The organism is Streptomyces sp. MP131-18 (assembly GCF_001984575.1).
Taxonomy (GTDB): domain Bacteria; phylum Actinomycetota; class Actinomycetes; order Streptomycetales; family Streptomycetaceae; genus Streptomyces; species Streptomyces johnsoniae.
In genome coordinates, this window is record NZ_LZNS01000001.1 from 794,391 (window position 1) to 879,150 (window position 84,760).

Annotated in this window: 78 protein-coding genes, 1 pseudogene and 1 riboswitch (1 of these 80 running past the window's edge); of the genes and pseudogenes, 27 read left to right on the top strand and 52 right to left on the bottom strand. The window is 72.5% G+C overall.

Annotated elements, in window-relative coordinates; translation table 11 throughout:
* A protein-coding gene (locus STBA_RS03435; protein ID WP_077057813.1) for a DUF3140 domain-containing protein crosses the window boundary here: on the top strand, positions 1-308 show its 3' portion. The gene continues 40 nt to the left of window position 1, outside the view; only the last 308 of its 348 coding nucleotides appear in the window; the start codon falls outside the window, past its left edge; its stop codon occupies positions 306-308.
* A gap of 53 nt (positions 309-361) precedes the next feature.
* Here the strand turns inward: STBA_RS03435 and STBA_RS03440 are convergent, their stop codons facing one another.
* Positions 362-1,717: an enolase C-terminal domain-like protein gene (locus STBA_RS03440; protein ID WP_077057814.1), complete on the bottom strand. Its 1,356-nt coding sequence runs from the start codon at positions 1,715-1,717 to the stop codon at positions 362-364.
* Positions 1,718-1,809: 92 nt separating this feature from the next.
* Positions 1,810-2,994, bottom strand: a complete 1,185-nt coding sequence (locus STBA_RS03445; RefSeq protein WP_077063079.1) for an MBL fold metallo-hydrolase — start codon at positions 2,992-2,994, stop codon at positions 1,810-1,812.
* Between the two features lie 188 nt (positions 2,995-3,182).
* On the opposite strand from STBA_RS03445, the gene STBA_RS03450 reads away from it, so the two are divergent.
* The gene (locus STBA_RS03450; RefSeq protein ID WP_171987629.1) at positions 3,183-3,947 is read left to right on the top strand and encodes a histidine kinase dimerization/phosphoacceptor domain-containing protein; all 765 of its coding nucleotides are present in this window, start codon (positions 3,183-3,185) and stop codon (positions 3,945-3,947) included.
* A 61-nt stretch (positions 3,948-4,008) separates the two neighbouring features.
* On the top strand, positions 4,009-4,515 hold the full coding sequence (locus STBA_RS03455; protein ID WP_077057816.1) for a gluconokinase: 507 nt from the start codon (positions 4,009-4,011) through the stop codon (positions 4,513-4,515).
* A gap of 136 nt (positions 4,516-4,651) precedes the next feature.
* Here the strand turns inward: STBA_RS03455 and STBA_RS03460 are convergent, their stop codons facing one another.
* The 6 genes from STBA_RS03460 to STBA_RS03485 all read right to left on the bottom strand — a co-directional run bounded on the left by STBA_RS03460 (position 4,652) and on the right by STBA_RS03485 (position 11,872).
* Positions 4,652-5,653 carry a sugar phosphate isomerase/epimerase family protein gene (locus STBA_RS03460; RefSeq protein ID WP_077057817.1) on the bottom strand — a complete coding sequence of 334 codons (1,002 nt, stop codon included), beginning with the start codon at positions 5,651-5,653 and terminating at the stop codon, positions 4,652-4,654.
* A gap of 21 nt (positions 5,654-5,674) precedes the next feature.
* Positions 5,675-6,844: a Gfo/Idh/MocA family oxidoreductase gene (locus tag STBA_RS03465; protein ID WP_077057818.1), complete on the bottom strand. Its 1,170-nt coding sequence runs from the start codon at positions 6,842-6,844 to the stop codon at positions 5,675-5,677.
* A 29-nt stretch (positions 6,845-6,873) separates the two neighbouring features.
* Positions 6,874-7,929 (bottom strand): substrate-binding domain-containing protein, encoded by a 1,056-nt coding sequence (locus STBA_RS03470; RefSeq protein ID WP_077057819.1) that lies wholly within the window; start codon positions 7,927-7,929, stop codon positions 6,874-6,876.
* A 29-nt stretch (positions 7,930-7,958) separates the two neighbouring features.
* On the bottom strand, positions 7,959-9,011 hold the full coding sequence (locus tag STBA_RS03475; RefSeq protein ID WP_077057820.1) for an ABC transporter permease: 1,053 nt from the start codon (positions 9,009-9,011) through the stop codon (positions 7,959-7,961).
* The gene (locus STBA_RS03480) at positions 9,008-10,531 is read right to left on the bottom strand and encodes a sugar ABC transporter ATP-binding protein (RefSeq protein WP_077057821.1); all 1,524 of its coding nucleotides are present in this window, start codon (positions 10,529-10,531) and stop codon (positions 9,008-9,010) included. The genes STBA_RS03475 and STBA_RS03480 overlap by 4 nt, the downstream gene beginning before the upstream one ends.
* A 153-nt stretch (positions 10,532-10,684) precedes the next feature.
* Positions 10,685-11,872, bottom strand: coding sequence for an ROK family transcriptional regulator (locus STBA_RS03485; protein WP_077057822.1), 1,188 nt, complete (start codon positions 11,870-11,872; stop codon positions 10,685-10,687).
* Positions 11,873-12,298: 426 nt separating this feature from the next.
* Between STBA_RS03485 and STBA_RS03490 the strand changes: the two genes are divergently transcribed.
* From STBA_RS03490 to STBA_RS03505, 4 genes are all read left to right on the top strand, one after another.
* Complete coding sequence (locus tag STBA_RS03490; RefSeq protein ID WP_077057823.1) at positions 12,299-13,114, top strand: phosphatase PAP2 family protein; 816 nt, start codon at positions 12,299-12,301, stop codon at positions 13,112-13,114.
* A 266-nt stretch (positions 13,115-13,380) separates the two neighbouring features.
* Positions 13,381-14,571 carry a transglycosylase family protein gene (locus tag STBA_RS03495; RefSeq protein WP_077057824.1) on the top strand — a complete coding sequence of 397 codons (1,191 nt, stop codon included), beginning with the start codon at positions 13,381-13,383 and terminating at the stop codon, positions 14,569-14,571.
* Between the two features lie 193 nt (positions 14,572-14,764).
* The gene (locus tag STBA_RS03500) at positions 14,765-15,577 is read left to right on the top strand and encodes an SAM-dependent methyltransferase (protein ID WP_077057825.1); all 813 of its coding nucleotides are present in this window, start codon (positions 14,765-14,767) and stop codon (positions 15,575-15,577) included.
* Positions 15,574-17,751 carry an EAL domain-containing protein gene (locus tag STBA_RS03505; protein ID WP_077057826.1) on the top strand — a complete coding sequence of 726 codons (2,178 nt, stop codon included), beginning with the start codon at positions 15,574-15,576 and terminating at the stop codon, positions 17,749-17,751. The genes STBA_RS03500 and STBA_RS03505 overlap by 4 nt, the downstream gene beginning before the upstream one ends.
* A gap of 17 nt (positions 17,752-17,768) precedes the next feature.
* Here STBA_RS03505 and STBA_RS03510 read toward each other — a convergent pair whose 3' ends face one another.
* Positions 17,769-18,935 carry an anhydro-N-acetylmuramic acid kinase gene (locus STBA_RS03510; protein WP_077063080.1) on the bottom strand — a complete coding sequence of 389 codons (1,167 nt, stop codon included), beginning with the start codon at positions 18,933-18,935 and terminating at the stop codon, positions 17,769-17,771.
* 164 nt (positions 18,936-19,099) lie between these two features.
* Here STBA_RS03510 and metG point away from each other — a divergent pair, with 164 nt between their 5' ends.
* Positions 19,100-20,836: a methionine--tRNA ligase gene (metG, locus tag STBA_RS03515; protein WP_077057827.1), complete on the top strand. Its 1,737-nt coding sequence runs from the start codon at positions 19,100-19,102 to the stop codon at positions 20,834-20,836.
* Between the two features lie 133 nt (positions 20,837-20,969).
* Here the strand turns inward: metG and STBA_RS03520 are convergent, their stop codons facing one another.
* Both STBA_RS03520 and STBA_RS03525 read right to left on the bottom strand, forming a co-directional pair.
* Positions 20,970-22,325 carry an ATP-binding protein gene (locus STBA_RS03520; protein ID WP_077057828.1) on the bottom strand — a complete coding sequence of 452 codons (1,356 nt, stop codon included), beginning with the start codon at positions 22,323-22,325 and terminating at the stop codon, positions 20,970-20,972.
* A gap of 169 nt (positions 22,326-22,494) precedes the next feature.
* Positions 22,495-23,160, bottom strand: coding sequence for an alpha-ketoglutarate-dependent dioxygenase AlkB (locus STBA_RS03525; RefSeq protein ID WP_077057829.1), 666 nt, complete (start codon positions 23,158-23,160; stop codon positions 22,495-22,497).
* Positions 23,161-23,289: 129 nt separating this feature from the next.
* Here STBA_RS03525 and STBA_RS03530 point away from each other — a divergent pair, with 129 nt between their 5' ends.
* Positions 23,290-24,096 carry a tyrosine-protein phosphatase gene (locus STBA_RS03530; RefSeq protein WP_077057830.1) on the top strand — a complete coding sequence of 269 codons (807 nt, stop codon included), beginning with the start codon at positions 23,290-23,292 and terminating at the stop codon, positions 24,094-24,096.
* A 51-nt stretch (positions 24,097-24,147) separates the two neighbouring features.
* Here STBA_RS03530 and STBA_RS03535 read toward each other — a convergent pair whose 3' ends face one another.
* The 11 genes from STBA_RS03535 to STBA_RS03585 form a co-directional block, all read right to left on the bottom strand.
* Positions 24,148-25,206: a polyprenyl synthetase family protein gene (locus tag STBA_RS03535; protein WP_077057831.1), complete on the bottom strand. Its 1,059-nt coding sequence runs from the start codon at positions 25,204-25,206 to the stop codon at positions 24,148-24,150.
* A 9-nt stretch (positions 25,207-25,215) separates the two neighbouring features.
* On the bottom strand, positions 25,216-26,625 hold the full coding sequence (gene hpnE / locus STBA_RS03540; protein ID WP_077057832.1) for a hydroxysqualene dehydroxylase HpnE: 1,410 nt from the start codon (positions 26,623-26,625) through the stop codon (positions 25,216-25,218).
* A complete protein-coding gene (gene hpnD / locus STBA_RS03545; RefSeq protein ID WP_077063081.1) occupies positions 26,622-27,551 on the bottom strand; it encodes a presqualene diphosphate synthase HpnD in 930 nt (309 codons plus the stop codon). The genes hpnE and hpnD overlap by 4 nt, the downstream gene beginning before the upstream one ends.
* 11 nt (positions 27,552-27,562) lie before the next feature.
* Positions 27,563-28,462 carry a squalene synthase HpnC gene (hpnC, locus tag STBA_RS03550; protein WP_077063082.1) on the bottom strand — a complete coding sequence of 300 codons (900 nt, stop codon included), beginning with the start codon at positions 28,460-28,462 and terminating at the stop codon, positions 27,563-27,565.
* Positions 28,463-28,563: 101 nt separating this feature from the next.
* Positions 28,564-29,358, bottom strand: a complete 795-nt coding sequence (locus tag STBA_RS03555) for an ABC transporter ATP-binding protein (RefSeq protein WP_077057833.1) — start codon at positions 29,356-29,358, stop codon at positions 28,564-28,566.
* Positions 29,351-30,280: an ABC transporter permease gene (locus STBA_RS03560; protein ID WP_077057834.1), complete on the bottom strand. Its 930-nt coding sequence runs from the start codon at positions 30,278-30,280 to the stop codon at positions 29,351-29,353. Before STBA_RS03560 ends, STBA_RS03555 begins: the two co-directional genes overlap by 8 nt.
* Before the next feature lie 83 nt (positions 30,281-30,363).
* Positions 30,364-31,209: a glycosyltransferase gene (locus STBA_RS03565; protein WP_171987856.1), complete on the bottom strand. Its 846-nt coding sequence runs from the start codon at positions 31,207-31,209 to the stop codon at positions 30,364-30,366.
* 47 nt (positions 31,210-31,256) lie between these two features.
* On the bottom strand, positions 31,257-32,042 hold the full coding sequence (locus STBA_RS03570) for a CDP-alcohol phosphatidyltransferase family protein (protein ID WP_077057835.1): 786 nt from the start codon (positions 32,040-32,042) through the stop codon (positions 31,257-31,259).
* On the bottom strand, positions 32,020-33,081 hold the full coding sequence (locus tag STBA_RS03575; protein ID WP_077057836.1) for an iron-containing alcohol dehydrogenase family protein: 1,062 nt from the start codon (positions 33,079-33,081) through the stop codon (positions 32,020-32,022). Before STBA_RS03575 ends, STBA_RS03570 begins: the two co-directional genes overlap by 23 nt.
* Positions 33,069-33,833 carry a phosphocholine cytidylyltransferase family protein gene (locus STBA_RS03580; protein ID WP_077057837.1) on the bottom strand — a complete coding sequence of 255 codons (765 nt, stop codon included), beginning with the start codon at positions 33,831-33,833 and terminating at the stop codon, positions 33,069-33,071. Before STBA_RS03580 ends, STBA_RS03575 begins: the two co-directional genes overlap by 13 nt.
* Positions 33,830-35,671 carry a DUF5941 domain-containing protein gene (locus STBA_RS03585; protein ID WP_077063084.1) on the bottom strand — a complete coding sequence of 614 codons (1,842 nt, stop codon included), beginning with the start codon at positions 35,669-35,671 and terminating at the stop codon, positions 33,830-33,832. Before STBA_RS03585 ends, STBA_RS03580 begins: the two co-directional genes overlap by 4 nt.
* Before the next feature lie 206 nt (positions 35,672-35,877).
* On the opposite strand from STBA_RS03585, the gene galE reads away from it, so the two are divergent.
* From galE to idi, 3 genes are all read left to right on the top strand, one after another.
* Complete coding sequence (gene galE / locus STBA_RS03590; RefSeq protein WP_077057838.1) at positions 35,878-36,858, top strand: UDP-glucose 4-epimerase GalE; 981 nt, start codon at positions 35,878-35,880, stop codon at positions 36,856-36,858.
* Between the two features lie 152 nt (positions 36,859-37,010).
* Positions 37,011-37,949: a cation diffusion facilitator family transporter gene (locus STBA_RS03595; RefSeq protein WP_077057839.1), complete on the top strand. Its 939-nt coding sequence runs from the start codon at positions 37,011-37,013 to the stop codon at positions 37,947-37,949.
* A gap of 68 nt (positions 37,950-38,017) precedes the next feature.
* The gene (gene idi, locus STBA_RS03600) at positions 38,018-38,587 is read left to right on the top strand and encodes an isopentenyl-diphosphate Delta-isomerase (RefSeq protein WP_077057840.1); all 570 of its coding nucleotides are present in this window, start codon (positions 38,018-38,020) and stop codon (positions 38,585-38,587) included.
* A gap of 9 nt (positions 38,588-38,596) precedes the next feature.
* Here the strand turns inward: idi and STBA_RS03605 are convergent, their stop codons facing one another.
* Entirely contained in the window at positions 38,597-39,070 is a 474-nt protein-coding gene (locus tag STBA_RS03605; RefSeq protein ID WP_077057841.1) for an ATP-binding protein, read from the bottom strand.
* 230 nt (positions 39,071-39,300) lie between these two features.
* Here STBA_RS03605 and STBA_RS03610 point away from each other — a divergent pair, with 230 nt between their 5' ends.
* Positions 39,301-39,522, top strand: coding sequence for a zinc ribbon domain-containing protein (locus tag STBA_RS03610; protein WP_079251695.1), 222 nt, complete (start codon positions 39,301-39,303; stop codon positions 39,520-39,522).
* Between the two features lie 327 nt (positions 39,523-39,849).
* Positions 39,850-41,616, top strand: coding sequence for an ABC transporter ATP-binding protein (locus tag STBA_RS03615; RefSeq protein ID WP_077057842.1), 1,767 nt, complete (start codon positions 39,850-39,852; stop codon positions 41,614-41,616).
* A 63-nt stretch (positions 41,617-41,679) separates the two neighbouring features.
* Here the strand turns inward: STBA_RS03615 and STBA_RS03620 are convergent, their stop codons facing one another.
* The 3 genes from STBA_RS03620 to STBA_RS03630 all read right to left on the bottom strand — a co-directional run bounded on the left by STBA_RS03620 (position 41,680) and on the right by STBA_RS03630 (position 47,263).
* Positions 41,680-43,287, bottom strand: coding sequence for an ABC-F family ATP-binding cassette domain-containing protein (locus STBA_RS03620; RefSeq protein ID WP_077063086.1), 1,608 nt, complete (start codon positions 43,285-43,287; stop codon positions 41,680-41,682).
* Between the two features lie 436 nt (positions 43,288-43,723).
* Complete coding sequence (locus STBA_RS03625; RefSeq protein ID WP_077057843.1) at positions 43,724-44,704, bottom strand: acyl-ACP desaturase; 981 nt, start codon at positions 44,702-44,704, stop codon at positions 43,724-43,726.
* A 168-nt stretch (positions 44,705-44,872) separates the two neighbouring features.
* Complete coding sequence (locus STBA_RS03630; protein ID WP_077063087.1) at positions 44,873-47,263, bottom strand: Tex family protein; 2,391 nt, start codon at positions 47,261-47,263, stop codon at positions 44,873-44,875.
* 203 nt (positions 47,264-47,466) lie between these two features.
* Here STBA_RS03630 and STBA_RS03635 point away from each other — a divergent pair, with 203 nt between their 5' ends.
* Together STBA_RS03635 and STBA_RS03640 are read left to right on the top strand one after the other, a co-directional pair.
* Complete coding sequence (locus STBA_RS03635; RefSeq protein WP_077057844.1) at positions 47,467-48,102, top strand: TetR family transcriptional regulator; 636 nt, start codon at positions 47,467-47,469, stop codon at positions 48,100-48,102.
* Positions 48,103-48,240: 138 nt separating this feature from the next.
* Entirely contained in the window at positions 48,241-48,669 is a 429-nt protein-coding gene (locus STBA_RS03640; RefSeq protein WP_077057845.1) for an ATP-binding protein, read from the top strand.
* A 34-nt stretch (positions 48,670-48,703) separates the two neighbouring features.
* Here STBA_RS03640 and STBA_RS03645 read toward each other — a convergent pair whose 3' ends face one another.
* The 6 genes from STBA_RS03645 to STBA_RS03670 form a co-directional block, all read right to left on the bottom strand.
* The gene (locus STBA_RS03645) at positions 48,704-50,887 is read right to left on the bottom strand and encodes a 3-hydroxyacyl-CoA dehydrogenase NAD-binding domain-containing protein (RefSeq protein ID WP_077057846.1); all 2,184 of its coding nucleotides are present in this window, start codon (positions 50,885-50,887) and stop codon (positions 48,704-48,706) included.
* A gap of 30 nt (positions 50,888-50,917) precedes the next feature.
* Positions 50,918-52,132 (bottom strand): acetyl-CoA C-acetyltransferase, encoded by a 1,215-nt coding sequence (locus STBA_RS03650; protein ID WP_077057847.1) that lies wholly within the window; start codon positions 52,130-52,132, stop codon positions 50,918-50,920.
* A gap of 49 nt (positions 52,133-52,181) precedes the next feature.
* Positions 52,182-53,372, bottom strand: coding sequence for an acyl-CoA dehydrogenase family protein (locus tag STBA_RS03655; protein WP_077057848.1), 1,191 nt, complete (start codon positions 53,370-53,372; stop codon positions 52,182-52,184).
* Positions 53,369-54,538: a CaiB/BaiF CoA-transferase family protein gene (locus STBA_RS03660; protein WP_077057849.1), complete on the bottom strand. Its 1,170-nt coding sequence runs from the start codon at positions 54,536-54,538 to the stop codon at positions 53,369-53,371. Before STBA_RS03660 ends, STBA_RS03655 begins: the two co-directional genes overlap by 4 nt.
* A gap of 97 nt (positions 54,539-54,635) precedes the next feature.
* Positions 54,636-55,124 (bottom strand): GNAT family N-acetyltransferase, encoded by a 489-nt coding sequence (locus STBA_RS03665; protein WP_077063088.1) that lies wholly within the window; start codon positions 55,122-55,124, stop codon positions 54,636-54,638.
* A gap of 87 nt (positions 55,125-55,211) precedes the next feature.
* A complete protein-coding gene (locus STBA_RS03670) occupies positions 55,212-56,447 on the bottom strand; it encodes an ROK family transcriptional regulator (protein WP_077063089.1) in 1,236 nt (411 codons plus the stop codon).
* Between the two features lie 176 nt (positions 56,448-56,623).
* On the opposite strand from STBA_RS03670, the gene STBA_RS03675 reads away from it, so the two are divergent.
* Together STBA_RS03675 and STBA_RS03680 are read left to right on the top strand one after the other, a co-directional pair.
* Positions 56,624-57,679: a LacI family DNA-binding transcriptional regulator gene (locus tag STBA_RS03675; protein WP_077057850.1), complete on the top strand. Its 1,056-nt coding sequence runs from the start codon at positions 56,624-56,626 to the stop codon at positions 57,677-57,679.
* A 218-nt stretch (positions 57,680-57,897) separates the two neighbouring features.
* Positions 57,898-59,598, top strand: coding sequence for a discoidin domain-containing protein (locus STBA_RS03680; protein WP_107485182.1), 1,701 nt, complete (start codon positions 57,898-57,900; stop codon positions 59,596-59,598).
* Positions 59,599-59,673: 75 nt separating this feature from the next.
* Here STBA_RS03680 and STBA_RS03685 read toward each other — a convergent pair whose 3' ends face one another.
* From STBA_RS03685 to STBA_RS03705, 5 genes are all read right to left on the bottom strand, one after another.
* The gene (locus STBA_RS03685; RefSeq protein WP_077057852.1) at positions 59,674-60,510 is read right to left on the bottom strand and encodes a nitroreductase/quinone reductase family protein; all 837 of its coding nucleotides are present in this window, start codon (positions 60,508-60,510) and stop codon (positions 59,674-59,676) included.
* A 602-nt stretch (positions 60,511-61,112) separates the two neighbouring features.
* On the bottom strand, positions 61,113-61,307 hold the full coding sequence (locus STBA_RS03690) for a hypothetical protein (protein ID WP_253195206.1): 195 nt from the start codon (positions 61,305-61,307) through the stop codon (positions 61,113-61,115).
* Positions 61,308-61,359: 52 nt separating this feature from the next.
* Positions 61,360-61,707 carry a hypothetical protein gene (locus tag STBA_RS03695; protein WP_077057854.1) on the bottom strand — a complete coding sequence of 116 codons (348 nt, stop codon included), beginning with the start codon at positions 61,705-61,707 and terminating at the stop codon, positions 61,360-61,362.
* Between the two features lie 243 nt (positions 61,708-61,950).
* A complete protein-coding gene (locus STBA_RS03700; RefSeq protein ID WP_077057855.1) occupies positions 61,951-62,979 on the bottom strand; it encodes a DUF1996 domain-containing protein in 1,029 nt (342 codons plus the stop codon).
* A 201-nt stretch (positions 62,980-63,180) separates the two neighbouring features.
* On the bottom strand, positions 63,181-63,987 hold the full coding sequence (locus tag STBA_RS03705; protein ID WP_077057856.1) for an SAM-dependent methyltransferase: 807 nt from the start codon (positions 63,985-63,987) through the stop codon (positions 63,181-63,183).
* Positions 63,988-64,183: 196 nt separating this feature from the next.
* On the opposite strand from STBA_RS03705, the gene STBA_RS03710 reads away from it, so the two are divergent.
* Positions 64,184-65,245: an aminotransferase class V-fold PLP-dependent enzyme gene (locus tag STBA_RS03710; RefSeq protein WP_253194501.1), complete on the top strand. Its 1,062-nt coding sequence runs from the start codon at positions 64,184-64,186 to the stop codon at positions 65,243-65,245.
* Positions 65,246-65,254: 9 nt separating this feature from the next.
* On the opposite strand, the gene STBA_RS03715 is transcribed toward STBA_RS03710, so the two are convergent.
* The 3 genes from STBA_RS03715 to STBA_RS03725 form a co-directional block, all read right to left on the bottom strand.
* Positions 65,255-65,938 carry an endonuclease V gene (locus STBA_RS03715; RefSeq protein ID WP_077057857.1) on the bottom strand — a complete coding sequence of 228 codons (684 nt, stop codon included), beginning with the start codon at positions 65,936-65,938 and terminating at the stop codon, positions 65,255-65,257.
* Positions 65,939-65,940: 2 nt separating this feature from the next.
* Positions 65,941-67,389 carry a glycine hydroxymethyltransferase gene (locus STBA_RS03720; protein WP_077057858.1) on the bottom strand — a complete coding sequence of 483 codons (1,449 nt, stop codon included), beginning with the start codon at positions 67,387-67,389 and terminating at the stop codon, positions 65,941-65,943.
* A 21-nt stretch (positions 67,390-67,410) separates the two neighbouring features.
* Positions 67,411-67,502, bottom strand: a riboswitch (ZMP/ZTP riboswitch).
* A gap of 18 nt (positions 67,503-67,520) precedes the next feature.
* Positions 67,521-68,609: a glycoside hydrolase family 43 protein gene (locus tag STBA_RS03725; RefSeq protein ID WP_079251697.1), complete on the bottom strand. Its 1,089-nt coding sequence runs from the start codon at positions 68,607-68,609 to the stop codon at positions 67,521-67,523.
* 155 nt (positions 68,610-68,764) lie between these two features.
* Between STBA_RS03725 and STBA_RS03730 the strand changes: the two genes are divergently transcribed.
* Positions 68,765-69,004, top strand: coding sequence for a dodecin (locus tag STBA_RS03730; RefSeq protein WP_077057859.1), 240 nt, complete (start codon positions 68,765-68,767; stop codon positions 69,002-69,004).
* Between the two features lie 27 nt (positions 69,005-69,031).
* Here STBA_RS03730 and STBA_RS03735 read toward each other — a convergent pair whose 3' ends face one another.
* From STBA_RS03735 to STBA_RS03770, 8 genes are all read right to left on the bottom strand, one after another.
* Entirely contained in the window at positions 69,032-69,817 is a 786-nt protein-coding gene (locus STBA_RS03735; RefSeq protein WP_077057860.1) for an enoyl-CoA hydratase/isomerase family protein, read from the bottom strand.
* Positions 69,814-70,956 carry a cytochrome P450 gene (locus tag STBA_RS03740; RefSeq protein ID WP_253194503.1) on the bottom strand — a complete coding sequence of 381 codons (1,143 nt, stop codon included), beginning with the start codon at positions 70,954-70,956 and terminating at the stop codon, positions 69,814-69,816. Before STBA_RS03740 ends, STBA_RS03735 begins: the two co-directional genes overlap by 4 nt.
* Positions 70,957-71,235: 279 nt before the next feature.
* The gene (locus tag STBA_RS03745; RefSeq protein WP_077057862.1) at positions 71,236-72,612 is read right to left on the bottom strand and encodes a cytochrome P450; all 1,377 of its coding nucleotides are present in this window, start codon (positions 72,610-72,612) and stop codon (positions 71,236-71,238) included.
* On the bottom strand, positions 72,609-73,211 hold the full coding sequence (locus STBA_RS03750; RefSeq protein WP_077057863.1) for an ATP/GTP-binding protein: 603 nt from the start codon (positions 73,209-73,211) through the stop codon (positions 72,609-72,611). The genes STBA_RS03745 and STBA_RS03750 overlap by 4 nt, the downstream gene beginning before the upstream one ends.
* Positions 73,186-73,560 carry a DUF742 domain-containing protein gene (locus STBA_RS03755; RefSeq protein WP_077057864.1) on the bottom strand — a complete coding sequence of 125 codons (375 nt, stop codon included), beginning with the start codon at positions 73,558-73,560 and terminating at the stop codon, positions 73,186-73,188. The genes STBA_RS03750 and STBA_RS03755 overlap by 26 nt, the downstream gene beginning before the upstream one ends.
* Positions 73,557-73,958: a roadblock/LC7 domain-containing protein gene (locus STBA_RS03760; RefSeq protein WP_077057865.1), complete on the bottom strand. Its 402-nt coding sequence runs from the start codon at positions 73,956-73,958 to the stop codon at positions 73,557-73,559. The genes STBA_RS03755 and STBA_RS03760 overlap by 4 nt, the downstream gene beginning before the upstream one ends.
* Positions 73,955-75,073: an ATP-binding protein gene (locus STBA_RS03765; RefSeq protein WP_077057866.1), complete on the bottom strand. Its 1,119-nt coding sequence runs from the start codon at positions 75,071-75,073 to the stop codon at positions 73,955-73,957. Before STBA_RS03765 ends, STBA_RS03760 begins: the two co-directional genes overlap by 4 nt.
* Before the next feature lie 420 nt (positions 75,074-75,493).
* Positions 75,494-76,390, bottom strand: coding sequence for a carbohydrate kinase (locus STBA_RS03770; RefSeq protein ID WP_077057867.1), 897 nt, complete (start codon positions 76,388-76,390; stop codon positions 75,494-75,496).
* Between the two features lie 162 nt (positions 76,391-76,552).
* Between STBA_RS03770 and STBA_RS03775 the strand changes: the two genes are divergently transcribed.
* The 5 genes from STBA_RS03775 to STBA_RS03795 all read left to right on the top strand — a co-directional run bounded on the left by STBA_RS03775 (position 76,553) and on the right by STBA_RS03795 (position 80,626).
* Positions 76,553-76,783: a hypothetical protein gene (locus STBA_RS03775; RefSeq protein ID WP_077057868.1), complete on the top strand. Its 231-nt coding sequence runs from the start codon at positions 76,553-76,555 to the stop codon at positions 76,781-76,783.
* Between the two features lie 9 nt (positions 76,784-76,792).
* Entirely contained in the window at positions 76,793-77,803 is a 1,011-nt protein-coding gene (locus tag STBA_RS03780; protein WP_077057869.1) for a serine hydrolase domain-containing protein, read from the top strand.
* A gap of 147 nt (positions 77,804-77,950) precedes the next feature.
* Positions 77,951-78,673 (top strand): hypothetical protein, encoded by a 723-nt coding sequence (locus tag STBA_RS03785; RefSeq protein WP_077057870.1) that lies wholly within the window; start codon positions 77,951-77,953, stop codon positions 78,671-78,673.
* Positions 78,674-78,741: 68 nt separating this feature from the next.
* On the top strand, positions 78,742-79,683 hold the full coding sequence (locus STBA_RS03790; RefSeq protein WP_077057871.1) for an alpha/beta hydrolase: 942 nt from the start codon (positions 78,742-78,744) through the stop codon (positions 79,681-79,683).
* A gap of 127 nt (positions 79,684-79,810) precedes the next feature.
* Entirely contained in the window at positions 79,811-80,626 is an 816-nt protein-coding gene (locus STBA_RS03795; RefSeq protein ID WP_077057872.1) for an SAM-dependent methyltransferase, read from the top strand.
* Positions 80,627-80,695: 69 nt separating this feature from the next.
* Here the strand turns inward: STBA_RS03795 and STBA_RS03800 are convergent, their stop codons facing one another.
* Entirely contained in the window at positions 80,696-81,619 is a 924-nt protein-coding gene (locus STBA_RS03800; protein ID WP_077057873.1) for a helix-turn-helix transcriptional regulator, read from the bottom strand.
* A 125-nt stretch (positions 81,620-81,744) separates the two neighbouring features.
* Entirely contained in the window at positions 81,745-81,984 is a 240-nt protein-coding gene (locus STBA_RS03805) for a DUF397 domain-containing protein (RefSeq protein WP_077057874.1), read from the bottom strand.
* Between the two features lie 281 nt (positions 81,985-82,265).
* Here STBA_RS03805 and STBA_RS03810 point away from each other — a divergent pair, with 281 nt between their 5' ends.
* Positions 82,266-82,850, top strand: a complete 585-nt coding sequence (locus STBA_RS03810; RefSeq protein WP_253194505.1) for an ATP-binding protein — start codon at positions 82,266-82,268, stop codon at positions 82,848-82,850.
* Here the strand turns inward: STBA_RS03810 and STBA_RS38625 are convergent.
* A pseudogene (locus STBA_RS38625) lies at positions 82,786-83,352 on the bottom strand (PLP-dependent aminotransferase family protein); the annotation flags it as partial. The gene STBA_RS03810 and the pseudogene STBA_RS38625 overlap by 65 nt on opposite strands.
* Positions 83,353-83,381: 29 nt before the next feature.
* On the opposite strand from STBA_RS38625, the gene STBA_RS03815 reads away from it, so the two are divergent.
* On the top strand, positions 83,382-83,840 hold the full coding sequence (locus STBA_RS03815) for a carboxymuconolactone decarboxylase family protein (RefSeq protein ID WP_077057875.1): 459 nt from the start codon (positions 83,382-83,384) through the stop codon (positions 83,838-83,840).
* 40 nt (positions 83,841-83,880) lie between these two features.
* Here the strand turns inward: STBA_RS03815 and STBA_RS03820 are convergent.
* The coding region (locus STBA_RS03820; RefSeq protein WP_290443696.1) for a carboxyl transferase domain-containing protein at positions 83,881-84,760 on the bottom strand (880 nt) is incomplete at its 5' end.

Genomic DNA, 84,760 nt, shown 5'->3' on the forward strand with positions numbered 1-84,760 from the left:
CGGAGTTCCACAACGTCGTCAACATGACGTCCCAGGAGCTGGCGGCGTGGCTGCGCACCAGCAGCGCGGGCGAGGAGACGGAGCAGCCGCCCGAGGAGGCGGGGCCCGAGCAGGGCCGGGGCGTGCTCGCCATCCTCCGCAAGCGGCGGATGGACCTCACGGACGCCGACGTCGACCTGATGTACGACATCGTGGACACGGTACGCAACGAGCGGGCCGCGGGCCCCCGCGCGACCGTGCCGGAGCCGGACTGGCGCAGGCGGCTGATGAGCCTGGGACACGACCCGCTGCGCGCCGAAGAGGCGTAGCACCGGGCCGCACGGTCCGGGCCCGGCCTGTGGGGGGCCGGGCCCGGACCGTGTCAAAGCCCGGGGTGCGGGCGGGGCGGGCCGGCCTCGACGGCCAGCTCGGTCGCCCAGAACTCCCCGTCCGGGTACGCGTACTCGGCGAGCGCGGCCGGGCGCATCGCCGCGGAGAAACCGGGGGCGGTGGGAGCGAGGTAGCGCCCGGAACGGATGCGCACCGGGTCGGTGAAGTGCTCGTGCAGGTGGTCGGCGTACTCGATGACCCGCTCGGGCGTGGGGCCCGCCAGGGCCACGAAGTCGAACATGGCCAGGTGCTGCACCAGCTCGGACAGGCCCACGCCGCCCGCATGCGGGCAGACCGGCACACCGAACTTGGCGGCCAGCAGCAGGATGGCGAGGTTCTCGTTGACGCCCGCCACGCGCGTCGCGTCGAGCTGGAAGATGTCGATGGCCCCGGCCTGGAGCAGCTGCTTGACCACGACCCGGTTCTGCGCGTGCTCGCCGGTGGCCACCCGCACCGGCGCGACGCCCCTGCGGACGGCCGCGTGGCCGAGCACGTCGTCCGGGCTGGTGGGCTCCTCGATCCAGTACGGGTCGAACTCGCGCAGGGCCGACACCCACTGGACGGCCTGGTCCACGTCCCAGCGCTGGTTGGCGTCCACGGCGATGCGCACACCGGGCCCGACGGCGGCGCGTGCCGCGCGCAGGCGCCGGCGGTCCGCCTCCAGGTCGGCTCCCACCTTGAGCTTGATCTGGGTGAAGCCCTCGGCGACCGCCCGCTCGGCCAGCCGGGTCAGCTTGGCGTCGGAGTACCCGAGCCAGCCGGGTGAGGTGGTGTAGGCCGGGCAGCCCTCGGCCCGCAGCAGCGCGGTGCGCTCCGCGGCGCCCTGCCTGCCGCGGCGCAGCAGCCCGAGGGCCTCGTCCGGGGTCAGTGCGTCGGTGAGGTACCTGAAGTCGACCTGCGTGAGCAGCCATTCGGGCTCGGCCTCGGCGAGCAGCTGCCACAGCGGCAGGCCCGCGCGGCGGGCCGCGAGGTCCCAGGCCGCGTTGACGACGGCGCCGATGGCCATGTGCATCACGCCCTTCTCGGGGCCGAGCCAGCGCAGCTGGCTGTCGCCGATCAGGTCCCGGTACAGGGTGCCCGGGTCGGCGGCGAGCGCGGCGGCGTCCCGGCCCACGAGGTGGGGCGCGAGCGAGCGGATCGCCGCCACCTGCACGTCGTTGCCGCGACCGATGGTGAACGTGAAGCCGTGGCCGTCGGGCTCGTCCTCGTGCGAGGTGCGCAGGACGACGTAGGCGGCCGAGTAGTCGGGGTCGGGGTTCATCGCGTCCGACCCGTCCAGCTCTCTTGAGGTGGGGAACCGGACGTCGTAGGTCTCGATGGCAGTGATCCGGGGCGTGCTCGACGGCATCGGGGGACCTCTTTCGGGGCAGCGGCTCACTGCCGGAACCCTAAAGCCGCACATCATCCCCCACAAGCGAACGACGGCGCACGCCCGTCGTGTCAGCCGTCGGCCGGTCTGGCGTTCAGCGAGGGGTCGGGCGCGGACCTCCGGGCGGCCGAGCGCACCGCGAACGCCTCCCACCAGGGGTCGAGCGGAAGCCCGGTCGCAGGCTCGAAGGACTCCCCCGGCCGCGGCACCGCGACCGTCACCTCGGTGGCCCCGGCCTCCCGCACGGTGCGCTCGACGGGCTCCTCCCAGGGGTGGAGCGCCAGATTGAACGTGCCCCAGTGGATGGGCAGCAGCACCCCGCCCGGCTCGCCGCCCGACAGGTCGAGGTGGGCCCGCACACCCTCCTCGGGCGTCATGTGGATGTCCGGCCAGTACTCACTGCTGTAGGCGCCTATCTGGATCATGGTGGCGTCGAACGGGCCGTGCCGCTCGCCGATCTCGGCGAAACCGGGGAAGTAGCCGGTGTCGCCGCTGTGGTAGACGCGGTGCTCGGGACCGGCCACCACCCACGAGGCCCACAGGGTCTGCCACCGGTCGCGCAGCCCGCGGCCGCAGAAGTGCTGACCCGGCGTGGCGGTCAGCGTCAGGCCGGCGACGTCCGCCGACTCGTGCCAGTCCAGCTCGGCCAGGCGGGCGGCGGGCACGCCCCAGCGCTCCAGATGCGCTCCGACCCCGAGCGGCACGGCGAACACGGCGTCGGTGGCGATCAGGGCCCTGATCGCCGGCATGTCCAAATGGTCGTAGTGGTCGTGGGAAATGACGACGGCGTCCAGCGGCCCCAGCTCGGACAGCTCGGCCGGCACCGGGTGCAGCCGCCGGGGTCCGGCGAAGGAGAACGGCGAACAGCGCTCGCCCCACACCGGGTCGAACAGCACGCGCCGGCCGTCGATCTCGACCAGGACACTGGCGTGCCCGAGCCACGTCACGCGCAGCCCCGAGGCCGGCGGGCCGCCGGTGACGGCCGCCGGCTTCGCCAGCGGCAGCCGGCCGGCCGGGGCCCTGCGGAGCCGGTCGGCCCTGCGCAGCATGTCCCGCAGCATCGGCAGCATCTCGAACGGGCCGCTCATGCGCACCGGCCGGGCATTGCGGAACGCGCCGTCGCGGTACTGCGGCGAACGCCGGATGCGCTCCAGGCGCTCGCCCGTGGGCCGGCCGCCGAACGAGGCGGGCCGCAGGCGGGCGGAAAGCGGGGCGCGGGCACGGGTGCGGGTCGGAGGAGACGAGGAATCGGGCACGTGGACCTCCCAGGACGCGGCTGCCGCCACTTTAATCCATCGGGGTGACAACCAGTCACCCTGCGCAAGGCCGGGGGCCGGCCACGCGGCATCCCCGCGGCGCATCCACCCTGAAGGGGATGTGCGGGAACGCCGGATCGGCCCTGGGGCCGACTTCGGGGCGCGGCGGCGGCCGTAACCTGGCGGCCATGAATGTGGCCGCCGTGAAGCCGGGCTCCCCGCACCGGCGCCCCGTGGACGCCGACCTCGTCTGGGCGGTGCTGCTGCTCGTGCTGTGCGGTGTGAACATCGTGGCCGATCCCGAGCTGCGGGGCTGGGCCGCGGCGGCGAGCGCGGTGACGGCGCTGTCCCTGTCCCTGGGAGTCGCGCTGCGGCGGCGGGTCCCGGAGCGCACCCTGGTGCTCGCCCTGGCGGTGTGCCTGGCGCAGATCGTGTGGTCGGGCGGACCCGCCGTCGCCGCGTTCGCCGTGTATGCCATCGTCTGCGCCGCGGCCGATCTGGGCGCCCGGTGGGCTGTGCGGCTCGCCCTGATCGGCGGCCTGGGCGCGGCCGCCCTCGCCGCGGTGCGGCAGGACCGCGGCCTGGGCACGGCGGTGGAGATGACCGTTGCCCTGTCGGTGCCGATCGCGCTCAGCTGGGCGCTCGGCTTCCGGGCCCGCTGCCGCCGCTGTTACCGCAGGCAGCTCGCGGAACGCGCCGACGGCCTGGCGCAGCTGCGCTCGGACCGGCACCGCGCGGCGGTGGCGGACCAGCGCGCCGAGATCTGCCGGGAGATGTACGACCTGACCGGCCACCGCGTCGCGGGCATGGTGGTGCACGCGGAGGCGGCGGACCGGGTGCTGGACGCGGCACCCGAACGGGCCGGGCAGTCCCTGCACGTGATCGCCACGATGGGCAGGGAGTCCGAGGCGGAGCTCCGGCGGGCCAGGACGCTGCTGCGCGCCCCGGAGTGAGCCGGACGCCGGGTCCTGCACGCGTTTGGAGAAGCCGCCCGGCGCGCCGGATAGTAGGGGCATGGCTTACTCGACCGTCGTCGTCATGGGTGTCTCCGGCGTGGGCAAGACCACCGTCGCCCGGGCCCTGGCCGAGCGACTGGGCGTGCCGTTCGCCGAGGCGGACGACTTCCACCCGCCCGCCAACGTCGCCAAGATGTCCGCCGGCACTCCCCTGACCGACGCCGACCGCGAGCCATGGCTCCGCTCGCTCGGCGCGTGGCTCGGCGAGCGCGAGAAGGAGGACAGCGGCGGGGTGATGACCTGCTCGGCGCTGAAGCGGGCGTACCGCGAGACGCTTCGGGCGGGCGCGCCCGGTGTCTTCTTCCTCCACCTGGAGGGCAGCAAGGAGCTGATAGAGGAGCGGCTCGGGCGCCGCACCGGGCACTTCATGCCGCCGGCGCTGCTGGCCTCGCAGTTCTCCGACCTGGAGCCGCTCGGCGCCGGGGAGAACGGCGCGGTGCTCGACGTCCGTCCGACGCCCGAGGAGCTCGTGGACCAGGCGATCGAGGTACTCGCGGTGCAGTGAGCCCGCGGCGGGCGACCGCCGCACCCTTCAGCTGCCTCACCGGGTACGCATCGCAAAGGCACTCAGCACGCCATGCGTACCCGGTGGCCGGCTCAAGCCCGCTTGTTCCGCACCGCTCCGGTGCGGGACGCCGGGGTCACTCGCTGCCGAAGGCCGCGTCGAACGACGCGGTGGGCGGCGGGTAGTCGTAGGAGCGCAGCCGTGCCAGGGCCTCGGGCGCGCCGGCCAGCCGGTCCATGCCGGCGTCCTCCCACTCCACGGATACCGGCCCGTCGTAGCCGATGGAGCGCAGCATCCGGAACACGTCCTCCCAGACCACGTCGCCGTGCCCGGCGGAGACGAAGTCCCAGCCACGGCGCGGGTCGCCCCACGGCAGGTGGGACCCGAGGCGGCCGTTGCGGCCGTCGAGGCGGCGGCGGGCCTCCTTGCAGTCCACGTGGTAGATGCGGTCCCTGAAGTCGTACAGGAAGTTGACCGGGTCCAGGTCCTGCCACACGAAGTGGCTCGGGTCGAAGTTCAGCCCGAACGCCGGGCGGTGGTCGACCGCTTCGAGGGCCTGCTTGGTGGTCCAGTAGTCGTAGGCGATCTCGCTGGGGTGCACCTCGTGCGCGAAGCGCACGCCCTCGGCGTCGAAGACGTCGAGGATCGGGTTCCAGCGTGTCGCGAAGTCCTCGTAGCCGCGCTCGATCATGCCGGGCGGGACCGGCGGGAACATGGCGACGAGGTGCCAGATCGAGGAGCCGGTGAAGCCGATGACGGTCCGCACCCCGAAGGCCGCGGCGGCGCGGGCGGTGTCGGCCATCTCCTTGGCGGCCCTGGTGCGCACGCCCTCGGGCTCGCCGTCGCCCCAGATCCTGGCGGGCACGATGCCCTGGTGGCGTTCGTCGATGGGGTTGTCGCACACCGCCTGGCCGACGAGGTGGTTGGAGATGGCGAAGCACTCCAGGCCGTACTTCTCCAGCAGGGCGTGCCGCCCCGCGACGTAGTCGGGCTCGGCGAGGGCGCGGTCGACCTCGAAGTGGTCGCCCCAGCAGGCCAGTTCCAGGCCGTCGTAGCCGAAGTCGCGGGCGAGCCGGCAGACCTCTTCCAGGGGCAGGTCAGCCCACTGGCCGGTGAACAGGGTGAACTTGCGTGGCATGGTGCTTACTCCTGCCTCTCCTCACTCGGGAACGGGGACGGGGGTGAAGACGGCGTTCTTCGCCGCGCTCTCCTCGATCGCGGTCAGGACCCGCTGGACCTGGAGGCCGTCGGCGAAGCTCGGCTCCGGCTGGGTACCGGAGGCGATCGCGTGCACCAGGTCCCTGGCCTGGTGGGTGAAGGTGTGCTCGTAGCCGAGACCGTGGCCGGGCGGCCACCAGCCCTCCAGGTAGGGGTGGTCCCCCTCGGTCACCTGGATGCGGCGGAAGCCGCCTTCGGCCGCGGGCAGGGTGTGGTCGTGGAACTCCAGCTCGTTCAGCCGCTCCAGGTCGAAGGCGAGCGAGCCCGCGGCACCGTTCAGCTCGATCCGCAGCTGGTTCTTGCGGCCCGCGGCGAGCCGGCTGACCTCGAACGAGGTGAGGGCGCCCGAGGCGAGCCGGCCGGTGAATGCGGCGGCGTCGTCCACGGTGACCTCGCCGAGCTGCCCGGCCTCCCCGCCGGGCAGGGCCCGCTGTTTGACGAAGGTCTCGGTCTGTGCGGAGACGCCCGTCAGCAGCTCGCCCGAGAGGTGCTGGGCGAGGTCGACGATGTGCGCGCCGAGGTCGCCCAGCGCGCCGGAGCCCGCCTTGTCCTTCTGGAGGCGCCAGACCAGGGGGAGGTCGGGGTCCTCCCCCCAGTCCTGGAGGTAGCTGACCCTGACGTGGCGCAGGGTGCCGATGCGGCCCTCGGCGATCAGGCGGCGCGCCAGGGCCAGCGCCGGAACGCGCCGGTAGTTGAAGCCGACCATGGCGAGCTGGCCCCGTTCCCGGGCGGCCTGCGCCGCCTCGGTCATGGCCTCGGCCTCGGCCACGGTGTTGGCCAGCGGCTTCTCGCACAGCACGTGTTTGCCCGCCTCCAGGGCGGCGATGGCGATTTCGGCGTGGCTGTCGCCGGGCGTGCAGATGTCGACGAGGCTCACGTCGTCGCGGGCGATGAGCGCCCGCCAGTCGGTCTCGGCGGCGGCCCAGCCGAGGCGGTCGGCCGCCGCCGATACGGCCGCCCGGTCACGACCGCACACGGCGGCGAGCACGGGGGACAGCGGCAGGTCGAACGCCCGGCCCACGGTGCGCCAGCCCTGCGAGTGGGCGGCTCCCATGAAGGCGTAGCCGACCATGCCGACGCCGAGTGGAGGGGCGGAGGTGGAATGCGGCATCTGGTTCCCTGTCGGTTGCGGATGAAGCGTCAGTTGAAGCCTGTCGGCAGGTACTGCTCGACGTTCTCCTTCGTGACGACGGCGGAGTAGAGGGTGACGGAGGACGGGATCTCGAACTCGGCGAGCCCGCCGATACCCTTCGCCTGGCCCAGCGCGCGGGCCAGGTCGATGGCCGAGGCGGCCATCGTCGGCGGGTAGAGCACCGTGGCCTTGAGGACCGAATTGTCGGCCTGGATGGCGTCCATCGCCGACCTGGCGCCCGCCCCGCCCACCATGATGAACTCGTCGCGCCCGGCCTGGTCGATGGCGCGCAGGGCGCCGACGCCCTGGTCGTCGTCGTGGTTCCACAGCGCGTCGAACTCCGACTGCGCCTGGAGCAGTCCGGACATGACCTCCTGCCCCGACTCGACGGTGAACTCGGCCGCCTGCCTGGCCACCTTCTCGATGTTGGGGTAGTTGGCCAGCGCGTCGTCGAAGCCCTGGGTGCGCTGACCGGTCAGCTCCAGGTTGTCCGGTCCCGACAGCTCCACAACCCGGGCGTTCTGCACGTCACGGAGCTGCTCCCCGATGAAGTGTCCGGCGTTGAGTCCCATGCCGTAATTGTCGCCGCCGATCCAGCAGCGGTACGCCTGGGGGCTGTCGAAGATCCGGTCCAGGTTGATCACGGGGATGCCGGCCCGCATCGCGGTGAGGCCGATCTGGGTCAGCGCGATGCCGTCGGCCGGGAGGATGACGAGGACGTCGACCTCGCTGTTGATCAGCGTCTCGATCTGGCCGATCTGGGTGGCCGTGTCGTTGGAGCCCTCGGTGATCTCCAGCGTGACGTCCGCGTAGGTCTCGGCGCGCGAGCGGGCGTTCTCGTTGATGGCGTTCAGCCAGCCGTGGTCGGCCTGCGGGCCGGCGAAACCTATGGTGACCGGCGGGCCCTCGCTCTCCTCCGCGGCCGGGGCCTGCTGGCTGTCCTCCTCGTCGTCGCCGGTGTCGTTGCTGGTACAGCCGGCGAGCAGCACGCCTGCGGAGGCGGCGGCGCCGCCGAACAGGAGACCTCTGCGGCTGGCGAAACGCCTGGCGGATGAAGCACTCATGGATGCGGACCTTCCGTAATCGTCAATCGTCAGGGTTGCTGTGCGGCGGAGCGGCGCTGGAGCAGGACGGCGGCCACGATGATCGCGCCCTGGGCGATCTGCTGGCCCGCGCTGTCCAGGTTGTTCAGGGTGAACAAGTTGGTGATGGTGGTGAACACGAGCACGCCGAGCACGGAGCCGATGATCGTGCCGCGCCCGCCGCTGAGCAGGGTGCCGCCGATGATCGCGGCGGCGATGGCGTTCAGCTCGTAGAGGTTGCCGTTCGTGTTCTGGCCGGAGCCGCTGAGCACGACGAGCATGAACGCGGCGATGCCGCAGCACAGGCCGGACAGGGCGTAGATCATCAGGCGCTGGCGTTTGACGGCGATGCCGGCCAGCCGCGCGGCCTCGGGGTTGCCGCCGATCGCCACGGTGCGCCGGCCGAAGGTGGTGCGGTTGAGCAGGACCCAGCCGATGGCCGTCACCCCGGCGAAGATGAGCACGAGCGGGGGTATCCCGAAGATGTAGGCGTCACGGCCGCCGAGGTCGAGCACGGCGTCGACGGAGACGACCTGGGTGCGGCCCTCGGTGATCTGGAGGGCCAGGCCGCGGGCGGAGGCGAGCATGGCCAGCGTCGCGACGAACGGGACCATCGGCCCGTAGGCGATCAGCACGCCGTTGACCAGGCCGCAGCCGAGGCCCACGATGAGGGCGGTGAAGATCATTCCCGCCATGCCGTAGTCCTGCGTGGCCACGGTGGTGCACCACACGGAGGCGAGGGCGACGATGGCGCCGACGGACAGGTCGATGCCGCCGCCGATGATGACGAACGTCACGCCGACGGTGACCACGCCGATGACGGACGCCTGCGTCAGGATCAGCTGGAGGTTGTCCGTGCTGAGGAACGCGTCGGGCTTGGTGATGGCCCCGATGATCGCCAGGACGGCGAGCACGCCGATCAGCGAGAGGCTGTGCACGTCGGCGAGGCGGCCGAGCAGGACGCGGCCGACGGGCTTGCCGGGCGCCGGGGGCGGCGGGGCGTCCGGCTGCGGCTTGCCGAGCGGGGGCGACGATGCGGGTTCGGAGGTGGCGCCGTGGGTCACGCCTGACTCCCTTCCATGACGAGATCGAGAACCCGGTGCTCGTCGAGCTCCCGGGCGGGGGCGGTGTGCACGACCTGGCCCTCCCGCAGCACCAGCACCCGGTCGGCGAGGCCGAGAACCTCCGGGATCTCGCTGGAGACCAGCAGGACCGCCACGCCGTCGTCGGCCAGGCGGCGGATCAGGGTGTACAGCTCGGCCCGCGCGCCGACGTCCACTCCCCTGGTGGGTTCGTCGAGCAGCAGGACCTTGCAGTGGCGCAGCAGCCAGCGGGCCAGTACGGCCTTCTGCTGGTTGCCGCCGGAGAGGGTGCGGATCTGGACGTCGGGGTCGGCGGGCCGCAGCGACAGCTCCCGGGTGAATTGGGCGGCGGCGCCGCGTTCACCGGCCCGGTCGATCCAGCCGCCCCTGGAGAAGCGCGGGAGGGAGGAGATGGAGACGTTGCGGGTCACCGAATCCAGCAGGAACAGGCCCTGGCCCTTGCGTTCTTCCGGGGCGAGGCCGAGGCCCGCGCGGACGGCGGCCGTGACGTTCCCCGGGCGCAGCGGGCGGCCCTCGACCAGGACGCGGCCGGTGTCGGGGCGGCGGGCGCCGTAGATCGTCTCCAGGACCTCGGAGCGTCCTGAGCCGACGAGTCCGGCGAGGCCGACGATCTCGCCCGCCTGAATCTGGAGGTCGAGCGGGGCGAACTCGCCGCGCCTGCTGAGCCCTTCGACCGCGAGGACGGGGGTGGCGCCGGATTCCCGCGCCTGGGGCGCGGGGCGCTCGGGGAAGGCGTACTCGATGTCGCGGCCGGTCATCAGGGCGACGATCTCGCGGGTCTCGGTGGTGCCGGCGGGCAGGCCGCGCGCGACGGCCCGCCCGTCCTTGAGCACCGTGACCCGGTCGCCGATCTCGCGGATCTCCTCCAGGCGGTGGGAGATGTAGACGATGGCGACGCCCTCGGAGGTGAGGTCCCGGACGATGCGGAAGAGGTTGCCGACCTCGTCCGGGTCGAGCACGGCGGACGGCTCGTCCATGATGATCAGCCGGGCCTCGTGGGACAGGGCCCTGGCCATGCTGACGACCTGGCGCCCGGCGGCGGAGAGCGTGCTCACGATGCGGTCGGGCGATATCTCCGGGTGGCCGAGGCGGCTGAGCAGCGCGGCGGTGGCGGCGCGGGCCGCGCCCCGGCGGATGAACCCGGCGCTGGACGCCTCGTGCCCGAGGTGGACGTTCTCCGCGACGGACAGGTGCTCGACGAGGTCGAGTTCCTGGTAGATGGTGGCGATGCCGAGCCGCATGGCCGCGGTCGGCGAGCCGATGGCGACGGTCTCGCCCTGCCAGGCGAGCTCCCCGGTGTCCGGGGGCTGGGCACCGGAGATCACCTTGATGAGCGTGGACTTCCCGGCGCCGTTCTGCCCGAGGAGGCAGTGGACCTCGCCGGGGGCCACGTCGAGGTCGACGCCGTCCAGGGCGCGGACGCCGGGGAAGGACTTGGTGATGCCGGTCAGGGTGAGAAGCGGCGTTTGCGCGCTTTCCATGCTGGCCTCCTCGGCGACTGTGCCGGCGCACGGGCGTGCGTGGGTAGGGACGTGGCGTGCGGTGCTGGTGTGCGGCTCGTGCGTGCGGCCGGTGCGGACGCGCCCGGTGCGGGCCGTGTACTGCTCTTGAGGGGCGCCGTGGCCCCCGGTCGGTCAGGTCGGGTTGTAGCTGAACAGGTGGTCGCTGATCAGGCGGCCCGCGCCGGTCACGCCGGCCACGGGGCCGAGTTCGCCGAGAACGATGGGGAGGTTGCCGGTGGCCAGCGGGAGTGACTGCCGGTAGACCTGGGTGCGGATGGCGGCCAGCAGCGTGTGGCCGAGGCCGGTCACGCCGCCGCCGATCACCACGAGCGCGGGGTTGAAGAAGCTGACGAGGCCGGCGATGACCTGCCCGGTGCGGCTTCCCCCCTGCCTTATGAGGTCGAGGGAGGCCACGTCACCGGCCGACGCGGCCGCGGCCACGTCGGCCGCCGAGAGTACGCCCGCGGCCGAGAGCCGGGCGGCCAGTTCCGGCGAACGTCCGTCCCGGACGGCAGACTCGGCGTCGGCGGCGAGCGCGGCGCCGCCGAAGTACGCCTCAAGACAGCCACGGTTGCCGCACGGGCACTGCCTGCCGTCGGCCTCGACTCGGATGTGGCCGATGTCGCCCGCGCTGCCGGTGGCGCCGCGGTGCACCTTGCCGTCCGCGACGATGCCGCAGCCGATGCCGGTGCCGATCTTGACGCAGATGAAGTCCTGGACGGAGTGGGCGACTCCGGCGTGCTGTTCGCCGAGCGCCATCAGGTTCACGTCGTTGTCCACCATGACCGGGCAGCCCAGCTCCTGGCCGAGCGCCTCGCGCACGGGGAAGCCGTCCCAACCGGGCATGATGGGCGGCGCCACCGGGACCCCGTCGGGGAAGCGTACGGGGCCCGGGACGCCGATGCCGGCGCCGTCGAAGCGCTCCGCGAGACCGGCGTCGCGGAGCTTGTTGGCCATGGACAGCACCTGTTCGAAGACCGCCACCGGGCCTTCGCGGACGTCCATCGGCTCGGTCAGGTGGCCGAGGATCTCCAGTTCGGGGCTGGTCACGGCCACGTCGACGGACGTGGCGCCGATGTCGACGCCGAGGAAGCGCAGCCGCGGCGCGAGCCGCACGTTGTGGGACCGGCGTCCGCCGCGGGAAGCGGCGAATCCGTCGCCCACCACCAGGCCGGTCTCCAGCAGCCGGTCGATCTCGACCGCCAGCTTGGACCGCGACAGCTCGATCCGGTCGCCCAGTTGGGCGCGCGAACTGGGCCCGCCATCGCGCAGCAGCCTCAGCAGCCGCGCCTGGTGCGCGTTCCCGGGCCGAGCCGTCATGCGCCTCACGCTGTCCCTCCCGCCACCGTCGGCATCGGGCGCCGACGCGAGATCCGCGCCGGGCTTGGGTGGGGAATCTAGCAGCGGCCCGGCGGAGTGGGAAGAAGTTCTGCACGGATCGCTTCAACTTTTTCCTCAATGAGGACAAAGCAAGGGAGCGGGGGGCCATGACCTGCACCGACACCGCCACCGGGCGAGCGCGGGCCCCGGAGGCCCGGCGGGCCGGCGCACTCGCGTGTGGCAGTGCGGGACGCCGGGAAGGCGCACCGTAAACTCAATGCGGGGAACAGAAGATCGAGACATGAACGATCGGGGTGTTCATGTTTCATCACCGCGGTCCGCCAACCCCGCCTATCGGGAATAGTGCCTATGCCAAGCGCGCGCGTGCTGAAACGACCTTTCACCACGCGGGACCGGGAGCGGTCCATGCCCACCTCCCGCCCGCCGCTCATCCGTGAGCTTCCGCTGGTCATTGCCCTGTACATGGCGTACAAGTTCGGCAGACGGGCGGCCAACGGGCAGTTCGAGGACGCCTTCCGGAACGCCGAACGGGTGTGGGATTTCCAACGCGCCCTGCGGCTGCCGAGCGAGGCGTGGGTGCAGGACCTCGTGCTGAACAGCGAGACACTCATCCGTGGCATCAACGTGTACTACGCGACGGTCCACTTCCCCGCAATCGTCGTCTTCCTCATCTGGATGTACTGGCGCCGCCCCGGCCATTACCTGTGGGTCCGCTGGGTGCTGACCTGGCTGACCGGCGCCGCGCTCGTCCTGCACCTGCTGGTGCCCCTCGCCCCGCCGCGCCTGTTCGGCACGGCGGACATGATCGACACGGGCGTGGTGTACGGGCCCGCCGTCTACGACAAGCCCGAGCCCGACTCCATGGCCAACCAGTTCGCCGCGATGCCCTCGCTGCACGTCGGCTGGGCCGTGTTCATCGCCGTCGCGCTCATCGTCGCGACCCGCAGCCGCCTGCGCTGGCTGTGGCTGCTGCACCCGCTGATCACGATCCTCGCGGTCGTCGCCACCGCCCATCACTACTGGATGGACGGCCTCGTGGCGTGCGCGATCCTCGCGGTCGTGCTGATGGTGCTGCGCCCACCGCGACCCGCACGCGCGCCGGCGGCCGATCCCGCGGCCGCGGGTGCGGCAGCACCCGGCGCAGAAGGGCAGCGGCTCGGCGCGGTTCGGGAAGCCGCCCCCGCGCCGCCCCCGGTGGAAGCGGCGCGCCCCGAGAAGTGAACGGCGCCGGCGCCCCCGAGGCCCCGCGGTCCTGCTGGTCCGCGGGGCCTCGGCCGTGCGGGGGCGGGCGGAGGAGCGCCGGCAGGCCGTCTTCCCCCCGCGCCCGCTCCTGTGCCACCGTGCGCCTGATGGGGCATCAGGCTGCCGCCGCGACTCCCTTGCCCCGTGCATTCCGCACCCATATCGTTGATCCGCCGTACAACTCGCTTGATCAGGACATAATCTGACGCGGCGCTCGCGCACTCGGCCCGGGGAGGGACCCGCCCATGACCACACGTGGACGTCACCGCCGATACCGGCCGAATGCCGTGTCCCGTGCCTCGCTCACCGTCACCGCGAGCGGGGCCGGCCTGGCGATTCCGCTGATGGGCGCGAGCGGCGCGGCCGCCGCCTCCGTGGACACCTGGGAGGAGGTGGCCGAGTGCGAGAGCAGTGGCCGGTGGGACGTCAACACCGGCAACGGCTACTTCGGCGGGCTCCAGTTCCTCCAGACCACCTGGGAGGCGTACGGCGGCACCGAGTACGCCGCGCGCGCCGACCTGGCCACCAGGGACCAGCAGATAGCGGTGGCCGAGAAGGTGCTGGAGGGCCAGGGGCCGAACGCCTGGCCCGCCTGCTCCGCCGAGGCCGGGCTGACCCGCGACGGAGTGCGGCCCGACATCGCCACGGACCCGGCGCCCGCGGCCGAGCAGGCCGCCGCCCCCGCGACGCAGACGCGCCCGCAGGCTGAGCGCGGGGAGCGCGCGGCCGACCTGTACGAGGTGGTCCGCGGCGACACGCTGTCCGGCATCGCCCGCACCGAGGAGGTCCGCGGCGGCTGGCAGTCCCTCTACGAGATGAACCGGCAGACGGTCGGCGGCAATCCGGACCTGATCCTGCCCGGCCAGGAGCTGCGGCTGCGCGCGCAGGACCGCGACGCGGAGACCGAGGAGCAGCGGGAGGAGGAGCCGGAGGAGCCCGCGGCCGAGCAGCCGCGCGAGGAGCCGGAGCCCGAGCCGGAAGAGGCCGAGGAGCCCCAGGGCGAGCGGGCCGAGGAGCCCGCCGACCCGGCCCCCGCCTACTCCGCGCCGGTCGGCGGCGGCACCGGCACCGCCTACCACGCCTCGGGCGGCTCCTGGTCGCTCGGCTACCACACCGGGGTGGACTTCCCCGTTGCCACGGGCACGTCCGTGAAGTCGGTGACGGCCGGCGAGGTGGTCTCGGCGGGCTGGTCCGGCTCGTTCGGCTACGAGGTCATTGTCCGGCATCCGGACGGGCACTTCAGCCAGTACGCGCACCTCTCCGCGATCTCCGTCTCCGAGGGGCAGCCGGTCGGCAACGGCCAGCAGGTGGGGCGGTCCGGCTCGACGGGCAACTCCAGCGGACCGCATCTGCACTTCGAAATCAGGACAGGGGAGTCGTTCGGCACGGACATCGATCCGCTCGCCTATCTGCGGGGGAACGGCGTCTCCCTCTGAGCGTGGGCGCATTCCGGCCATGCGGTGGCTTGATGCCGCCGCATGACGGGCGCTCAATACGGGACAGATGGACAGGTAACCGCCCCGCAGAAGGATGTTGCTCCTCCGTTTCCTTCCCCGATCTGCCGCAGGGTCAGTAGTCTCGACCGCCTGGGTTCAATTCGTGCATATGCAGGGGACATTGGAGACGCCGATGGAACGATCCGCCTGGGCTCAGCCCGGCATCGATCCATCCGTGCCCAGCCTGTCCCGGATGTATGACTTCTACCTGGGCGGTTCCCACAACTTCGAGGCGGACCGCGCGGCCGCCAGGGAGGCCATCGCGGCGTTCCCCGGCCTGCCCGCGCTGGCCCTGGCCAACCGCGCCTTCCTGCGGCGGGCCGTGCGCTACGCGGTGGCGGAGGGCGTCTCCCAGTTCGTCGACATCGGGTCGGGCATCCTGACCTTCGGCAATGTGCACGAGATCGCCCGGCGGACCGGTGACGACACCCGCGTCGTCTACGTCGACAACGACCCCGTCACCGTCGCCCACAGCCGTGCCGTCCTCGCGGGCGACGACCGCACGGACATCCTCGCCGCCGACCTGCGCGGCCCGTCCGCGATCCTGAACAGCGAGCAGGTCGGCCGGCTGATCGACCTCGGCCGGCCGGTGGCCCTGCTGCTCGTGGCCGTCATGCACTTCCTCGGCGAGGACGACAAGCCCCACGAGCGGATCGCCGAACTGCGCGACATGCTCGCGCCGGGCAGTCTGCTCGCCCTCACCCACGCCTCCCCCGAACACCGCCCCACGGCCTCGGTGCCGGACGCGCGGATCTCGGAGGTCTACCGCAGGGCGGGCGCAACGCTGGTGCTGCGCTCCGGCGCGGAGATCACGCACTTCTTCGAGGGCTTCGACCTCGTTCCCCCAGGCGTGGTCCCATTGCCCGACTGGCGGCCCGACGGGCCGCCCGACGAGGAGGGTCCCAAGGTGAACAGCGGCTTCGCGGGAGTAGGACGCAAAGGGTGACATCCTCGCCAACGGGGCCCACCGGCCACCATCGCACCGGCGACAGCACGGAGCCGTCCGACGGCCTGCGCCGCTTCGCCGCCCTCTGGTGCCGCGCCGTCCACCCGCGCGCCGCCACCCCGCTCTCCAGACCCGAGTTCGAGGCGCTGCTGCTCGGTCTCGCGCGCCGGCTCGCCGACGCGCTGCGCGCCCCCCGTTTCGACCCCGCGCCCGGCCACGCCGTCGGCGCCGCCCTGGTCGCGGCCCACTGCACGTCCCCCGACGCGCTGCCCGGCATCCTGGCCGTCATCGACTCCCACCTGGTGGCGCACTGCGGCCCGACGGACGGGGAGGCCGGTCCTGACGCCTCGGAGAGCAGGGCCCGCTGCACCCGGCTCCAGCACGCGGTGTCCGCCGGTTTCGCGCGTGCCCTCCAGGAGCGCACCAGGAGCGAACAGGAGGCGCTGTCGCGCGCGGCCCTCGCCGCCCAGACGGAGATGGCGGACGCGCTGCACGAGAGCGAGGCGCGCTTCCGCGCGGTCTTCAAGGGGGCCGCGCTCGGCATCGGCATCGCCGACATGGACGGCACCATCCTCGACGTCAACGACGCCCTCAACCAGATGTTCGGCGGCTCGGAGCAGCACATCCGCCACCGGAACGTACTGGACTGGGCCCGCCCCGGGGACCACCCCGAGGCGGGGCGCATGCTCGAGGAGCTGATGCGCGGCGAACGTGAGCACTACCAGGTCGAAAAGTCCTATCCCCGGGACGACGGCACGACGCTGTGGACCAATCTCACGGTCTCGCTGCTGCGCGACGCCTCAGGGGAGCCGCGCTACATGCTCGCGATGACCGAGGACGTCAGCGAGCGCCGCCTGCTGAATCTCCGGCTGCGCTACCAGGCGACCCACGACGCCCTGACGGACCTGCCCAACCGTTCCCTCTTCTTCGAGCGCCTCGAACAGGCGCTGGACCGCAGCGGCTCGGGTCCGGCCCGCATCGGCCTGTGCTACCTCGACCTGGACGGGTTCAAGGCCGTCAACGACAGCCTCGGGCACGCCGTCGGCGACCAGTTGCTGATCGCCGTGGCGGAGCGCCTCCAGGGCTGCGCCTCGGGACCCGGCCAGATGCTGGCCCGGATCGGCGGCGACGAGTTCGTCGCGCTGGTGGCCGACCCGCCCGAGCCGCGGGCCGTCACCGAGCTCGCCGAGCGGGCGCTCGAAGCCCTGGCCACGCCCGTGGAGGTCGGCGGCAGGGAACTGCTGGTCCGGGCCAGCATCGGCGTCGTCGAGGGGGCCACCCGGCACCTGACGTCGGCCGAGGTGCTGCGCAGCGCCGACATCACGATGTACCGGGCCAAGGCCGAGGGCGGCAACCGCTACGCGCTGGCCGACCCCGACTCCGACGCCAGGGCGATCAGCCGCCACCACCTCACGCACCACCTGCCGGCCGCGCTGAAGGGCTGCGAGTTCTTCATCGAGTACCAGCCGCTGGTCAAGATGGAGGACGGCAGCATCGAGGGTGCAGAGGCGCTGGTGCGCTGGAGCCACCCCCGGCACGGCGTGCTCGGCCCCGACCGGTTCATCCCGCTCGCCGAGCACACCGGGCTGATCGTTCCGCTCGGCCGCTGGGTCCTTGAGGAGGCGGTGCGGCAGGCGTGCCAGTGGCAGGTCCGCGGGATAGGCGGGGCCAGGCCGCTGAAGATCAACGTGAACCTCTCGCCGCGCCAGCTGCACCACCCGGAGCTGGTCGCGGACACCATCGCCGTGCTGGAGGAGGCCGGGCTCGAACCCAGCTCGCTGTGTCTCGAAGTCACCGAGACCGCCATGATCAAGGCCGACGAGAACGAGCTGCGGCCCCTGCGCGAGCTGGCCGAGTACGGAGTCGGCATCGCGCTGGACGACTTCGGCACCGGCTACTCCAACCTGGCCAACCTGCGCCGTCTGCCCGCCGACACGCTCAAGCTGGACCGTTCCTTCACGCAGGGCCTCCAGCGCGACCCGGCGGACCCGGTCGACCTGAAGATCGTCGAGGGCATCGTCTCGCTGGCCCACACCCTCCAACTGTCCGTCACCGTGGAGGGCGTGGAGACATCCGCCCAGGCCGAGCAGCTGCGCGAGCTGGGCTGCGACTCCGCCCAGGGCTGGTTCTACGCACGCCCCGGCCCTCCGGAGCGCCTGCCCGAGGCGGTCTGAGCGGGCGGCCGCCCGCCTCAGGTCACGATCCGCAGCCGCCGCGGCGGCGCCGTGCGCGGCGCGGGCAGCCGCAGCGGCGCGGCGCCCGGGGTCAGCGAGCCGAGGACCGCGGGGCCACCGGCGCCGGTGGCCGAGGGCACGGAGCCCGCGAGGCCGTGCACGGTGAGGAAGCCGAGCAGGGCGAACAGGTACGCCTCCTTCGCCTGCGCCGGCAGGCCGAAGCGCTCCGGCGGAACGAGCGCGGCCGGTGCGGCGAGCGCGCGCAGCCGGTCCATCAGCACCGGGTTCCGCACGCCGCCGCCCGAGACGACCAGCTCCGTCAGCGCGTGCTCGCGGCAGGCCGCCGCGACCAGGCGCGCGGTCAGCTCGGTGAGCGTGGCGACCAGGTCGTCCGTGGCCGGGCGCCGGCCCACGGCGCGCAGCCGCGTTCCCAGGTAATCCGCGTGGAACAGCTCCTTGCCGGTCGACTTCGGCGGCGGCAGCCGGTAGTACGGCTCGTCCAGCAGCGCGTCGAGCAGCCCGGCGTCCACGGTGCCGCGGGCCGCGCGGGCGCCCCCGGTGTCCATGCACTCCGCTCCCCCGCTCGCCTCGGTGACGGCCGCGTCGATCAGCGCGTTGGCCGGGCCGAGGTCGTAGGCGAGGACACCGCCGTCGGCGCCGCGGGCGGTGATGTTGGCGATTCCGCCGAGGTTGAGCGCCCCGCGCGCGGGCGCGCCCGGCGCCTCGTCGAGGATCAGCAGCGCGTCGAGCAGCGCGGCCAGCGGCGCGCCCTGCCCGCCGCGTGCGATGTCGCGGGTGCGCAGGTCGGAGACCACGGGCAGGCCGGTGGCCTCGGCGATCCAGGCGGCGGCGCCGAGCTGGAGGGTGCCGCGGGCGCGGGCGTCCGCCACCCAGTGGTAGACCGTCTGTCCGTGCGAGACCACGAGGTCCGCGCGCCCGCCGGCGAGGGCCGCGTCGGCGCGCGCCGCGACCTCGCCGAAGAACTGCCCGAGTCCGGTGTCGAGCCGGCAGACCCGTTCCAGGGTGGTGGCGGCGGGCGGCAGGCAGCCGGCCAGCTCGCCGCGCAGCGCGGCCGGATACGGCTCGGTGTGCAGGCCACGGGGGCGCAGGCACAGGTCGGTGCCCTCGAAGGCCAGCTCGGCGACGGCGGCGTCCACCGCGTCGTACGAGGTGCCGCTGAGCATGCCGATCACCAGCCACGGCCGGTCGCCGGAAAACCTGGTGGGGACGCCCGCCACCGGCTCGGTAGGATGAGTGAAGCCCATAAACGTGATCCGTCACACTCCGTGGCCCAATTCACGGCCCGACAGGGCTCATTGACTCTACTCACCCATTGGAGCATCCGAGGATGGCCCGACACCTCATCACCAGTGCGCTGCCCTACATCAACGGGATCAAGCACCTGGGGAACATGGTGGGCTCGATGCTCCCCGCCGACGTATACGCCCGCTATCTGCGGCAGCGCGGCCACGACGTGCTGTACATCTGCGCGACCGACGAGCACGGCACCCCGGCCGAGCTGGCCGCCAAGGCGGCCGGGCTGCCGGTCGCCGAGTTCTGCGCGCGGCAGCACGAGGCGCAGAAGGCGGTGTACGACGGCTTCGGGCTCCGCTTCGACCACTTCGGCAGGACGTCGTCCCCGCAGAACATCGAGATCACCCAGCACTTCGCCCGCAAACTCCAGGAGAACGGGTTCATCGAGGAGCGCGCGACGCGGCAGGTGTACTCGCCCGCCGACGGCCGTTTCCTGCCCGACCGTTACATCGTGGGCACCTGCCCCTACTGCGGGTACGAGGCGGCGCGCGGCGACCAGTGCGAAAACTGCACCCGGGTGCTCGACCCGACGGATCTGCTCGACGCGCGCTCCGCGGTCAGCGGGAGCACGGATCTGGAGGTGCGGGAGACCAAGCACCTGTTCCTGCTCCAGTCGAAGCTGGAGCGGGAGGTGGAGTCCTTCGTCGACACCGCGGGCAAGGAGTGGCCGACGCTGGCCTCCTCCATCGCGCGCAAGTGGCTGACCGAGGGGCTGCTCGACCGGGCGATCACCCGGGACCTGGAGTGGGGCGTGCCGGTCCCCGCCGACGTCTGGCCCGAGCTGGCGGCCGAGGGCAAGGTCTTCTACGTCTGGTTCGACGCCCCGATCGGCTACATCGGCGCCACCAAGGAGTGGGCGGACGCGGCGGGCGAGGGCGAGGAGCGCGACTGGCGCGCGTGGTGGTACGAGGCCGACGAGGCGGTGCGGTACACCGAGTTCATGGCCAAGGACAACGTGCCGTTCCACACGGTGATGTTCCCGGCCACGCAACTGGGCACGCGCGAGCCCTGGAAGAAGGTCGACGTCGTCAAGGCGTTCAACTGGCTGACGTACTACGGCGGCAAGTTCTCCACCTCGCAGCGCCGCGGGATCTTCGCCGACGCCGCGCTGGAGCTGCTGCCCGCGGACTACTGGCGGTACTTCCTGATGGCGGGCGCACCCGAGTCGGACGACGCGTCCTTCTCCTGGGAGCTGTTCGCCTCCGTGGTGAACAAGGATCTCGCCGACACCCTGGGCAATTTCGTCAACCGGGTGCTCACCTTCTCGCGGAAGCGCTTCGGCGACGGGGTCCCGGCCGGGCATCCGGCGGGCGAGGCGGAGCGGCGGCTCGGTGAGGAGGTCGCGCGGCTCCTCGCGGAGTACGAGGAGCACCTGTCGGCGCTCCAGTTCCGCAAGGCGACGGCTCAGCTGCGCGCGCTGTGGAGCGCGGGGAACGCCTACCTGGAGGAGAAGGCGCCCTGGCAGCAGATCAAGACCGATCAGGACGCCGCGGCGCTGACGCTGCGCACCGCGATGAATCTGATTCATCTCTACGCGGTGGTCTCCGAGCCGGTCATTCCGTTCACCTGCGGGACGCTGCGCTCGGTGTTCGCGACGGCCGCGGAGGGCGGCGCGGGCGGCGAGGCCCGCTGGGTGACGCCCGAGGCCGCGCGGTCGCTGGACACGGTGCCGGCCGGGACGGACTTCACCGTGCCGCCCGTGCTGTTCACGAAGATCACCGACGATGACCTCGACGCGTACCGGGAGCGCTTCGGCGGCCAGGACGGCTGAGGACCGAGGCCGGCTGAGGGCGGCCGGAGTCGCCGTCCTCACGCCGTCCCCGCCGGCCGGGCCGACTGCTCCGCCCGTCCGCGCGGTCCTGGCCGCGGCGCCTCCCTCCCACGGGGCGCGAGCGGATGTGACGTCAGTCGTCGGCCTCCTCGGCGAGCCCCGCGCCCTGCGGGGACGCCGCCATGACCCCGGGCACCAGCGACGGCCGGCGCGGCAGCGGGGCGCGCGACAGGCTGTCCAGCGGCGCGGCCCTGAGCGCCCCGATGGCGCGCCCCGCACCCTGCCCGGCGCCGGGACCGTCGCCGAGCAGCTCGGACGGCAGCACGAGCACGGCCTGCACGCCGCCGTAGATGTTGCTCTGGAGCTGTACGACGATGTCGTGCCGCCTGGCGAGGGTGGCGACCACGAACAGGCCCACCCGGCCGTCCTCCAGCAGCTCGGCCACGTCCATCCGCTCCGCGCCGGCGAGGAGGGCGTTCATCCGGACCTGCTCCGCCGGGGTCATGCCCAGGCCCCGGTCCTCCACCTCGATCGCGATGCCCGCCGTGACGCGCTGCACGCGTAGCAGCACCTGCGTCTGCGGGGCGGAGAACTCGGTCGCGTTCTCGACGAGCTCGGCGAGAAGGTGGATGACGTCGGCGACGGCGTGCCCCCGCACGCTGCCCTCGACGGGCGGCACCAGCTTGACCCGCGCGTAGTGCTCGACCTCCGCGATGCAGGACCGCAGCACCTCGGACATGTCGACCGGGCGGCTCCACTGGCGGCGCGGCACCGCGCCGCCGAGCACCGCGAGGTTCTCCGCGTGCCGTCTGACGCGGGTGGCCAGGTGGTCGACGTGGAACAGCCCCTTCAGCAGCTCCGGGTCCTCGACGTCCTCCTCCAGCTCCTCCAGGTACTCGATCTGCCGGTGCACGAAGGACTGGAGGCGGCGGGCGAGGCTGACGAACACCTCGACCCGCTCGTCACCGCCGCCGCTGACGAGGGAGGACGCCTGGAAGACCGCGGACTCCGCGGCGTGCTGGGCGGCCTCGATCTCGTGCCGCAGCTGGTCGAGCTGGTCCTCGGCGGGCTCGGCGGGCGCCGGGCCCTCGGGCGGCCTGATGCGCTCGCCCCGCTCGACCTTGACCAGCAGCGCCTGGAGCTCCACGCGCCCGCGGGCCGCCTGGCGGCGCAGCCCGGCGAGGCGGGCCGTGTGCGACCTGGCCTCGCCCGCGGCGACGACGGCGGCCCCGACGACCACCGCACCGGTCAGCAGCACGGCCGAGGCGAGCACGGCCCACAGGGGACAGTCGCCGTGGGGGGCCCCGGGCCGGCCGCCGACCAGCAGATACACGACGGCCGCGGTTGCGATCACGGCGACCAGCACGGCGGGGAACGTGGCCAGGCGCAGGAGGCGGCGTCTGGTCCCGAGCTCTCCGCCGCACGGCGCGCCGAAGGCCAGCCGGCTGTGCAGGGGCGCGCCTCCCCCGTGGCGTGGCTGTTCTGGCATCGGTGTCCTTATCAGGCAGGTCAAGTGGGCGTAAGGCCACGCTATGCGTCAACAGGTAGGCGAACGGGCACAGTTCCGGCATTCGCCACCCCTCGCCACCTTCCAACGAGTGAAAACAGCCGGCCCGGCCGTGACGGCGGCACCCGTCGGCGGCCCCCTCCGGAGGAACTCAGTCGAGCCCGGCGGCGCGGACCGTGACGTTCAGCCTGCCCCTCAGTCCGAGCCCCGCCGGGCCGCTGCCGGGGCGGGTGCGGGGCACTCCGTGGTAGGCGAGGCGCGAGGGCCCGCCGAAGACGAACGCGTCGCCGCTGCGCAGCTCGACGTCCTGCCACGGACGCCCGCGGCTCTGCGGGGTGCCGAAGCGGAAGACGCACGTGTCGCCGAGGCTGAAGGAGACCACGGGCGCGGGCGAGCGTTCGTCGCTGTCGCGGTGCATGCCCATCCGGGCGCCGGCGTCGTAGAAGTTGACCAGGGCGATGTCGAACGGGATGCCGGACGGTCCGCCCGCGTCGGTGACCGAAGGACCGGCGTCGGCGGCGGCCTGCCGCGCCCAGTCGCCGAGCCAGGCGGGGAACGGCTTGACCGGCGCACCGTCGCCGTCGACGACGGTGCGGGCGTAACCGTAGGGGTACCAGTGCCATCCCAGGCTGAGCTGCCGGACGGACATCTCCCCGCCGCCCGGCGTCCGTACCGTGCGCAGCCCGGCCGGGGGCAGCGCCCACGCGCGGCAGGCGGCCAGCAGCTCGGCCGGTCGCCCGTCCCGCAGCCAGCCCGGCAGGTGCACGGCGCCCGGCATCACCTCGACCCGCTCGCGCGGGAACAGCTCGTCGTTCATCTCCCCATCCTCACCCGGGAGAAGAAGGGCCGGGCCGCCGGCCGGGGCATGCCGTAGGGTCGGCCCGGGAACCGGCCCCTGCGGTGGCAGCGGCGGGGCGCCGGCGGCAGCCGACGGAGGGAGACGCACGTGACGGGGCAGCAGACGGGTGATTCGGCGCTCGTGGGGATACGGAACTTCCGCGATGTGGGCGGCCTGCCGGCGGCGGGCGGGGCGCGGGTGCGGCACGGGGTGCTCTACCGCAGCGGGCATCTGGCCCACGCGACCGAGGCCGACCGGGCGTTCCTTTCCGGTCTGGGGCTGCGCACCGTCTTCGACTTCAGGAACGCGACCGACCAGGCGCTGGAGGGCCTGGACGTCGAGCTGCCCGGGGTGCGCAATGTGAACCTGCCGCTGAACGACCCGGCCGACGGCGCCGAGTTCTGGGCGCTGGTGCGCGACGGGAGCCTCGAGCGGCTGCGGGCCGAGCTGACCGAGGAGCGGACGGTGCGGCGGATGATCGAGAGCTACCGCGAGATGGTGCTGCACCGCAATGCGGAGCACGGCGAGGTGCTGCGGACCCTGTCCGGCGGCGGCCTGCCCGCGCTGGTGCACTGTTCGGCGGGGAAGGACCGGGCGGGGCTGACGGTGGCCGTGACGCTCCTCGCGGTCGGCGTGGCGCGGGAGACGATCCTGGCGGACTACCTGGAGTCCAACGCGCCGCACCGGCGGTACCGCGTGCGGCGCGGTCCCGAGACGGAGGGCGGCGGTGCGGAGCTGCACCCGGAGGTGGCCCGTCTGCTGGCCCCTCTCTTCGACGCCAGGGCGGAGTACATCCTGGCCGCGTTCGACCAGATCGACGCGACGTGGGGCGGCACCGAGCGGTACCTGAGCGAGGGGCTCGGCGTGACCGCGGCGGAGCGCGAAGGGCTGCGCGCCGCGCTGCTGACCGGCTGACCGGCTGACCGGCGGCCCCGCCCGGGCCGGGCACGGCCGGTCCCGGCCGGCTCACTTCTGGCGGACCACGACGAAGTCGGCGAGCGCGGTCAGCCGGTTCCTGACCTGCTCCGGCATGTCCACGCGGTGCAGGGCGGCCACGGCCGTGTCGTACTGGCGTCGGGCCTCCGCCTCGGTCCACGCCCGGCCGCCGGCCTCCTCGATCAGATCGGCCCTGACGGCGAACTCGGCCTCGTCGAAGTCGTCGAACTCCTCCTGCGTCTTCTTGGCGTCGGCCGTCAGCAGCGCGGTCAGCCGCTCCGCGGCGGGCCCGCGGGCCGCGAGTGCGGCGACCACGGGCAGCGATTTCTTGCGCTGTCTGAGGTCGCTCCACGTCAGCTTGCCCGTGGAGCGCGGGTCCCCCCAGACGCCGAGCAGGTCGTCGACGGCCTGGAAGGCGAGCCCGAGGTGCTGGCCGTACAGCTCCAGGCTATCGGCAAGGGCGTCGTCCGCGCCGCCGAGTACGGCGCCGATGGAGGCCGCGCACGCGAGCAGCGCGCCGGTCTTGTTGCCCTCCATCTCCAGGCACTCGGCGACGGTGACGCGCTCGCGGTGCTCGAAGGCGATGTCCTGGGCCTGGCCGTCGACGAGCCGGCGGCTTGCGGCGGCCAGCCGCCGCGCGGCGCGCGCGGCGTGGGCGGTGTCCGCGGCGAGGATCACCTCGTTCGCCAGCGCGAAGAGCGCGTCGCCGACGAGGATCGCCTGGGCCGGGCCGTGGACCTTCCACACGGTGTCGCGGTGTCGGCGCTGCTCGTCGCCGTCCATCAGGTCGTCGTGGAGCAGGGAGAAGTTGTGCACCAGTTCGACGGCGACGGCGCCGGGCACGCCCGTTTCCGGCGCCGCGCCCGCCGCCTCGGCCGACAGCAGGGCCAGGGCGGGCCTGATGGCCTTGCCGCTGTCGCTCGCGGCCGGGCGGCCCTCGGCGTCGATCCACCCGAAGTGGTAGGCGGCGACGGTGTTCATCGGCGGGGCGAGGCGGCCGACGGTGGCACGCAGGGCGGGCGCGGCCAGCGCCCGGCCGCGTTCCAGCAGTGCCGGGACGCCACCGTCCGGGTGGGCTGGCTGGTTCACGTGCTCTCCTCAGTCATGTCCGTGCGATGTCCGCGCCCGGCCGAGGACCGCCCGGGCCGCGGCGTGGCCGCTGCGCACGGCGCCCTCCATCGTGGCCGGCCACCCGGTGGCGGTCCACGCGCCGGCCAGGTACAGGCCGGCGACGCGGGTCTGCGGGCCGGGGCGCAGCTGCCCGACGCCGGGGGCGGGCGCGAAGGTGGCCTCTCGTTCGCGGGTCACGAAGAAGTCGCGGACCCCGGCGCCCGCGGCCCGCGGCAGGAGCCGGGCCAGCTCCGGCAGGTAGCGCTTGCGCAGCACGTCCGTCGGCAGCTGGATCTCCTCGCCCGCCGCCGATTGCGACAGTGCCAGGTACTGGCCGCGACGGCCGTCCGGCACGCCGAGCCCGGCGGGGCCGCCGCGGTCGAAGATCCACTGCACGGGGCTGTGCAGCGCGGCGAGGAACGGGCGGCGCAGCACGGGACGGTCGTAGATCACGTGGACGTTGAGGATCGGTGCGCTGCCGATGCGCCGCAGCCGGCCGGGGTCGGCCAGGGCACCGGCGGGCAGCAGCCGGTGGGCGGCATCGTGCGGAACGGCCAGCACGACGGCGTCCGCGGCCAGCTCGCGGCCGGTGCGCGGCTCCTCGCGCGGTGCGGTCACGGTCACGTGCCAGCCGCCGCCGGGCGCGGGGCGCAGGCGGCGGGCGCGGGTGGCGAGCAGGGTGGTGACGCCCGAACGGTCCAGCGCGGCACGGGCGCGGGTGTCGTGCAGCTCGCCGAGCGGCACCCGCGGGATGCCGATGTCGGCGGCGCCCGGCTCGGTCAGCAGGCCGGTACGGAAGACCATCGCGGCCAGGGCGAGGGACACGTCGGCCGCGCGGGCGTTCAGAGTGGCGACGCCGATCAGGTCCCACAGGGCCGCGATGGCACGGTCGGTCTGCCCCCTGGCCCGCAGCCAGCTCGCGAAGTCCTGCCCGTCGAGGGCGGGGTCGGCGGGGTCGAGCGCGCGCAGCGCCAGCGTGGCCCGCGCGGCGGCGGCCCGCTCGCCCGGCGTCAGATGCGGGTAGCGGGCGAGGCTGGCGGCCAGGTGCAGCGGCACGGGCAGGCCGGTGCGCCGGATGCGGCCCATGCGGCCGGTGGCGCCGTCGAGGACGGGAACGTCGAGGCGGCGTTGCAGGGGGGCGAGCGCGGCGGCGTCGATGCGCTGGAGGAAGCCGCGGTAGGCGGTGCAGCAGCGCAGATACACGTGCTGGCCGTTGTCGACGGTGAGCGTTCCGGCGGCCGAGTCGCGGCGGAAGGAGAACGCGAGGCCGCCGAGCCGCGGCCTGGACTCGACCAGGGTGACGGACTGCCCCCGGTCGGCCAGGGCAAGCGCGGTGGTGACCCCCGCGAGACCGCCGCCGACGACCACCGTGTGCCCCGGGCGGCGGGGGGTGGTCACAGCCGCTCCCGCCGGGCGGCGCGGCGCGCGTCGAGGCCGGTGAGCCCCCGCGCGGCGACGAGGATCTTGTGGCCGGCGGGCAGGGTGACGCGGTGGCGCAGCACGGCGCGCGGGTCGGCCTCGATGCGGTCGAGGAGGCGGTGGTAGATACCGGCCATGGTGGTGACGCAGGCGCCGGAGCGGCGGTCGAGCATGGGCAGCAGCCGGGAGCCCTCGGCGAACAGCTCGCGGGCCCGGCGGACCTGGAAGCGGATCAGGCCGGTGAAGTCGGATTCGGGGCCGGGGCCGGCCAGCCCGGGCCCCTCGGGGCAGCCGAACTTGCGCAGGTCCTCGGCGGGGAGGTAGACGCGGCCGTTGGCGGCGTCCTCGCGGATGTCGCGGAGGATGTTGGTGACCTGGAGGGCAAGACCGAGGGTGTCGGCGTACTCGGGGGCGCGCTCCGCCTCGCGTGCGCCGGGCAGCACCCCGAAGACGCCCAGGGAGAGGCGGCCGATGGTCCCGGCCACGCGGGTGCAGTAGACGCGCAGGTCGTCCCAGGTCTCGTAGGTGTGCCCGCGGACGTCCATCAGCACGCCGTCGATCAGCTCGTCGAGGGCGCCGAGCGGGATGGGGTAGCGGCGGGCGGCGTCGCCGAGGGCGACGGCGACCGGGTCGGTGTCGTCCTGCTGGACGGCGCCGTCACGGACGCGCTCCAGCAGGGCGCGGGTCGCGGAGAGTCGTTCCTCCTTGGCGGCGGGGTCGAGCCGGCCGTCCCCGATGTCGTCGACGCGCCGGGCGAAGGCGTACACGGCGGTGAGGGCCCGGCGTTTCGGCGCGGGCACGAGCCGGGCACCGTAGCTGAAGTTCCTCGCGTGCTGCTCGGCGACGCTGTGGCAGTAGTGGTAGGCGGCAACGACGGGGGGAGGCAGGGGTGAACTTGTGGTCACGGGCTCGAAGCTCACGTTCCTCTTCGCAGTGTCGTGGCCGCCGCGTACAGCAGTCCGCCCTTGGATGCCCGCGGTGGCCCCGCCAGGACGTCGTACCCGGCGTCGGCGATTGCCTGGGCCGCCGCCCTGCCGCCGCCGACGAATCCGGCGAGCAGCAGCCGCAGCCGCCCGGACACGCCGGTCATCATGGGCGCGCCCTCGTCGAGCAGCCTACGTGCCCGGTCGCTCATATGGGCCACCAGGGTCCGGACGGAGGCGTTCGCGGTGGGGGCGGCGAGGTCGGCCTCGGTGACGTGGAAGCGGTGCATGGCCTCCGCCGGCAGGTAGATCCGGTCCCTGGCGAGGTCCTCCGCGACGTCCTGGAGGTGCTCGATCAGCTGGAGCGCGGTGCACACGGCGTCGGAGCGGCGGATGCGCTCGGGGGTGGAGGTGCCGGTGATTCCCAGGACGAGGCGGCCGACGGGGTTGGCCGACAGCTCGCAGTAGCCGAGGAGGTCGGCGTGGGTGGCGTAGCGGCGGACCCGCTGGTCCACGCGGTTGGCCTCGATCAGGGCGAGGAACGGGTCCGGGGTGAGGGCGGCGCGCCGGACGGTGGGGATGAGCTCGCGCAGCAGCGGGTGGCGGGGCGGTGCGCCGCCGTGGGCGCTCGCGAAGACGCGGCGCAGGTCGGCTTCGAGGGCGTCCAGCATCAGGAGCCGGTCGTCGGCCCGGCCGGGGGCGAGTCCGAGGCGGGCCGCGTCGGCGCCGCCCGGCGGGAGGTCGCCGTCGCCGATGTCGTCGACGAGGCGGGCGAATCCGTAGACGGCCATGAGGTCGCCGCGCCACGCGCGCGGCAGGAAGCGGGGGGCCACGGGGAAGTTCTCGTGGGCAGCCTTCGCGAGGGTCGCGTCCCCCTCCGCGGTGGCGGTCAGCACGGGCGGCCCGTCATCACCATTGCCGTCATACTTACTCTTCTACCTTATGGTCGGACAATGGCCCGCCCCGGACACGCGTGGCGGGACGGGCAGCGCCCTTACTTGCCGGTCTCCTCCTCGTACGCCTTCAGCACCTGATCGGTGGGGCCGTCCATGATCAGCTCGCCCTTCTCCAGCCACAGGACGCGGTCACAGGTGTCCCTGATCGACTTGTTGTTGTGGCTGACCAGGAACACCGTGCCGGCCTCGGCGCGCAGCTCGCGCACCTTGGCCTCCGAGCGGCGCTGGAACTTCTTGTCGCCGGTGGCCAGGGCCTCGTCGATCATGAGCACGTCGTGCTCCTTGGCGACGGCGATGGAGAACCGCAGCCTGGCCTGCATGCCGGAGGAGTAGGTCCGCATCGGCAGGCTGATGAAGTCGCCCTTGTCGTTGATCCCGGAGAAGTCGACGATGTCCTGGTAGCGGTGCTTTATCTCGTCCCGCGTCATGCCCATGGCGAGGCCGCCGAGGATGACGTTGCGCTCGCCGGTGAGATCGTTCATCAGGGCTGCGTTGACACCGAGCAGCGAGGGCTGGCCGTCGGTGTAGACCCGGCCGCGCTCGGGCGGCAGCAGACCGGCAATGGCCCGCAGCAGGGTCGACTTGCCCGAGCCGTTGCTGCCGATGAGGCCGATGGCCTCGCCGCGGTAGGCGACGAAGCTGACGCCGCGCACGGCGTGCACCTCGCGCATCTTGTAGCCGCGCTCGCGGCGGACCATGCGGCGCAGCGCGGCCGTGGCGGTGCCCCGGCCACCGCCGCCGTGCACGCGGTAGACGATGTGCAGATCATCTGCGATGACGGTGGGGATACGTGCCTCGTCCGCCCCGCCGGCGGGGATGTCCTGTTCAGCCACGGCCGTACCGCTCCTCCGCCTTCCAGAAGTACACGAACCCGCCGACCCCCACGACGAGCGCCCAGCCGAGCGCGTACAGCCAGGTGATCATCGGGACGCTCTCGGCGAACGTCCCGTCCATGAGTGCGTAACGCACCAGGTCCATGTACACGGCGGCCGGATTGGCCGCCAGGATATCCGCCAGCAGGCTCGGGTCCACCCAGCTCGGCCAGTCGTCCTTCTCCTCCACCATGTGGCGCAGCGGGAAGATGACGCCGGAGGCGTACATCCATGTCCGCAGGACGAACGGCATCAGCTGGGCCAGGTCGGGTGTGGCGCTGCCGAGCCGGGCGAAGAACAGCGCGAGCCCGGTGTTGAACACGAGTTGCAGAGCGAGCGCCGGGAGTACCAGGAGCCACAGCCAGGACGGGTAGTGCCCGAACCCGAGCGCGATGACGAGCACGATCACCATCGAGAACAGCAGTTGCTGAAGCTGCTGGAGGGAAAGCGAGATGGGCAGCGAGGCGCGCGGGAAGTGCAGGGCCCGGACCAGGCCGAGGTTGCCCGAGATCGACTTCACGCCGGACATCACGGAGTTCTGCGTGAAGGTGAAGACGAACACCCCGATCACCAGGAACGGGATGTACTCGTCGTTCTCCATACCGCCGCGTCCGCCGAGCAGCAGGCCGAAGATCAGGAAGTACACGAACGCGTTCAGCAGCGGGGTGAGCACCTGCCAGATCTGGCCGAGCTTCGCCTGGCTGTACTGGGCGGCCAATTTCGCCTGGGAGAAGGCGACTATGAATTGCCGGCGCCCCCACAGCTGCCGGACGTAGCCCGGCAGGGAGGGCCGGGCACCACTGACGGACAGGCCGTGACGGGCCGCAAGCTCGGCCAGGGGCACGTCGCGGGGGGGCGCACTGTCGTGCGTGGTCTCACTCACTCGAACTCTCGTCCTCGCAGGGCACAAGCTGGAAGAAGAAGCCGCGCGGCGGCGGCTACTGGATGGTCTCAGACCCGAGCTTGTCAGATGACAGGAGGTCGTCCGAGTCGGGTCAGGCGCCATACCGTACGCCAACGCATCGGCCTGCGGGGACCACACGGCGTCCGCCAGCCCTCGAAGAAGCCACCGAACCACGCCTTCAGGGCAGCGCGCGAGGGCCGCCGGGCCAGGGTCAGCAGCGCCCAGTCCAGGAGGTAGACCGGGACCAGCGGCAGCGGCAGGTTGCGCCGGGCCAGCCAGACCCGGTTCCGCGCGACCATGCGGTGGTAGACGGCGTGCCTGGAGGGCGCAGTGGCCGGATGGTGCAGCACCAGATCCGCGCGGTAGTCGATGTGCCAGCCCGCGTCCAGCGCCCGCCAGGCCAGGTCGGTCTCCTCGTGGGCGTAGAAGAAATTGTCCGGCAGGCCGCCGACCTGCTGGAAGACGTGGGTGCGCACGGCGTTGGCGCCGCCGAGGAAGGTGGTGACCCGGGAGGAGCGCATCGGGTCGGAGGCACGCAGCCGCGGCACGTGCCGACGCTGCGTACTGCCGTTCTCCGGGTCGGCGATGCGGAAACTGACGATGCCGAGCTGGGGATCGGCCTCGAACGCGGAACGAACCGTTTCGGCCGTAGTTTTGTCCGGAAGCCGACCATCGTCGTCCAGAAACAGTAGTACGTCGACCTCGCTGCCCCCCGGGCCGAACGCCTCGATGCCCACGTTCCGCCCGCCGGGGATGCCGAGATTCTGCGGCAGCTCCAGGGTGCGCACACCGGGCGGCAGATCGGGCAGCTCGGCACCGTTGCCGACGACCACCACCTCGATGGCCGCGCCGTCCTGCGCGGCCACCGAGTCCAGCAGCGCCCGCAGTTCCTCCGGGCGGTCGCCCATCGTCAGGATGACCGCACCCAGTCTGAGCTGCGCCGTACCCACCACACTCACCTCAGCCTGCTCGACGCCAGTACGGACACCAGGTGCAGCAGAGTCTGCACCAGCGCGACGGCGGCCAGCAGGGCCACGCCGAGGCGGGTGAAGAACAGATCGCCCCGGACCAGGTCGAGCACCGCCACCAGCAGGATCAGCAGCGATGCCTCGACGCCGCCGACCAGCCGGTGGAACTTCAGCGCCGCGGCGGCCCTGCGGGCCAGCGCGAGACCGGACGACCGGGGTATGGCCGCGTCGTCCCGGACCGCGGGCAGGCCCCCGCGGGTCCTGGCGACGTCGACCAGGTCCGTCTCCGCCTTGATGAGGATGGCGCCGAGCGCGGCGAGCGTACCGAGGAACGCCCACAGCCAGTTCGGCGCGGCCTCCTCCACGGCGAACACGTCGGCGGCGCGCAGGCCGAAGCCGACCAGCAGGGCGGCCTCGGCCAGGTAGTGGCCGACGCGGTCCAGGTAGACGCCGGTGATGGAGGTCTGGCCGCGCCAGCGCGCGACTTCGCCGTCCACGCAGTCGAGCAGGAGGTACAGCTGGATGAGCAGCGCGCCGGTCAGCGCCCCGGCCGGACCGGGGACGAGCAGCGCCGCTCCGGCGGCGACGCCGGTGAGAACCATCAGGTACGTGAGCTGGTTCGGCGAGATCCGCGTGTTCACCAGGTGCCTGGTCCAGCGCAGCGAGATCTCGCGCATGTACAGGCGCCCGGCCCAGTGCTCACCGCTGCGCCGGTCCTTCACCCCCGAGGGGTGCACGACCGGCCGGAGTTCAGCTACCGATGGTTTTGACATAGTCCGCGTACGCGTCCCTGATCTGGTCGGTGGTCAGGTCGAGATGTTCGAGAATGGTGTAACGGCCGGGCCTGGTCTGCGGGGCGAAGGCCACCGCCGCCACGAACTCGTCGGCGGTGAAGCCGATGTGGTCGGGCAGCACGGGCAGCCCGTGGCGCCGCAGCACCTCGGCGATCAGCCCGCACTGGTCGGGAGCGCCGCGCAGGTGCATGGCGAACGCGGCACCGAGGCCCACCTGCTCGCCGTGCAGCGCGGAGCGCCGCGGGTGGAGCAGGTCCAGGGCGTGGGAGATCTCGTGGCAGGCGCCGGAGGAGGGCCGGGTGTGGCCGGCGATCGACATGGCGATGCCGGAGAGGACCAGCGCCTCGGACAGCACGGTGAGGAACGGGTCCTCCCCGCAGCCGCCGGGGTGCCGCAGCACCGCCTCGCCCGCCTGCCTGGCCATGGCCGCGGCGAGACCGTCGATCTGCTCCCCGGTCTCGCGGTGGGACAGCTCCCAGTCGGCGATGGCCGAAATGTTCGACACGGCGTCGCCGATACCCGACCGCACGTAGCGGACCGGTGCCTCGCGGATCACGTCCAGGTCGATGACCAGCGCGATCGGGGTGGGGACGCCGTAGGAGCCGCGGCCCGCGTCGTTGTCCAGCGTGGACACCGGGGAGCAGATGCCGTCGTGCGAGAGATTGGTGGCGACCGCGACCATCGGCAGCCCGACGCGGGCGGCGGCGTACTTGGCGGCGTCGATGATCTTGCCCCCGCCCAGGCCGACCACGGCGTCGTAGTGGCCCGAGCGCATGGCATCGGCCAGCTGCACGGCGGCGTCGATGGTGCCACCGGCGACCTCGTACCAGTCGGCGCCCGGCAGGGCCGGGCTCAGACGCTCGCGCAGGGCCGCGCCGGAGCCGTTGCTGATGGCCACGGCGAGCCGGCCGGAGGAGGAGATCCGCTGGTCGGCCAGGAGCCCCGCCAGATTGTCCAGGGCCCCGGCGGTGATGTCGACCGAGACGGGGGACGGGATGAGGCGGGTCAGTACCGGCACGCGATCTCCCGTCCCCGCGCAAGATCGTCGTGGTTGTCGATCTCGACCCAGCTGATGTCCCCGATGGGGGCGGTGTCGAGGTGGAACCCGCGGTGGACCAGCTCCTGGTAGCCGTCCTCGTAGTAGAGCTGCGGATCACGCTCGAACGTGGTGCGCAGCGCGTCGGCCAGCGCGTCGGCCGCCGCGGGCTCGATGAGGGTGACGCCGATGTACTCGCCGGTGGCCTCGGCGGGCTCCATCAGCTTGGTGATGCGCTGCACGCCCTTCTCGGGGTCGGTGACGACCTTCATCTCCTCGTCGGCCAGCTTCTTCACCGTGTCCAGGGCGAGGATGATGCGGCCGCCGTCCCTGCCACCGGCGGCCTGGGCGGCGAGCAGCGTGCGCTCGACGGAGGGCGGGTGAACGGTGTCGCCGTTGGCGAGGATGACCCCCTCCTTGATGACATCGCGCGCGCACCACAGGGAGTACGCGTTGTTCCACTCCTCGGCCTTGTCGTTCTCGACGAGGGTCAGGCGCACCCCGTGGCGGCGCTCCAGGGTCTCCTTGCGCTCGTACACGGCTTCCTTGCGGTAGCCGACGACGACGGCGGCCTCGGTGAGGCCGACCTCCGCGAAGTTGGCCAGAGTGAGGTCGAGGACCGTTCTGCTGTTCTCGCCGTCCGCCTCGACGACCGGCACCAGCGCCTTGGGCAGGGTGTCGGTGTAGGGGCGAAGACGCCGTCCGGCGCCGGCGGCCAGCACGAGGCCGATCATGCGGGTTCTCCTTCGTCGTGTACGGCCGGTGCCTGGGAGGAGACCCAGAAGCGGATGCTCTCGCCCAGCACCAGGAGCGCCGTGGCCCCGCCAAGGACCGCAAGCGCGGTGGTGAAGCCCTGACCGTCCGCCCACAGGGCGGCGGCTGCGCAGGCCACCAGGACGCGCCCCTCGTGACCGCCGGTGGCCAGGACCAGCCGGCGGGGGGGCGCCCCGGCGCCGCCCCGGAGGCGGTACACCGTGTCGTAGTGATGGTAGGCGCAAGCCGCCACCACAAAGAAAGCCGCCGGCAACGCTCCGTTTACCCCGGAGTCGGCCGCGAGCACCAGGAAGGTCAGGTATTCGCCGCACCGGAACAGCGGGGGAAGCAGCCAGTCGAACGGTCTGACCGGCTCCGCGGCGACCGCGCGGCCGGCGCACAGCGCGTAGAGCCCGGCCGCGGCGAGGGCCGTCCAGCTGCCCGCGACGCCGGGGAGGAGCAGCAGGCCGAGCAGCAGCGCCGTGCCGGTCAGGGCCCACAGCGGGGCGGTACGGCTGCTGCCCGCGGCCCTGGGGCGCAGCCGGGCGATGCCCTCCGCGAGCGGGCCGCTGTCGGCGAGGCCGGTGAGCGCGGCGGCCGTGCCCGGGGCGCCGCCGGGCAGGCGGCGGGAGCGCAGCAGTCGCCCGGCGGTGGTGTAGCAGCCGGCGAGGCCGCCGGCGATCAGCAGCACGGTGAAGGTGACGCGGGGGGTGGTCAGCGCGGTGAGGACGGCGATCAGTGCCCAGCGTTCGCCGATGGGCAGCACGATCATGCGGCGTACCCACACGGTCCAGCCGATGCGGTCGAGCCGGCCGGACAGCGCGGTCGCGCCGCCCGAGGTACCGCCGGGGGCGGGCGGGTGGGCCTCGTTGAACGCGAAGTCGACGATGTGGCGGCAGGTCTGGAGGATCATCGCGCCGAGCGCCAGGGCCCATACGTCGTCCCCGCCGCGGGCGGCGCCGAGGGCGAGTCCGGCGTAGTAGGCGTACTCCTTGGCCCGGTCGAAGGTGGCGTCCAGCCAGGCCCCCAGCGTGGAGTACTGAAGGGAGTAGCGGGCCAGTTGGCCGTCGGCGCAGTCGAGGACGAACGACGCGAGGAGCAGGAGCCCGGCGGCGACGAACCCGCCGCGGGTGCCGGTGGCCGCGCAGCCGGCCGCGACGAGCGCGGTGATCAGCGAGGCGGTCGTGACCTGGTTGGGCGTGAGGCCGCGGCGGGCGCACCAGCGGGCCAGGTAGCGGGAGTAGGGGCTGATGCAGTGGGTGGTGAAGAAGCCGTCCCTCGACTTCACGGCGGAACGCAGCCGCACCGCCTCCTCGTCGACGGCGGCGACGGCGGCCTCGGCCCGCGCCCGCTCCGCCTCCGAGGCGGGGACGGCGGCGACGAGGGTACCCAGCTCCGGACGGTGCACACGCGTTCCCGCCGCGTCGAGGCCGGTGGCCAGGCGGTCGGCGAGGCAGCCGGCCGCCGGCGGCGCGGCCACGGTGCGGCCCGCGGCCTCCGGCGCGCGCCCCGCTCCCTGGGCGGTGACGGCGGTCAGCGCGCCGGCCAACGCACCGCGCTCGCGCGGGAGTACGGTCACGGCGCCCGGCACGGCGGCCGCGTCGAACCTGGGGTCGGTCAGACCGAGGCGCAGGCTGTGCCGGTGGCCGACGAAGCGCGGGTCGACGACCGCGACGCGCTCGGCGGCGGGGACCGCGTCGAGCGCCCGCGTCAACCCGGCCGTGCCGTCCGCCACTCGAACGGAGAAACCCAGCTCGCGCAGGTCGTGTTCGACCGGCGACCCGGGTGGGGGCGGACCGGTGAGGATGGCGGTCGACAGCTGACTCACTCCTTGGGGCAGAACCGTCCCTGCGGCTGCACGTCGGCAGAGATTATCCGATGACCACCACACGGCAAGAATGGCGTTGACATCAGGAAACCCCGAGTTCATGTCCGGCGGCCGAAGCGGCGGTCGATGCGACTCTATGCGATGGGCCGGACACACAGCGCAAGGGGCGGGTGCCGCGCAGCGGTTAGGCTGCCGACATGAGCTGGCTGATCACCGGCGGCGCCGGATACATAGGGGCGCACGTCGTCGAGAGCATGTGTGCGGCGGGCGAGCGGGTGGTGGTGCTCGACGACCTGTCCTCCGGATCGCCCGCCAGGCTGCCCGCGGACGTGCCGCTGGTGCGCGGCTCGGTGCTCGACCGGGAGCTGCTGGACGCGACGCTGGCCGGGCACGGGGTCACCGGGGTGGTGCACCTGGCCGCGAGGAAGCAGGTGGCCGAGTCGGTGGCCGAGCCGACCGGCTACTGGCGGGCCAACGTGCACGGCCTGACGGTTCTGCTCGAAGCGGTCGCGGCGGCCGGCCTGCGCACGTTCGTCTTCTCCTCCTCGGCGGCCGTCTACGGCATGCCGGGCGGCGGCCTGGTCACGGAGGAGACGCCGTGCCACCCGCTGAGCCCGTACGGCGAGACGAAGCTGGCCGGCGAGTGGCTGGTGCGGGCGGCGGGCCGGGCGCACGGCATCGCCACGGCCTGCCTGCGCTATTTCAACGTGGCGGGCGCCGCACGCCCCGAGCTGGCGGACACCGGGGCGGCCAACGTCATCCCGATGTTCTTCGAGCGGCTGGCGCGCGGGCAGGCGCCGGAGATCTTCGGCGACGACTACCCGACGCCGGACGGCAGCTGCGTGCGCGACTACGTGCACGTGGCCGATCTGGCGGAGGCGCACCTGGCGGCCGCCCGCCACCTCTCGGGCCGCCCGGCGGCCGGGGGCGAGGACCTCACGGTGAACATCGGCACCGGGCGCGGGGCCTCGGTGAAGGAGCTGGCGGCGCTGGTCGGACAGGTCACCGGCCACGGCGGCCCGCCGCGGATCTCGGGGCGCAGGCCGGGCGATCCGGCCCGGGTCGTGGCCTCGGTCGACCTGGCCGCGGAACGGCTGGGCTTCACGGCCGGGCGAGGTCTGGAGGAGATGGTCTCCTCGGCCTGGGCGGGCTGGTGTCATCTGCACCCACAGATGTAGCTCCTCCACCATCGCCGCACGTCAGGCGACCGGGCCGCACTCCGGATGAACGCGCAGGTCAGAGCACATGACAACGGTGTTCAGTGCCGCGTTGCCGAAGGGCCAGGACCCGTAGTTCACTGTGGGGTGCCGACGAAAAAAGGGGGCGTGCGATGGGAGCCGGACACCACCACGGAGGAGCGCCGCCCGCCGGGCCCGGCACGGCGGGGGCGGCCTACCGGGGGCGCCTGCGGGTGGCCCTGGCCATCGCCTGCGTGCTGCTGGTGGCGGAGCTGGCCGGGGCCGCGGCAACGGGCTCGCTCGCGCTGCTCGCGGATGCCGGTCACGTGGCGACGGACGCCGTGGGCATCGGCATGGCGCTGCTGGCCATCCACGTTGCCAACCGGCCCGCGGGCAGCGACCGGCGCACTTTCGGCTTCGCCCGCGCGGAGATCCTGGCCGCGCTGGCCAACTGCGTGCTCCTGCTGGGCGTCGGCGGCTACATCCTGGTCGAGGCGATCGGCCGGCTGCGCGACCCGGCCGAGGTCCCCGGCGGGCTGACCGTGGTCTTCGGTGTCGTCGGCCTGCTCCTCAACTGCGCCTCGCTGGCGCTGCTGATGCGCGGGCAGCGCGAAAGCCTGAACGTGCGCGGCGCGTTCCTCGAAGTGGCCGCGGATGCCCTGGGTTCGCTCGCGGTGGTGGCGGCGGCGCTGGTGATCGTGTTCACCGGCTGGCAGCAGGCCGACCCGGTCGCCTCGTTGCTGATCGCGCTGCTGATCGTGCCGCGCACGGTGAAGCTGGCCCGGGAGGCGCTGGACGTGCTGCTCGAATCCGCGCCGAAGGACGTGCGGGTCGCGGAGGTCAGGGCGCACATACTGGAGTTGCCCGGCGTGGAGGACCTGCACGACCTGCACGTGTGGACGATCACCTCGGGGATGCCCGCGCTGTCCGCGCACGTCGTCGTCGCGCGGGAGACGCTGGACGCGGTGGGGCACGAACGGCTGCTGCACGACCTCCAGGGCTGCCTGGGCGAGCACTTCGACGTGGCGCACTGCACGTTCCAGCTGGAGCCCTCGGGGCATGCGGCACACGAAGTGGGCCTCTGCCACTGATCCGGTGCGGCACACTGGTCCGAGCCCGCGCATGCGGGACGCAGGGACGAAGCGCGGGGAAGGTGGACATGCCGCACAGCACCGACGCCACGGCGGAGCCGGTCATGCTGGAACTGGTCGATGAGGACGGCCGGACGGTGGGTACCGCGGAGAAGCTGTCCGCGCACCGGGCTCCCGGGCGGCTGCACCGGGCCTTCTCGGTCTTCCTGTTCGACGCCGGGGGGCGGCTGCTGCTCCAGCGCCGCGCGCCGGGGAAGTACCACTCCCCCGGCGTCTGGTCGAACACGTGCTGCGGACATCCCTACCCGGGGGAGCCGCCGTTCCTGGCCGCCACCCGGCGCACCGTCGAAGAGCTGGGCGCGGCGCCCGAGTCGCTGCGGGCGGCGGGCACCGTCCGCTACAACCACCCCGACCCCGCCTCCGGCCTCGTCGAGCAGGAGTACAACCACCTGTTCGCCGGGGTGGTGAGCATGCCGCTGCGGCCCGATCCCGAGGAGATCGCGGACACCGCGTTCGTCTCCCCGGGCGAGTTGGCGCGGCTCCGGTCCGAGGGGGCCTTCTCGGCGTGGTTCCCCACCGTGCTCGACGCGGCGCGCCCGGCCCTGCGCGACCTGACGGGCGCCGCGGCCGGCTGGTGAGGGCACGGGTCAGACCAGGTCGAGCGGCAGCGTGGCCCAGACGATCTTGCCGCCGATGGCCGTCGGTTCCACACCGCAGTCCCCGCCCGCGTCGAGGGCGGTGACCTTCACCAGGAGCAGGCCGCGCCCCGAGGTGTGCTGCTCCTCCGGGAGCGCTTCGAGGGCGCGCGGCCGGTAGGGGTGCCCGTCCTCGACGGAGAGCCGCAGCCAGTGGGCGTCGAGCGCGACCTCGACGCCGATGTCCCGGGTGAGCAGCGCGGCGTGTCTGACCGCGTTGGTCACCAGCTCGGACACCACGAGCAGCGCCGCTTGGAGGCGGTCGTCGGACAGCGGGGCCCGCCGTCCGCGGACGAGGTCGCGCACCATGTGGCGTATTCGGGGCACGGACACCTCCGCGGGGGCGACGGTGAATCGCCAGACTCCGGTGTGGCCGGGCGCGGGCGGAACCGTGGGGTGCGGCAGGGCGCCTGATCGACTGTCCATGGGCTCCGGTACCAGTCCCTCTCGCTCGTGTGCTCATCCACTGGTTCCGAGTGTTGGCATGTGCCATGGCCTCATGACCCACTGACCACAACTCGCCACATATGCGGCGTACCCAGATCAAGTTGATTCATTTCCATTCGATCTGTGATCGATCTGTTGCCCGTTCCCGGCGGACTCCGCGGGGGTGGCATGATCATCAAACAAAGGACCGGAGGGAGCGAGGGAACGCGATGGGCCAGCGTGCGATGCGGGTGTTCGTGGGCAATCAGCAGGTTCACTGCCCGTTCTGCCGGTACCACCTGTTCAACCGGCATGACATCAAGCTCGACGGCGGCGGCATGTCCTTCCTCGGCCTCGACTGGGACAGCAGGTCGGCGACCGGGCTGATCTGCGGCCAGTGCGGATACGTGCAGATGTTCTGCGAACCCCGGTTGCGGGTCGAGGCCGCCTGAGGCAGCCGAAAGCAGTCACCCGACCAGGCGGGCGCACCGTTGTGAACGCGCGGCGGATTGACGCTTTCGGGCGAGCGCCGGTTCGCGCGGGTCCGCGGGGCGCGGCGATGCGCACCAGGGGCGGCCACCCCCGGGGAGGGCGACGACCACCGGCTTTGCGCCTCGACCAGCCCGGCGCATGACTACTATCACCATGTATATGAATTAGCCCTAACCAGAAGGAAAAGGGCAGATCCCTTTTGCTGTCGACATATCGGTGAGTGTCCGAGGCGCTTCAGGGGCAAGGTCATCCCGACTGAATCCCCTGGACGTTGGAGCGCAGCTGTCATGGCACTTCCGCAAGGTCCCCTGGAGCATCGCTACCAGGGGGAACATCCGGTGCGGACCCTCGCCTATCTCTTCCGGGAGGACCGCCTCCGGCTCCTGGTCGCCGTACTGGCGTTCATCGTCAAGCACAGCCCGGCCTGGCTGCTTCCCCTGGTCACCGCCAACATCATCGACATCGTCGTCGACCACCGGCCGGTCGAGGAGCTGGGCGCCAACACCGCGCTGCTGGTGGTGGTCCTGCTGCTCAACTACCCCACCCACATCCTCTACGTCCGGTGCATGCACGGCAGCGTGCGCCGCACGGGAACGAGCCTGCGTTCCGCGCTCTGCCGCCGCATGCAGGAACTGTCCATCGGCTACCACTCCCGGGTCAGCGCCAGCGCGCTCCAGACAAAGGTGATCCGCGATGTGGAGAACATCGAGACCTCGGTGCAGCAGAGCGCGGACACCGGGCTCGCCGCGGTCATCACGCTCACCGGCGGCCTCGCGGTCATCGCCCTGCGGGTGCCGGCCGCGCTCCCGGCGTTCATCCTGATCGTCCCGGCCGCGGCCCTGCTGGTGCAGCGCCTGCGCGGCCGGCTGCGCGGCCAGAACGAGCAGTTCCGCCGGCAGGTGGAGCACCTGTCCACCCGGGTCGGCGAGATGACCAGCCTCATCCCCGTCACCCGCGCCCACGGCCTGGAACGCGCCGCGCTGCTCCGGGTGGACGGCTCGCTGCGGAAGGTGCTGAGCGCGGGCATACGGCTCGATCTGCTCAACGGGCACTTCGGCGCACTGGCCTGGATCCTGCTCAACGTCATCGGCATCGGCTTCCTGACCGGCTCCGCGCTCGTCTCCTACTACCAGTGGCTGCCGGTCACGGCGGGCGACGTGGTGATGCTCAGCACGTTCTTCACCACCCTCACCGGCTCCATGACCATGCTGATGGGCCTGGCGCCGATCATCACCAAGGGCCTGGAGTCGGTCCGTTCGGCTGGCGAGGTGCTCCAGGCACCCGACCTGGAGGTCAACGCCGGCAAGACCGAGGTGACCGCGGTCAAGGGCCGCCTGGTCTTCGAGAACGTGAACTTCCGCTACGACGGCGAAGGCGCGGCCGCCATCACCGACTTCGCCCTCTCCGTGCCGCCGGGCGAGACGGTCGCCCTCGTCGGCGCCTCGGGCGCGGGCAAGTCCACCATCCTCAACCTGCTGATCGGCTTCATCAGGCCGGAGTCGGGCCGCATCCTCCTCGACGGCACCGACATGTCGACACTCGACCTGCGCAGCTACCGCCGCTTCCTCTCCGTGGTCCCCCAGGAGTCCGTCCTGTTCGAGGGCACCATCAGGGAGAACGTCGGTTACGGCATGCGGGAGATCGACAACCAGGCGGTCCGCAACGCCCTGCGCGACGCCAACGCGCTGGAGTTCGTCGACCGGCTGCCCGACGGGCTCGACACCGTGGTCGGCGAGCGCGGCGCCCGGCTGTCCGGCGGGCAGCGTCAGCGCATCGCGATCGCCAGGGCCCTGATCCGCGATCCGCGCATCCTGGTGCTCGACGAGGCCACGTCCGCCCTCGACACCCGTTCCGAGGCACTGGTCCAGCAGGCGATGGACCGGCTGATGCGCGGGCGCACCGTGTTCGTGGTCGCCCACCGCCTGTCCACGGTGCGCGGCGCCGACCGGATCGTGGTCATGGAGCACGGCCGCATCAGCGAGATCGGCAGCCACGCCGAACTCCTCAGGCGGGGCGGGGCCTACGCCAGGCTCCAGGCCACCCAGATGAGCTGACGACCGCCGTGCGGGGCGCCCGCACCGGTCCGGCAACGGACCGGAGGGCGCCCCGGCGGGCCGTCACAGCGGCTCCGACTCGCTCAGCTCGCCGTCAAGACGCAGCCACCGGGTGATCCCCAGGCCACGCAGGAACGGCACGTCGTGGCTGGCGACCAGCAGCGCGCCGCGGTAGGACGCGAGCGCCGAGGTGAGCTGCCGCACGCTGCTCAGATCCAGGTTGTTCGTCGGCTCGTCGAGCAGCAGCAGCTGCGGGGCGGGCTCGGCCAGCATCAGCGCCGCCAGCGAGGCCCGGAACCGCTCCCCGCCGGAGAGCGTCCCCACCTGCTGGTCGGGGCGCTCCTTGCGGAAGAGGAACCGCGCCAGCTGGGCGCGCACCCGCTGCGGGTCCGTCCCCGGCGCCAGTGCACGCACGTTGTCCAGGATGCTCAGCGACTCGTCGAGGATGTCGAGGCGCTGCGGCAGGTAGCGCAGCGGGACGTGCACCGTGACCTCGCCCGCCTCCGGAGGCAGCTCGCCGGCGACCGTGTTCAGCAGCGTGGTCTTGCCCGCACCGTTGCGCCCCACCAGCGCCACCCGTTCAGGCCCCTGGAGCTCGGTGCTGGCCCGGGCGCCGTACCTGACCGCCACACCGTCGAGGCTGAGCACCCGGCGGCGGGGCGGCACGGCCGTGAACGGCAGGTCGACGCGGATCTCGTCGTCGTCCCTGACGGCGCCCTCCGCCTCGGTCAGGCGCTCGCGCGCCTTCTCCAGCCGCTCCTCGTGCATGATGCGGTGCTTGCCCGCCGACTCCTGCGCGGTCCGCTTGCGCATCCGCATGACGGCGCGCGGCTCCTTCTTGTTCTCGAACGCCTTCTTCGCCATGCGGGTGCGGCCCGCCAGCTTGTCGTGCGCCTCGATCAACTCGCGCTTCTGCCGCCGCACGTCGGCCTCGGCGACGCGGACCATCCGTTCGGCTGCCTCCTGTTCGACGGTCAGCGCCTCCTCGTACTCCGCCAGCGTTCCGCCGAACCACCGCACCTCACCGGCGCGCAGATCGGCGATGTGGTCCACGCGCTCCAGCAGCTCGCGGTCGTGGCTGACGACGACGAGCACGCCGCGCCAGGCGGAGACAGCGGCGTACAGCCGCTGTCTGGCGTCCAGGTCGAGGTTGTTGGTGGGCTCGTCGAGCAGCAGCACGTCGGGGCCGCGCAGCAGCAGGGCCGCCAGCCGCAGCAGCACCGTCTCGCCGCCGGATACCTGGCCGACGGTGCGGTCGAGACCGATGTGCGACAGACCGAGCTGGTCGAGCGTGGCCCTGGTCCGCTCCTCGATGTCCCAGTCCTCGCCGACCGCGGCGAAGTGCGCCTCGTCCGGGTCGCCGGCCTCGATGGCGTGCAGCGCCGCGCGGGCGCGGGCGATGCCCAGCACCTCGTCCACGCGCCGGGTGGTGTCCAGCGTGAGGTTCTGCGGGAGGTGGCCGATCTCGCCGGTGACCCGGACCGTTCCCGCGGCCGGGGGGAATTCGCCGGCGATCAGCTTCAGCAGGGTCGACTTGCCCGTGCCGTTCAGCCCGATCAGCCCCGTGCGACCGGGGCCGATGGCCAGGTCGAGGCCGTCGAAGACGGGGGTGCCGTCGGGCCAGGAGTAGGACAGTCCAGAAATGGTGATGTGCGTGGTGGCTGCGACCATCAGGGCCTCCGGGGTGTGCTCGGGTGGGTTGTCCAGCGACACGTGGAGACACCGGGCCCGGAGCCGGGCAGTGGCTGACCGGAGGAGAAGAGGGCGGGAAACGGCCGTTCACTTCCGAGGTCGGTCGCGAGGCGCGGCACGTGCACGGGCACGTCCGGCGGGCTCACGGTGTCTTCGACCTCAGAGCGACAAGGGCCTCTCCCATCAACGGCAACAGGGCCAGGACCGAGCGTAGGCGCCGCTCCCGGCTCCGGGCAAACGACTTTCCGGCCACCCGGGCCGGGCAGGCAAGGCACCCGGGACGGGCGAGGAGAGTGCGCGGCGCCGGATCGGCCCGAGGTCCGGGCAGCCGCGAGTGGGCCGGGGCCCGCGTGAGCTGCCCGGAAACCGCCCGACGCAGCGCCCGCCGAGCGGGCGCCCCTTTTGCGGACGGGCCCTACGCGGACTTGCCCTCGGCGCGGGCCGCGATGCGGGCGCGGCGGGCGGCCAGGCGCTCGTCGAACACGGTGGCTTCCGTGTCGAGGCCGCCGAGGAAGGTACCCAGCTCGTCCTGCGCCTTCTGGCCCTCGGGGCCCAGGCCGCCGAGGTCCATGGTCTTGAGGAAGCGCAGCACGGGCTGAATGACCTCGTCATGGTGTATGCGCAGGTTGTAGATGCCGCCGATGGCCATGCGGGCCGCCGCGCGCTCGAAGCCGGGGATACCGTGTCCCGGCATGCGGAAGCCGACGACGACGTCCCGTACGGCCCGCATGGTCTGGTCGGGCGCCAGCTCGAACGCGGCACGCAGCAAGTTGCGGTAGAAAACCATGTGCAGGTTCTCGTCGGTCGCGATGCGGGCCAGCATCCGGTCGCACACCGGATCGCCTGACTCGCGGCCGGTGTTGCGGTGGGAGATCCGGGTGGCCAGCTCCTGGAAGGCGACGTAGGCCACCGAGTGCAGCATCGAGTGCTGATTGTCCGACTCGAAGCCCTCCGACATGTGGGCCATGCGGAAGTTCTCCAGCTGCACCGGGTCCACGGCCCGGGTGGTGAGGAGGTAGTCCCGCATCACGATGCCGTGCCGCCCCTCCTCGGCCGTCCAGCGGTGCACCCAGGTGCCCCAGGCGCCGTCGCGGCCGAAGATCGAGGCGATCTCGTGGTGGTAACTCGGCAGGTTGTCCTCGGTGAGGAGGTTGACCACGAGAGCGGTACGGCCGATGTCCGTGACCTTGGACTGGTCCGGCTGCCACGGCTCACCGCCCAGCGGACCGTCGAAATCGCGCCCCTCGCTCCAGGGCACGTACTCGTGGGGCATCCAGTCCTTGGCCACGGCCAGATGGCGGTTGAGCTCGCGCTCCACCACCTCCTCCAGGGCGAAAAGCAACCGGGTGTCGGTCCACTCGTCGGGCCCGGGGGCGGTGCTGGGGTCGAGGGTCACGGATAGCTCCTGCCGATCAAAAGCGATGTACCTACGAAACCGTAGGTTACGGCACCGTAAGTTGTTACTCGTCGGTCTGGCAAGAAGCGATGGCGGAAATAGCACACGCGAAGGCCCGGACCGATGACGGCCCGGGCCTTCCCCACCGAACGCGGCGTGTGCGTCCGCCTACCGCTTGCGCCGCTCGGAGTCGAGCAGACCGGCTCGCCGAAGGGCGTCGGCCATCGCACTGTTGACCGGCGGCTGGCCTTCGCGGCGCCGCCCGCCGCCCTCGGCACGCTGGCCGCCCCTGCGGTCGCGCTGCCGGGGCGCGGCGCTCCGGCCGCCGCCCCGCTCCTCCTGCGGCTTGCCGCCCCGGGCGCCGCCCGGCTCCCGCTCCTCCTCCAGACGAAGGGTGAGGGAGATCCGCTTGCGCGGCACGTCCACGTCGAGCACCTTGACCTTCACGATGTCGCCGGGCTTCACCACGTCCCGCGGGTCGGAGACGAACTTCCGGGACATCGCGGAGACGTGGACCAGGCCGTCCTGGTGGACGCCGATGTCGACGAACGCGCCGAAGGCCGCCACATTGGACACGACCCCTTCCAGGATCATGCCCGCCGACAGGTCGCCCAGGGTCTCCACGCCCTCCTTGAACCGGGCGGTCTTGAAGGCCGGCCGCGGGTCGCGGCCGGGCTTCTCCAGCTCCTTGAGGATGTCGGAGACGGTCGGCAGGCCGAAGGTGTCGTCGACGAAGTCGGCCGGGTCGAGCGCCCGCAGAGCCGTGGCATTGCCGACGAGGGAGGGCACGTCCGAGCCCGAGGTCGTGACGATGCGGCGCACCACCGGATACGCCTCGGGGTGCACGGCGGAGGCGTCGAGCGGATCGCCGCCGCGGATACGCAGGAAGCCCGCGCACTGCTCGAACGCCTTGGGCCCCAGACGCGTCACCTTCTTCAGCGAACCCCGGTCGGGGAACGGGCCGTTGACGTCGCGGTGGGCCACGATGTTTTCCGCGAGGGTGGTGCCGATGCCGGAGACCCTGGCCAGCAGCGGCACGGACGCGGTGTTGACGTCGACGCCCACCCCGTTCACGCAGTCCTCGACCACGGCGTCGAGCGAGCGCGAGAGCTTCACCTCGGACAGGTCGTGCTGGTACTGGCCGACGCCGATGGATCTCGGGTCGATCTTGACCAGCTCGGCCAGCGGGTCCTGGAGCCTGCGGGCGATGGAGACCGCGCCGCGCAGCGACACGTCCAGATCGGGGAGCTCCTGCCCGGCGAAGGCCGAGGCGGAGTAGACCGAGGCCCCGGCCTCGGAGACCACCATCTTGGCCGGCTGCTGCTCCGGCAGCGCGGCGATCAGCTCCCCCGCGAGCTTGTCGGTCTCCCGGGACGCCGTGCCGTTGCCGATCGCCACCAGCTCCACGCCGTGCTCCCGCACGAGCGCGGAGAGCGTGGCCAGCGCCTCGTCCCAGCGCCGCTGGGGGGCGTGCGGGTACACGGTCGCGGTGGCGGCCACCTTGCCGGTGGCGTCGACGACCGCGACCTTCACCCCGGTGCGCAGGCCGGGGTCGAGGCCCATGGTGGCGCGGGTGCCGGCCGGGGCCGCGAGCAGCAGATCCCTCAGGTTGGTCGCGAAGACGCCGACCGCGTCGTCCTCCGCGGCGGTGCGCAGGCGGGTGCGCAGGTCGATGCCGAGGTGGACGAAGATGCGCGTGCGCCAGGCCCAGCGGACCGTTTCGAGCAGCCAGGGGTCGCCGGGCCGGCCGCGGTCGGCGACCCCGAAGCGGTGGGCGATGGCCCGCTCGAACGAGGATGGCCCCGCGTCCTGTGCGGCCTCCTCCGGCTCCAGCGTGAGGTCGAGGACATCCTCCTTCTCGCCGCGGAACATCGCGAGCACCCGGTGGGAGGGCAGCTCGGTGAACGGCTCCGCGAAGTCGAAGTAGTCGGCGAACTTGGCGCCGGCGCTCTCCTTGCCGTCCTTGACCTTGGCCACCAGGCGGCCCTTGGTCCACATGCGCTCGCGCAACTCGCCCAGCAGATCGGCGTCCTCGCCGAACCGCTCGGTGAGGATCGCCCGGGCGCCCTGGAGGGCGGCCTCCGCGTCCGGCACGCCCCGGTCCGCGTCGACGAACGCCGCGGCGGCGGCCTGCGGAAGCGTCCCCGGATCGCCGAGCAGGCCGTCGGCCAGCGGCTCGAGACCCGCCTCGCGGGCGATCTGCGCCTTGGTGCGGCGCTTGGGCTTGTAGGGGAGGTAGATGTCCTCCAGCCTGGCCTTGGTCTCGGCGGCGCGGATGGTGGCCTCGAGCGCGTCGTCCAGCTTCCCCTGGCCGCGGATGGACTCCAGGATCGCCTCGCGCCGCTCCTCGAGCTCCCGCAGGTAGCGCAGCCGCTCCTCAAGGGTGCGCAACTGCGCGTCGTCCAGCGTGCCGGTGACCTCCTTCCGGTAGCGGGCGATGAACGGCACAGTGGAACCGCCGTCGAGCAGCTCCACGGCCGCCCGCACCTGCCCTTCCCGGACGCCCAGCTCCTCGGCGATCCTGCCTTCGATGGACCGGCCTGCGACGGACTCTGTCACGATCAACGCTCCGCTTCCCCGGCGCGCTCTGCGCCGCGCTGTGCATTCTGGCAGGAGGCACTGACAACGGCCCGCAGAGGCACGCCAGGCGCCGCGAGCCGTCGCCGCCCGGGCCCCGGGGAGCCGGCGGCCGGGACGGGGAGCGGGGGATCAACGGCACCAATCCGGCGGTGAGTTCGAATCGCTCGCCGTACGATGCCTGCATGGGACCCGACACGACGCGGCCGGGGCCGCGCGAGCGGAGGAAGCAGCGCACGCACGAGGACCTGCTCCGTTCGGCTCTTGAACTGTTCCTGGACCGGGGGTACGGCGGGACGACCGTCGGCGACATAGCGGAGCGCGCCGCGGTCTCGGAACGCACCTTCTTCCGGTACTTCGCCGGGAAGGAGGAGCTGGTCCTGCACCCGCTGCGCGAGGCGCGGCAGGTACTGCTCGCCGAGGTGGCGCGGCGCCCCGCCGAGGAGAAGCCGCTCCGGGCGCTGTACGAGGGCGGGCTCGCCGCGCTGCGCCTGGTCTCCGGGCGGATGCCGGGGCTGTACCGGCTGACGCTGCGTGTGGTCAGCACCGATCCCGAGGCCCACGCGACCTGCCTGCGCTTCGGGGCCGAGGAGCAGCGGAAGCTGGCGGACGTGGTGGCGCGCAGGGAGCGGGCGCGGCCGGGCGATCTGCGGCCCGTGCTCCTGGCGGCGGCCTTCACCGCGGCGATCACCGAGGCGTCGCTGTCCTGGGGGAAGGGCGGCGACACGTCCATCGCCTCGCTGTCGGCCACGGTCGAGAGCCATCTGCGGGTACTGCCCCAGGCCGTCACCTGGGGGCGGTCCAGGTCACCCGAGGACTGACCACACCACCCTCCCGGGTGATATGAACAGCACACGTGCAGCTGAATTCCTTGCGAACTGCCGGGAGTTAAGGGCAGGGTGCGACAAGTGACACAGTGCACTCACCTCATGACACCCCGTGGAGCTCCGGAGGGACCCATGACGCTCACCGGCCAGGACACCGACACGGACCACCGCTGCCGCAGCTGGCTGCTGACCGCCCGCCGGGAGGATCTCGCGCACTTCCGGCGCCTGGCATCGCTCGCCATGCGCGAGTGGGGGCAGCCGCAGGAGGTGGCGGAGCTGGTGCTGCACGGCGTGACGGAGTTGCTGTCCAACGTGGCCCGGCACGTCGAGGACCCGCGGTGCACGCTCGAACTCGCGCTGCTCGGCGGCACCGTGCAGGTCACGGTCCACGACCGCTCCTCGGCCCTGCCGAAGATCACCCTGCCGGACTGGACCGCTGAGGAGGGCCGCGGTCTCTGGCTGCTGCGCGAGATGGCCGACGGGCTCGGCTACGCGCTCACCGAGGAGGGCAAGCAGGTGTGGGTGCGGGTGCACGCGGGCGCCGGGCGGCCCGTGGTCTGACGAGGCGGCCGCCCGGCGCGCCGGCCGGTGCCCGTCAGGCGTCGCGGAACGGCCGGTCGGCCGCGGCCCGTTCCCGCAGCAGCGCGGGCGGCTCGAAGCGGTCGCCGTAGCGCTCGCGCAGCGCGTCGGCCCTGGCGGCGAAGCCGGCCGGGCCGCCCGGGTAGCCGTTGACGTACTGGAGCACGCCGCCGGTCCAGCCGGGGAAGCCGATGCCGAGGATGGAGCCGACGTTGGCGTCGGCGACGGACGTGAGCACTCCGTCCTGGAGCAGCCGGACGGCGGCAAGGGATTCGGCGAACAGCAGCCGTTCCCCCATGTCGTCGAACGGCACCGCCGCGTCGGCCCGCGCGAAGTGCGTCCGCAGCCCGGGCCACAGGCCGGTGCGCCGGTCGTTCTCGTAACCGTAGAAGCCGGCTCCGGCGCTGCGCCCCGGCCGGTCGAACTCGTCGATCATCCGGTCGATCACGGCCGAGCCCGGGGCGGGCCGCCACGGCTCGCCGGCCGCCTCGGCCGCCGCCTTCGCCTCGTTCCAGATGCGGCGCGGCAGGCCGAGGGTCATCCGGTCGAGCAGGGCGAGCGGCGGAGTGGGGTAGCCGGCCCGGGCCGCGGCCCGTTCGAGCGAGACCGGGTCGACGCCCTCCTCGATCATGGCCAGGCTCTCTTCGAGGAAGCGGCCGATGACGTGTGAGGTGAAGAACCCCCTGGCGTCGTTGACGACGATGGGTGACTTGCCGATCCTGCGCACGAGGGCGACGGCGCGGTCCAGGGCCTCCTGGCCGGTCCGCTCCCCACGGACGATCTCGACCAGCGGCATGCGGTCGGCGGGCCAGAAGAAGTGCAGCCCGGCGAAGTCCTGCGGCCTGCCGGTGGAATCGGCCAGCCGGGACACCGGCAGCGTGGAGGTGTTGGTGCACAGCAGCGCGCCGGGGGCGACCACGTGCCTGATCTCCTCGAACACCTTCTGCTTCAGCGCCTGGTCCTCGAAGACCGCCTCGATCACCACGTCGCACCCGGCGAGGTCGCCGGTCTCCGCGGTGGGGGTGATCCGCGCCAGGTGCGCGTCGCGCGCCTCCTCGGTGAGGCGGCCGGCGTCCAGCGCCTTGGCGAGCAGGCCCGCTGAGTGCTCCTTCCCGCGCGCGGCGGCCTGGGCCGTCACGTCCTTCAGCACGACGTCGAGACCGGCGGCGGCAATGACATGGGCGATACCCGCGCCCATCAGCCCCGCGCCGACAACGGCGACGCGGGCGGCCGGGGGCACCTCGTCGGCGCGGGCGCGGCCGGCGCCCGAGTTGACCGCGCGCATGTCGAAGAAGAACGCCTGGATCATGTTCTTCGCGATCCGGCCGGTGACCAGTTCCGTGAAGTAGCGGGCCTCGATGGTCTGCGCGGTCTCGAAATCGACCTGCGCGCCCTCGACGGCCGCGGCCAGGATGTTGCGCGGCGCGGGGTAGGGGGCGCCGCCGGTGCGCTTGGCGAGCGTGGCGGGGAACGCGGGGAGCACCGCGGCGAGCCGCGGGTCGGCCGGGGTGCCGCCGGGGATGCGGTAGCCGGGGCGGTCCCAGGGCTGCGCGGCCTCCGGATGCGCGAGGACGAAGGCGCGGGCCCGTTCGGCCAGGGCCTCGGGGGTGTCGACGATCTCGTCCACGATGCCGAGTTCGCGGGCCCGCTGCGGGCGGATGCGGCGGCCTTCGAGCAGCACGTGCTGGAGCGCGTCGGCGAGGCCGAGCAGCCGGACGGTGCGGACGACGCCCCCGCCGCCCGGCAGCAGGCCGAGCGTCACCTCCGGCAGGCCGACGCGGCAGCCGGGAGCGTCCAGGACGATCCGGTGGTGGCAGGCCAGGGCGATCTCCCAGCCGCCGCCGAGCGCGCTGCCGTTGACCGCGGCGACGACGGGGCGGCCGAGCGTCTCGATACGGCGCAACGCGTGCTTGACGCGCATGCTGGTGTCGAAGACGCGCCGGGCGTCCTCGGGGCGGGCGGCGAGCAGGTCGTGCAGGTCGCCGCCGGCGAAGAAGGTGTTCTTGGCCGAGGTGATGACGACGCCGCGGATCGTGTCGGCCTCGGCGGCGAGCCGGTCGGCGACCTCGGTCAGCGAGGCGATGAACGCCGCGTTCATCGTGTTGGCGCCACGGCCGGGGTCGTCGAGGGTGAGGGTGACGACGCCGTCGGCGTCCCGGTCCCAGCGGATCGTGCCGTGCGTGCGGGTGGGCTCAGGCATGGTGTGGTTGTTCTCCAGGAGGCGGGAGGGTCAGACGCGCTCGATCACGGTGGCGATGCCCATGCCACCGCCGATGCACAGGGTGGCCAGGCCGTAGCGCAGGTCGCGGCGTTCGAGTTCGTCCAGGAGGGTGCCGAGGATCATCGCGCCGGTCGCGCCGAGGGGGTGGCCCATGGCGATGGCCCCACCGTTGACGTTGACCTTCTCCAGGTCGAGGCCCATCTCCCGCACGAAGCGCAGGACGACGGCGGCGAACGCCTCGTTGATCTCGACGAGGTCGATGTCGTCGATGGTCAGCCCGGCCCTGGCCAGGGCCTTGCGGGTGGCGGGTGCGGGGCCGGTGAGCATGATGGTCGGCTCGGAGCCGACGACCGCGGCGGCGCGGATGCGGGCCCGCGGGGTGAGCCCGTACCGCTCGCCCACGGCGGCGCTGCCGACGGCGACGAGGGCGGCGCCGTCGACGATGCCCGAGGAGTTGCCCGCGTGGTGCACGTGGTCGATCCGTTCGACCCAGTGGTACTTCTGGAGCGCCACGGCGTCGAAGCCGCCCTGTTCGCCCAGGGCGGCGAACGCGGGCTTCAGCCGGGCGAGGGAGTCGGCGGTGGTGCCGGGCCTGATGTGCTCGTCGCGGTCGAGGACCGTCAGCCCGTTGCGGTCGGTGACGGGGATCACCGAGCGGGCGAAGCGGCCCTCCTTCCAGGCGTGGGCGGCGCGTTCCTGGGAGAGGGCGGCGTACTCGTCGACATCGCGGCGGCCGAGCCCTTCGAGGGTCGCGATCAGGTCGGCGCCCACGCCCTGGGGCACGAAGCCGACCGCCAGGTTGGTCATCGGGTCCATGGCCCAGGCGCCGCCGTCGGAGCCGAGGGGCACGCGGGACATGGACTCGACGCCGCCGGCCAGGATCAGGTCGTCCCAGCCGGAACGCACCTTGGCGGCGGCGATGTTGACGGCTTCGAGCCCCGAGCCGCAGAAGCGGTTCTCCTGAAGGCCCGCGACCGTCTCGGGCAGTCCCGCGGCAATGGCGGCGATCTTGGCGATGTCGGAGCCCTGGTCGCCGTGCGGGGAGACGACGCCGAGGACGACGTCGTCGATCGCGGCCGGGTCGAGGTCGGGCAGCCGCTCGCGCAGCGCGTGGATGAGGCCCACGGCGAGGTCGATGGGCTTGGTGCCGTGCAGCGCGCCGTCGGCCTTGCCCCGCCCGCGGGGGGTGCGGATCGCGTCGTACACGTAGGCTTCTGCGGTCACGGTCGTCTTCTCCTGGTTCGCGTGTCGTCCGGCCGCCGGTCCGCGGGGCTCAGGCGGAACGTCCGGCTCCGCCGGGGCGCCCTGTCCGGTCCGGCCGGTCGGTGAGGAGCGACCGGCCGATGATCTCCTTCATGATCTCGGTCGTGCCGCCGTAGATGGTCTGGATACGCCCGTCGGTGAACGCGCGGGCGACCGGATACTCAGTCATGTACCCGTATCCGCCGTGCAGTTGCAGGCAGCGGTCGGCCACGCGCTTCTGCAGCTCGGTGGCCCACCACTTGGCCATCGACGCCTGCACCGCGTCGAGCGTTCCCGCGGTGTGCTCCTCGATGCACCGGTCGACGAACGTCCGGGTGACGGCGCATTCGGTCGCCATCTCGGCGATCTCGAAGCGGACGTGCTGGAGCGCGGCCAGCGGGCGGCCGAACGCCTCACGTTCCCTGACGTGGCGGGTGGTGATCTCCAGCAGGTGCTCCGCGCCCGCGATGGCGCCGACGGCGATGGTCAGGCGCTCCTGCGGCAGCTGGTCCATCAGGTGGCCGAAGCCGCCGTGGAGCCGGCCGAGCACGTTCTCCTTGGGCACGCGCACGTCCGCGAAGAACAACTCCGCGGTGTCCTGCGCCTTCTGGCCGATCTTGTCCAGGTTCCTGCCGCGTTCGAAACCGGGCATGCCGCGCTCCACCACCAGCAGGCTGAGGCCCTTGGCCCCGCCCTCGGGCGTGGTGCGCGCCACGACGATCACCAGGTCGGCCAGGATGCCGTTGGAGATGAACGTTTTGGCGCCGTTGAGCAGCCAGTGGTCGCCGCGGTCCACGGCCGAGGTGCGGATGCCCTGGAGGTCGGAACCCGCCCCCGGCTCGGTCATCGCGATGGCGCCGATCAGCTCGCCCGAGCAGAAGCCGGGCAGCCAGCGCCGCTTCTGCTCGGGGGTGGCGAGCGCGGTGAAGTAGGGGCCGATGACGTCGTTGTGCAGGGCGACGGCGAAACCGCGGACCCCGGCGCGGGTGAACTCCTCGCCGAGCACGGCCGCGAACCGGAAGTCGGGCGTTCCGCCGCCGCCGTACTCCTCGTCGACCGCGAGGCCGAGCAGCCCCTGCCGCCCGGCGGCGAGCCACGCCTCCCGGGAGACGATGCCCCTGTGCTCCCACTCCTCGTAGTGCGGCTCGGCCTCCTTGGCGAGGAACGTGCGGACCATGGCGCGGAACGCCTCGTGCTCGGGCGTGAAGATCTGCCGCTTCACCGGTCCTCGCCCCCCTGCGTCTTCAGCTCCGGCAGGTCCCAGTCCCTGGCGACCGCCTCGGCGTCCGCGCCGGGCAGCGCGGGACCGCGGCGGATCGCCGCGGGGGTCCCGGAGAAGCGGGGCGCCGGGGCGGGCTGGCGGATGCCGCCGTGCTCGGTGAACGTGCCGCGCGCGGCGAGGTGCGGGTGGTCCGGTGCCTCGCCGAGGCTGAGCACCGGCTCCACGCACGCGTCGGACCCGTCGAACACCTGTGCCCACTCCGCCCGGGTGCGGGTGGCGAAGCGCGCGGCGATGCGGGCGCGCAGTGCCGGCCACCGGGCCGGGTCCGCGCGGTCCGCGGTGTCCCGCTCGGCCTCGTCCAGGCCGAGGAGCCGCGCGAACTCCGCGTAGAAGCGCGGTTCGAGCGCGCCGACGGCCATGTGGCCGCCGTCGGCCGTGGCGTAGACGCCGTAATAGGGGCAGCCGCCGTCCAGCAGGTTGGCCGCGCGCCTGTCCTGCCAGGCCCCGGCGGCCAGGAGGCCGTGGATCAGCGTGCTCAGGTGGGCGACGCCGTCGACGATCGCGGCGTCGACGACCTGGCCGCGGCCGGTGGAGCGGGCCGCGTGCAGGGCGGCGAGGACGCCGGTGACGAGGTAGAGGGAGCCGCCCGCGTAGTCGCCCAGCAGATTGGCGGGGGCGACGGGCGGTCCTTCGGCCGGGCCCGTCATGGCCAGGGCGCCGGTGAGGGCCAGGTAGCCGATGTCGTGTCCGGCCCGCGGGGCCAGCGGCCCGTCCTGGCCCCAGCCCGTCATCCGCCCGTAGACCAGCCGCGGGTTCCGCGCGAGGCACGGCTCGGGCCCGACACCGAGGCGCTCGGCGACGCCGGGCCGGAAGCCCTCGATCAGTACATCCGCCCGGGCGGCCAGGCCGAGGACCAGTCCGGCGGCGTCCGGTGACTTGAGGTCGATCAGTACGGAACGCTTGTTGCGGTTGACGATGTCCGCCCCCGCATCGAGCCCTGAGCCCGCGCCGCCCGGCCGGTCCACCCGCACCACGTCGGCGCCGAGGTCGCCCAGGAGCATGGCGGCGAAGGGGCCTGGCCCGATGCCGCCCAGCTCGACCACCCGCATGCCGACCAGCGGCCCGCCGCCTTCTGCCGTTCCACTTCCCGCCGTCGCTGCTGTCATCGGCCCCCCTGACGTATCGCGGTACGAGCGGTGACAGGGGCGAGAATAAGAACACGTTTCATTTTTTACAAGCCCGCGGGGCGGCGAGCGCGCCCCGTCAGAGCGCGCGGTACATGACGTGCAGGCCGACGTAGCCCTTCGCCGGGTGCCGGAAGCCCTCCGGCACGGTGCCGAGCACCTCGAACCCGAGCCGCCGGTACAGCCGCACCGCCGACTCGTTCGTCTCCACGACCGCGTTGAACCGCATCGCGCGGAAACCCGCCGCGCGGGCCCACTCGATCGTGTGCTCGCACAGCGCCCGGCCCACGCCGCGTCCGGAGTCCGCGGGATCGACCATGTAGCCGGCGTTCGCGATATGCGAACCGTTCCCCAGCTGATTCCTGTTCATCGGCGCGGTGCCGAGGACCGTGCCGTCCCCGTCGACCGCGACGACCATACGATCCGGGGCGGCCGGCATCCACAGGCCGCGCGCCTCCTCCCGGCCGAGTCCGGGCGGGAAGGTGAACGTGTCCCCGGCGGCCACGATCCGGCGGAAGAACGGCCGGATGGCCGGCCAGTCGTTCGCGGTCGCTTCCCTGATATCCATCCGCACAAGTTTGCCGAGGCGGTACAGCGGCACCTCGAACGCAAGCCCGCCGTCCGGCCCGGCCCGCCGGCCGCGTCCTCGTGCTCCTCAGCCCCCGCCCTCCGACCGCTTCCGGCCGCCGCGGGCCAGGAAGTCCGCCAGCGGCAGGGTGGCCGCGCCGACGGTCACCGCGTCGGGTCCGAGGCGGCCGAGATCGATGACCGCGCGGCCGGCCGGGTGCCGCAGGGCGTACGCCCCGGCGGCCTCGCGCACGGCGGGCAGCAGGCGCGGGCCGAGCAGCAGCCCCGCCCAGCCCCCCAGCACGATCCGCTCGGGGTTGAAGAGGTTCACCAGGTCGGCGATGCCCGCGCCGAGGTACTCGGCCGTCTCGTCGAGCAGCCCGGCGGCACGCGGGTCCGCGCCCTCGGCCGCGGCGAGCAGGGCGGCGAGCCCCGCTTCCTGGTCGCGCCCCGGCACCTCGCCCCCCGCCTCGGCCCACCGCTCGAGCAGCGCACTCGCCCCGACATACGCCTCAAGGCAGCCGCGGGCGCCGCACCGGCAGCGGCGGCCACCGACGCTCAGCGTGGTGTGGCCCCACTCCCCCGCCGCGCTGTCGGCGCCGCCGTACGGCACGCCACCGGTCACGATGCAGGCCCCCACGCCGGAACCGATCAGGGCTATGACGGCGTCGCGCGCGCCGCGCCCGGCCCCGAACCACATCTCGGCCTGCCCGAAGGTCCGTGCACCGTTGCCCACCAGGAACGGGACGTCCCCGGGCAGGTCGACGGCCGCGCGCAGCAGCGACTCCAGCGGGACCGCGTCCCAGCCGACCGTCTGCCCGTGCACGATGGCGCCTCCCCCGGCGCCGTGCTCGACAATGCCGGGAACGCCGAGCCCGACGCCGAGCAGCAGATCCCGGCTGCCTTCCACCGCGTCGAGCACCTCGGCCACACCCGTCCCGATGCGCTGGACGACGAGGCCGGCATCGTGCCCCTCGTCGGTCAACGGGTATTCAGCGCGGGCCAGTTCGGCCAGGGCCAGGTCGAACAGCTCCACCCGCACCCGGGTTTCCCCCACGTCCACGCCGATCAGCCGCCCGCAGTCCGCCCGCACGCGCAGCAGCGTCCGCGGCCGGCCGCCGTCCGAGTCCACCGAACCCGCCTCGCGCAGCAGCCCGTCGGCCAGCAGCCCGGCGGTGACGTTGCTGACGGTGCCGGAGCTGAGGCCGGTCGCGCCGCCCAGCTCGTGCCGGCTCAGCGGCCCGTGAAAGTACAGGTGCCGCAGCAGCGCCGCGCGGTTGGCCCGGCGCAGGTCGCGGACCGTCTGCCGCTTCTCCTCAGCCATGTCGACCTCCGCGAGCAACCTACCGGGTGACCGGGGACCCGGCCGCCGCTTCCCGGGCTCCCGGAACCACAACGTGACCCGGGCAGGCGGCCCGCCCGCGACGGTCGGGGGCCGGCTCCGGCCGGGGCCCGCGACAGCGTGGGAGAGCGCTCTATCCCTGTGTTATAAAGGCCATCATGAGCGACAAGGCGGTCAGTGGCTCGCCCACTCTGGAGGACGTGGCGCGGGCCGCGGGCGTTTCCCGGGCGACCGTCTCACGGGTGATCAACGGGATTCGCAACGTCGACCCGGCGATCCAGGACCTCGTGCGGCGCGCCGTCGAGGCCACCGGCTACGTGCCCAACCGCGCGGCCCGTTCCCTGGTCACGCGCAGGGCCGACTCGATCGCCCTGGTCCTTTCCGGCGCTGGTGACGACGAGCGGGACCTGGCGCCGGACGAGGCCGAGGGTGACGTTTTCACCGACCCGTTCTTCGGCCGGATCGCCTCCGGCGTCGTGGGCTTCCTGCGCCCCCGCGGCATGCACCCGGTCCTGATGCTCGCCGACTCCGCGGACGCCCGGCAGCAGGTCCTCACCCATCTGCGGCAGGGCCACACCGACGGCGCGGTCGTGGTCTCCACGCACGCGAAGGACCCGCTGCCCGAGCGGCTGGCCGCGGCGCGGGTGCCCGTCGTGCGGTTCGCCAGGCCGCCACGGCCCATGCCGGTCAGCTACGTGGACCTCGCCCATCAGGACGGCGCCCGCCTGGCCGCGGACCACCTCGTCGCCCGCGGCTGCCGCCACGTGGTGACCATCGCGGGGCCGCTCGACGTGCCGGCGAGCCAGGACCGGCTGACCGGGTTCAGGGATGCCATGGCCCGGCACGGACACCCCTATGTGCCCACCGCCGAGGGCAACTTCACGCAGGACAGCGGCGAACGCGCGATGGCGCGGCTGCTCGCGCAGGAGCCCGCGCTCGACGGCGTCTTCGCCGCGAACGACCTGATGGCGGCCGGTGCGCTGCACGTGCTGCGCGAGCAGGGGCGCGACGTGCCGGGGCAGGTGGCCGTGGTCGGGTTCGACGACAGCAGCGCGGCGCGGGCGAGCCGCCCGGCGCTGACCACGGTGCGGCAGCCGGTGGAGGACATGGCCGGCGAGATGGCCCGGCTGCTCCTCGACCGGATCGCGGCCCCGGAGGGCCGCCCGACCTCGGTGATCTTCGACCCTTCCCTCGTGGTGCGCCGGTCGGCCTGAACGGGCCCTGGTTCCGGATTCCGCGCAGGGGCGTTGACACCCGTCACGGAGCGGGGCCACTCTCCTGGGAGAGCGCTCTCCAATGGCGCCGCAGGTGGATGCGTGCGGCCGCCGCCACCCCCCGCAGAGGAGAAGTTGTGCTACCTGTCAGAGATCCGGTCGCGCGCCGCGCCAGGCCGCCGCTGCTCGTCGCGGCCGTACTGGCCCTGCTGGCCGGCATGTTCACGCTGGCCCACCCCTCCGGCGCAGGGGCCGCGGGCCCCGCCCCGGCCCAGGCCGGCGTGGTGGAGGTGACCGGCAGCCAGGGCGACTGGCAGCTGACCGTGGACGGGCAGCCCTACACGGTACAGGGCCTCACCTGGGGCCCCGCGGTCGACCAGGCCGACCAGTACATGCCCGACCTGGTCTCCATGGGCGTCAACACCATCCGCACCTGGGGCACCGACGCCACCACGGCCCCGCTGCTCGACGCCGCCGCGGCGAACGGCATCCGCGTCATCGCGGGCTTCTGGCTCCAGCCCGGCGGCGGGCCCGGCAGCGGCGGCTGCGTCGACTACGTCAACGACCACGACTACAAGGGCTACCAGCTCTACCTGATGAACGAGTGGGTCGGCGCCTATAAGGACCACCCTGGCGTGCTGATGTGGAACGTCGGCAACGAGTCGCTGCTCGGCCTCCAGAACTGCTACTCGGGCGCGGAGCTGGAGGCACAGCGCGACGCCTACGCCCGGTTCGTCAACGACGCGGCCGAGGAGATCAAGGCGCTGGACCCGAACCACCCGGTGACCTCGACCGACGCGTGGACCGGCGCCTGGCCGTACTACCAGGAGCACTCCCCCGCGCTCGACCTGCTCGCGGTCAACTCCTACGGCGACGTCTGCAATATCCAGGAGACCTGGACCGCCGGCGGTTACGACCGGCCGTACATCCTCACCGAGGGCGGCCCGGCGGGCGAGTGGGAGGTCGAGGACGACGTCAACGGCGTCCCCGAGGAGCCGACCGATGTGGAGAAGCGCGACGGCTACCGCGCCGCCTGGGAGTGCCTGATGGGTCACGAGGGCGTGGCGCTGGGCGGCACGCTCTTCCACTACGGCCTGGAGGAGGACTTCGGCGGCGTCTGGTTCAACCTGCTGCCCGGCGGCGAACGACGGCTCTCCTACTACGAGGTGGCCGAGTTGTACGGCGGCGGGAGCCCGGCGAACACCCCGCCCGTCATCAGCGGCCTCGCCGTCGGCGGGGACCGCACGGCCGTGCCCGCGGGGCAGGAGTTCACGCTCTCCGCGGACGTGGCCGACCCGGACGGCGACCAGCTGTCCTACGAGGTGCTGCTCAGCAGCAAGTACCTCGACGACAACGGCGCGCTGACCCCGGCGGAGTTCACCGCGAACGGTGACGGCTCCTTCTCCGTGACCGCCCCGGCGCGGCCGGGGCCGTGGAAGGTGTACCTGGCCGCGCGGGACGGGCAGGGCAATATCGGCATCGAGGCCACGTCCGTGGGCGTCGTGCCACCGCTGGTGGACGGCACCAACATCGCGCTGGGCGCGGCGACCACCGCCTCCTCGCACCAGGCCGAGGGCGACGGCGCGCCGTTCCTGCCCTCGCACGCCACCGACGGGGATCTTCAGACGCGGTGGGCCAGCGACTGGAGCGACCCGCAGTGGCTCCAGGTCGACCTCGGCTCGGTCACGTCGTTCGACCACGTGCAGTTGGTGTGGGAGACCTCGTACGCCCGCTCCTACCAGGTGCAGGTCTCGGACAACGGCTCGGACTGGCGGACGGTGCACGAGGTCACCGGCGGCACGGGCGGGGCGGAGACCGCCGCGGTCAGCGGCTCGGGGCGCTACGTCCGGGTGCTCGGCACGGAACGCGGCACCGGCTGGGGCTACTCGCTGTACGAGTTCGGCGTGTACCGCTCCTGACGGGCGCGGCACGCCGCCCCGCGGGCCCCGGGCTCTCCCCGCCCGGGGCCCGCGGGGCGGGCGGGGGCCGGAGCCTCAGGCAGCCAGCGCGTCGAGGGCGGGTATCAGGTGCTCCTCCTCGTAGTCGAGGTGGCGCTCCAGCTCCTCCGTGAGGCGTTCGACCTCGGCGAGCGCGGCGCCCGGCTCGGCCTCCGCGTCCGAGACGGTGTGCTGGAGCCGTTCCAGCAGCACGGCGATCCGCTCGTGCTCCTCGGCCAGCCGGTCCAGGACCGGCGCCAGGTCGGGGCGCCGGTCCGCGAGGAAGGGGAAGAGCCCGCCGTCCTCGCTGGTGTGGTGATAGCGCAGGCCCTGGCAGGCCGTCAGGCAGTTGATCCGCAGCTGGGCGCCGAGTCCGGGACCCGATGCGGCGAACTCCTTGCGGATCACGGACAGTTCCCGGCGGAACGCGTCGTGCAGCCGCTTCAGTGCGGTGCCGGGCGAGGACATGTCGGGCGGGCCGCCGCCCGCCTCCTTCAGCGCGACGACGGGGATCACCCGTGTGGTCCTGGCCTGGTACTCCGCCCAGCCGGGGTCGGCCTCGGCGGCGCGGGCGAAGATCTCGTCGCGTTCCGCGCCCCGCAGCACGGTGGCCTCCGCCTCGTAGGTGAAGACGCCGTCCTCGACCGTGACGCGCGGCTCGGCCAGCAGATTGTGGTACCAGTCCGGGTGGCGGGGCGAACCGTTGGCCGAGGCGATCACCAGCAGCCGTTCGCCCCCGTCGGGCAGGTAGCCGAGCGGTGTCGTGTGCCGGCCCCCCGACCGGGCTCCCGTCGTGGTCAGCAGGATGAGCCTGCCGCCCTCGAACGGGCCTCCTACGCGCCCTCCGTTGGCGCGGAATTCATCGATGATCTGCTGGTTGAAATCTATGGGCATACGTGCCGTTCTTTCGTTTTCTGGCATGCGGAACAGAGAGGTCGCGGGCAGCACGGAACTGCCGCGGAGCGATACCGCACCGACGGGGGAAAGGGCGTGGAAGTACGCCGCAGGCCCGGCGCGGCCGGTGCGGGAAAAAGAGGTGGGAGAACTGCCGGCAGGGTGGCGACATGCGCCTTCCCGCGCCCGGCAGGATAAGAAGAAGCGCGGAATGCGGAAGGAACACGGAATCCGCGGAATGATGCGAAGAGGCGGGCCTCGGGCCCGCCGCGGGGTCACGCGGAGGCCGGGAACCCTACTCGCTTCTGGCCAAAGGCCGACCCGGCAGTCACGCGTTTCACCTTAGCCGGACCGGCGCATCGCGGCAACGCCCTTTCCTGCCCCGCGAACCAGGGCGGTACACCAGTTCGGCGCCCGGCCTTCCCGCGGCCCCCGGCGCCTCCCCGGGCCGGAGCCTGACGGCTCCGGTGACGCCGGGCCTTAACCCCCCAAGTAAGGCCCGGCACTCCTCTCCTCACGACTCTCCTTACGACGCAGCGCCACGCCAGGATCTGCGCGCCGCCCCGTGTGCGCCCCCGCGCTCAATCCCGCGTCGGATGCATTTACGCGGCAATGAGCTGGACTGCGGTCAGGGTCAGCACCCCCGCGCTCACGTAGTACACGACGATGGCGCCCGCGACGGTCGCCTCGCGGTAGTCGCGCTCCCCCTTGATGGGCGTGGAACTGTGCGCGTACGGCGCGCGGCCGATCGTGCGCCCCATCTCGGCGTCGAACTGCCGCCGCCGGTGCGCCGCCATCTGCCGCCGGGCGGACTCGGCCTGCCCGGCGTACGCGAGACGGTAGGCCAACCTACCCGGCACCCTCTTCCTCTTTCTTGTCCGCTTCGCGGTCCTCGTCGGTGTCCTCGGCGGTGTCCTCGGCGACCTCGTAAGGGAAGACCAGACCGGAGAAATCACCGGCGCGCAGCCGCTCGACGATCTCGTCGTTCGCCTCGGCCGCGTCCGGGCGGGTGGCCAGTGACCAGCGTGCGAGGACGCGGTGCAGGTCCTGGCCCGGCGTGCGGGACACCTCCATGTCGAACGCCGCGCGCTCCGCGTCACCGGGCAACGCGGCTCTGATGCCGTCGATCGTGGCCGGCAACTCGACGCGCTCGTCCCGGATGTAGGTGACCCAGGTCGCGCGTGCGGTGTCGTTCACGTCTGCCCTCCCTTCGGCACTTCCGCCACGCTACGCCGTGGCGGCGCGGCACGTCGCCCCCCTCCCGCCCGTTCGGGTGAGAGGGGGGCGCCGGCCGGATCAGGTGGGCGGCGTTGCCGTCGGACCGGTCGGCCTCGACGCGCACACCAGCCCGTGCCCGTCGACATCGGCATCGACGTCGACGGGCGACCGGCCGAGGCTGGTGAGACCGGCCCCGGCCGGGTCCGGGAAAGCGCTCTCGCGCTAGGGCAGTTCGTAGTCCTCGTTCAGCGCCGCCCCGGCCTCGGGGTGGAACTGGTCGTAGCCGCGGGCGTCGCACTGGAGCCCGCCGTTGATGCAGTGCTCGACCATGCGGGCGAGGGTCGCCTCGTCCCAGGCGTTGAAGAAGTCGTAGTGGAAGGAGTAGCCGGGCCCGCTGGCCAGCCGGACCTCGGACATGTCCCCGTCCACCGGGAAGGCCATCTTGAACTCGATCATCGGAACGGCGACCGGGTGGCCGGCCGGGCACACGTCCGCGCCGTTCTCCACGACGGGATAGGCCATGTGCGCCTGGTGATCGGGCGAGTCAAGATGCCGCCCGTCCCAGCAACTGGGTGCCTGGAAGCGGACGTTGAGCTGGCTCCCCGCGGGGCACTGAGCCGGGATGTCGGAGTTGTCGTAGGAATCGCCGCACTCCCAGCCCTGAACGGTCGCCTCGATGAACTCCTCCTCCGACTGCATGGGGCTGCCGACCACGTAGCGCAGGCCGGTGGGGAAGGGCCGCACCGTGGTCTGGTCCCTGATACCGGACTTGTAGTAGATGACCTGGTCGCCGATCGGGCGGACCTCCTCGTCGCCGTTGTACATGGTCGGCATCCAGTAGGCGGACAGGTCGGCCGGCACCTTGCAACTGGTGGTGCCGCCGGCCAGGGACTCCACCGTGCTGTGCGCGTCGGTGGTGTCGTTCCCCATGAACGTGTGGTCGTGCGAGGCACCCGGCTGCCCCGGGTAGACGATCGGGTCGTCGGGCGCGGTGTGGCTGACCGAGCAGTTGGCCTGGAATTCGCGGTGCTCGGCGAACGGCGGGTTCTCCAGCGGGGGGATGCCCTCGACGGGTTCGTCCACCGGGACCCACTCCCCCGGCGGGGGCTCCATCGCCACGGCGTGGTGCTGTGCGTGCCCGCCGGCGTCCGCGGACGCGGCGGCGGCGCCCATCGCACCGAAACCGGCGGCCACGAGTGCGAGCGCGGCCGTCACGAGGGACCCCGACAGCAGGGCTGATCTGCGTACCATGCGAACCTCCGTGTCGGAACGGCGGGAGAGCGCTCTCCCACCGGTGTCCGCAGTGTTGCGGCGTCGACGAGAAGGTGTCAATACACGGTGAATCCCGGAACCGATCCGGAGCCGGGTGGTTCCCGCCGAGGGCGGGGCCGCGCACCCCGAAGGGCCGCCGCACGTGGCCTGTTGCCGTGCCGCGCGGGCGCTGGCGGGGGGTCAGTCCTTGCGGGCGACCCCGCCGAAGTCGTCGATCGGACCCGAGGTGCCGACGTCCAGCAGTTCGGGCCGCCACTCGGCGGTGGAGACGATGCCCGGCGGCAGCACGTCGAGGCCGTCGAAGAACCCGGCCACCTCCGCGGGCGTCCGCAGGGTCAGCCGCGGTGGGCCGCCGCCCTCGTTCCACTGCTTCACCGCCGCGTCCATCCGCTCGCCGCGGACCGCGTTCGTGGGGTGGGAGAGGGCCAGGTAACTGCCCGCGGGCAGGGCGTCGAGCAGCGTGGCGACGATCCGGCCGGCCTCGTCGGTGTCCTCCACGAACTGCATGATGCCCAGCAGCATCAGCGCCACCGGCCGGGAGAAGTCCAGCGTCTCCGCCGCCTTCGCCAGAATGCCCGCCGGATCGCGCACGTCGGCGTCCAGGTAGTCCGTCGCGCCCTCGGGCGTGCTGGTCAGCAGGGCGCGGGCGTGCGCGAGGACCAGCGGGTCGTTGTCGACGTAGACGATCCGTGACTCGGGGGCCATCCGCTGGGCCAGCTCGTGGGTGTTGTCCACGGTGGGCAGGCCGGTTCCGATGTCGAGGAACTGGCGTATGCCGGCCGCGCCGCAGAGGTGTCCGACGGCACGGCACAGGAAGTACCTGTTCCCGCGGGCGTTCTCCACGATTTCGGGGAAGTACTTCATGATCTGGTCGCCCATGGACCGGTCGGCCTCGCAGTGGTCCCGGCCGCCCAGCCAGTAGTTCCAGATGCGCGCCGAGTGCGGCGCCGAGGCGTCGATGGCGCGGGGCTGCTGCCGGTCGGTCATGACTCTCCTGCGGGCCGCGGGGCGGGCGGGGGCGGGCATCGTCTCACGCCACCCGCCGGGCGGAACGGCCGCTGCCGGGGTCCCGGCCGCCGCGGCGGGGCAGAATGCGGAGGGCGGGCCGCGGCACGGGCGGCGGTCCATGGCGGCGGTCCATGGCGGCGGGCGACGCCGCCGGGCGATGCGGGACGGGAGACGCGTGGACACAACGGTGGGCGGCGAGTTCGCGCCGGAGACGACGTATCTGGACACCGCGTCGCACGGGCTGCTTCCGGCGAGCGCGGTGGCCGCCCTGCGGGGTGCCGCCGCGGAGATCGCCGAGGGCCGGGTGGACGTGGCCGCCTACTTCGAGGACGTGCGCGGCGCGCGGTCGGCGTTCGGCCGCCTGGTCGGTGTGCCGCCGGAGCGGGTGGCCGTCGGTGCCGCCGTGTCGCTGCACGTGGCCCTGGTGGCGGGTGCGCTGCCGCCGGGGGCCGAAGTGCTGTGCGCCGAACAGGAGTTCAGCTCGCTGGTGACGCCGTTCGCGCAGCACGGGGCGCGGCTGCGCACGGTGCCGCTGACGGCACTGGCCGAGTCGGTGCGGGCGGGTACCGCGCTGGTGGCGGTGTCCGCGGTGCAGTCGCTGGACGGGCGGATCGCCGATCTGCCCTCGATCGGCGCGGCCGCGCGGCAGCACGGGGCGCGCATGCTGGTGGACCTCACCCAGGCGGCCGGCTGGTATCCCGTGTCGGCCGCGGACTTCGATTTCACGGTGTGCGCGGGCTACAAGTGGCTGATGTGCCCGCGGGGCGTCTCGTTCCTCACGGTGCCCGCGGACGGCGGCGGGCTGACGCCGCTGCACGCGGGCTGGGTGGCGGGCGAGGAGCCGTGGAACAGCACGTACGGGCCGGTGACGCGGCCGGCGCGCAGCGCCAGGCGGTTCGACGAGAGCCCGGCGTTCCTGTCGTGGGTGGCCGGGGCGCGTTCCCTGGAGCTGCTGGCGGGGCTGGACGCGGCGGAGATCGGGGCGCACGATCTGCGGCTGGCCCGCCGCTTCCGGAGCGGTATCACCGCACTGGGTTTCCCGCCGGTGCCGGCCGATTCGGCGGTGGTGTCCGTGCCCGGGCTCGGCGGGGCGGCACGGGCGCTGACGGACGCGGGGGTCCGCATGGCGGTCAGGGGCGGGCTGCTGCGCGCAGCGTTCCATCTGTACAACACGGAGCAGGACGTGGACCGCGCGCTCGAGGTGCTGGCGTCGGCGGCGGGCGCGGCGCGCGGCTGACGGGCCGGGTCAGGCGGCGCGCAGCGCCTCGCGGCAGAGGCGGTCGGCGCGCCGGGTGGTTTCCGGGAGGCGGTAGGCGCCGGTCAGGTGCAGGGTGTGGGCGCAGGCCGACGCGCATGTGGTGCGGTGGCCCGGCGAGACGAAGACGGGTTTGACGCCGTCCCGGGTGCGCAGGGCGCGGCCGACCTCCTCCGCCCCGTCGAGCAGCGGCGTGTGCGCGCCGCGGTGCGGGGCGGGCGGCTCGTGGCGGAAGACGAACGGGTTCTTCGCGACGCCGATGGCCGGCAGGTCGGTGAGCACGCCGAGGTGGCTGGCCAGGCCGAACCGGCGGGGGTGGGCGATGCCGTACCCGTCGCAGACGACGAGTCCCGGCGTGTGCCGCAGCCGGTCGAGCGCGTCCAGCACGGCCGGCAGTTCGCGGAACGCGAGCAGCCCGGGAACGTAGGGGAACGTCACCCGCCCCACGGCCGTGGCCTCCTCGACGACGGCCAGGGTGGCGGTGTCGAGGGCGACGGCCGCGGCGGCGACGATGCCGCGGCCGTCGTCGTAGGCCACGTCCACGCCGACGACCGTTCCCGGGGCTCCGGGCGCGGGGCCCGAGTCGTCCAGGCGGACCCGGCGGCGCAGGCGGAGCTGGATGGCCTCCGCCTCCGCCGCGTCGGCCGGGGTGGTGTGCGGGTGGTGCCGGGGCATGGTCAGCTGAGATCGATCCCCGGGTAGAGCGGGTGCTTGGCGAGCAGGTCGGCGGCGCGCTCCGCGACCTGCTTGGCGACGCCGTCCTCCAGCACGTGCGCGGCCTTGGAGGGCTTGCCGCTCTTGGTGGTGCCGGGGGTGGTGCGGGACAGCACGGTGTCGATGAGGGCGGCGACCTCGTCCATCTCGGCGGTGCCGAGTCCGCGCGTGGTCAGCGCGGGGGTGCCGATGCGGATGCCGGAGGTGTACCAGGCGCCGTTGGGGTCCTGCGGGATGGCGTTGCGGTTGGTGACGATGCCGGAGTCGAGCAGCGCGGCCTCGGCCTGACGCCCGGTGAGCCCGTAGCCGGAGACGTCGATGAGCGCCAGGTGGTTGTCGGAGCCGCCGGTGACCAGGCGCGCGCCGCGCCGCATCAGGCCCTCGGCGAGGGCGCGGGAGTTGTCGACGACGCGCCGGGCGTAGTCGCGGAACGCCGGCTGCCTGGCCTCGGCGAGCGCGACGGCCTTGGCGGCCATGACGTGCGGGAGCGGACCGCCCAGCACCATGGGGCAGCCGCGGTCGACCTGGTCGGCGAGGGAGTCGTCGCACAGCACCATGCCGCCGCGCGGACCGCGCAGCGACTTGTGGGTGGTGGTGGTGACGATCTGGGCGTGCGGCACCGGGTCGAAGTCGCCGGTGAGGACCTTGCCCGCGACGAGTCCCGCGAAGTGGGCCATGTCGACCATGAGCGTGGCGCCGACCTCGTCGGCGATCTCCCGCATGATCCGGAAGTTGATCAGCCGGGGGTAGGCGGAGTAGCCGGCGATGAGAATGAGCGGCCGGAACTCGCGGGCGGTGGCCCGCAGGGCGTCGTAGTCGACGAGGCCGGTCTCCGGGTCGGTGCCGTAGCTGCGCTGGTGGAACATCTTGCCGGAGATATTGGGCCGGAAGCCGTGCGTGAGGTGGCCGCCTGCGTCCAGGGACATGCCCAGCATCCGCTGGTCGCCCAGGTCGCGGCGGAGCGCTGCCCAGTCCTCCTCGGAGAGGTCGTTGACCTGGCGGGCGCCGGCCCGCTCCAGCGCCGGGCTCTCCACGCGCTGGGCGAGGACGGCCCAGAACGCGACGAGGTTGGCGTCGATGCCGGAGTGCGGCTGGACGTAGGCGTGGCGGGCGCCGAACAGCTCGCGGGCGTGCTCGGCGGCGACCGACTCGACGGTGTCGACATTGCGGCAGCCGGCGTAGAAGCGGCGGCCGATCGTGCCCTCGGCGTACTTGTCGCTGAGCCAGTTCCCCATGGTGAGGAGGACCGCGGGGGATGCGTAGTTCTCGCTGGCGATGAGCTTCAGTGAGGCGCGCTGGTCGTCGATCTCGTTCGCAATGGCGTCGGCGATGCGGGGTTCGATGCCGCGGATCACTTCGAGCCCGCTGCGGAAGGCGGTGGACTCGGTGGTGCGGGCAGGTTCTGCGCTCACGGGGCCTCCTTGACGTGTCGTCGCGAAAGCCCAGGCGCACGGCTTCACGTCGCTAGGAAGGACCGCTCCCCGATGGTTCTTCCCATCCAGACGCGCCAGTCACGGCCCCGTGCGAGGGTAGCACCGCCCGTTCAGTCGCCGCCGTCCAGATCCTTCCTGCGGCGGCCGAGCGTGAAGCGGTCGCCGGCGTCGTGCAGCTCGTAGAGCTTGGCGCGGCTGTCGGGGGAGCCGAAGGGCCGGTGCAGCACCAGCATGAGAGTGCCGTCGAAGGTGCGGAACGGCATGCCGTGGCCCGCGTTGTCCCCGACCAGGACGGGGAGCAGGTCCCAGGGGCCGGCGAGCGTGCCGGAGCGGGAACGGGCCTGGGTCTGCACGTAGCCCTGGGTGCCGGCCGGGCCGAGGTAGGTGGACCACAGCATCAGCAGCTCGCCGGTGCGGCTGCGGAACAGCTGGGGGCCGTCGGTGACGTAGGGCGGCAGGGCCGCCTCGTCGGTGGCCAGCCGCGTCTCCAGCCAGGGGGCGCCGGAGGCGCGGAAGAGGTGGACGGGGTCGCCGGTGGTCCCGCTCAGGTCGGGGCGCAGGCGGATGGCCTCCATGGTGCCGTCGAGTCGCTGAATCCACTCGTGGGCGTAGACCAGCCAGGGCTCGCCGTCCTCGACGAAGAGGGTCCCGTCCAGGCTCATGAACGTGTCGGGGGTGTGCGGACGCCCGGGGTCCAGGAGCCGGAACGGACCGTAGGGGGAGTCGGCGACCGCGACGGAGGTGCCGCGCCGGTAGGTGCGGATGAGCACGTCCGGCGGCTCGGCCAGGGTCTGCTCCTCGTCGTGCAGCGTGAGGAAGAGGTACCACTTGCCCGCGTGGTGGTGGACCTCGGGTGCCCAGCCGCCGTCGGCCGCCCAGGCGCCGTCGGGGACGGTGAAGACGGACCAGGGACCCTGCCAGGTGACGAGGTCGCGGCTGCGGTACAGCAGCGTGCCGGTGCCGGGGATGCCGGTGGCCTCGGGGCGGTTGCGCAGGTAGAGGAAGTAGTGGCCGTGGCGGCGGTGGGCCACGATGAACGGGTCGTGCGCCCACAGCTCGGGCAGCCGCAGGCCGCGGGGCGGTGGCGGGCCGGCCGGCGCGGCGTCCGCGGCGGCGGCCGCGGCGCCAGGTCCTGCGGCGGCTGCCGCAGCGGCGGCGCCCGCGGCTCCGATGACCGTTCTGCGTCCGACGGGGGTCATGGGCACCCCTCCACCTTGAATCGTTTAAACCGGCCCGTGGGAACGATTCCACGGCGCCCGTCGCAGGGTCAACCCCCGTGCGCATGCGGAACCGCGGCCCCTGGTGCACGGTGGTAACCGGAGAAAACCGAGCGCAGGTACGCCGGGAGGCGAACATGAGCGAGCACATCTACCGGGTGACCGAGATCGTCGGGTCCTCGCACGAAGGGCTGGACGACGCGATCCGCAAGGGGATCGACCGGGCCGCCCAGACGCTCCGCCAGCTGGACTGGTTCGAGGTGACGCAGATCCGCGGGCACATCGTGGACGGCAGTGTCGAGCACTTCCAGGTGGGGCTGAAGGTCGGCTTCCGCCTGGAGGCGGGCGAGGGCGACGGGGACGGGGCGGGCGGCTGAGCCGCCCCGCCCAGGCCGCCCGTTCCCTCAGCCTTCGCCGCGCTCGTGCCGGCGCGCCGCGAGCGCGGCGGCGAGCAGATCGCCCTCCAGGATCGAGGCGTCCGCGATGCGCGAGGCGGCGGCGTAGGAGTTCAGCACGGACTTGGTGACGCGCAGCGCCACCGGTGAGCGCCGCACCAGGGGCCTGATCCACTCCTGGATCACGCCGTCCAGCTCGTGCTCGGCGGCGACCCGGTGGAGTATCGACATCTGCCAGGCGGCAGCGGCGTCGAAGCTGCTGCCCAGGAGCAGCAGCTCACGGACGCGGGCGGCGCCCGCCTCCTGCACCAGCCGGGGCAGGGCCCCGCCCCAGGCGATCGGCAGGCCGACCGCCAGCTCCGGCATGCGGAAGCGGGTGGTGTCCGCGCCGGCGCGCAGGTCGCAGAACAGCGAGAGTGCCAGCCCGGCACCGACCACCCGCCCGTGCAGCCGGGCGATGGTGACCGCGCTGCTGCCCGCGAGCGCGTCGCACACGTCGCGGGCCTTGGCGCCCAGGGCGGTGATGCGCCCGCCGGTGGGGTCCTGGGCCATGAGGGCGTCGTACTCGCCCAGGTCGCCGCCGAGGGAGAAGTCGGCGCCCGCGCCGGAGAGCACCAGCACGCGGATACCCGGGTCGTCGCGGACCGCGGTCAGCACGGTGAGCAGCTCGGCCAGCACCTCTTCGGTGACGGCGTTGCCCGACTCCGGGGTGTTGAGCCGCACCTGCACGACGTGCCCGTCCCGGCTGACGAAAAGACTGCGGAACTCGGGGGGCGTCCCCGCGCCAGGTCTCATCGGTCGACGACGTGCAGAGCGGCCAGGCGGCGGAACGCCACGCGTGGCTCCCACTGCGGCGGGGAGCTGACGCGCAGCGAGGGGAACCGCCGCAGGAGCGCGTCGAGCAGCACCTGGGCCTGCAACCGGGCCAGCCCCGCACCGATGCAGTAGTGAACGCCGCCGCCGAACGCCAGATGGCTCAGGCTGCGGCCGGAGCGCCGGATGTCGAAGACGTCGGGGTCGGAAACGCTGGCCGGGTCGCGGTTCGCGGATGCGATCAGGACGTGCACCAGCTCGTCGGCCCGGAAGGGGACACCGGCCAGGACGGTGTCCTCGCCGGCGACGCGCGTGGTGACGTGCACCGGCGGGTCGTAGCGCAGGATCTCCTCGACGGCGCGCGGGACTTCCTCGGGGTGCTCGCGGAGCCAGTTCCGCTGGCGGGGGTGCTGGTCGAGGAGCACCACCAGGTTGTTCAGCAGCATGGAGGTGGTCTCCAGCGCGGCGCCCACGATGAACATGGCGAGGAAGTAGACGGCCTCGTCGGCCCGTTCGCGGTCGGGCTCCAGCTCGTCCCACGTACGAATCCAGCCGGACAGCACATCGTCGCCCAGGTGGGCACGGCGGTCGCGGACCAGGCCGGTGAAGTAGTCGCGCATGCCAACGGCGCCGGCGTCGGCCGCGGCCATCTGACTGGGCGAGGGCAGCAATTCCTGTGCGTAGAGATGGGCGTGGCTGAATGAACGGACCGTCGCATGGTCTTCGTTCGGCATTCCGAGCCAGTGGCCCATTACCGCGATCGTCAGTTCTTCGCTGACCAGGGCGGAGAAGTCGGCCTCACCGTCACGCATGTGGTCGGTGAGGTTGTCGAGAAGGCGGTTGACTATGTCGGTCACCGGCCCGCGCAGCCGGGTGAGCGTGTTGCGGTCGAATATGTTGCCCACGGAGCGCCTGTGACGCGTGTGCTCCGGCGGGTTGAGCCCCTGGAGAACGTGTCCGAGCTCCCGGGAGGCGGGCGCCTGCCAGCGGCTGCCGGCCTGCTGACGTGCGCGCCAGTCGTCATCGAGCGCGGCCCAGGTCTTGCTGCGCAGGACCTGGTCGCACACCTCGTAGGTGGTCAGGAAATGCGCCCCCCAGGGTGCGGGAACGACATCTCCCATGGACCTGAATTCGCTGTATATGGGATAGGGGTCAGCCTGTCCCCGCGACGCGCGTAGACGCGATACTTGGGAGACAATGGAACGTGGATCGATCGCCGTGATTCCTTCAGCAAGTTCCACGAATACTCCTTTGAGGCCCGCCGGGTAGGTCACATGACTGCCCGTCATCCGACGCGCGGTCTGGCAGTCGATGCGACCTCCGGCACCATTACCCCCGTAATCCGTTTTTCACACATATGCCGTGGGGGTATGCCCCCGTTAACTGTGTCACACGCAGCGTCACACGCGCCACCAGTTGAGGAAGGAGCTCCACCAGCCCTTGCGCTCCGCACGGCCCCTGGCCTGGCCGGAACCCGCCGTAGGCCCCCGGTCCGCGGCGGTCGCGGGGGTGGTGGGCCGCTGGACCGGAGTGAAGCGCGCGGGGAGGGAGCTCAGCGCACGGTGGAAGACCCCCGGGCGCCACTCCAGGCTCTCGGCGGGCACGGCCAGTTCGATGTCCGGCACCTCGTTGAGAAGGCGCTCGATGGCTCCGGTCGCGATCAGGGAGGCGGACTCCTTGATCGGGCACGCGTGCGGGCCCGCCCCCCAGGCGAGGTGGGCGCGCTTGCTGAGCATCTGCCGCGAGGAGGAGAGCGCCGGATCGGTGTTGGCGGCAGCAAAGCTGATCAGCACGGGAGAGTAGGCCGGGAGCTTCACCCCGCCGAGTTCCGTGTCCCGCACCGGGAAGTGCGTGGCGTAGTTCGCTATGGGGGGCGAGTTCCACAGCACCTCGTTCAGTGCGTCCTCGACGAGCAGTCCGCCGCCGTAGAGCCCGCCGAAGAAGCGCTCGTCGGACAGGATGAGGAGCAGGCCGTTGGCGATGAGGTTGCGCTCCGGCTCGATGCCCGCGCCCAGCATGATCGTGATCTGGTGCAGCATCTCCTCGTCGGAGAGCTTCGCGGGGTGCTCCATCATCCAGGAGGTGATGTCGTCGCCCGGCTCGGCGCGCTTCTGGGCGACGAGCTGGATCAGGCTGCCGGCCAGCTCCTGGTTGGCAGCCTCGGCGTCGATGCCGTCGAAGATGCCGGTGAACCCGTGGATCAGGCGGTCACCGATCTCCGCGGAGGCGCCGAACAGCTCGTTGAAGACCAGGAACGTCAGCGGCTTCGCGTAGTCGTTCAGCAGGTCGACGGTGCCCTTGTACTTGAACTGGTCGGCCAGATAGGCGGACACACGCTCCACATGGCGGCTGACGCGGTAGGCGTCGAGCCGCGCCAGGCTGTCGGAGACGGCCTGGCGCAGCCTCAGGTGCTCCGCGCCGTCGGCGAAGAGCACGTTGGGCCGGTAGCCCATCATGCCGAGGACGGGGCTGTCCTGCGGCAGGAGGCCGTCCTCCAGCGCTCGCCAGCGGCGTGAGTCCCGGGTGAACGCGTCCGGGTTCTGGAGGACTTGCAGGGCCGCCGCGTAGTCGGTGACCAGGGTGGCGTCCACCCCCGGTGCCAGTTCGACGGGTGCCGCCGGCCCGTAGGCGCGCATCGCCTCGTAGTAGGCCTGGGGGTCGGCGGCGAACTCCGGTCCGTACAGCGGAATCCTGGTGGCTGCGTCCTGGGCGGGGCTTCCGCCCTGGTGCGCGGGGCAGCCGGGGGGTGGTGTCCCGGGACCAGAGAAAGAGTTCATCGTTGCTCCTGACGGGTGCGACTCTGGAGGTAGCGGACGAGCGAAACCAGCGCCTTGGCCGATGACTTCTCGTCACGCGCGTCACAGGTGATGATCGGCGTCTCGGGAAGGAGGTCCAGCGCTTCCCGGAGTTCCGACTCGGCCCTGGCCTGGTTGCCGTCGAAGTGGTTGACGGCGATGGCGTACGGAATGCCGTACTTCTCCACCAGGTCCATCACGGCGAAGGACTCCTTGAGCCGCTGGGGGTCGACCAGCACCAGCGCACCGAGCGCCCCCCGCGTCATGTCCTCCCACACCTGGACGAAGCGCTGCTGCCCCGGTGTGCCGAAGAGGTAGAGAACGAGCCGGTCGTTGAGGGTGAGACGTCCGAAATCCATGGCGACGGTGGTCGTGGTCTTGCCCTTGACCCCTTTGAGGTCGTCCACGTCCGCCGCCGCCTGCGTCATCGTTTCCTCGGTGCGCAGCGGGGGAATTTCGGAGAGCGTTCCGATGAACGTCGTCTTGCCTACCGCGAAATGGCCCACGACGAGGATCTTTGCGGCGATCTGCACCTTGTCGTGCAGATGCCGCGCGTCACCCGAAACGTGCCTGGAGTCCATCCAGCACCTCCTGAAGGACCTGAATGTCGGTGAGCTGGGCAGCAGGCACCGGGGCACGGGTGAGGATGTGGCCGCCCTCGGCGAGATCGGACAGCAAAACCTTGACGACGCCGATGGGCAGTCTCATGTGGCCGGCTATTTCGGCCACGGAGAGGTAGCCGCCCTCGCACAGTTCGACCAGGCTTCTCTTCTCCGGGTCGAGACGGCTCTTCTGCTGCTGGTCGGGGGCCGCTGTGATCAGCGTGACCAGCTCGAACCTGTCACCATCGGCGATTTCCCGGCCATTTGTGATGACATACGGCCGTACTAATCCGACGGATTCGGGCTCTTGCTCATCGGGTGCGGTCATGCCTGAATACCAGTATTCTCGCGGGGCGGGGTGGTCAGTGCCTTACCGAGCTGCGCGACCAGCTGCTGCATCCGGAAGGTGATGTCTGCCATATCGACGCTGGGCGAAGCGGAAACCGCCAGGTAGGCGCCCTCACCGGCAGAAATGAGGAAGACCCAGCCGCCGTCGAATTCCACGACGGTCTGCCGCCATTGCATGGCCGCGCCGCCGCTGAAACCGGCGACCGTGCGGCTGAGGGACTGCATGCCGCTCATCGCGGCGGCAACCGTGTCCGCATGGTCCTTGTCGACGTCCTTGGAACGTGCCATGAGCAGGCCGTCGGCGGACACCAGGATCGCGTGCCGCGCCCCCGGGACCTCGAGCGCGCCCTCAAGCATCCACGCCAGTTCGGTGTTCACTGAACCTCAAACCCTTCCCTGCTCGGATCGGCGCTGCGGCCGGACTGCGTGCCCCGCTGGAAGGCGCCCATGATCGAGGCGGTCTCCTCGCTGGACCGCGCGCGGTTCGAGGCGTCCGCGGCGTCCGTTTCGGGAACGATGGCGATGGGAGCCCTCCTGCGGCGCTTGGGCAACCCGCCCGCGGTCTCCCCGGCCTCTTCCGGCTCGGGCATGGCGGCGGGAGTCTCGGGCACCGGCGCGTTCTGCGGTTCAGGCATGCTGGTGAGCAGCTCCTGGGGAAGAAGGACCACGGCGCGCACACCCCCATAGGGTGATGCGGTGTCCACGGACACACTGAATCCGTAGCGCGCGGCGAGCACGCCGATGACGGCGAAGCCGAACTGCGGCGGGTTGCCCAACTCGGTGACGCTCACCGGGTGTTCCCCGGACAGCAGCCGCGCGGCCCTGCTCTTCTCCTCCTCGTTCATGCCGACGCCCGCGTCGTCGATGATGACGCAGACGCCCTTGGGAACGGTCCTGATGTTGATGTCGATGGTCGTCTCGGGGGCCGAGTAGCTGGTGGCGTTGTCCAGCAGCTCGGCCAGGACGAGGGCGACCGGCTCGACGACCTGGCTGATGACCGCGAAGTTGGTCTGCGAGCGGATCTCGACGCGGGTGAAGTGCCGGATGCGGCCCTTGGCGCTGCGCGCCACGTCGTACACCGAGGCAACGGTCCGCTGCCGTCCCAGCCAGCCGTCGCACAGCACGGAGACGGACTGTGCCCGCCTGCCGAACTGCGAGTTCATGTGGTCGATTTCCAGGAGGTCCTGGAGGAACTGCTGGTCGCCGTACTTGCCCTGCACCTTGGAAATGGCGAGCTGCTGCTCGTTCGCGAGGCCCTGAAGGGTTCGCATGGCCGACTTGAGGGCCGTCTTGGTGGCGTCCTCCGCGCGCAGCCGCGCCTCTTCTACGGCGTCGCTGAAGGTGTCCTCCAGCTCGGTATGGCGCGATTCGAGCTCGGTCTTCTCAAGACGCAGCTTCGCATTGGACTTCCGCCCTCGATATATCACTGTTGCGGCGAGGGGAGCCCCGACGACCAGCCCCCAGAGGGCTGGGTCCTGAAGGTATTGGCTCATGAGATTCTCTTCAAAGCTAGTCCGCCAGGTAAATAAAAATTGAGGATGCCGTACTCCTGAATCCGACTTCCCCCCCGTGCGGATTCCGCCCTACCAACCGGCCCGGCACGGCAACTGAGGCCACCCGGCCTGCCGGGATGTCACCCACCACGCAGGGCGGAGGGTATGCCCGCCGAACCGCCGTCGCGGCTCCATGCGCCCCACTGACGGCATCTTGCTCCTCAGGGTGAAACCCTCTCGGCTGTTTACCGGTTGGCTCAACGACTTACGCGCGCTCGGCTCGTTTGGCAAGCCCGGCGATCGTATCATCAGGGCGCGAGGTGGCTACCGTCCACCCGAGTCTCTTACGAGACCTGACGTTCGATCACGAGCGTTCTGTTTCGGGTCTGTTAATCCCCTTTCAACTTCCTCACACGGAAGTCACACGAACGTGAGGTCGGCGCGCGTGGGCGGGTCGGCACCCCTTCTGGTGCAGGTGATCGCCGCCGCGGTCGCGCACCGGGTCAGCACCTCCGTCAGGGTCTCCCGGCCGGCCGGCGGGCCGCCGTGCGCGACGATCGCGTCGAGCAGCGCGGCCTGGAAGGTGTCCCCGGCGCCAATGGTGTCGACGACCTCGACGGCGGGTGCCGCGACCCGCACCTCCTCCCCCGCGGTCACGGCGAACGCGCCCTCACCGCCGAGGGTCACCACGACGAGCGACGGGCCTTCGGCGAGCAGGGCGCGGGCCGCTTCGGCCGGCCGCCGTCCCGGCCAGAGCCAGGCCAGGTCCTCGTCGCTGGCCTTCACCACGTCCACCGCACCCGCGAGCCGCAGGCACAGCGCGCGGTAGGCATCCCGGTCCGGCTGCACGGCGGGCCGCACGTTGAGGTCGGCGGCGACCGTCCGGCCGGCGCCGCGCTGCGCACGGCACAGGTCGAGGACGCGGGAGGCGCCGGGCTCGATCACGACGGCGAGCGATCCGGTGTGCAGCACCGCGGTGTCCTCCGGAACGGTCAGGTCCCGCGGGCTCCAGGCGGCCAGGAAGTCGTAGGTGGCGGCCCCGTCGGCACCGAGGTAGGCGAGGGCCACGATGGTGCGGTCCGCGTCGGCGGGCACCCGCCGCACGTCCAGGCCGGTGTCCGCGAGGTGGGCACGCACCAGCGCGCCGGGCGGATCGTCGCCCCAGGTGGTCAGCAACGTGACCGGGCGTTCGAGCCGTTGCAGACCGACGGCCACGTTGGCCGGGCTGCCGCCGGGGGCCGCGTGCACGTCACGAGCACCGGACCGCCACAAAAGATCGACCAGGGCTTCGCCGACCACGGTCACGCGCGCGTTCACGAGTCATCTCCTTCCGCTTTCTTCCCGTTTCCTTTTCGTCCGGCCATGTTTCCGAACGGCTCACATCCTCGGGGCACGGCTGCGTTCCGGCAAGGCGGGCCGGGCAGGCGCCGTGCGTCAACCTGGGTTGACAGGCGGCCATTCGTCAACAATGGTTGACGCATGGGTGAAGTCGACTTCTCCCCGCTCACCGGGGAATCCGATCCGCTCCAGGCGCTGCGCGACACCGCGCAGGTGCGCCGCCTGCTGGAGCGAGAAGAAGCCGTACAGGTGCGCCGGGCGCGCAACGGCGGCGCGAGCTGGGCGGCGATCGCCGCGGCGCTCGGCGTGACCAAGCAGGCGGTGCACAAGAAGTACGGCGGGCGCGGGGTGCTCGGCCGCAAGGACGACTGAGGAGGACCGTTGACCGTACAGACCGCAGTCTCGCTGGAGGAGCACGTGGCCCGGGCCGCCGAGCGCGTCGCCGCCGGGCGCCGCGGGGCAGTCGTCGTCGGGGCCGTCCGGGGGGACGAGTGCGCCTTCGGCGGCGCCGCCCCGGACACGCTCTTCGAAATCGGCTCCGTGACCAAGACGTTCACGTCCCTCGCGCTGGCCGCGCTTGCCGTCCGCGGCCAACTGGCCCTGGACCGGCCGCTGGCCGGGCTGCTGCCCGCCGGCACCGCCGTGCCCGTCCGCGGGGACCGGCCGATCGAGCTCGGCCACCTGGCCTGCCACCTCTCCGGCCTGCCCGCGCTGCCCCCCGGCCTGCTGCCGCGCACCCTGCGCCCGCCGGCCGACCCCTACGCGCACTGCACCCAGGAGGTACTCCTCGACGCGCTCGGCAGGACCCGGCCGCGTTCCGCGCCCGGCAGCCGCTTCCGTTACTCCAACCTCGGCGCCGCCCTGCTCGGGCTCGCGCTGACCCGGCACACCGGCCAGGACTTCGCCGCGCTGATCCGCGCCGAGATCACCGGGCCGCTCGGCATGGCCGGTACCGGCACCGAGCCGGCCGCCGGGTCCGCCACGCGGCTCGCGCCCGGCCACTCGTTCACCGGCCGGGCCCGCCCGCCGTGGCACACGGCCGCCATGTCCCCGGCGGGCGGCCTGTACTCCACGGCGCCCGACCTGCTCACCTTCGCCCTCGCCCAGCTCGGCGACGCCCCCGAGCGGCTGCGGCCCGCCATCGCCCTCACCCACGCCACCGCGCACCCCATCGGCCACGGCACGACCGCGCACCCTGGCTGGTTCGGCATGCGGACGCCGCGCGGGCGCGGCGGCCACCGGGTGCTGTTCCACAACGGCGGCACCGGCGGCTACCGCGCCCTGCTCGCCGTCGCGCCCGAGCCACGGGCCGCCGTGGTCGTGCTCAGCGCCACCGCCCGCGGCGTCGACCGCCACGGGTTCGCCCTGCTCGACCACCTCACGCGCATCTGAACGGACCGGGGCGAACGGGCCGGCCCGCCGATCGCGCGCGGCGGGTGCGGCAGCGGGTTCCGCGTCTGTTGAGCGCGCACTGGGGACGCGCACGAGTGACGCCTGGCACAATGCCCCGAGTTGTCACCGGCCGGGGAGGGAACCGACGTGGCTGCGGGCTTCACCGTGGACATAGCGGGAGCGGAGGGCATGCGCGCGGGCGCGTGGACCGACGGCGAGGAGTTCTGGATCAGGTGCGAGCGGAACGACGAGCCGACGGCCCGGGTCCGGCTGCTGGCGCAGGACGGCGAGCGGCCGGCCGGTGCCTCGGGGCCGGTCACGGTCGCGGAGGTCGAGGCGCGGCAGCGGGCGGGCGGCAGCGTCGCGCACCCCGTGCTCGCGCTCTCCGAAACCGACGGGACGCCGTCGGCGACCGTGCGCCCCGAGGAACGGGTGCCGTGGCCGCGGCGGTTCGCGGTCACGGACGCGGCGGACCGGCCGCTGTGCCTGATCACCCGGGAGACGTCCCGGTTCGGCCGCGGGGGCTGGCGCATCGACACGGCCGACGGCGGCCGGCCGGTCGTCGGCCGGGACGGCACCCTGGCGGGCTGGGCGGTGTTCGTGCTCACGCTGCCGCTGTGGGTGGCGCTGTTCGCCGGGTCGCTGCTGGTCGCGCTGCTCACGTTCGGGCACGTCGCCGAGCTGCTGGCCTGGAGCAGGCCGCAGAGCGTGGCGTGGCGGCGGCAGGGCTCGCCGCCCGTGGCCGGCCGCGTGCTGACGTTCGGCCATCTGCGGGTCGGATACCGCAGGCCGGGGCGGGAGCCGCTGGACGACCGGATCGTCTACGCCCAGGCGGCGCTGCACTACTTCAGCAGAATGCACCACGACTGAGGGCTCCCCTCGTCCGCGCGGCGTTCCATACTTGGCCCCGGCCCTGACCCCTGGACGAGGAGTGAACTGTGGGCACCCAGCCGACGGCGCCGGCCCGCGCCGACTTCACGGCCGCCTTCGACGGCGTGCCGATCGCCACCTACACCTGGCTGCCGGCGGAGGGAACGGCGCGCGCCTGGGTGCAGCTCGTGCACGGCGCCGCGGAACACGCGCTGCGCTACGACGCGTTCGCCCGCCACCTGACGGCACACGGCTACGCGGTGATCGCCTCGGACAACCGCGGGCACGGCGCGACCGCCCCGCACACCGGCGGCTACGGCGTGGTGGGCGAGTCCGGCTGGCGGGCCGTCGTCACGGATCTGCACACCGTCGGCGAGCGGGCCGCTGCGGAGCTGCCGGGGCTGCCGCGCGTGCTGTTCGGGCACAGCATGGGCTCGCAGCTGGCCCGCGACTACGCGCAGGAGCACGGTGGCGCGCTGCGCGGACTGATCCTGTGCGGCACGTTCCGCTCGCTGCCCGGCTGCGAGACGGCAACGGCGGCGGCGCAGCTCGCCGAGGAGGTCGAACGGGGCGGCCGGGCGGCGCCCTCGGACTTCGTGCCCGACCTCTTCTCCTCCTTCAACGACCCCTATCCCTTCCGCACCGGCTTCGAGTGGCTCTCGCGGGACACCGGCGAGGTCGACACCTACGTCGCGGACGAGCGCTGCGGCTTCCCGTTCAGCGCGGGCCTCTCGCTGGACTGGGTACTCGGCGTGCGCAAGATCAACGACCCGGCCGCGCAGGCCAGGATTCCGCGGGAGCTGCCCGTGCACCTGGTCGTCGGCGACCAGGACCCGTGCCACGCGGGGCTCAGCCTCTTCTACGAGCTGCTGGAGGACTTCCGCTACGTCGGCACGCGTGATCTGACCTGGCGCGCCTATCCGGGTGCGCGGCACGAGATCCTCAACGAGACGAACCGGGAGGAGGTCAGGTCCGATCTGACGGCCTGGCTGGCGGCGCACACCGGCTGAGGCGGGCGGCCCGCTCGCCGCGAGCCCGGCCCCGCGCCCGGCCGGCGCGCCTCGCGTGCTGCCAACTCCCTTGGATCATGGAAGGATTCGTGCGTTGCACTGCCATGAGACAGGGAGGGAATGGCCGATGGCCGATTCGGGCGAGGACGCGTCTGCCGAAGTCGACGTCAATGTGCCCAGCGTGGCCCGCATCTACGACTACGCCCTGGGCGGCAAGGACAACTACGCGGTGGACCGGCAGGCGTTCGATCAGATCGAGGCCGCCGCACCGAGCACCAGGCCGCTCGCGCTCAACAACCGCAGGTTCCTCCAGCGCGCCGTGCGCATCCTGGCCGAGGACTACGGGGTGCGGCAGTTCCTGGACCACGGTTCAGGGCTGCCGACGCAGGACAATGTGCACCAGATCGCGCAGCGCGTCGATCCGGACGCGCATGTGGTGTACATAGACAACGACCCGATCGTGCTGGCGCACGGGCGGGCCCTGCTGGAGGAGAATGCGAACACGGCGGTGCTGAAGGCCGACTTCCGCGATACGGAGGGCATCTTCGCCAGCCCCGAGGTGTCGCGGTTGATCGACCTGGACCAGCCGGTGGCCGCGCTGTTCGTGTCCGTGCTGCACTGCATACCGGACGCGGACGATCCGGCGGGTCTGGTGCGGCGCATCGCCGAACGACTGCCGTCCGGCAGCTTCTTGGTGATCAATCAGCTGGTCAGTGAGGACGCGGCGCTCCGCGAGGAGATCACGGACTTCATGGCGACCGCCACGCAGGGCAACTGGGGGCGGGTGCGCAGGCAGCACGACGTGCAGCGGTACTTCGAGGGCCTGGAGATCCTCGACCCGGGGCTCGTGGAGATCAGCACCTGGCGTCCCGACACCGATCTCGGCCCGAAGCAGCAGACGGACGAGTGGATCGAGTACGGCGGTGTGGCCCGCAAGCCCTGAGGCCGCACGGGCGGCGGCCGGGGGCGGCCCGGATACTTCCGGGCCGCCCCCGGCCGCGTCACCACCGGGTCACAGGCTGCGCTTGAGCCCTTCGAGGAAACGCAGCCCGTCGAGGAACTCCTCGGTCTTGCCGTGCGGCTCGGCCGTGGCGCACAGGCTGTCCATCACCGCGAGGTAGTCCTCGACGTCCTCCCGCTTGTCGAGGTACAGCGCGCTGTTGAGCTGCTCCAGGTAAACGATGTCCGGCAGGTCGGGCTCAAGGAAGCGCAGAATGGTCACGGGGCCGCCCGCCGCGGCGAGGCCGCCGAGCCGGAACGGCGCGATCTGGAGCGTGACGTTGGGCTGTTCCGCCATGGTGCGCAAGTGCCTGATCTGCGTGCGCATCGCATCGGTGCCGCCGAGCGGGCGGCGCAGCGCGGCCTCGTCGACGACCGCCCACAGCTTCGGGGCGTGCGGCTTCGTCAGCAGCCGCTGGCGCTCCATCCGCAGCTCGACACGGCGGTCCACCTGCCGGTCGGAGGCCCGCGGGTTGCCCAGCCGGATGCAGGCGCGGGCGTAGTCCGGGGTCTGGAGCAGGCCGGGGATGAACTGCACCTCGTAGGTGCGGATCATCGACGCGGCCTCCTCCAGACCGATGAGCGTCTCGAACCAGCTGGGCAGCACGTCGCTGTAGCGCTGCCACCAGCCGGGCATGCTCGCCTGGCGGGCGAGCGCGAGGAACTGCTCGCGCTGCTCCTCGTCGTCCACGCCGTACAGGGTGAGCAGGTCGGCGATGTCCCGTTCCTTGGAGCCGACCCGCCCCAGTTCGAGGCGACTGATCTTGGCGTGCGAGCCCCGGATCGCGTCCCCGGCGGCTTCCCGGGTGATGCCGTTTCCCTCCCGCAGCCGGCGCAGGTGGGTGCCGAGTACGATCCGCAGAACGGTCGGGCCGCCGCGGGGATGCGAGAGAATGTCCCGCACCGAGGAGGCGCGACCTGCCTGAGCTGACGCCATGTGTGTCCCCTGAGTGTTGAATTCGCGGCCAAGTGTTGCACTGTTCGGACGAGGCGTACAGTCGCCCCCGCGATACTCAGGGTGAATCGGTCAGTCTTGACGCCGAGTTGGCTCTCGGTTGGCGATCAGTTGGTGATGAGGTCGTCGAAGTCGCCGTCCTTCGCCCCCAGGAGGAAGGCGGTCATCTCCGCGCGGGTGTAGATCAGGGCCGGGCCCTGCGGGTCCCGGCTGTTGCGGACGGCGACGCCGCCGTCCGGCAGCCCGGCCATCTCGACACAGTTTCCGTTGGGGTTGCTGCGGGCGCTCTTCCGCCAGGCGGCTCCTGCGAGCGTGCCGGCCGGGACTCCGTTGACGAACTGCGGCATGTCCACTCCTACTTCGGTTGCACGTGCCGCCCGGTGGGGGGTGGTGGACGGCTCCTGAACGGATTGTGCCCTCCCCCGTAGCGTTCTTGCACCTGTTCTTGCATCTGTTCTTGCATTCGTTATTTCAGATGCACTTGCAGGGATACGCTGCGTCCACAAAGATGGACCCTGCGGAGCCGCCGCCCCAGGGTCAACGATCAGGAACGCCGCGGAGGTCGGAAATGACAGCACTCCCGTTCGCCCTCATGTCGCCCCATCAGGCGCGACACGTGAGGAACGGGATGGTGGACACCGCCGGGTTCGCCACGTTCCCGCTGGCCGTGTCGCGGGAGACTCCCGGCACGGCACGCGGCGTGACGCGTTCCACCTTGCGAGGCTGGGGACTTGACGCCCTGGTCGACGACGCCGCGGTGGTCGTCTCCGAGCTGGTCACCAACGCGCTCCGCTACGGACTGCCCGCGGGCCGGGCCCGTCCGCTGCCGCCCGCATCCGAGAAGCAGCCGATCCTGCTCAGCCTGGTGCACTGCGGCGACGCGGCGCTGTGCGCCGTCTTCGACCCCGGGCCCGACGTGCCGCGCGTCAGGGAGCCCGACTTCTTCGAGGAGTCGGGCCGCGGCCTGCACGTACTGGAGTCGCTCGCCGAACGCTGGGGCTGGACGACCCCCGACCACAGCGGCAAGGCGGTCTGGGCCCTGCTGATGGCCCCGGGCGCGAGCGGCCCCGCGGCGCCGGGCGCGGGCGACTGGGAGCCGCTGACCCGCCTGTTACTGCTGCTTGAGCTGCTCAGCGGCCCCTCGTGGCTCAAGTCCCTCGGGGCCTCGGCTGCCGCCTCGGTGCCCCGGGCCGTGGAGCCGGGCCACCACTGAGCGGCGGCAGGTTGCCGCACAACGCGTCCAGTGCGCCCGCGAACCCGTGGTCGGGCGGTGCGCCGCACCCCACCACCAGCCCGTCGGGGAGCTCGCCCGCCGCCGCCGGATGGCGGTGACTCCCCAGCCCGTTCAGCACGATGCCGCACCGACGCGCCGCCCGCAGCACCGGTCCTCCGCGCCCGCGGGGAGCTCGACGACGGCGTGCAGCCCGGCCGCGATACCGCTGCCCCACAGCTGCGGAGCGCGTTCCGCGAGCGTGGCCATGAGCTGGTCGCGGCGCGCCCGGTAGCGCCGGCGCATGCGCCGCACGTGGCGGTCGAAGCCCCCGCCCGCGAGGAAGTCGGCGAGCGTCAGGGCACCGACCGGCGCACGGTCATAGCGAAACGTCGCGTCGTCGCGCGCGTCCAGTCGGCCACCGCGCCCGCCGACGGGGGTGCAGGGATGTTCCCATGGGGAACTGGTGGGCAGGTGTCAGCAGCACCACGCGGGCACCGGCGCCCGGCCCACCCCGGGATTAGGGTCGGTGTCATGACGGCAGAAGAACACTCCCCCCGTATGGACCTCTTCCACGTCGCGCCCGATGTCTACCAGGCCATGTCGGCCCTGGAGCGGGCCGCGAAGAAGGGGCTCGACCCTGTCCTCACCGAGCTGGTGAAGATCCGCGCCTCCCAGCTGAACCACTGTGCGTTCTGCCTCGACATGCATGTCAGGGACGCGCGCGCGGCGGGCGAGACCGAGGAGCGTGTCTACCTGCTGAGCGCCTGGGAGGAGGCCGCAGGGGTCTATACCGAGCGCGAACGGGCAGCGCTCGCGCTGACGGAGGCGGTCACCGTGCTCACCGACGGCTTCGTGCCGGACGCGGTCTACGAGAGGGCGGCCGAGCACTTCTCCGAGGACGAGCTGGCGCGGCTGATCTCGGTGATCCTCACGATCAACTCCTGGAACAGGATCGCGGTCACCACCCGCATGGTGCCGGGCCGCCGCTGAGCCGCCCGGGCGGGCACCGGCAGCCCGGGCCGGTGCGGTGTCACTGGGGCGGGTTGCCGTGCTTGCGGGCGGGCAGGTCGGCGTGCTTGTTGCGCAGCATCGCCAGCGCGCCGATCAGGACCTCGCGGGTCTCGACCGGGTCGATCACGTCGTCCACCAGGCCGCGCTCCGCCGCGTAATAGGGGTGCATCAGCTCGGTGCGGTACTCCTTCACCATCTCCGCCCGCATGGCCTCGGGGTCCTCGGCCGCGGCGATCTGCCTGCGGAAGATCACGTTGGCCGCGCCCTCCGCACCCATCACCGCGATCTCGTTCGTCGGCCAGGCCAGCGTCACATCCGCCCCGATCGACTGTGAATCCATCACGATGTACGCCCCGCCGTACGCCTTCCGCAGCACCAGCGAAATCCGCGGCACCGTCGCATTGCAGTACGCATACAGCAGCTTCGCCCCGTGCCGGATGATCCCTCCGTGCTCCTGGTCCACGCCCGGCAGAAAGCCCGGCACATCCAGCAGCGTCACGATCGGGATATTGAACGCATCACACATCTGGACGAACCGCGCCGCCTTCTCGGACGCCGAAATATCCAGCACCCCCGCAAGCGACTGCGGCTGATTCGCCACCACCCCCACCGCCTGACCGTCCAGCCGCGCCAGCGCACAGATGATGTTCCCCGCCCACCGCTCGTGGACCTCCAGGAACTCCCCGTCGTCCACCAGCTCCTCGATCACCGCCCGCATGTCGTACGGCTGCTTCCCGTCGACGGGCACCAGGTCCACCAGCGCCTCGCACCGCCGGTCCGCCGGGTCCTTCGACGCCACCACCGGCGGATTCTCCCGGTTGTTGGACGGCAGCAACGACAGCAGATGCCGCACCTCGGCGAGGCATTCCGCCTCACCCTCGTAGGCGAAGTGGGCCACA

Bases quoted from the DNA above. Each gene is read 5' to 3' on its own strand.
- STBA_RS03765 (WP_077057866.1), bottom strand. From the start codon at position 75,073: ATGAGCCAATACCTTCAGGACCCAGCCCTCTGGGGGCTGGTCGTCGGG.
- galE (WP_077057838.1), top strand. From the start codon at position 35,878: ATGAGCTGGCTGATCACCGGCGGCGCCGGATACATAGGGGCGCACGTC.
- metG (WP_077057827.1), top strand. From the start codon at position 19,100: ATGGCCCGACACCTCATCACCAGTGCGCTGCCCTACATCAACGGGATC.
- STBA_RS03670 (WP_077063089.1), bottom strand. From the start codon at position 56,447: ATGGCTGAGGAGAAGCGGCAGACGGTCCGCGACCTGCGCCGGGCCAAC.
- STBA_RS03485 (WP_077057822.1), bottom strand. From the start codon at position 11,872: ATGACGGCTCGGCCCGGGAACGCGCACCAGGCGCGGCTGCTGAGGCTG.
- STBA_RS03795 (WP_077057872.1), top strand. From the start codon at position 79,811: ATGGCCGATTCGGGCGAGGACGCGTCTGCCGAAGTCGACGTCAATGTG.
- STBA_RS03580 (WP_077057837.1), bottom strand. From the start codon at position 33,833: ATGATCGGCCTCGTGCTGGCCGCCGGCGCCGGACGGCGTCTTCGCCCC.
- STBA_RS03685 (WP_077057852.1), bottom strand. From the start codon at position 60,510: ATGCCCATAGATTTCAACCAGCAGATCATCGATGAATTCCGCGCCAAC.
- STBA_RS03610 (WP_079251695.1), top strand. From the start codon at position 39,301: ATGGGCCAGCGTGCGATGCGGGTGTTCGTGGGCAATCAGCAGGTTCAC.
- STBA_RS03775 (WP_077057868.1), top strand. From the start codon at position 76,553: ATGGGTGAAGTCGACTTCTCCCCGCTCACCGGGGAATCCGATCCGCTC.
- STBA_RS03705 (WP_077057856.1), bottom strand. From the start codon at position 63,987: ATGACCGACCGGCAGCAGCCCCGCGCCATCGACGCCTCGGCGCCGCAC.
- STBA_RS03640 (WP_077057845.1), top strand. From the start codon at position 48,241: ATGACGCTCACCGGCCAGGACACCGACACGGACCACCGCTGCCGCAGC.
- STBA_RS03570 (WP_077057835.1), bottom strand. From the start codon at position 32,042: ATGTCAAAACCATCGGTAGCTGAACTCCGGCCGGTCGTGCACCCCTCG.
- STBA_RS03520 (WP_077057828.1), bottom strand. From the start codon at position 22,325: ATGCCAGAACAGCCACGCCACGGGGGAGGCGCGCCCCTGCACAGCCGG.
- STBA_RS03440 (WP_077057814.1), bottom strand. From the start codon at position 1,717: ATGCCGTCGAGCACGCCCCGGATCACTGCCATCGAGACCTACGACGTC.
- STBA_RS03470 (WP_077057819.1), bottom strand. From the start codon at position 7,929: ATGAGTGCTTCATCCGCCAGGCGTTTCGCCAGCCGCAGAGGTCTCCTG.
- STBA_RS03450 (WP_171987629.1), top strand. From the start codon at position 3,183: ATGAATGTGGCCGCCGTGAAGCCGGGCTCCCCGCACCGGCGCCCCGTG.
- STBA_RS03730 (WP_077057859.1), top strand. From the start codon at position 68,765: ATGAGCGAGCACATCTACCGGGTGACCGAGATCGTCGGGTCCTCGCAC.
- STBA_RS03605 (WP_077057841.1), bottom strand. From the start codon at position 39,070: ATGGACAGTCGATCAGGCGCCCTGCCGCACCCCACGGTTCCGCCCGCG.
- STBA_RS03620 (WP_077063086.1), bottom strand. From the start codon at position 43,287: ATGGTCGCAGCCACCACGCACATCACCATTTCTGGACTGTCCTACTCC.
- STBA_RS03455 (WP_077057816.1), top strand. From the start codon at position 4,009: ATGGCTTACTCGACCGTCGTCGTCATGGGTGTCTCCGGCGTGGGCAAG.
- STBA_RS03750 (WP_077057863.1), bottom strand. From the start codon at position 73,211: ATGGACTCCAGGCACGTTTCGGGTGACGCGCGGCATCTGCACGACAAG.
- STBA_RS03500 (WP_077057825.1), top strand. From the start codon at position 14,765: ATGGAACGATCCGCCTGGGCTCAGCCCGGCATCGATCCATCCGTGCCC.
- STBA_RS03805 (WP_077057874.1), bottom strand. From the start codon at position 81,984: ATGCCGCAGTTCGTCAACGGAGTCCCGGCCGGCACGCTCGCAGGAGCC.
- STBA_RS03800 (WP_077057873.1), bottom strand. From the start codon at position 81,619: ATGGCGTCAGCTCAGGCAGGTCGCGCCTCCTCGGTGCGGGACATTCTC.
- STBA_RS03675 (WP_077057850.1), top strand. From the start codon at position 56,624: ATGAGCGACAAGGCGGTCAGTGGCTCGCCCACTCTGGAGGACGTGGCG.
- STBA_RS03815 (WP_077057875.1), top strand. From the start codon at position 83,382: ATGACGGCAGAAGAACACTCCCCCCGTATGGACCTCTTCCACGTCGCG.
- STBA_RS03510 (WP_077063080.1), bottom strand. From the start codon at position 18,935: ATGCTCAGCGGCACCTCGTACGACGCGGTGGACGCCGCCGTCGCCGAG.
- STBA_RS03595 (WP_077057839.1), top strand. From the start codon at position 37,011: ATGGGAGCCGGACACCACCACGGAGGAGCGCCGCCCGCCGGGCCCGGC.
- STBA_RS03700 (WP_077057855.1), bottom strand. From the start codon at position 62,979: ATGGTACGCAGATCAGCCCTGCTGTCGGGGTCCCTCGTGACGGCCGCG.
- STBA_RS03480 (WP_077057821.1), bottom strand. From the start codon at position 10,531: ATGGAAAGCGCGCAAACGCCGCTTCTCACCCTGACCGGCATCACCAAG.
- STBA_RS03745 (WP_077057862.1), bottom strand. From the start codon at position 72,612: ATGAACTCTTTCTCTGGTCCCGGGACACCACCCCCCGGCTGCCCCGCG.
- STBA_RS03715 (WP_077057857.1), bottom strand. From the start codon at position 65,938: ATGCCCCGGCACCACCCGCACACCACCCCGGCCGACGCGGCGGAGGCG.
- STBA_RS03635 (WP_077057844.1), top strand. From the start codon at position 47,467: ATGGGACCCGACACGACGCGGCCGGGGCCGCGCGAGCGGAGGAAGCAG.
- STBA_RS03465 (WP_077057818.1), bottom strand. From the start codon at position 6,844: ATGCCGCATTCCACCTCCGCCCCTCCACTCGGCGTCGGCATGGTCGGC.
- STBA_RS03735 (WP_077057860.1), bottom strand. From the start codon at position 69,817: ATGAGACCTGGCGCGGGGACGCCCCCCGAGTTCCGCAGTCTTTTCGTC.
- STBA_RS03680 (WP_107485182.1), top strand. From the start codon at position 57,898: ATGTTCACGCTGGCCCACCCCTCCGGCGCAGGGGCCGCGGGCCCCGCC.
- STBA_RS03565 (WP_171987856.1), bottom strand. From the start codon at position 31,209: ATGGGCGACCGCCCGGAGGAACTGCGGGCGCTGCTGGACTCGGTGGCC.
- STBA_RS03645 (WP_077057846.1), bottom strand. From the start codon at position 50,887: ATGCCTGAGCCCACCCGCACGCACGGCACGATCCGCTGGGACCGGGAC.
- STBA_RS03690 (WP_253195206.1), bottom strand. From the start codon at position 61,307: ATGGCGGCGCACCGGCGGCGGCAGTTCGACGCCGAGATGGGGCGCACG.
- STBA_RS03460 (WP_077057817.1), bottom strand. From the start codon at position 5,653: ATGCCACGCAAGTTCACCCTGTTCACCGGCCAGTGGGCTGACCTGCCC.
- STBA_RS03495 (WP_077057824.1), top strand. From the start codon at position 13,381: ATGACCACACGTGGACGTCACCGCCGATACCGGCCGAATGCCGTGTCC.
- STBA_RS03615 (WP_077057842.1), top strand. From the start codon at position 39,850: ATGGCACTTCCGCAAGGTCCCCTGGAGCATCGCTACCAGGGGGAACAT.
- STBA_RS03490 (WP_077057823.1), top strand. From the start codon at position 12,299: ATGCCCACCTCCCGCCCGCCGCTCATCCGTGAGCTTCCGCTGGTCATT.
- idi (WP_077057840.1), top strand. From the start codon at position 38,018: ATGCCGCACAGCACCGACGCCACGGCGGAGCCGGTCATGCTGGAACTG.
- STBA_RS03810 (WP_253194505.1), top strand. From the start codon at position 82,266: ATGGTGGACACCGCCGGGTTCGCCACGTTCCCGCTGGCCGTGTCGCGG.
- STBA_RS03665 (WP_077063088.1), bottom strand. From the start codon at position 55,124: ATGGATATCAGGGAAGCGACCGCGAACGACTGGCCGGCCATCCGGCCG.
- STBA_RS03725 (WP_079251697.1), bottom strand. From the start codon at position 68,609: ATGACCCCCGTCGGACGCAGAACGGTCATCGGAGCCGCGGGCGCCGCC.
- STBA_RS03660 (WP_077057849.1), bottom strand. From the start codon at position 54,538: ATGACAGCAGCGACGGCGGGAAGTGGAACGGCAGAAGGCGGCGGGCCG.
- STBA_RS03740 (WP_253194503.1), bottom strand. From the start codon at position 70,956: ATGGGAGATGTCGTTCCCGCACCCTGGGGGGCGCATTTCCTGACCACC.
- STBA_RS03525 (WP_077057829.1), bottom strand. From the start codon at position 23,160: ATGAACGACGAGCTGTTCCCGCGCGAGCGGGTCGAGGTGATGCCGGGC.
- STBA_RS03755 (WP_077057864.1), bottom strand. From the start codon at position 73,560: ATGACCGCACCCGATGAGCAAGAGCCCGAATCCGTCGGATTAGTACGG.